The sequence below is a fragment of the Niveispirillum sp. CC-CTL257 genome (assembly GCF_059489915.1).
Genome location: NZ_JCAJXE010000001.1, coordinates 3,044,650 through 3,156,229, shown reverse-complemented (window position 1 = coordinate 3,156,229; position 111,580 = coordinate 3,044,650). Strand labels below are relative to the sequence as shown.

117 protein-coding genes, 2 tRNA genes and 1 pseudogene (2 of these 120 running past the window's edge) are annotated in these 111,580 nt (G+C 64.7%); 55 read left to right on the top strand and 65 right to left on the bottom strand.

All coding sequences use genetic code 11. The features are described from left to right. Positions 1–279, bottom strand: partial view of a SapC family protein gene (locus ABC729_RS14880; protein WP_495608329.1) — the beginning only. The gene continues 477 nt to the left of window position 1, outside the view; the window shows 279 of its 756 coding nt (coding positions 1–279); the start codon lies at positions 277–279; its stop codon lies beyond the left edge, outside the window. Positions 280–596: 317 nt separating this feature from the next. Here ABC729_RS14880 and gcvA point away from each other — a divergent pair, with 317 nt between their 5' ends. From gcvA to ABC729_RS14860, 4 genes are all read left to right on the top strand, one after another. After that, the gene (gcvA, locus tag ABC729_RS14875; protein ID WP_495608328.1) at positions 597–1,499 is read left to right on the top strand and encodes a transcriptional regulator GcvA; all 903 of its coding nucleotides are present in this window, start codon (positions 597–599) and stop codon (positions 1,497–1,499) included. A gap of 66 nt (positions 1,500–1,565) precedes the next feature. After that, the gene (locus ABC729_RS14870; protein WP_495608327.1) at positions 1,566–2,312 is read left to right on the top strand and encodes an ImuA family protein; all 747 of its coding nucleotides are present in this window, start codon (positions 1,566–1,568) and stop codon (positions 2,310–2,312) included. Further along, complete coding sequence (locus tag ABC729_RS14865) at positions 2,245–3,843, top strand: Y-family DNA polymerase (protein ID WP_495608326.1); 1,599 nt, start codon at positions 2,245–2,247, stop codon at positions 3,841–3,843. Before ABC729_RS14870 ends, ABC729_RS14865 begins: the two co-directional genes overlap by 68 nt. Continuing rightward, a complete protein-coding gene (locus ABC729_RS14860) occupies positions 3,840–7,037 on the top strand; it encodes an error-prone DNA polymerase (protein ID WP_495608325.1) in 3,198 nt (1,065 codons plus the stop codon). The genes ABC729_RS14865 and ABC729_RS14860 overlap by 4 nt, the downstream gene beginning before the upstream one ends. Here ABC729_RS14860 and ABC729_RS14855 read toward each other — a convergent pair. Both ABC729_RS14855 and ABC729_RS14850 read right to left on the bottom strand, forming a co-directional pair. Continuing rightward, positions 7,031–7,345 carry a hypothetical protein gene (locus tag ABC729_RS14855; RefSeq protein ID WP_495608324.1) on the bottom strand — a complete coding sequence of 105 codons (315 nt, stop codon included), beginning with the start codon at positions 7,343–7,345 and terminating at the stop codon, positions 7,031–7,033. The two genes, ABC729_RS14860 and ABC729_RS14855, sit on opposite strands and share 7 nt — an antisense overlap. Before the next feature lie 193 nt (positions 7,346–7,538). Beyond that, entirely contained in the window at positions 7,539–8,195 is a 657-nt protein-coding gene (locus ABC729_RS14850; RefSeq protein ID WP_495608323.1) for a S24 family peptidase, read from the bottom strand. Positions 8,196–8,320: 125 nt separating this feature from the next. On the opposite strand from ABC729_RS14850, the gene ABC729_RS14845 reads away from it, so the two are divergent. The 4 genes from ABC729_RS14845 (at position 8,321) to ABC729_RS14830 (ending at position 11,695) form a co-directional block, all read left to right on the top strand. Then, positions 8,321–8,713: a hypothetical protein gene (locus tag ABC729_RS14845; protein ID WP_495608322.1), complete on the top strand. Its 393-nt coding sequence runs from the start codon at positions 8,321–8,323 to the stop codon at positions 8,711–8,713. Beyond that, positions 8,710–9,366 (top strand): hypothetical protein, encoded by a 657-nt coding sequence (locus ABC729_RS14840; protein WP_495608321.1) that lies wholly within the window; start codon positions 8,710–8,712, stop codon positions 9,364–9,366. The genes ABC729_RS14845 and ABC729_RS14840 overlap by 4 nt, the downstream gene beginning before the upstream one ends. A 3-nt stretch (positions 9,367–9,369) precedes the next feature. Next, positions 9,370–10,356 (top strand): portal protein, encoded by a 987-nt coding sequence (locus ABC729_RS14835; protein ID WP_495608320.1) that lies wholly within the window; start codon positions 9,370–9,372, stop codon positions 10,354–10,356. A 109-nt stretch (positions 10,357–10,465) separates the two neighbouring features. After that, positions 10,466–11,695: a tyrosine-type recombinase/integrase gene (locus tag ABC729_RS14830; protein ID WP_495608319.1), complete on the top strand. Its 1,230-nt coding sequence runs from the start codon at positions 10,466–10,468 to the stop codon at positions 11,693–11,695. A gap of 52 nt (positions 11,696–11,747) precedes the next feature. Here ABC729_RS14830 and ABC729_RS14825 read toward each other — a convergent pair whose 3' ends face one another. From ABC729_RS14825 to ABC729_RS14810, 4 genes are all read right to left on the bottom strand, one after another. After that, positions 11,748–12,335, bottom strand: a complete 588-nt coding sequence (locus tag ABC729_RS14825; protein WP_495608318.1) for a hypothetical protein — start codon at positions 12,333–12,335, stop codon at positions 11,748–11,750. Between the two features lie 15 nt (positions 12,336–12,350). Then, positions 12,351–12,539 (bottom strand): hypothetical protein, encoded by a 189-nt coding sequence (locus tag ABC729_RS14820; RefSeq protein ID WP_495608317.1) that lies wholly within the window; start codon positions 12,537–12,539, stop codon positions 12,351–12,353. Between the two features lie 398 nt (positions 12,540–12,937). Continuing rightward, complete coding sequence (locus ABC729_RS14815; RefSeq protein ID WP_495608316.1) at positions 12,938–13,321, bottom strand: hypothetical protein; 384 nt, start codon at positions 13,319–13,321, stop codon at positions 12,938–12,940. Positions 13,322–13,377: 56 nt separating this feature from the next. Next, a complete protein-coding gene (locus ABC729_RS14810; RefSeq protein WP_495608315.1) occupies positions 13,378–13,605 on the bottom strand; it encodes a transcriptional regulator in 228 nt (75 codons plus the stop codon). Between the two features lie 145 nt (positions 13,606–13,750). Here ABC729_RS14810 and ABC729_RS14805 point away from each other — a divergent pair, with 145 nt between their 5' ends. From ABC729_RS14805 to ABC729_RS14780, 6 genes are all read left to right on the top strand, one after another. Next, a complete protein-coding gene (locus ABC729_RS14805; protein WP_495608314.1) occupies positions 13,751–14,158 on the top strand; it encodes a hypothetical protein in 408 nt (135 codons plus the stop codon). Between the two features lie 568 nt (positions 14,159–14,726). Further along, entirely contained in the window at positions 14,727–15,791 is a 1,065-nt protein-coding gene (locus ABC729_RS14800) for a hypothetical protein (protein WP_495608313.1), read from the top strand. Positions 15,792–15,890: 99 nt separating this feature from the next. Next, entirely contained in the window at positions 15,891–16,157 is a 267-nt protein-coding gene (locus ABC729_RS14795) for a helix-turn-helix transcriptional regulator (protein WP_495608312.1), read from the top strand. A gap of 13 nt (positions 16,158–16,170) precedes the next feature. Beyond that, the gene (locus ABC729_RS14790) at positions 16,171–16,587 is read left to right on the top strand and encodes a hypothetical protein (protein WP_495608311.1); all 417 of its coding nucleotides are present in this window, start codon (positions 16,171–16,173) and stop codon (positions 16,585–16,587) included. After that, positions 16,584–17,378 carry a hypothetical protein gene (locus ABC729_RS14785; RefSeq protein WP_495608310.1) on the top strand — a complete coding sequence of 265 codons (795 nt, stop codon included), beginning with the start codon at positions 16,584–16,586 and terminating at the stop codon, positions 17,376–17,378. Before ABC729_RS14790 ends, ABC729_RS14785 begins: the two co-directional genes overlap by 4 nt. Next, positions 17,378–18,673, top strand: coding sequence for a DnaB-like helicase C-terminal domain-containing protein (locus tag ABC729_RS14780; protein ID WP_495608309.1), 1,296 nt, complete (start codon positions 17,378–17,380; stop codon positions 18,671–18,673). The genes ABC729_RS14785 and ABC729_RS14780 overlap by 1 nt, the downstream gene beginning before the upstream one ends. Positions 18,674–18,682: 9 nt before the next feature. On the opposite strand, the gene ABC729_RS14775 is transcribed toward ABC729_RS14780, so the two are convergent. From ABC729_RS14775 to ABC729_RS14735, 9 genes are all read right to left on the bottom strand, one after another. Continuing rightward, the gene (locus ABC729_RS14775) at positions 18,683–20,296 is read right to left on the bottom strand and encodes a terminase large subunit (protein ID WP_495608308.1); all 1,614 of its coding nucleotides are present in this window, start codon (positions 20,294–20,296) and stop codon (positions 18,683–18,685) included. Beyond that, positions 20,268–20,678 carry a P27 family phage terminase small subunit gene (locus ABC729_RS14770; RefSeq protein ID WP_495608307.1) on the bottom strand — a complete coding sequence of 137 codons (411 nt, stop codon included), beginning with the start codon at positions 20,676–20,678 and terminating at the stop codon, positions 20,268–20,270. The genes ABC729_RS14775 and ABC729_RS14770 overlap by 29 nt, the downstream gene beginning before the upstream one ends. 84 nt (positions 20,679–20,762) lie before the next feature. Further along, positions 20,763–21,104 (bottom strand): HNH endonuclease signature motif containing protein, encoded by a 342-nt coding sequence (locus tag ABC729_RS14765; RefSeq protein ID WP_495608689.1) that lies wholly within the window; start codon positions 21,102–21,104, stop codon positions 20,763–20,765. A 10-nt stretch (positions 21,105–21,114) separates the two neighbouring features. Further along, a complete protein-coding gene (locus tag ABC729_RS14760; protein ID WP_495608306.1) occupies positions 21,115–21,486 on the bottom strand; it encodes a hypothetical protein in 372 nt (123 codons plus the stop codon). Next, positions 21,483–21,890: a hypothetical protein gene (locus ABC729_RS14755; RefSeq protein ID WP_495608305.1), complete on the bottom strand. Its 408-nt coding sequence runs from the start codon at positions 21,888–21,890 to the stop codon at positions 21,483–21,485. The genes ABC729_RS14760 and ABC729_RS14755 overlap by 4 nt, the downstream gene beginning before the upstream one ends. A 5-nt stretch (positions 21,891–21,895) precedes the next feature. Next, entirely contained in the window at positions 21,896–22,516 is a 621-nt protein-coding gene (locus ABC729_RS14750) for a head-tail connector protein (protein WP_495608304.1), read from the bottom strand. Between the two features lie 13 nt (positions 22,517–22,529). Further along, positions 22,530–22,955: a hypothetical protein gene (locus ABC729_RS14745; RefSeq protein ID WP_495608303.1), complete on the bottom strand. Its 426-nt coding sequence runs from the start codon at positions 22,953–22,955 to the stop codon at positions 22,530–22,532. 11 nt (positions 22,956–22,966) lie between these two features. Further along, the gene (locus ABC729_RS14740) at positions 22,967–24,604 is read right to left on the bottom strand and encodes a phage major capsid protein (protein ID WP_495608302.1); all 1,638 of its coding nucleotides are present in this window, start codon (positions 24,602–24,604) and stop codon (positions 22,967–22,969) included. Next, positions 24,591–25,814 (bottom strand): phage portal protein, encoded by a 1,224-nt coding sequence (locus tag ABC729_RS14735; RefSeq protein WP_495608301.1) that lies wholly within the window; start codon positions 25,812–25,814, stop codon positions 24,591–24,593. The genes ABC729_RS14740 and ABC729_RS14735 overlap by 14 nt, the downstream gene beginning before the upstream one ends. 227 nt (positions 25,815–26,041) lie before the next feature. Between ABC729_RS14735 and ABC729_RS14730 the strand changes: the two are divergent. From ABC729_RS14730 to ABC729_RS14720, 3 genes and pseudogenes are all read left to right on the top strand, one after another. Continuing rightward, positions 26,042–26,641: pseudogene (locus ABC729_RS14730) on the top strand (portal protein); the annotation flags it as partial. Next, positions 26,634–26,906, top strand: coding sequence for a Bbp19 family protein (locus ABC729_RS14725; RefSeq protein WP_495608300.1), 273 nt, complete (start codon positions 26,634–26,636; stop codon positions 26,904–26,906). The pseudogene ABC729_RS14730 and the gene ABC729_RS14725, both read left to right, overlap by 8 nt. A 21-nt stretch (positions 26,907–26,927) precedes the next feature. After that, the gene (locus ABC729_RS14720) at positions 26,928–27,629 is read left to right on the top strand and encodes a capsid assembly protein (RefSeq protein WP_495608299.1); all 702 of its coding nucleotides are present in this window, start codon (positions 26,928–26,930) and stop codon (positions 27,627–27,629) included. 55 nt (positions 27,630–27,684) lie between these two features. On the opposite strand, the gene ABC729_RS14715 is transcribed toward ABC729_RS14720, so the two are convergent. Next, positions 27,685–28,101 (bottom strand): VOC family protein, encoded by a 417-nt coding sequence (locus tag ABC729_RS14715; protein WP_495608298.1) that lies wholly within the window; start codon positions 28,099–28,101, stop codon positions 27,685–27,687. A gap of 171 nt (positions 28,102–28,272) precedes the next feature. Here ABC729_RS14715 and ABC729_RS14710 point away from each other — a divergent pair, with 171 nt between their 5' ends. Beyond that, entirely contained in the window at positions 28,273–29,670 is a 1,398-nt protein-coding gene (locus ABC729_RS14710) for an NAD(P)H-dependent flavin oxidoreductase (protein WP_495608297.1), read from the top strand. A gap of 52 nt (positions 29,671–29,722) precedes the next feature. Here the strand turns inward: ABC729_RS14710 and ABC729_RS14705 are convergent, their stop codons facing one another. Both ABC729_RS14705 and ABC729_RS14700 read right to left on the bottom strand, forming a co-directional pair. Continuing rightward, entirely contained in the window at positions 29,723–31,423 is a 1,701-nt protein-coding gene (locus ABC729_RS14705; RefSeq protein ID WP_495608296.1) for an ABC transporter permease, read from the bottom strand. Positions 31,424–31,542: 119 nt separating this feature from the next. Beyond that, entirely contained in the window at positions 31,543–33,045 is a 1,503-nt protein-coding gene (locus ABC729_RS14700; RefSeq protein ID WP_495608295.1) for a PAS domain-containing sensor histidine kinase, read from the bottom strand. 174 nt (positions 33,046–33,219) lie between these two features. On the opposite strand from ABC729_RS14700, the gene ABC729_RS14695 reads away from it, so the two are divergent. Both ABC729_RS14695 and ABC729_RS14690 read left to right on the top strand, forming a co-directional pair. Next, positions 33,220–34,242, top strand: coding sequence for an NAD(P)/FAD-dependent oxidoreductase (locus ABC729_RS14695; protein ID WP_495608294.1), 1,023 nt, complete (start codon positions 33,220–33,222; stop codon positions 34,240–34,242). Then, positions 34,239–34,457 carry a DUF1289 domain-containing protein gene (locus ABC729_RS14690; protein WP_495608293.1) on the top strand — a complete coding sequence of 73 codons (219 nt, stop codon included), beginning with the start codon at positions 34,239–34,241 and terminating at the stop codon, positions 34,455–34,457. Before ABC729_RS14695 ends, ABC729_RS14690 begins: the two co-directional genes overlap by 4 nt. A 3-nt stretch (positions 34,458–34,460) precedes the next feature. Here ABC729_RS14690 and ABC729_RS14685 read toward each other — a convergent pair whose 3' ends face one another. Further along, complete coding sequence (locus ABC729_RS14685; RefSeq protein ID WP_495608292.1) at positions 34,461–35,132, bottom strand: HAD family hydrolase; 672 nt, start codon at positions 35,130–35,132, stop codon at positions 34,461–34,463. Between the two features lie 15 nt (positions 35,133–35,147). Further along, positions 35,148–36,716: a diguanylate cyclase gene (locus ABC729_RS14680; protein WP_495608291.1), complete on the bottom strand. Its 1,569-nt coding sequence runs from the start codon at positions 36,714–36,716 to the stop codon at positions 35,148–35,150. A gap of 295 nt (positions 36,717–37,011) precedes the next feature. Here ABC729_RS14680 and ABC729_RS14675 point away from each other — a divergent pair, with 295 nt between their 5' ends. Both ABC729_RS14675 and ABC729_RS14670 read left to right on the top strand, forming a co-directional pair. Beyond that, positions 37,012–39,243 carry a S9 family peptidase gene (locus ABC729_RS14675; protein WP_495608290.1) on the top strand — a complete coding sequence of 744 codons (2,232 nt, stop codon included), beginning with the start codon at positions 37,012–37,014 and terminating at the stop codon, positions 39,241–39,243. Then, positions 39,240–39,734, top strand: coding sequence for a hypothetical protein (locus ABC729_RS14670; protein WP_495608289.1), 495 nt, complete (start codon positions 39,240–39,242; stop codon positions 39,732–39,734). The genes ABC729_RS14675 and ABC729_RS14670 overlap by 4 nt, the downstream gene beginning before the upstream one ends. A gap of 3 nt (positions 39,735–39,737) precedes the next feature. Here the strand turns inward: ABC729_RS14670 and ABC729_RS14665 are convergent, their stop codons facing one another. The 3 genes from ABC729_RS14665 to ABC729_RS14655 all read right to left on the bottom strand — a co-directional run bounded on the left by ABC729_RS14665 (position 39,738) and on the right by ABC729_RS14655 (position 40,966). Continuing rightward, entirely contained in the window at positions 39,738–40,247 is a 510-nt protein-coding gene (locus tag ABC729_RS14665) for a PAS domain-containing protein (protein WP_495608288.1), read from the bottom strand. A 176-nt stretch (positions 40,248–40,423) separates the two neighbouring features. After that, positions 40,424–40,777 carry a hypothetical protein gene (locus tag ABC729_RS14660; RefSeq protein ID WP_495608287.1) on the bottom strand — a complete coding sequence of 118 codons (354 nt, stop codon included), beginning with the start codon at positions 40,775–40,777 and terminating at the stop codon, positions 40,424–40,426. Positions 40,778–40,890: 113 nt separating this feature from the next. Then, positions 40,891–40,966 (bottom strand) — tRNA-Ala (locus tag ABC729_RS14655). A 233-nt stretch (positions 40,967–41,199) separates the two neighbouring features. On the opposite strand from ABC729_RS14655, the gene ABC729_RS14650 reads away from it, so the two are divergent. The 4 genes from ABC729_RS14650 to ABC729_RS14635 are packed head-to-tail and all read left to right on the top strand — an operon-like array spanning position 41,200 to position 43,815. Further along, positions 41,200–41,493, top strand: coding sequence for a YggT family protein (locus ABC729_RS14650; protein WP_094454824.1), 294 nt, complete (start codon positions 41,200–41,202; stop codon positions 41,491–41,493). Then, positions 41,493–41,816, top strand: a complete 324-nt coding sequence (locus ABC729_RS14645) for a DUF167 domain-containing protein (protein ID WP_495608286.1) — start codon at positions 41,493–41,495, stop codon at positions 41,814–41,816. The genes ABC729_RS14650 and ABC729_RS14645 overlap by 1 nt, the downstream gene beginning before the upstream one ends. Before the next feature lie 32 nt (positions 41,817–41,848). Then, on the top strand, positions 41,849–42,763 hold the full coding sequence (folD, locus tag ABC729_RS14640) for a bifunctional methylenetetrahydrofolate dehydrogenase/methenyltetrahydrofolate cyclohydrolase FolD (protein ID WP_495608285.1): 915 nt from the start codon (positions 41,849–41,851) through the stop codon (positions 42,761–42,763). Beyond that, positions 42,760–43,815, top strand: a complete 1,056-nt coding sequence (locus tag ABC729_RS14635; protein ID WP_495608284.1) for a magnesium transporter CorA family protein — start codon at positions 42,760–42,762, stop codon at positions 43,813–43,815. Before folD ends, ABC729_RS14635 begins: the two co-directional genes overlap by 4 nt. 13 nt (positions 43,816–43,828) lie before the next feature. On the opposite strand, the gene ABC729_RS14630 is transcribed toward ABC729_RS14635, so the two are convergent. Genes ABC729_RS14630 through ABC729_RS14610 form a run of 5 tightly spaced genes read right to left on the bottom strand, consistent with a single transcriptional unit; the run spans position 43,829 to position 48,827 of the window. Further along, the gene (locus ABC729_RS14630; RefSeq protein WP_495608283.1) at positions 43,829–44,380 is read right to left on the bottom strand and encodes a DUF924 family protein; all 552 of its coding nucleotides are present in this window, start codon (positions 44,378–44,380) and stop codon (positions 43,829–43,831) included. A gap of 12 nt (positions 44,381–44,392) precedes the next feature. Further along, positions 44,393–44,599 (bottom strand): hypothetical protein, encoded by a 207-nt coding sequence (locus tag ABC729_RS14625; protein ID WP_495608282.1) that lies wholly within the window; start codon positions 44,597–44,599, stop codon positions 44,393–44,395. Between the two features lies 1 nt (position 44,600). Further along, positions 44,601–45,866 (bottom strand): CCA tRNA nucleotidyltransferase, encoded by a 1,266-nt coding sequence (locus tag ABC729_RS14620; protein WP_495608281.1) that lies wholly within the window; start codon positions 45,864–45,866, stop codon positions 44,601–44,603. A gap of 4 nt (positions 45,867–45,870) precedes the next feature. Further along, on the bottom strand, positions 45,871–47,151 hold the full coding sequence (locus tag ABC729_RS14615) for a DUF2336 domain-containing protein (RefSeq protein WP_495608280.1): 1,281 nt from the start codon (positions 47,149–47,151) through the stop codon (positions 45,871–45,873). A 20-nt stretch (positions 47,152–47,171) separates the two neighbouring features. Beyond that, a complete protein-coding gene (locus ABC729_RS14610) occupies positions 47,172–48,827 on the bottom strand; it encodes a sensor domain-containing diguanylate cyclase (protein WP_495608279.1) in 1,656 nt (551 codons plus the stop codon). 110 nt (positions 48,828–48,937) lie between these two features. Between ABC729_RS14610 and ABC729_RS14605 the strand changes: the two genes are divergently transcribed. The 4 genes from ABC729_RS14605 to ABC729_RS14590 all read left to right on the top strand — a co-directional run bounded on the left by ABC729_RS14605 (position 48,938) and on the right by ABC729_RS14590 (position 54,686). After that, positions 48,938–49,669 (top strand): pyrimidine 5'-nucleotidase, encoded by a 732-nt coding sequence (locus ABC729_RS14605; RefSeq protein ID WP_495608278.1) that lies wholly within the window; start codon positions 48,938–48,940, stop codon positions 49,667–49,669. Between the two features lie 122 nt (positions 49,670–49,791). Further along, positions 49,792–50,637, top strand: coding sequence for a 2,3,4,5-tetrahydropyridine-2,6-dicarboxylate N-succinyltransferase (dapD, locus tag ABC729_RS14600; RefSeq protein WP_495608277.1), 846 nt, complete (start codon positions 49,792–49,794; stop codon positions 50,635–50,637). Between the two features lie 4 nt (positions 50,638–50,641). Continuing rightward, entirely contained in the window at positions 50,642–51,028 is a 387-nt protein-coding gene (locus tag ABC729_RS14595) for a VOC family protein (protein WP_495608276.1), read from the top strand. 301 nt (positions 51,029–51,329) lie between these two features. Beyond that, on the top strand, positions 51,330–54,686 hold the full coding sequence (locus tag ABC729_RS14590) for an SIS domain-containing protein (protein ID WP_495608275.1): 3,357 nt from the start codon (positions 51,330–51,332) through the stop codon (positions 54,684–54,686). 72 nt (positions 54,687–54,758) lie between these two features. On the opposite strand, the gene ABC729_RS14585 is transcribed toward ABC729_RS14590, so the two are convergent. After that, positions 54,759–55,796: a DUF2125 domain-containing protein gene (locus ABC729_RS14585; RefSeq protein ID WP_495608274.1), complete on the bottom strand. Its 1,038-nt coding sequence runs from the start codon at positions 55,794–55,796 to the stop codon at positions 54,759–54,761. A gap of 76 nt (positions 55,797–55,872) precedes the next feature. Between ABC729_RS14585 and ABC729_RS14580 the strand changes: the two genes are divergently transcribed. The 3 genes from ABC729_RS14580 to ABC729_RS14570 are packed head-to-tail and all read left to right on the top strand — an operon-like array spanning position 55,873 to position 57,707. Beyond that, positions 55,873–56,424, top strand: a complete 552-nt coding sequence (locus ABC729_RS14580; RefSeq protein ID WP_495608273.1) for a gamma-glutamylcyclotransferase — start codon at positions 55,873–55,875, stop codon at positions 56,422–56,424. Positions 56,425–56,428: 4 nt separating this feature from the next. Further along, positions 56,429–57,028, top strand: a complete 600-nt coding sequence (locus tag ABC729_RS14575; protein ID WP_495608272.1) for a hypothetical protein — start codon at positions 56,429–56,431, stop codon at positions 57,026–57,028. 7 nt (positions 57,029–57,035) lie between these two features. After that, positions 57,036–57,707: an MBL fold metallo-hydrolase gene (locus tag ABC729_RS14570; protein WP_495608271.1), complete on the top strand. Its 672-nt coding sequence runs from the start codon at positions 57,036–57,038 to the stop codon at positions 57,705–57,707. Between the two features lie 331 nt (positions 57,708–58,038). Here ABC729_RS14570 and ABC729_RS14565 read toward each other — a convergent pair whose 3' ends face one another. From ABC729_RS14565 to ABC729_RS14500, 14 genes are all read right to left on the bottom strand, one after another. Then, positions 58,039–58,635 carry an outer membrane protein gene (locus tag ABC729_RS14565; RefSeq protein ID WP_495608270.1) on the bottom strand — a complete coding sequence of 199 codons (597 nt, stop codon included), beginning with the start codon at positions 58,633–58,635 and terminating at the stop codon, positions 58,039–58,041. 334 nt (positions 58,636–58,969) lie between these two features. Continuing rightward, the gene (locus ABC729_RS14560; protein WP_495608269.1) at positions 58,970–59,839 is read right to left on the bottom strand and encodes a hypothetical protein; all 870 of its coding nucleotides are present in this window, start codon (positions 59,837–59,839) and stop codon (positions 58,970–58,972) included. Next, positions 59,836–60,915: a glycosyltransferase family 4 protein gene (locus tag ABC729_RS14555; RefSeq protein WP_495608268.1), complete on the bottom strand. Its 1,080-nt coding sequence runs from the start codon at positions 60,913–60,915 to the stop codon at positions 59,836–59,838. Before ABC729_RS14555 ends, ABC729_RS14560 begins: the two co-directional genes overlap by 4 nt. Then, positions 60,912–61,328: a 6-pyruvoyl trahydropterin synthase family protein gene (locus tag ABC729_RS14550; RefSeq protein ID WP_495608267.1), complete on the bottom strand. Its 417-nt coding sequence runs from the start codon at positions 61,326–61,328 to the stop codon at positions 60,912–60,914. Before ABC729_RS14550 ends, ABC729_RS14555 begins: the two co-directional genes overlap by 4 nt. Positions 61,329–61,338: 10 nt before the next feature. Beyond that, a complete protein-coding gene (locus tag ABC729_RS14545) occupies positions 61,339–62,331 on the bottom strand; it encodes a zinc-dependent alcohol dehydrogenase (RefSeq protein WP_495608266.1) in 993 nt (330 codons plus the stop codon). A gap of 76 nt (positions 62,332–62,407) precedes the next feature. Then, positions 62,408–62,611 carry a hypothetical protein gene (locus ABC729_RS14540; RefSeq protein ID WP_495608265.1) on the bottom strand — a complete coding sequence of 68 codons (204 nt, stop codon included), beginning with the start codon at positions 62,609–62,611 and terminating at the stop codon, positions 62,408–62,410. Continuing rightward, the gene (locus tag ABC729_RS14535; protein ID WP_495608264.1) at positions 62,560–63,204 is read right to left on the bottom strand and encodes a hypothetical protein; all 645 of its coding nucleotides are present in this window, start codon (positions 63,202–63,204) and stop codon (positions 62,560–62,562) included. The genes ABC729_RS14540 and ABC729_RS14535 overlap by 52 nt, the downstream gene beginning before the upstream one ends. 46 nt (positions 63,205–63,250) lie before the next feature. Next, a complete protein-coding gene (gene ptsP / locus ABC729_RS14530) occupies positions 63,251–65,050 on the bottom strand; it encodes a phosphoenolpyruvate--protein phosphotransferase (RefSeq protein WP_495608263.1) in 1,800 nt (599 codons plus the stop codon). Positions 65,051–65,080: 30 nt separating this feature from the next. Further along, complete coding sequence (locus ABC729_RS14525; RefSeq protein WP_495608262.1) at positions 65,081–65,374, bottom strand: HPr family phosphocarrier protein; 294 nt, start codon at positions 65,372–65,374, stop codon at positions 65,081–65,083. Positions 65,375–65,401: 27 nt separating this feature from the next. Beyond that, the gene (locus ABC729_RS14520) at positions 65,402–65,806 is read right to left on the bottom strand and encodes a PTS sugar transporter subunit IIA (RefSeq protein WP_495608261.1); all 405 of its coding nucleotides are present in this window, start codon (positions 65,804–65,806) and stop codon (positions 65,402–65,404) included. Continuing rightward, positions 65,803–66,747, bottom strand: a complete 945-nt coding sequence (gene rapZ, locus ABC729_RS14515; RefSeq protein ID WP_495608260.1) for an RNase adapter RapZ — start codon at positions 66,745–66,747, stop codon at positions 65,803–65,805. Before rapZ ends, ABC729_RS14520 begins: the two co-directional genes overlap by 4 nt. After that, positions 66,744–67,238, bottom strand: a complete 495-nt coding sequence (locus tag ABC729_RS14510) for an HPr kinase/phosphorylase (protein ID WP_495608259.1) — start codon at positions 67,236–67,238, stop codon at positions 66,744–66,746. Before ABC729_RS14510 ends, rapZ begins: the two co-directional genes overlap by 4 nt. A 149-nt stretch (positions 67,239–67,387) precedes the next feature. Beyond that, positions 67,388–67,792, bottom strand: a complete 405-nt coding sequence (locus tag ABC729_RS14505; RefSeq protein ID WP_495608258.1) for a type II toxin-antitoxin system VapC family toxin — start codon at positions 67,790–67,792, stop codon at positions 67,388–67,390. After that, a complete protein-coding gene (locus ABC729_RS14500) occupies positions 67,792–68,037 on the bottom strand; it encodes a type II toxin-antitoxin system Phd/YefM family antitoxin (RefSeq protein ID WP_495608257.1) in 246 nt (81 codons plus the stop codon). The genes ABC729_RS14505 and ABC729_RS14500 overlap by 1 nt, the downstream gene beginning before the upstream one ends. A 55-nt stretch (positions 68,038–68,092) precedes the next feature. Between ABC729_RS14500 and ABC729_RS14495 the strand changes: the two genes are divergently transcribed. Genes ABC729_RS14495 through ABC729_RS14485 form a run of 3 tightly spaced genes read left to right on the top strand, consistent with a single transcriptional unit; the run spans position 68,093 to position 70,251 of the window. Then, positions 68,093–69,001 carry a TSUP family transporter gene (locus tag ABC729_RS14495; protein WP_495608256.1) on the top strand — a complete coding sequence of 303 codons (909 nt, stop codon included), beginning with the start codon at positions 68,093–68,095 and terminating at the stop codon, positions 68,999–69,001. A 14-nt stretch (positions 69,002–69,015) separates the two neighbouring features. Then, positions 69,016–69,807: a HesA/MoeB/ThiF family protein gene (locus ABC729_RS14490; RefSeq protein ID WP_495608688.1), complete on the top strand. Its 792-nt coding sequence runs from the start codon at positions 69,016–69,018 to the stop codon at positions 69,805–69,807. 21 nt (positions 69,808–69,828) lie between these two features. Next, on the top strand, positions 69,829–70,251 hold the full coding sequence (locus ABC729_RS14485) for a hypothetical protein (protein WP_495608255.1): 423 nt from the start codon (positions 69,829–69,831) through the stop codon (positions 70,249–70,251). Positions 70,252–70,286: 35 nt separating this feature from the next. Here the strand turns inward: ABC729_RS14485 and ABC729_RS14480 are convergent, their stop codons facing one another. The 18 genes from ABC729_RS14480 to ABC729_RS14395 all read right to left on the bottom strand — a co-directional run bounded on the left by ABC729_RS14480 (position 70,287) and on the right by ABC729_RS14395 (position 88,641). Beyond that, positions 70,287–72,002, bottom strand: coding sequence for an alpha-keto acid decarboxylase family protein (locus tag ABC729_RS14480; protein ID WP_495608254.1), 1,716 nt, complete (start codon positions 72,000–72,002; stop codon positions 70,287–70,289). An 89-nt stretch (positions 72,003–72,091) separates the two neighbouring features. Then, on the bottom strand, positions 72,092–73,801 hold the full coding sequence (locus ABC729_RS14475) for a flavin monoamine oxidase family protein (protein ID WP_495608253.1): 1,710 nt from the start codon (positions 73,799–73,801) through the stop codon (positions 72,092–72,094). A gap of 233 nt (positions 73,802–74,034) precedes the next feature. Continuing rightward, entirely contained in the window at positions 74,035–74,601 is a 567-nt protein-coding gene (kdpC, locus tag ABC729_RS14470; protein ID WP_495608252.1) for a potassium-transporting ATPase subunit KdpC, read from the bottom strand. A 12-nt stretch (positions 74,602–74,613) separates the two neighbouring features. Continuing rightward, complete coding sequence (kdpB, locus tag ABC729_RS14465) at positions 74,614–76,704, bottom strand: potassium-transporting ATPase subunit KdpB (RefSeq protein ID WP_495608251.1); 2,091 nt, start codon at positions 76,702–76,704, stop codon at positions 74,614–74,616. 17 nt (positions 76,705–76,721) lie between these two features. After that, a complete protein-coding gene (gene kdpA / locus ABC729_RS14460) occupies positions 76,722–78,413 on the bottom strand; it encodes a potassium-transporting ATPase subunit KdpA (RefSeq protein WP_495608687.1) in 1,692 nt (563 codons plus the stop codon). Positions 78,414–78,444: 31 nt separating this feature from the next. Then, positions 78,445–78,531: a potassium-transporting ATPase subunit F gene (locus ABC729_RS14455; RefSeq protein ID WP_495608686.1), complete on the bottom strand. Its 87-nt coding sequence runs from the start codon at positions 78,529–78,531 to the stop codon at positions 78,445–78,447. Positions 78,532–78,729: 198 nt separating this feature from the next. After that, positions 78,730–80,244, bottom strand: coding sequence for an ATP-binding cassette domain-containing protein (locus ABC729_RS14450; protein WP_495608250.1), 1,515 nt, complete (start codon positions 80,242–80,244; stop codon positions 78,730–78,732). Positions 80,245–80,383: 139 nt separating this feature from the next. Next, positions 80,384–81,244, bottom strand: a complete 861-nt coding sequence (gene mepA / locus ABC729_RS14445) for a penicillin-insensitive murein endopeptidase (protein WP_495608249.1) — start codon at positions 81,242–81,244, stop codon at positions 80,384–80,386. Beyond that, the gene (gene mepK, locus ABC729_RS14440; RefSeq protein ID WP_495608248.1) at positions 81,232–81,900 is read right to left on the bottom strand and encodes a peptidoglycan L,D-endopeptidase MepK; all 669 of its coding nucleotides are present in this window, start codon (positions 81,898–81,900) and stop codon (positions 81,232–81,234) included. Before mepK ends, mepA begins: the two co-directional genes overlap by 13 nt. A gap of 194 nt (positions 81,901–82,094) precedes the next feature. Beyond that, on the bottom strand, positions 82,095–83,237 hold the full coding sequence (locus ABC729_RS14435) for a L,D-transpeptidase family protein (RefSeq protein ID WP_495608247.1): 1,143 nt from the start codon (positions 83,235–83,237) through the stop codon (positions 82,095–82,097). Positions 83,238–83,245: 8 nt separating this feature from the next. Further along, positions 83,246–83,818: a L,D-transpeptidase scaffold domain-containing protein gene (locus tag ABC729_RS14430; RefSeq protein WP_495608246.1), complete on the bottom strand. Its 573-nt coding sequence runs from the start codon at positions 83,816–83,818 to the stop codon at positions 83,246–83,248. 96 nt (positions 83,819–83,914) lie between these two features. Then, the gene (locus tag ABC729_RS14425) at positions 83,915–84,172 is read right to left on the bottom strand and encodes a hypothetical protein (protein WP_495608245.1); all 258 of its coding nucleotides are present in this window, start codon (positions 84,170–84,172) and stop codon (positions 83,915–83,917) included. Then, positions 84,169–84,588 (bottom strand): putative toxin-antitoxin system toxin component, PIN family, encoded by a 420-nt coding sequence (locus ABC729_RS14420; RefSeq protein ID WP_495608244.1) that lies wholly within the window; start codon positions 84,586–84,588, stop codon positions 84,169–84,171. Before ABC729_RS14420 ends, ABC729_RS14425 begins: the two co-directional genes overlap by 4 nt. A gap of 69 nt (positions 84,589–84,657) precedes the next feature. Beyond that, the gene (locus ABC729_RS14415) at positions 84,658–85,530 is read right to left on the bottom strand and encodes a 3-hydroxybutyryl-CoA dehydrogenase (RefSeq protein ID WP_495608243.1); all 873 of its coding nucleotides are present in this window, start codon (positions 85,528–85,530) and stop codon (positions 84,658–84,660) included. Between the two features lie 270 nt (positions 85,531–85,800). Beyond that, positions 85,801–86,739 (bottom strand): electron transfer flavoprotein subunit alpha/FixB family protein, encoded by a 939-nt coding sequence (locus ABC729_RS14410; RefSeq protein WP_495608242.1) that lies wholly within the window; start codon positions 86,737–86,739, stop codon positions 85,801–85,803. A gap of 28 nt (positions 86,740–86,767) precedes the next feature. Next, positions 86,768–87,517 (bottom strand): electron transfer flavoprotein subunit beta/FixA family protein, encoded by a 750-nt coding sequence (locus ABC729_RS14405; protein WP_495608241.1) that lies wholly within the window; start codon positions 87,515–87,517, stop codon positions 86,768–86,770. Positions 87,518–87,822: 305 nt separating this feature from the next. After that, entirely contained in the window at positions 87,823–88,425 is a 603-nt protein-coding gene (locus ABC729_RS14400; protein WP_495608240.1) for a cob(I)yrinic acid a,c-diamide adenosyltransferase, read from the bottom strand. Between the two features lie 24 nt (positions 88,426–88,449). Further along, a complete protein-coding gene (locus ABC729_RS14395) occupies positions 88,450–88,641 on the bottom strand; it encodes a twin transmembrane helix small protein (protein WP_421893983.1) in 192 nt (63 codons plus the stop codon). A 124-nt stretch (positions 88,642–88,765) separates the two neighbouring features. Here ABC729_RS14395 and ABC729_RS14390 point away from each other — a divergent pair, with 124 nt between their 5' ends. Both ABC729_RS14390 and ABC729_RS14385 read left to right on the top strand, forming a co-directional pair. After that, entirely contained in the window at positions 88,766–90,016 is a 1,251-nt protein-coding gene (locus ABC729_RS14390) for a TCR/Tet family MFS transporter (protein WP_495608239.1), read from the top strand. Next, a complete protein-coding gene (locus tag ABC729_RS14385) occupies positions 90,013–90,882 on the top strand; it encodes a DUF4743 domain-containing protein (RefSeq protein WP_495608238.1) in 870 nt (289 codons plus the stop codon). The genes ABC729_RS14390 and ABC729_RS14385 overlap by 4 nt, the downstream gene beginning before the upstream one ends. Positions 90,883–91,024: 142 nt before the next feature. Here ABC729_RS14385 and ABC729_RS14380 read toward each other — a convergent pair whose 3' ends face one another. Beyond that, positions 91,025–92,011: an adenosine kinase gene (locus ABC729_RS14380; RefSeq protein WP_495608237.1), complete on the bottom strand. Its 987-nt coding sequence runs from the start codon at positions 92,009–92,011 to the stop codon at positions 91,025–91,027. Between the two features lie 130 nt (positions 92,012–92,141). Here ABC729_RS14380 and ABC729_RS14375 point away from each other — a divergent pair, with 130 nt between their 5' ends. From ABC729_RS14375 to ispG, 15 genes are all read left to right on the top strand, one after another. Next, entirely contained in the window at positions 92,142–92,822 is a 681-nt protein-coding gene (locus ABC729_RS14375) for an EI24 domain-containing protein (RefSeq protein WP_495608236.1), read from the top strand. 40 nt (positions 92,823–92,862) lie between these two features. Continuing rightward, positions 92,863–93,639 (top strand): bactofilin family protein, encoded by a 777-nt coding sequence (locus ABC729_RS14370; protein WP_495608235.1) that lies wholly within the window; start codon positions 92,863–92,865, stop codon positions 93,637–93,639. A gap of 147 nt (positions 93,640–93,786) precedes the next feature. After that, on the top strand, positions 93,787–94,122 hold the full coding sequence (locus ABC729_RS14365; protein WP_495608234.1) for a cupin domain-containing protein: 336 nt from the start codon (positions 93,787–93,789) through the stop codon (positions 94,120–94,122). Between the two features lie 116 nt (positions 94,123–94,238). Beyond that, positions 94,239–94,314, top strand: a tRNA-Ala gene (locus tag ABC729_RS14360). A 425-nt stretch (positions 94,315–94,739) separates the two neighbouring features. Continuing rightward, complete coding sequence (locus tag ABC729_RS14355; RefSeq protein WP_495608233.1) at positions 94,740–95,858, top strand: calcium-binding protein; 1,119 nt, start codon at positions 94,740–94,742, stop codon at positions 95,856–95,858. Between the two features lie 319 nt (positions 95,859–96,177). Then, positions 96,178–97,299: a calcium-binding protein gene (locus ABC729_RS14350; RefSeq protein ID WP_495608232.1), complete on the top strand. Its 1,122-nt coding sequence runs from the start codon at positions 96,178–96,180 to the stop codon at positions 97,297–97,299. A gap of 128 nt (positions 97,300–97,427) precedes the next feature. Further along, a complete protein-coding gene (locus ABC729_RS14345; protein WP_495608231.1) occupies positions 97,428–97,553 on the top strand; it encodes a hypothetical protein in 126 nt (41 codons plus the stop codon). 8 nt (positions 97,554–97,561) lie between these two features. Continuing rightward, positions 97,562–98,302 carry a trypsin-like serine peptidase gene (locus ABC729_RS14340; protein WP_495608230.1) on the top strand — a complete coding sequence of 247 codons (741 nt, stop codon included), beginning with the start codon at positions 97,562–97,564 and terminating at the stop codon, positions 98,300–98,302. An 88-nt stretch (positions 98,303–98,390) separates the two neighbouring features. Beyond that, entirely contained in the window at positions 98,391–98,693 is a 303-nt protein-coding gene (fliN, locus tag ABC729_RS14335; RefSeq protein WP_054168127.1) for a flagellar motor switch protein FliN, read from the top strand. Between the two features lie 11 nt (positions 98,694–98,704). Next, positions 98,705–99,388: a response regulator transcription factor gene (locus tag ABC729_RS14330; protein ID WP_495608229.1), complete on the top strand. Its 684-nt coding sequence runs from the start codon at positions 98,705–98,707 to the stop codon at positions 99,386–99,388. Further along, positions 99,385–99,966, top strand: coding sequence for a YcbK family protein (locus ABC729_RS14325; protein ID WP_495608228.1), 582 nt, complete (start codon positions 99,385–99,387; stop codon positions 99,964–99,966). Before ABC729_RS14330 ends, ABC729_RS14325 begins: the two co-directional genes overlap by 4 nt. Beyond that, complete coding sequence (locus ABC729_RS14320; protein WP_495608227.1) at positions 99,963–100,652, top strand: hypothetical protein; 690 nt, start codon at positions 99,963–99,965, stop codon at positions 100,650–100,652. The genes ABC729_RS14325 and ABC729_RS14320 overlap by 4 nt, the downstream gene beginning before the upstream one ends. A gap of 260 nt (positions 100,653–100,912) precedes the next feature. Next, positions 100,913–103,216, top strand: coding sequence for a phosphoenolpyruvate--protein phosphotransferase (gene ptsP, locus ABC729_RS14315; protein WP_495608685.1), 2,304 nt, complete (start codon positions 100,913–100,915; stop codon positions 103,214–103,216). 91 nt (positions 103,217–103,307) lie between these two features. Then, positions 103,308–104,519, top strand: a complete 1,212-nt coding sequence (locus ABC729_RS14310; RefSeq protein ID WP_495608226.1) for a helix-turn-helix domain-containing protein — start codon at positions 103,308–103,310, stop codon at positions 104,517–104,519. A gap of 42 nt (positions 104,520–104,561) precedes the next feature. Further along, complete coding sequence (ispG, locus tag ABC729_RS14305; RefSeq protein ID WP_495608225.1) at positions 104,562–105,686, top strand: flavodoxin-dependent (E)-4-hydroxy-3-methylbut-2-enyl-diphosphate synthase; 1,125 nt, start codon at positions 104,562–104,564, stop codon at positions 105,684–105,686. A 17-nt stretch (positions 105,687–105,703) separates the two neighbouring features. Here the strand turns inward: ispG and rnr are convergent, their stop codons facing one another. Together rnr and ABC729_RS14295 are read right to left on the bottom strand one after the other, a co-directional pair. Further along, entirely contained in the window at positions 105,704–107,995 is a 2,292-nt protein-coding gene (gene rnr / locus ABC729_RS14300; protein ID WP_495608224.1) for a ribonuclease R, read from the bottom strand. 335 nt (positions 107,996–108,330) lie between these two features. Beyond that, positions 108,331–108,993: a sulfite oxidase-like oxidoreductase gene (locus ABC729_RS14295; protein WP_495608223.1), complete on the bottom strand. Its 663-nt coding sequence runs from the start codon at positions 108,991–108,993 to the stop codon at positions 108,331–108,333. A 169-nt stretch (positions 108,994–109,162) separates the two neighbouring features. On the opposite strand from ABC729_RS14295, the gene ABC729_RS14290 reads away from it, so the two are divergent. Both ABC729_RS14290 and ABC729_RS14285 read left to right on the top strand, forming a co-directional pair. Then, entirely contained in the window at positions 109,163–111,463 is a 2,301-nt protein-coding gene (locus ABC729_RS14290; RefSeq protein ID WP_495608222.1) for a mechanosensitive ion channel domain-containing protein, read from the top strand. Continuing rightward, positions 111,460–111,580: the 5' portion of a LysE family translocator gene (locus ABC729_RS14285; RefSeq protein ID WP_495608221.1), read on the top strand. 524 nt of this gene lie beyond the right edge of the window; the window shows 121 of its 645 coding nt (coding positions 1–121); its start codon is at positions 111,460–111,462; the stop codon falls past the right edge of the window. Before ABC729_RS14290 ends, ABC729_RS14285 begins: the two co-directional genes overlap by 4 nt.

Genomic DNA, 111,580 nt, shown 5'->3' with positions numbered 1-111,580 from the left:
CCAGGTCCCATCCTCACGGATGAACAGGTTCTCACCCGCGCGCAGGCCCAGCAGCGCCATGACGCCAGCCGACGGGCCGGGGCCGAACACCAGGGGGTAATGGGCCTGAAGCTGCGGCATCTCCTCGGCCAGCACCGGGACGGCATGGATCTTGGAGGCGTAACGGAAGGTGCGGTTGCGCTTCACCTTCACATCGCCATGGCGCTGCGCGCTCACGGCGACGGGGTTGTTGTACAGAAGCGGCATCTGTTCAGCGTCGGCGTTGGCGACGTCGGTCATCTTGATCGGTCCCGGCAATCTATCAGGCATTGGGCGGCCGTCCGCCCGGCACTTGGGTGCCTCTCAACTGCCGCAAACCACCCCCCCTGTCAATGCCGCTGGCAGGGGGAAACAGGCGAAAAACGGCAGAAAAGAAGGCTGAACAGCGTGGCGAAAGGCCAACTGGCGGGTTCAGGGGTGAAGGCGCGGCGTAACATGGTCTCTGCTCCCTGGCAGGCGGGGGTGGATCGTTGGTGCCATCATCGCGGAAGGTCTGCTTGACGTCGAATATCAATCAAATACAGTGGCTGTAATTTTTGATTACATCGGAAGACTCCATGCGCCGCCTGCCCCCCCTGACCCAGCTGCGCGCCTTCGAGGCGGCGGCCCGCCATGAAAGCCTGAGCCGGGCGGCGGAGGAGTTGAACGTGGCCCACCCCGCGCTGTCGCGGCAGATCAAGGATCTGGAGGCTTGGCTGGGCTGTACGCTGTTCACCCGGCATAACAGGGGCTTGAAACTGACCGATGCCGGGCGCGCCTATCGCGATGCCGCCGTGGCGGCCTTCGACCTGATCGAGGGGGCCACAGGCCTGTTGCGCGCGGCCCCGCCCGTGGCCGGACGGTCGCGCCTGATCCTGTCGGTGGAGCCGTCCTTTGCCCAGCGCTGGCTGATCCCGCGCCTGGGTGATTTTCGCGCCCGCCACCCGGAGGTGGAGGTCGTGGTGGACGCCACCCGCGTGGCCGCCGATTTCCGTAAGGGCGGGGCCGATCTGGGCATCCGCTATGGCAGCGGCCCCTGGCCGGGGTTGCAGGCGCAGCTTCTGTCGGTCGTCGTGAACTTCCCCGTCTGTGCCCCGCATCTGGCCGACCGAATGCCCGCCGACCCGAGCCGCCTGCTGGAGGGCGATCTGCTGCTGGAGGAGATGGACATGCCCTGGCATGCCTGGTTCCGATCCGTCGGCGTCGCCGTGACGGCACCCCTGCGCGGCACCCGGTTTTATGATGCCGGCAATGCCATCGACTCGGCTCTGGCGGGGCAGGGTCTGGCCTTGGGCGATACGATCCTGGCCGCCGACGATGTGGCGGCGGGCCGGCTGGTGCGACCCTATCCGCAAAAGGCCATCTATGACGCCTATCATCTGGTCGCCCCCGCCCCGCATTTCCGCCGCCCGCCCGTGAAGGCCTTTGTGGAATGGGTGACGGCGACCATGCAGAGCTTTCAGCGTCAAAGGGGCGATTGACGAGAGGGGGTAAAGCCCGGCGGATTCAGCACTTGCCAAACAGAACAAAACAAGAACAATAACCCCATGACCGACTCTATTCCCACCATCGCCGCCCTTCGGGAACGGCTGTCCATCATGGACCGGGTGCGCCCGCCAAAGGGGCGGACAGCCCTGTCGCTGGGCCTGTCCTGTCTGGATACAGCCCTGGCCGGTGGCGGGCTGGTACGCGGCGGCGTGCATGAATTTCTGTCGACCCCCGCCGATGCCGGGGCACTTGGGTTCATGGCTTCAATCCTGTCGGGTCTGCCGCCCGGCCCCATCCTCTGGTGCCGGCACCGGGACAAGGGCGATCCGCTGGGTCAGCCCGACATGCCCTATGGGCCGGGTCTGGCGGCCCTGGGCCTGGATGCCTCACGCCTGATCCTGGTGCGGCCCGGCTGCCTGGATGACGCGCTCTGGACGCTGGAGGAGGCGTTGCGCTGTCCCACCCTAGCCGCTGTCGTGGGGGATGGGGTGCTGCCCGGTCCCGTGGCCCTGCGTCGCCTGCAACTGGCGGCGGAGGATGGGGACGGTCTGGGGCTGCTGCTGCTGCCACCGCTCGCCCGGCCACCGCCATCCGTCGCCCTGACGCGCTGGCGGATTGCCTCGCTGCGCGATGGCCCACCGCAGGAGGATGGGGGAAGGCCGCGCTGGCAGGTATCGCTGCTGCGGGCGCGGGGCGGTGGGGAGGGATCTGGTTCGGGACCGTGGGAGGTTACCTGGGATGACACGGCGTTTCGTCTCCGTCTGGCTCAGCCGCTGGCCAACGGACCAGTGGCGGCGGCGGAATAAGGTGGCCCCCCTCTCCGGCCCGCTGGCCCTGACGCTGGCGGGACAGGGAGGCATCCGCCTGCATGCCGTGGACAGGCTGGCCACCGCCGATGGCCTGCGCCCTGGCATGCTGCTGGCCGATGCCCGCGCCCTGTGCCCGTCCCTGACCGCCATGCCGGCGGACCCTGCCGCCGATCAGGCCGCCCTTGCCCGGCTGGCATTGTGGGCGCAGCGCTATACGCCGCAGGCCGCCACCGATGGGATGGACGGTCTGATCCTGGACATAACCGGCTGTGCCCATCTGTGTGGCGGAGAGGACGGGCTGCTGGCCGACCTGGAGCAGCGGTTGAGACACGCCGGCCTGACCCACCGGCTGGGTCTGGGCGATGGGGCTGCCGCCGCCTGGGGCTGGGCCCGGCATCGCCCGGCCAGCGCCGGACCCCTGCTGCCCACGGGCACGCGGGCCTGGCCATCGCTGCTGTCCCTGCCGCTGGCCGCCTTGCGCTTGGACGCGGGCCTGCAGGCCGATCTGGCGCGCGTCGGCCTGCGCAGCGTCGGTGATGTGCAGCGGCAGCCGCGCGCCGGGCTGGTCGCGCGTTATGGCACGGGGCCGGTACGCCGCCTGGACCGGATGATGGGCATTGCCGCCGAACCTGTCGCTCCACAGACCGCCGCCCCGCAATGGCAGGTGCGTCGGGCCTTCGCCGAACCCATCGCCACGCGCGACGCCATTGAGATGGCGGTACTGGCCCTGCTGCGCGACCTGTCGGCCCGGCTGGAGGGGGCGGGGCGGGGCGCGCGGCGGCTGTGCCTCACCTGTTTTCGCACCGATGCCACGGTGCAGGACCTGTCCATCGGCACGGCCCGTCCCTTGCGCGACCCGCAAGCATTGCTGAAATTGTTTCGGGAACGGTTTGATCAGGTTGATCCTTGTTTCGGTATCGAAATGATGGAACTGACAGCGACGGGCACCGACCTGTTCACCGCTGAACAGGCGGGGCTGGCCGTGGGCGGCTTGGATGCTTTCGCGCTCTCCGGCCTTCTGGACCGGCTGGTCAACCGGTTGGGGGAGGATCAGGTGGGCCGCCCCGTGCCGCGCGACACCCACCGCCCGGAACAGGTGATGGAGATGGCCGACGAGATGGAGGGGGAGATGGGGCAGGCGCTGCTGCCGCCCGACGACCGCCCTGTTCCGCCCCCCGCCCCGGTGCCGGCAGCGGCGGTGGATGCACAGAAACCCTGGCCCAAGCCGCAGCCCCACCGCCCTGCCCCCACCCGTCCCCGCACCTGGCGGATGGAGGGGGCGCGGCCCCTGCTGCTGTTGCATCCGCCCGAACCGGTACAGATGGGCGACGGGCTGGTCTGGCGCGGACGGCATCTTGCCATAGACTGGCTGGAAGGACCGGAACGCATCCGGCCCGACTGGTGGCGCGCACGCACGGGTCCGACGCGCGACTATTACCGCGCGCAACTCAGCGATGGCCGGCGCTTCTGGCTGTTCCGCACGGCGGATGACCGGGGGGCCTGGTATCTGCACGGGCTGTGCGCATGATGGACCGGGACTATGTCGACCTGCAGGTGACCAGCAATTTCAGTTTCCTGCGCGGCGGGTCGCACCCGCATGAACTGGTGCTGGCTGCCGCATCCCTGGGCCGTGACGCCATTGCCATTACCGATCATGACAGTCTGGCCGGGGCCGTGCGTATGCATACGGCCTGCAAGCAGCACCGGATGCGGCTGGTGGTGGGGTGCCGCCTGACCTTGGCCGATGCGCCGCCGGTCCTGTGCTATCCCACCGACCGTGCCGCCTATGGACGGCTGACCCGGCTGCTGACTCTGGGCAAAAGGCGGGGGGCCAAGGGCGAATGTCACCTGACCCTGGCCGATCTGGCGGGGGCGGCAGAGGGGCAGATCATGGCCGTGCTGGCCCCCGACGGGCGGGCCACGCCGGCGCGCCTGTCCGATCTGTCGGCACAGTTGGACCGGTTCCGGACGCTGGCAGCGGCGGGGCTGTATCTGGCGGTGGCTCCGCTTTACCAGGGCTATGACCGCGCCCGCCTGCTGCGTCTGGGGGAACTGGCCGACCGGCTGGGCATCGGCCTGCTGGCCACCCATGATGTCCGCTATCATCACCCGGACCGGCAACGCCTGTTCGATATCCTGACCTGCATCCGTCATGGCCGAACCCTGGCCAATGCCGGCCGCATCCTGTCACCCCATGCCGACCATTATCCGAAGATGGCGGGGGAGATGGCCTCCCTGTTCGCCGACCGTCCCGACGCGCTGGCCAACAGCCGCCTCATCGCCGACCGCTGCACCTTCAATATGGGGGAGCTGAAATATGACTATCCCATTGATGACATTCCCGGCGGCCTGACCCCGCAGCAGGAACTGGAGCGCCTGACCTGGGAAGGGGCGAAACGGCTTTATCCGCAAGGTGTGCCGGAAAAGGTGCGCGAACAGCTGCTCTACGAATTCGACCTGATCGCCGGGCTGAAATACGCGCCTTACTTCCTGACGGTACACGATATTGTCCGCTTCGCCCGATCCCGCGACATCCTGTGCCAGGGGCGGGGATCGGCGGCCAATTCTGCCGTCTGCTATTGCCTGGGCATCACCGCCGTCGATCCCGCCCACCATGAACTGCTGATCGAACGTTTCATCTCCGCCGAACGGGACGAGCCGCCCGACATCGATGTCGATTTCGAGCATGAGCGGCGCGAGGAGGTGATGCAGTACATCTATAATAAATATGGCCGTGACCATGCCGGTCTGGTGGCGACGGTCATCTGCTACCGCTCGCGCATGGCCATCCGGGAGGTGGGCAAGGTGCTGGGCCTGTCCGACGATGTCGTCGGCGCTCTGGTCCGCCTGGGCTGGAACCGGCATGGGGTGGAACATGAGGGCACGGCGCGCGAAGCCGGGCTGGACCCGTCCGACCCGACCCTGGCGCTGTGCATGGAGCTGGCCTATGATTTGCGCGGCTTTCCCCGGCATCTGTCACAGCATGTGGGCGGCTTCGTCATCTCCCGCTCCCGCCTGGATGAGCTTGTGCCCATAGAGAATGCGGCCATGGAGGACCGCACCGTCGTCGAATGGGACAAGGATGATGTCGAGGCTTTGGGCCTCTTGAAGATCGACATTCTGGCCCTGGGCATGCTGTCCTGCATGCGGCGCGGGCTGGAAATGCTGGGCCAGCGTCAGGGCCGGACCATGGGCCTGACCGACATTCCCAATGATGATCCTGATACCTATGAGATGATCTGCCGGGCCGACACGATCGGCGTGTTCCAGATCGAAAGCCGGGCGCAGATGTCGATGCTGCCGCGCCTGGGCCCAAAGAAATTTTATGATCTGGTGATCGAGGTGGCGATCGTGCGGCCCGGCCCCATCCAGGGTGACATGGTCCATCCCTATCTGCGCCGCCGCCGGGGGGAGGAACGGGTGACCTTTCCCAAGCCGGAACTGGAACAGGTGCTGAAACGCACGCTGGGCGTACCCCTGTTTCAGGAACAGGCCATGCGCATGGCCATTGTCGCCGCCGGCTTTTCCCCCGGACGCGCCGATCAGCTGCGCCGCGCCATGGCCACTTTCAAGAAGACGGGCGGGGTGGGGGCATTCGAACAGGAATTCATTGATGGCATGATCCGGCGCGGCTACGACCCTGACTACGCCGCCCGCTGTTTCAAGCAGATCCAGGGCTTCGGCAGCTATGGCTTCCCGGAAAGCCATGCCGTCAGCTTCGCCCTGCTGGCCTATAAATCATCCTGGCTGAAATGCCACCACCCGGCCATCTTCGCCTGCGCCCTGCTGAACAGCCAGCCCATGGGCTTCTATCAGCCGGCCCAGATCATCCGCGATGCGGTGGAACACCGGGTGGAGGTGCGGCCTGTCGATATCAACCGGTCAGAATGGGATTGCACGCTGGAGGAAGGGCGCGGCGGCCCCGCCCTGCGCCTGGGCTTTCGGCAGGTCAAGGGCATGCGGGAGGAAGCGGCCATCACCATCGCGCGCGAACGGGGCGGCGGCTATGACACGATCCGCGATCTCTGGCGGCGGACCAGCCTGCCCGTCGCCATCCTGGACCGGCTGGCCGATGCCGATGTCTTCGCCAGTCTGGGGCAGGATCGACGTCAGGCCCTATGGGAGGTGAAGCGGCTGGGCGGCAAACCGCTGCCCCTGTTCCAGATTGCCGATCAGACCCGCCGCATCGGCGATAACCGCCCGCCCGTGGATATGGGCGACGAGCCGGAGGCGGACCTGCCGCAGATGAGCCAGGGCGAGCAGGTCTGGGCCGATTACCGGACCAAGGGGTTGAGCCTGCGCGCCCATCCTCTGGCCCTGCTGCGCGGCACGATGACGGGGCTGGGCATGGGGCCGACCAAGGCGCTGGGCGATATCAAGCCGGGCAGCATCGTCAGCACCGCTGGCCTGGTGCTGGTGCGGCAACGACCCGGCACGGCGTCGGGCGTCATCTTCGTGACGCTGGAGGATGAAACGGGCATCGCCAATCTCGTGGTCTGGCCCTCCGTCCTGGAACGGTTCCGCCGTACCCTGATGACGGCGGCGCTGATGGGCGTGCGCGGGCGGTTACAACGGGATGGCGAGGTCATCCACGTCGTGGCCGACAAGCTGTTCGACCTGTCCCCGCATCTGCATGCGTTGAATGACGGCCCCGCCAACGACACCGCTTTGCCAGACGCCGTACCCGCCCACATTTTCGGCGAAGGGCGGAATTTTCATTGAGAAAAGTGCCCCACCGCCCCGTCGCGCGCAGTGCGCAAGGCCCCTGTCAGACGGCGCAGCCAGGGGTCGTCGGGGGCCTGTACCGCCGACAATTGTCGCCGCCGCCGGGCCAGGGCCAGCCGCGCGCCCGCGCATTGCGCCAGCAGCCGATTGTCCCGCGCCTGTTCCGCCCAAGAACATAGGATATCATCCCCACCCGCCAGCGCCGACAACCGCGCCCATCGCGGCAGCCTTCCGTCATAGCGCGCCTGCAAGACCGTCAGCGCATCATTCGATTCAGCAGGTTTACAAGGATTTGGGGGGGACATGGGCGCGACTCCGGCAAGAAAAAGCAGCGAAGGACAGGCTATGCTCGCCTGTCGCAGTTCGTCAATGCTTTTATTCCTAGGACAGAAGAGTCGCGGAATCAGACTCCGTCCCTGCCCCTGCGACTCGAGTCGGAAGCACGGGAAACGAATCGGATGCACCACAAGAGCTAGGGGGTGGAAAAGGGGCCGCCTACTACTGGCTGGCCCACATGATGCGGGCGATCCAGGACACGTCCGCCATGGCCAGCGACCGGTCGGGATGTGCGCGGTTCAGCGAGATGAGTTCAAGCCGGTTGGCCGTCTGCCGCGCCAGCTGCTTGGCCATCACCTCGCCATCGCGGGTGCGGACCACGACCCGGTCGCCCCGGCGGACGGAAGCGGCGGGCGAGATGATGATGATATCGCCGTCGCGATAGACGGGTTCCATGCTGTCGCCCGACACTTCCAGCGCATAGGCATGGTCGTCGGTGACATGCGGAAACTCCAGCTCGTCCCAGCCATTGCCGGCGGGGTAGCCGGCATCGTCGAAATAGCCGTCATTGCCCGCCTGGGCATAGCCGATGACCGGCACACGGCGCAGAGCAGCAGTACTGGCCGCCGGCGCGTCGCCGGGACCCACCCCCTCACCCGTCAGCCCCACGAAATCGGTGAAGCTGCTGGCCGTGGCTTCCAGCACCTTGGCGATGCTTTCCGTGGAGGGCCAGCGCAGCTTGCCATCCGGCGTCATGCGCTTGGATTTGTTGAAGGTGGTCGGATCCAAACCGCCGCGCTTGGCAAGTCCGGAGGCGGAGAGGCCATGTCGCTGCGCCAGCCGGTCGATGGCCCGCCATATGTCTGCATGCTTGAGCATGGGAGTCTTATCCCAGAAACGCCCAACCCTGTCCCTAGGATAATTTTCACTTATCTCTTGACATAGGAATTATCGCATGTCGTTTTAAGGTAAATATTCCTTTATGAGCCTGGAAGGTTCCCGACATGACGGCACAGCCCCTTTCCCGCAGCCCCGGCCCCCGTCCCCGCGCCGCCCGGATGCCCCCGCCCCTGCCCACCGTGGCATTCGACAGTGCGGAGGACGCGTGGTTCTGGTTCATCCAGGCCAATGAGGCGCGGCAGGCCGGCGCACGGGTGCGGGCCGGTCAGGGGCTGGTGAACCGCCCGTGCGAACCGCTGGATATGCTGCGCATCCTGGATCTGCTGTACCGCAAGCGCCGGCTGCTGCGGGACCATCTGCTGGTCTTGGCCCATTATGGCCGTCGACAGTTCGCGCCCGATCCGCAATGCCGGCGGGAAATGCGCGATCACACTGTCTGGTGCGAGGCCTTTGCCATCCTGGCCCCCGTGCTGCGCGACAAGGGCATCGTGGCATGAAGGGGCCGGCCCTGCTGGTTTTCTGCCACGAGACGGAGATCGTCTGGCTGCGCTGGCTGCGGCCCGGCTTCCGGCATGTCTTCGTGGCGCTACCAGCCCCCGGCGGCTGGATCACCGTCGATCCGCTATCGACCCTGCTGGAGGTGGAATACCATCCGCTGCCGCCCGATACCGATCTGGCGGCCTGGTTCCGCACACGCGGGCACCGCGTCCTGGAAAGCCCCCGCCATCCCCCCCTGCCCACGCAATGGCCCTTCACGCCCCTGACCTGCGTGTCGGTGGCCAAGCGCCTGTTGGGCATCCGCGCCCCGCTGGTCGTCACGCCCTGGCAGCTTTACCGCCATCTGGGCGGCGATCCCCCCATTCCCCGGAAAACCAGGAAGGAGCCTTCGATCTTGGCCCGTCTCGTCTCCGCCCCCAAACCGCGCGCCGTCGCGGCCGCGGCCTCCGCCACAACGCCAGCAGCTGCGACGGCTGCGGCCAGTCCCGCCGCCGTCACTGCAACCGCCGCCACTGCAGACGGTCCCACGCCGGGCGAACAAAGCCTGCTGCGCCGGGCCACGGGCCGTGCCGGCACCGTCCTGACGGGCTGGCGCGGCGTGCTGTCCCCCGGTGCCCTGGCCCCCGCCCGCAAGACCCTGCTGGGGGAATAAGCCATGGACAGTCCGTTGCCCCAAACCACCAACCCTCCCCAGGCCGACCCACAGGCGGCCCATCTGCTGGACCGGCATGCCCGTGCCGCCGCGCGCCGTGCCGCCTGGGAACCGCTCTGGCGGGAATGTTATGAGCATGCCCTGCCGCAGCATGCAGGTTTCGACAGCGGGGCCAGCCCCGGTGGGCGGCGCGGCGACCGTCTTTATGACGCCACCGCCGCCGATGCCGTGGATCAGCTGGCGGCCTCGCTGCTGGCACAGTTGACACCACCCTGGTCGCGCTGGATGGGGCTGGTCCCCGGTCCGGCCCTGGGCACCGATCTGGCCACTGCCCTGGCCCCCTTGCTGCTGGAAGCGTCAGAGGCGTTTCATGCGCAGATCGACCGCTCCAACTTTACCGTGGAGGCGCATCAGGCATTTCTTGACGTCGTGACGGGTGGCACCGGCTGTCTGCTGGTGGAAGAGGCTGCCCCCGGTGCCCCGTCGGCCCTGCGCTTCACCGCCGTGCCTCTGTCCGATCTCGTGTTGGAGGAGGGGGAGGAGGGACGGCTGGACCAGCTTTACCGCCGCCAGCGCCTGACGCTCACCGAACTGGCCGCCCGCGTCGCCGTGGAGCGCATCCCCGATGCGGTCAAGCGCGACGGGGCCGGCGACCCTACCCGCCGCTTTGCCATCATTGAGGCGGTGATGGCCGACGGTGCCGGCTGGCGTTGGCGCATCGTGCTGGAGGAGGGCGATCCGGTGCTGCTGGCCGATGGCCGCTTTGCGGACATGCCCTTCATCGCCTTCCGTTGGCTGAAGGCACCGGGCGAAACCTATGGCCGCAGCCCCGTGATGAAGGCCCTGCCCGATATCAAGACCGCCAACAAGGTGGTCGAACTCGTCCTGAAGAACGCCTCCATCGCCGTCACCGGCATCTGGCAGGCGGACCAATTATATTTTCCGGTATATTCGCGCTCTTTCCAGAAAGAAGCCATCCTATTGAATTAGCGTGGTTTTCGGCGCGAGAATTGGGCCGTGGGCAACGTGGGTAAACGACGGAATAATCCGCTTCCTGCTTACGTGGTGCTTACGGGCTGCTTCCATGAGGGTGGGTGTAATGCCGAAGATCACGAAGAAGCTGGTTGATGCCCTGGAGCCGGGGGAGCGGGACGTTTTCGCCTGGGACAGCGAATTACCGGGCTTCGGTCTGCGCGTCACTCCAGGCGGTTCCCGGACCTATCTGGTTCAGTACCGGGCCGGTGGCCGGTCCCGGCGGATGACCATTGCCCGGCATGGCGTCATGACCGCCGAAGAGGCCCGCAAGGAAGCCAGGAACATCCTGGCCGACGTGGCGCGGGGCCTGGACCCGGCGGAGAAGCGGGCAGAACAACGCCGTGACCTGACGGTTGCCGAACTGTGTGACCTGTATGTCGCCGAAGGTATGACCACGAAGAAGCCTTCTACCATTTCCACAGACAAGGGCCGGATCGAGCGACATATCAAGCCGCTGCTGGGCAAACGGCAACTGCGCTCCATCACGCGGGCGGACATTGAACGGATGCAGGCAGACATTGCCGCCGGCCGGACGAAGGCGGACATCAAGGGCGGGTTCAAGTCCCGCTCCATCGTCACCGGTGGCCGGGGCGTGGCCACCCGGACCCTGGGTCTGTTGTCAGGGATATTCCAGTTTGCGGTGAACCGCTCGCTTCGCCCTGATAATCCGGTGCGGGGGGTGAAACGCTATGCCGACAAGAAGATGGAACGCTTTCTGTCACCTGCGGAGATGGCGCGGCTGGGCAAGGCCCTGGCCGACTTACTGGACGACGGCGCCAACGCGCCGCCGGTGGGCGTTATCAGGCTGTTGATCCTCACCGGATGCCGACGCGGTGAGATCACGGGATTGCGGTGGGAATGGGTGGATTGGGATCGATCCTGCATCCGCTTCCCGGACTCCAAGACCGGGGCAAAGGTGGTGCCTTTGGGGGCGCCCGCGCTGGAGTTGCTGGCAGAGATGAAGCCGGATCGGGCGGCCGGGCCTGTGTTCCCTGGACGTGGGCGGGATGGCACCACCACGGCCGTTTATCAGGCGTGGGAGAAGGCTCGGGAGCGGGCGGAACTGCCAGGTGTCCGCATCCATGATCTTCGCCACAGCTTCGCCAGCGTGGGCGCGGCGGGTGGCGACAGCTTGGTCGTGATCGGGGCGCTGTTGGGCCACCGGGACACGGGCACGACGGCGCGCTATGCGCACCTAGCCGATGATCCCTTAAAGGCGGCGGCCAACAGGATCGCAAGTAATATTGCGGCGGCACTTAAAGGTACATCCGCAATAAAAGAGGGAAAATTCTAGGTACTAGCAGACCCTGAATTTCTAGACTAACAAGTCCAGACAATTGGCGCCATTAACTGATAGGTCTGGCGCGATTAACAATTTCGCTCAGGAATTTTTCATAACGCCCATCAAACAACAGTGGGACATAAAACTTAGGAATCTTCAACTGTAGGGCAATTGCATAATCATTGGTCTCGCCGGCATCGCGCTCTGCCTTGAGCTTTTGCCTTAAAATCTCGGGACACAAGCACGACAGCGCCATCCACACAGTAAGATATTCAGCTACCGTCTGGGGGAGCGGGTCCGGGTCATTTAACTGAAGCTCAAAAAGTTGCTGCTCAAATATACTTGCAGCAGATGTCTTCTGTTCATCGGTGTCAAAGAGATGCATCATCTCTTTGACAACTACAATCCGCTCCCAACAATAGTTGAGGCCTCTTGCAACAACAACGACGTTGCAACCAAACTGCTTAACATAATGATGTTCAGTATTTTGAGCTGACAAAAAATAGCCCCGGACACGACTAGTATCCAGGGCTGACCTACACACACTGATGCCACTTTGGCCTGTTAGCTCAAGAACCTTATCGCGGATGGTGTTACGCGAGATCGGGACAGGCAGCTCTTGGCAGAAATCATACAGATCGACAAAAGGCATAGCTCACTTCTGGATTCAGTCTTCGAAGGAATCCAAAAGTTCATAATCCCCAGCTGCAATCTGCGCAAGAGATTTGTTGATTTCCTCGGCCATTTGCTCCGGAGAAGTGTCCCTGTTGGTGCCGGGAAACATCTTGAAGTTGCTTACATTCAGCCGAGAAGCGTCGAAAAGCGTGTGCTTTGCGAGCTCCATTTCAGTAGCCATCAGACCCTCCTATGTTACGCTTTCTGATAAGTCGTCGCGCCCCAGATCAGGTCGCAAACGACCTCCGATCTTGAGGGGCGCAGCGAAACAAACTGATACGCTGTTCCATTGCCTGCTCCCTTGGTCCGAAGACAAGAACCCATCGCGTCGGGCTTCAGCCGACGTCGCACGTGATAAATGGCATGAGGTTAGGCAAGGTGTCAATGGTTGCCACAAAAAAGTCTTGACATGTGACCTACACGCACACAGCGGGGCTATATCCTGTGGATAATCGCCAACTTGGCACCAAATGCATGCCCATAGGGAGCTTGACAAAGCGGGAACAATTCAAGAACATTGTTCTTGTCAACGCTAGAAGTGTACGAAGCCCGCCCGGCCTTGTCGTGGCGGGCTTTTGCTTATCGAAACAATGCGGAGTTATCCGCTATAAAATTGGAGAGAGCAGTCTCAATAATCTGAAGCAATCGTTGATACTGGTCACCCATCTTGATGGTTTCCAGATGCTGTTCGAAAATCTTGAAGTCCCTAAAGGGATTCTCCGTAGGTCCCTTCACTCCGCCAACAATGTATGCATTTTTAGTTTCGTTCTCGAAGCACCAAATATTGATTAAGTTCGGAGGATTATTACCTGCTGTGGCATAAGGGGCGACAAGAAATTTCGGAAATTCTCCATTGAGTACATTTTGATTAATCGGCAAAAAGAATTGACTACGGAGATGAAACAGAAATTCGGTGCCGCTTGCAGGCATTTGTTTCAGATCAAGAATGGTCTGATTGTTCATTTACTTCCTCTTTCGGCTAGGCGTCTCATTTTCTCGACATGTTGGACCGAATACGATCAGGAACCTTTCTTCAGCCGGACGCCTGGACCTTCGCCGTTCTCTTGGATGAAGATCACGCCGGCCGTTTCAAGGGCGGTTTTCATTGCAGCCACGGTGTTTTCTTTCACCCGTTCGCCACGCTTAAACCGGGCAATGGTGTCCATTGAGACGCCAGCGGCGGCAACGAGGTCACGAACGCCCCACCTGACCGCTGCAAGTGCCATATCTAGCTGAATAGGCGTCATTTCGGAGCATTGCTACGATTGTTGTTGCAGGGATGTTTGAACCTGAATATCGTAGCAACGCTCAGACTTTGATGCAAGCGGCCGGTGGGAGGCTCGTACCCCTCCCGCCGGCCTAACCACAACCGACCTTTCGAGGAGGCGCGGCATGGCTACTGCCGTCCATAGCACGACTTTGCCCGGATCGCCCATTGTCCACCTGCTGAACCAGGCCAGCAGGGCGGATATCGAGGCGGCCATAGAAGCCCTTATCGCTCGCCTGGACAGTCTGGACGGTGACCCGGACCTTGAACCAGAAACGGACTGCTGTGATGCCCATGATGATACCGGCACCAGCAGCACCCGTTCCCGGCTGCTGGGTGATGATGGGCGGCCGGGGGATGCCGACGATACCGAAGATGATAACGAAGACATGTGCCCGGCGGGTGACCATGGTGGCCGGTTGACGCCCCGTACCTATCGCCCACCGATTCGCATCCTGGCACGGCCGGACCAGCCGGAAGGCAATGGCCAATGGGTGATGGTCACCCGGACGGGTGAGGTGGTGTCATGCTGACCCGCCGCACGGCCCTAACCGCCACCGCCGCTATGGTGGCATCCGCTGCCGGGGCCAGTGCCGCGCTGGTGCCTCCGGCTGCATCAGCGACCACCCACCCTGATGCCACCCTGTTACAACTCGGGAACCTATTTGAAGCCGAGTGGGCAAAAGAGCGGGAACTATGGGCCGCAGCCAAGCTCCACCCGTGGCCAGACCCCGCCGGCACCCCCATTGGTGAACAAGCGGAAGCCCAATTCGAACGCACAAGCGAACTTGTGGATCGTATCGCGGTCATGCCGGCCCTTACCCTGGAGGGGTTGCACATCAAAGCGCGGGCGCTTGCGTGGTGTCACGGTGGCGATTCTCCGGACCAAATGCTTACCTCCAGCTTTTCGGATACCCGCCTGTTGGGGAGCATAATTCGGGACGTGGCTGGGGCGTCAGCCGCATCTTTGTGCATGTTAATCGGCAAGCGCGGGTAAGCGCGGGAAAAGGGTGGAAAAGATAAGGTACGCTCGTAACCTTTTGGCCCTTGCGACCGAATTGGTACAAGCGTACCTTAATGGCTATGACCAGAGGACAAGCCATGTTGCCATTCGACTTCGACCAGCCGCAGTTCACGACGAAGGAGATGCTGGAATGCGTTCCAGGACTGAACCCTGAAACGTATAAGCAGTGGAACAAGCGGGGCGAACTCCTGCTGACGACAACCGATGAGATGGGGCCGGGCAAGCGTGTGCAGCATACGGGGGCGGATGTCATCCAGGTCGCCGCGCGGTATGTCCTGATTCCCCATGGGCAGTTTATCGCGAAGTTTCGTTTCATCTGGGATGTGATCAACGGGCGCATCATAGCAAGGAAGTCGGGCACGATCGTTTTTGATCCGGGGCCGATTTCAGTGCTGTTCTTCCTGCACCCGGTTTCGGGTGACTTGCATATGAATGCCTTCGATGAGTCGGAGGGTGTGAACTTCTCGGCACTGGCCGACCCCGCCGTTCCGACATTGCAGTTGATGTTCGGCATTGACCGCTTCATCGACCGCATGGTCGAGCAGATGCAGCACGTCAAAGCGGGAACCAAGTCGAAATCACCGCCGACCGCACGCCAGCCCCTGCCTCGGGAGTTTGACTACGACGATGAGGGCAATGTTGTGCTTGCTGGCCTGACACAATCCGAAAGCGTTCGATACGTCAATATGCGCGAGCTGTTGGAGAATAGGCACCAGTTCTCTGACGAAGCAGAGGAAAATGCCTTCCATGCCGAATGCCGCCCGCTGGACAGGAAACATGCGCTCGCAGTTGCCAGGAAGATAAGTAATAAGGCAGATGAGAATAAAGAAAATGATGACATGAGGCGATGGAATAAAGACAGCAATGGCAACTTCATACTTGTTGGTCTGACCAAGAATGAAACGGAAGAATATCAAGATTATTTCATAAAGGACTTCGCAGATAATATTGCAAATTACATGATTTGGGAAGACTTGGGCGAAAAGGATGCTGCCCGTGACCGGTATCTTGAATTGAACGAGAAACATGAGAACGAGCGCCGCCGGTTGATAGGAGAAGATTTCAAGAAGAGGACTGCCGAAGAAGACAGCCGGAAGCCGAAAAACGACGGCAAGAAAAGTGCCTGGAGTTTCTGGAGGTAGAATGAACCAACAGAACGCACTGTAAAAATCCACAAGTCACCGCAATAGTTGCGAGATTTTCTCGCCACACCTGAGCTTTGTCTAAAGGAGAGACTTAAGATGCTCATGAATGATGATGAGAAGCTGAAGAGTTTACGGCCAGAGCTACGGAAGCCGCGCTTGCGCAGGTGGGAAGCCAGCGAGTATCTGGCCCTCACCCACGGGATCAGCTATGCCCCCGCCACGCTGGCGAAGATGGCCAGCATAGGGGGTGGGCCGATCTATCAAAAAGCCAACAACACCCCGCTCTATGCGCGGGACGAGTTGGACGCTTGGGCCTTGGCCCGGTTGGGCAAGCCGCGCCGCTCGACCAGCGACGAAGGGTAAGAGGCGGGACGCGATGGGTGCCCTGTCCTCCACCGTCACCACCAAGCTGGCCAAGATGCTGCCCCTGCTGGCGTCGGATCAGGATGGGGAGGTCGTGGCCACCGCCGCCGCCATTGGCCGGGTGCTGGCCGGTGCCGGTGCATCCTGGCATGACGTTGCCGCCCTACTGTCGCCGATGCCGCCGGCCAAGCCGGTTCCCAGCAACCGCGAGCGCCGCTCAACCGCCTTCAGCTTCGCTCACCTGGAGCTGGAGGGGGTCTATTTTCGTATCCTCACCATGAAGCAGGGGACGAAATGGACCGCCCACGAACGGCGCCTACTGGCCGAAGTTGAAGAACAGTTGCTGCAACAGCCACCCGTGCCGTTGTCCCGTTTCCAGGCGGAGATTTTGACCGGCATGTGGCGTGACCAGTGGGGTGTTTCATCGTGAGCCATCAGGCGTTGGGACTGGTCTACAGTCATTCCCGGTCCCGGAACGGTGCCCGGCTGGTGCTGCTGGCACTTGCCTACCATGCCAATGAACGGATGGAAGCGTGGCCAAGCATCGAAACGCTTCGCATGAAGGCCGGGCTTGACCATGGCCGCAGCGTCACCCGCTGTTTGCGTGAGCTGCAAAGCATGGGGGAGATTGTGCAGGCGGGCACGGAACGGGCCGGTGTCACGAAGTACCGGTTGATCCTGGGCACCCCTGACACACAGGTCACCCCAACGGACGCGCAAGCCCTGACCTGTAGGTCACCTGACCTGGGTGTCACCCCTGACCTGGGTGTCACCCCTACCCCTGACACACAGGTCACCCCCTACCCCTCACCCCCTGACACCCAGGTCACCACCCCCCTGACCTGTGGGTCACCCGAACCTACAGTGAAAGAAAATAAGGTTGGTAAAGCGCGAAAGCGCGCAACCCCGATCCCTGATGGCTGGGTTCTGTCACCGACTGATCGTCAGTACGCCGAAACCCGGTTTCGAAATTGGCAGGCACGGACAGGCCTGTCGCCGCCAGAGCTGGAAACGGAGGCCGAGAAGTTCGGCGATTACCATGCGGCCAAGGGGAGCCGTCATGCCGACTGGTCAGCGGCTTGGCGGAACTGGGTCCGAACGGCCATGGAAATCAAGGAAGACAGGGCCGCGAAGCCCCTTCGTCGGGTTGATAGCCCGTCACCCAAACGGCAATCCCAGCGGCCGCAAGCCCATGACCTGATACCGGAGGTCGTTACCTGATGAACCCCACACCCACCGACCTGTTCACCCTCCCCGCCGTCCAGGCACTGGCGGCCAGGAACAGCAGCCGGGAAACCGAAGAGCTGGTTTTGGCGGCCGCGCTGAACCTGCCCCAAGGGTACGCACTTACGGTCGGCCGTTGTGACGCGAACGACTTCTTCGACGGCACCCACGCGGCGTTGTTCACAGAGATTGCCGACCGCCGGACCCAAGGAAGGGCCGTTGACGGGGCGCTGTTGCGGGAGATGGCGGAGAGGATGGAGGCGGAAGGCCAGACGGGGGCACGGGTGCTGTTGGCGCATCTGTCGGCCACGCTGGTGCTGCCCGCCAATATCCCCGGCTATGCTGAAGAGCTGCGCACCCTTGCCCGCCGGCGTCGGCTGATGGAGGTGGGGTTGACGGCGATACAGCTCGCAGACCGGGCGGAGAATATCGACGACGTGGTGTCCGCCACCATCGCCGAAGTCGAACGTCTGGTGAGCGATGGCAAGGCCCGGAACCGTTCGGACGTGCTGCGCCAAGTGGTCGGCAGCCTGGAGCGGCCGGGCGCCATCTTCTCCACCGGTCTGCCGTCGCTGGATAGGGCCATGGGTGGGGGGCTGGAGGTTGGGCGCGTCTATGCCATCGCCGGCCGGGGCAAGGCTGGCAAATCCATGCTGGCGGGAACGATCAGTCACAACCTGAACCGGCGTGGTGTGAAGCACGCCTATGCTGCCCTGGAGATGGGGGCGGCGGAGATTGAGACGCGGAAGATCGCCCATGACCTGGGTACAAACAGCCTTGCCCTGCGCGGGCAGGTGGGCACCGCGCTGCTGGGCAGGGTTGGCACCTATGCCGCAGAGGCCCCCGACAACATGATCTATATCGACATGCCGGGCGGCACGGTGCAGCAGCTCCGCGCCGAAGTGATGGCGGCACGGCATCGTCACCGCTGCACCGGTGTCATCGTGGATTACTGGCAACTGATCGGTGGCCGGGATCGGGCAATGTCAGAGGAAGAGCATCTTCGCCGCGTCGCGGAATGGCTGGCGGCGGCGGCCAAGCGGCTGGGCATCTGGGTGCTGGTTCTGGCACAGCTTGCCGATGACGGCGAAGCCACAGCCGTCAGCCGCACCGGGCTTAGCCGGAACGCCGACCAGCTCTATTTTATCAGGGGGGAGGCCGACAGCCCTTGCCGGTGGCTGGAAATGAAGCTCAGCCGGTTCACACCCGTGGCCGATGTTGGCGGGCCTGATTTGCCCGCTTTCCGCATCGAGGGGCCGGGCCCGTTCTTCCGGGACTTGGTGGCAGCCTGAAGGGCTGCCCTAGACGAATAGGAAGCCCTCGGGCCGGGCAGCCTCATAGACCGAACCGGTATCCTCAGTGGCCAGGATGCGCCCCACGGCCATGGCGGCGGCCACCGCGCCATCAATGCGACCGCGGGCCTTTTCCTTGGTGAACTTCTCGTTCTCTGCCGCGTCCTTCTCCGCCACCACGTTGCCGAAGCACATACGCAGGATCGGGTTATCGCCGTGGCGGAACTCCCCGCCAAGGATGGCCCGCTTCAGCTCCCGCACGGGGGCGGCCATGCTGGCAAAGCCCTGGCCGAAGGTGGCCACGGGGATTTCCTCCCGCTGCAACGCCGTGGTGACGGCTGTGCTGTTCCAACGGTCGATGGCGACTTCCTGAACGGCGTAGCGTTCCGCCAGCTCCACGATATGGGCAATCACCGCGTCGTAATCGATCCGGTTGCCGTCTGTGACCTTCAGAAAGCCGGCATCCCGCCAGCGCAGATAATCCGCTTGGTCACGATCCGCCTTCCGCGCCAAGGCCGCTTCAGGCAGGAAGAAGGTGGCAATCACGTCATAGGTGCGGGTGTCGCCATCGCCAGAGGGGAAAACAGCGGCCACGGCCGTCAGATCCTCCACGCTGGAAAGGTCCACCCCGACCCAGCAGGGAAGGCCGATCAGGTCTTCAGGATCTGTCATCTCGGCGGCTTGGTCATAGGTGGTCAGGTCCATCCATGGGTTGGATGCGCCTTCCTGCCATTGGTTCAGGTGGAAGCGGCGGAAGTCGGCAATCTCCGCCGGGAAATGCTCGATGCGGCGGGCCTTGATCCGCAATTCCTCCAGGCTGCAAAAGCCGGCGGCGATGGCCGGGTTTGCCGCGTGCCAGGCGGTTTCGTCCCGCCAGTTCGCCTCTGGATCGGCGGCGAAGATGATGGGGGCAAAGCTGGGATCGTTCACCTCACCGCGTGCCACGGCCAGGGAATAGGACCAGAGGTCGAAGGCAAGCCCGCCCTGTCCCTCGCCAGCCGTGGAAATGACGATGGTGAGCGGTTGTTCCCGCTTCACCATGCTGTCGGTCACCACCTTGAACAGCTTCCGACCCTCCAACAGCGGCCAGGAATGCACTTCATCGGCCAGGAAGAAGGAGGCGTTCATGCCGTGCTTGGAGTAGGCCTCGGACGATATGGCCTTCAGGATGGAGCTGGTTTTCGTGTGGTTCAGAACCTTCCGGCTTTCGATGGGGGAGACGCGCTGCAACAAGGCGTCATCCTGCTTCACCATCTCCCATGAATGCTTGAAGGCGATGCCGGCGTTTTCCCGGTCGGCCGCTGCCTGGATCACCTGGCCACCCGCTTCCGCCTCTGGACCCATGAAATGGGCAAGCGCAAGGGCCGACGCCAGCGTCGTCTTAGCGTTGCCACGGGGAATCCAGATGCAGGCCATACGCACCAGCCGGCGGCCATCATCCGTGGCAGGGCCATAGATGCGGCGGACCAAGGCCCGTTGGAAATCGTGGAGATGGAAAGGGCGGCCAGCGAAGCGGCCTTCCCAGAGACGCAGCCTGTTGACGAAACGGCACACCCGGTCGGCACGGCCGGTCGGGTCTTCATACAATGCCGGATCAGGCGAGAAGGTCGGAATCCCAGCCATCGCCATTTTCCTTGCTCTTGGGCTTGTCAGGGGTGCCCCGACGATGGGGCGTCAAGCCTAGCTCCGCAGCCAACAGGCGGGATTCCCGCATGGCGGCGAACATCATCTTCGATGCCTGCATCCCTTCCTTGGTCAGGGTGCCGAACATATCACGGGCCTTGACGGTGACTTCCTGAAGCTCCCGCACCACGCTGAAGGCGAGGCAATAGCTTTCCAAGGTGGCCATGGTGTCGGGTGCCAGCAGGTTCCGGGAGTGCAGTTCGGGGGCCACCCGGTTCCATTCCCGTTGGGCGTGAACCGGCATCCAGTCGGGTGCCATCGGGCATCGGCCCTGTGCGGCTCCGCCTTCGATCACTTCCAGCTTCGGTTTGCGGCCTTTCATCGTAACCCCCTGAAAAACCCCAATTTCGACGTGAGTGCGCGCAAGATTACCCATACGGTCCCACCCCTTGGCGGGCAAAACTCTTCACCCCCTACCCCCTCGCGGCACCTGATCGCGCATGGTCCGGGCGGAGTGATGGGGGTGGCACATCGGGCGGCAGTTGCTGGGGTCCAACCGACGCCCGCCCTCTCGAAGCGACTTGATATGGTCCACGTCGGTGGCCGGCTGGCCGCATCCGGGGATGCAGCAGACCGGGTTTGCCTTCAGGAAGGCAGCACGGAAGCGACGCCAGTCATTGTCATAGCCCCTGGCACGGGCATTCGGGCGCTTCAGGTCCGCCTCTCGCCTCCAGGCATCGGCACAGACTGGGCAACGGGGGCCGGTGTAGGCCGGGTGCCCTCGGGGGCAGTGCTTGGGGGGTGCCATGGGCATGTTGCTATCCCTTCACCCGCATTTCGATCCGCACCAGCTCACCCCTGACATAGATGGGGCCGACCGCTTCGACGTTGCGTTGACTGCCACGCACCAACAGCTTGTCGCCGATCTTGGGTAGGCGCGGATCACCAGATGCCGCCAGACCCGAACCGCCCGGCCATTTGGCCCGCTCAATATTCGTTGGCGAGATGATGGCCAGCATTTCGGTTTGGTAGATGCCTGTTACCAATTGGTCGGCCACGTATCCGCGCACGAAGGCCAGACACTCCACTTCCGCCCATGAGTTGGGGGAGGAACCATACTGTCGGCGCAAAACCACCTTCTCCCCAGTCAGGGCAAGGGCGCGGTCCAAGGTGGCAACCTCTGGCGTCATCGCACGGCAACCCGAACGGTCAACAGGCTGTTGGCATAGGTGCCAGTCGTCACGATCCGGGCGCGGAGCCGATCCCCAAGCACGCCGTCAATGATGGTGTCATCGGCAAGGGTGCCGTCGCTGGGGATGATGGGGGCCGACCTTGGCGTCAAGCCGGAGACGTTCACCACCTTCACGCCGCCGGTTGTGGTGAAGGCGAGGCAGGCGATATCCACCCAGGTGGCGCCATTGTCCAACGAGGTGGCGATATATACCTTGGCCGTGGTCCCGCCTGATCCATAAGCGAACCTCGCTTGGATGGTCACAGCCGACATGCCGGCCAGGTCTGATATCGGGGCCTGTGTCTCGTTGACCGCCGTAGTAATCGCCCGATCAGCAAGGGCGTAGGTGCCAGGGTTCAGCATGTTGTCTATCCGAAGGAGGGTTGGCGGTAAGCGGACAGCATCCCCTGCACGTCCAGTGGCAGGGATGTGCCCTCGCTGAAGCCACCAACCCAGTAGGTGGTAGAGCCGATGCCATCCACGGTTTCGGCCCTGACCAGAGGGTCACGCGCGCGGCTGAACCATCCCGCTTTCACCAGCAGGATGGTTGCCCGTTCCACGTCATCAGGAAGGGTCCGGCCGGGTTGCCCTGGCAGCACATAACCGGCCTCATACTCCACCACGATCTTACCGGGTGGCCATGGGCACCGGATATCCGAAGCGGTGAGGCGATACAGCAGGCCCGCCCCGTTCTCCGCCTCGTAATCGGACGTCGCCAGCGTTGAACCTGCCTGGACAATGGAAAGCAAAGCACCCACCGGCCAGCGCGACAGCAACAGGCTGTCGGTGGCGGTGGACAGGCGGAACGTCTCCCGAATGGTTTCGGTGGCGAACACGCGGTTGCACCAGCGACGCACCGCGCCGCTGGCTTGGTCAATCAGCGTCAGAAGGAACGCATCATCGGCCCCGGTGGTCAGGCCCAGTTCATTCTTGATTGCCGCCAAGGTGGTCAGTCGCTGGCTTTCCGCCGGGGTGATGATGGTCAGCATTCCGACCTTCCGATCAGGTGGGCGGGTTGGCTGTGGGGGCGCTGTTGGGATGGCCCAGCAAGGCGACGGCCGCCACGAAGGCATTGCCGCTGTTGCCGGCCGGCGTGACGGTGAGGCGCACGTAACGCTTGCCACCGGCATAGCCCAGCTTCCGGGTTTCGTTGTCATCGGCGAACGTGAAGCTTGCCAGCGCCTCGGTGCCGATCAGCAGGTCATCCGGGACCGCCCCCGCATCGGACATGTCCGACGCATTGCCATGCTCCAGCAGGGTGGTGAAGGTGGCGTCGGCATCGGCCAGCGCCCCGGTGAGGATCACGAAGGTCAGGCTGTTGAAGCCAAGCGTATCGATCACCTGCGACACGAACGGCGTGTTGTCGGTGACGGCCGCCGCCGGGGAAATGGCCCGGACGGGATGGATATTGTTCATCAGGTCGCGCATGGGATGCTTCCTTAGCTCGCGGACACGATCAGCTTGCGGATGGCCTCGGACTTCCGCACCCCGGCGGCCACCCGGCGGCGGGCATGGAACCGGGCCTTACCCTTGGTCCGCTGGGTCAGGTCATCACGGAGGATGGAGAAGCCCACCCGGTCGAAGACGCGGAAGCCCTGGCGGAAGTCACCGAAGACGATGGGAACGGCACCACCGGCCACGTCGGGCAGGTCCGGCAGTTCGATGACGGGGCGACCCAGGATGGTGGTGGTCGGGGAGCCAGCGATACCGGTCATGGACAGCAGATATTCGCCCGTCGTGGTCTTCAGCTTGCGACAGGCCCCCAGTGTCGTGCTGTTCATCCCCCAGACCGCGTTTGCCCGGTAGGGCGTGGGCAGGGCGTGATAGGCATCAATCAGGCTGTCAGCGGTAATCAGCGAGGCATGGCCGCTGATCACGGTGGGGATGCTGGTATCCGACATAAAGCCCATGGGGCGCTTCACGCCGTTGCCGTTCACAAAGGCCTGACCCTCGGCATAGCCGAACTCTTCTGCCAGATCGGCGGACAGTTCGGCGAAGATGTTGACGGCCGCATCCTCCAGCGTGGAGAAGCTGACATCCACATAGGCCGTCAGTTCCTTCACGTCATAGGTCGACTTGCCGTAGCGGCTGCCCGTGTCGGTATCGTCGCGGTCCTCCAACTCCTCCACCCAGGTTGCGGTGGGGCGGCCGATCCGCTTGGGCAGTTCCACCGCGCCGCGCGCCGTGCTGCGCACCGTGGCGTACTGGCGGATGGGGGAGAACAGCACGACGTTCTTGTCGATTTCGGCGATGAACTCAGCCGGTGCCAGATAGCCAGCCGAAGGGTCTTCAGCCGTGCGCAGCGTCTTGACCTCGGTAAACTCCATGCCGGTGGGGCCGAACCGGAGATAATTCTCGAAGGCCTTGGCCTCCACCCCATCGGCCGCCTTGGTCTCCGGTGCCGCAGCACCTGGCCGGCGAAGCATGGTTTCGATGCGGTCCACGCCCTTGGCGGCGGCGGCACTGTTGCCCTCCACCACCTTCAGGCGCTTGTCCAGATCGGCGATACCGGTTTCCAGCTTGCCGACACGCTCTTCGACGGTCGGGGTGCCGCCGCCGGCTTCATTCTCTTCCATGGGTGCGCTCTCTCTCGATGATGCCGCAGCGGCGGCGGGGAAGCTCTTGACGCTGGTGATTCGGGCACCCGGTGCGGCGGGCACGCTGACCAGACTGATTTCCAGCAGGTCGATTTCCTCCAGGCGGCGGATACCGCCGGGCATTGCCGTGGCGCGGATGGCGCGATAGCCGATGGACAGGCCCGTGATGGCTTTGGATTTGGCCAGCGCATAGGCGCGGTCGCCGTCTGCCGTTCCCAGGGCCAGCCGGCCAGAGACGCGCAAGCCTTCCGACGTTTCAGTCATCTGCAGCCATGTGCCGGCCACAGCCTTGGGATCGTGATTGACCAGCATGGCCGGCATGGCATCGGCTGCCTTGTGTTCGGCCAGGGTGCGGGCAAAGGCTCCCGGTGCCACGATATCGCGCACCCGATCCGGGGTGCCGCCGATAGGCGACGCGATGCCCTCAATCAGCCCAGCCTCACCAGCATCATGGGCGAACTTCAGTTCAAGCCGTTCCATCGGTGCCGCTCCCATCGGTGGTGTTGGCGGCGGCCGGGGCCGGTGCGGTATTGACCGGGCGCATGAAGGTTTCACCGCCGGCATAGGCGGGGCGGTTCTCCATGGCGCGGGCTTCGTTCGGGTTCAGCACACCGGCATTGATGGCCCGGCTATAAGCCTCGAACCGCTTGGCGATTTCGGCGCGGGTCAGGTCATCGATCAGGAACTCGAAATAGTATTCGTCCCGCTCTTCCGGGGTCAGCAGCGTGATGGCGGCGGCATCGCAGAAGGCCCGCAGGATGGGCATCATGCAGTAGGTTAGGAACTGCTGGCCAAGCGTCTCCGCGTTGGCGTGCGTGACCCGTTCCAAGTCGTTCAGCAGCGATAGCGGCACCCGCCAGTAGCGGGAAACTTCCGCCACCTGCATCCGCCGCATTTCCAGCGTCTGGCTGTCGGTGGAAGAAAGCTGGAGTTGCTCGAACTCCATGCCATCTTCCAAAATCATCGTCCGACCGGAATTGGCCGTGCCCGTGTACCAAGCGCTGAAGCTGTTGCGTAGACGTGCAAGAACGTCGTCACCGACCTTCTTTGTGTGCTTCAGCAAGCCGCTGGGCTTTGCACCCCGACCGAACAAGCCCGCGCAATGCGACTCCAGGGTCAGCGCAAGCCCGATTGCCTCCCTGGCCAGCGTCACGGGGCTGTCGCCGTGGGTGACGTCCAACCCGATGCCCCGGATATGCAGAATCTCATCACGCCCATAGTCGCGGGTGCCGTCGCCGGTGGTGACGGCATAGATGGGGGCGAGCGTCGTGGGGTGCTGGCGGACTGAAACACGTCTCGGGTCCAGGGGGATCAGCTCCACCACCTGGCCAGCGCGGTTGCGGTTGGCGAAAGCGTAGGCGTTGCCATGGGTGGCCAAATGCGTGGCCAGGATCAGACGGAACTCACTGGCCGGTATCCAATCGTTGGCAGCCTTGGTGACCAGCGGATAGGCGGGATGGTCGGTTGCCCGAATGCGGTCATCACCTTGCCGCCGGTACAGGTGCCACGGGATTTGCTGGACGGTTTCGGCAATGGCCTTCACGCAGCCATAGACGGTGCTGCATCGCATGGCGGATTCAGCAGATACGGACACACCGGCGGCAGTCGGCAACGGATTGCCGGTCAGCACCTCGTATCCATCACCGCTCTTCCGTTCCGACGCCAATAGCGCCTTGATCCTACCCAGCATCCGCTTGCCCTCACGGGAATAACGGATCAGACTGTTCAGAACGAAATAAGAACTTCAACAGCGCACATGCTTCAGGCCGAAACCAATTTTCCTTGAATTGTCTGGTATTTACTGGCGTTGGATGGGGCCTACTTTGTCCGGCTTCGGTCTGTCCGGTGCTTACATGGTGCTTACGCGGCGGTGTCGCTGTCGCCTAACCACATGGAAAGCAAGGGCAATGCCAAATTGTCTCTAGCATCTGGCAGGCGGATGATGACGGGGTGTTGAACCCCGGTGCCATCCGGCTGGTGCCCGGCACCATCATTCCCAAGGCGGTGGGATCGGCAGGGCTGACGCCTCTGGCCAGCCCGGGCCGATTCGATGTCAGCCAGTTGGTGCTGGATGATCTGCGGGCCCGCATCCGCCATGCCCTGCTGGCCGACCGTCTGGCCCCTGTCACAGGCCCGCGCATGACGGCGACGGAGGTGCTGGAACGGGGGGCGGAGGTGGCACGGCTGTTGGGTGCCACTTTCGGGCGGCTGCAATCGGAACTGCTGGTGCCGCTGGTCCGGCGCTGTCTGTCCATCCTGCGCCGCCGGGGTCTGGTGCCCGATATCGCCGCCGACGGGCGGCAGGTGCAGATCCACATCCTGTCGCCGCTGGCCCGCGCCCAGGCGCAGCGCGATGCCGAGGCGACCTTGCGCTGGCTGGAAACCGTATCCAGCCTGGGTCCGGATGCCCTGTCGGTCGTCGACCTGCCAGCCTGCGCCCGGTTCCTGGCCGATGCGGCGGGGGTGCCGCCCGTGCTGATCCGGTCGCTGCCGGTAGTGGAGGCGACGGATGGCTGATCCCGGCTGGCCCTGGACAGGCATTGATCCTGATCCCGCGCCGGAGACGGAGGATCGGCTGGCCGCCGCCTGCGCCCGGCTGTTCGCCAGTGCCGACGGGCATCTGCTGCTGTCGCACCTGACCCGCACCACCCTGACCACCAGCCCTGGCCCCGACGTGACGGAGGCGCGTCTGCGCTATCTGGAGGGTCAGCGGGCCCTTGTCCTCACCCTGCGCACCCTTGCCGCGCGCGGCGGCCTGTCCCCACTGCCCGCACTCGCCTGACCCACCTATAAGGAACCCATCATGGACATAACCCAGACCACCGAAACTCCCGCCCGTCCTGACCATGTGCCCGTGAAATTCTGGGACCCGGACGCGGGCGCCATCCGCGTCGATGCCCTGCTGAAATCCTATCAGGAACTGGAGCACAAATTGTCCAGCCCGCCCGACCCGGCGGCGGAGAAGGCCAAGGCCCTGTCGCTGCTGGGCGTGCCGGCCAGTGCCGATGAATATTGCATCCGCTGTGACCATGGCCTGTTCGAACCGGATACGGCGATCAATGCCCGCCTGCATGGCGCCGGTTACACGCCCGAACAGGCACAGCTTCTCTATGATCTGGCCGCCGAAAAGCTGTTGCCGCTGTTGCAGGAGATGGCGGAGGGCTATCAGGCGGAGGCGGAGTTGGAAAAGCTGATTGGCCATTTCGGGGGCGAGGAGAAATGGCGCGACCTGTCGGGCCAGATGCTGGCCTGGGGACAGCGCAACCTGCCGGCTCCGCTTCTGTCAGCCCTGTCGGGCACGGCGGATGGGGTGATGGCGCTGCACCGGCTGATGGCCGATGGCGGCGGGGAGCCCAAGGTGCTGCGCCCCGGCGCGGGCGAGGGCGGTGGCGACGGGCCGGGCGACCTGAACCGCATGATCGCCGACCCCCGCTACTGGCGCGACCGCGACCCCAGCTTCATCGCCAAGGTGACCGAGGGCTTCCGTCGCGCCTATGGCGGGTAATTTGAGCAGTTTCCGGTTGGCCGGAAACAGCACCGGCGCTTGAGGAACTGAAAAGCTAGCTTTTCCAGGGATCGTAGGTTCCCAGGTGCCAGAGATGGCCTTCCGGGTCGCGCAGGGTGAAGGCGCGCGACCCGTAGGGCGTGTCAATGATCCCGCCTTCCAGCGCCTTTTCCCCCGCCGCCCCGGCACGGGCATAGGCGGCATCGATATCGGTGATGATGAAACAGTTCAGCGCAGCGCCCGCCCCGTCGGGGCCGGGGGCGCGGAACCCGTAAATATCCTCCCGGTCGCTGCCCAGCATCACCATGCCCTGGCCCAGCACCAGCTGGGCATGGGTGATGCCGCCATCCTCGCCCGGCACCACAAGCTGTTCAGCAAAGCCCAGAACCCGGACCAGCCAGGCGATGGCGGCGGGCGCGTCGCGATAGCGCAGACAGGGCGTGACCTGCCCGTTACGGTCCTGTTCCGACATGGCTTTGCCCCCGCTGCTATCCTTATGACCTTCCGTTACGTCAACATAATCTGCCCCCGCTTGCCACCCCCCTCTTTCGCTCCGATATCTTTTCCTATATGCACCCGTTGTGATTCCGCAGCCTGCATGGTGGCGGGGCTGGGTGAAGCTTGGTTTTTCGGAGGAAGTACGGTGAAGGCGCTGAAGCCCCTGTTCATGTCCGGTAAGGAAGTGCTGCCCCTGGTCGAAGGTGGGAAAGGCATCGCCGTATCGAATGGGCAAAGTGCGGGGGCCTGGGCCGCCGCCGGCGGCATCGGCACCTTCTCCGGCGTCAATGCCGATACCTATGACGAAGATGGCAACCCGGTCACGCAGGTCTATCACACCCGCACCCGCCGCGAACGCCACCATGAACTGATCGCCTATGGCATCAAGGGCGGCGTCACCCAGGCCCGTATCGCGCATGAAATATCGAACGGCAATGGCCGTCTGCATGTGAATGTGCTGTGGGAAATGGGCGGGGCTGAGGAGATTCTGGAAGGCATCCTGGAAGGGGCCAAGGGTCTGGTCCATGGCGTGACCTGCGGGGCGGGCATGCCTTATCGCGTGGCGGAAATCGCCGTGCGCCACGGCGTGCATTACTATCCCATCGTCAGCTCGGCCCGCGCCTTCCGCGCCCTGTGGCTGCGCGCCTATAACAAGTTCCCCAGCAATCTGGGCGGCGTGGTCTATGAGGACCCGTGGCTGGCCGGTGGCCATAACGGCCTGTCCAACAGCGAGGACCCGCAGAAGCCGGAAGATCCCTATCCCCGCGTCGCGGCCCTGCGCCAGATGATGAACAGTTTCGGCCTGACCGAGACTCCCATCGTCATGGCGGGCGGTGTCTGGTGGCTGGAGGAATGGGATCACTGGCTGGACAATCCCGAAATCGGCCCGATCGCGTTCCAGTTCGGCACGCGCCCGCTGCTGACCAAGGAAAGCCCGATTTCGGACGCCTGGAAGCAGAAGCTTCTCACCCTGAAGGCGGGTGATGTTTATCTGAACAAATTCTCCCCCACGGGATTTTACTCGTCCGCCGTGCGCAACCCGTTCCTGGAGGATCTGCGCCTGCGGTCCGAACGGCAGGTGGCCTTTGCAACGGAGCCGGTGGGCGAGCTGACGGTGGAATTCGCCATCGGCCCGCGTGGTCGCCCCGTCTATCTGACCGCCGCCGACAAGGCGCATGCCGAAGGCTGGGTGGCAGAGGGCTATACCCAGGCGCTGAAGACCCCGGACACGACCCTGGTCTTCGTGACGCCCGACAATGCCCGCACCATCCTGAAGGATCAGGTGGATTGCATGGGCTGCCTGTCGGCCTGCGCCTTCTCCAACTGGTCACAGAATGAGGAAGGCACCACGGGCCGCCGCGCCGATCCGCGTTCCTTCTGCATCCAGAAGACCTTGCAGAACATCAGCCATTCGGATGATTGCGAGCATCAGCTGATGTTCGCCGGCCACAATGCCTATCGCTTCGCCCAGGACCCCTGGTACGCCAATGGCTTTGTACCCACGGTGAAGGAACTGGTGGACCGCATTCTCACGGGCAAGTAATCGGAACCTGTCCCCGCAAAAACCCCACCGCCCTGCGGTGGGGTTTTTTGTTTCAGCCCTCGTTCCCTGGTCGGCTTTCCGCGATGGCGCGGGACAGCAGGATCACCGGGATGATACCGACGGCGACAATGGCAAGTGCCGGCGTGCTGGCCTCTGCCAGCCGCTCATCGCTGGCCAGCGTATAAACGCGCACCGCCAGCGTGTCGAAATTGAAAGGCCGCACGATCATCGTGGCCGGCAGTTCCTTCATGACATCGACAAAGACCAGCAGGGCCGCTGTCAGCAGGCTGCCGCGCATGATGGGCGTGTGGACCTTCAGCAGGGTCTTGCCCGGCGTCTGCCCCAGGATGCGGGCCGCCTGATCCAGGGTGGGGCGGATCTTGGACAGGCTGGCCTCAACCGTGTTGAAGGACACGGCCAGGAACCGCACCAGATAGGCATAGATGATGGCCACGATGGTGCCCGACAGGATCAACCCCGTCGATAGGCCGAATTGGCCGCGCATGAACCCGTCCAGGGCATTATCGACATGGGCGGCGGGGATCAGGATACCGACGGCGATGACGCTGCCCGGCACGGCATAGCCCATGGCCGCCACCCGTGCCGCCCCCTTCAGCACCGGTGTGGGCCGTAGCCGCAGCCCATAGGCGACCAGGGCGGCCAGCGCCACGGCCAGAACCGACGTGATGCCGGCCAGGATAAAGGAATTGCCCGCCAGTTGCCGGAAACTGGTCGCGAACAAACTGTCCCCCGCCGTCACGGCCATGTGGGCCAGCAGGACCACCGGCACGACAAAACCCAGCAGCAGCGGCGTCAGGCAGGCGGCCAGCGCCGCCCCCGCCCGCACGCCCCGCAGCCGGTAGGATGGGAGCACCCGGTACCGGCCCGTGGAATGGAAATATCGCGCCCGTCCCCGGCTGGTCCGTTCCATCACCACCAGCGCCATGACGAACAGCATCAGGACAGAGGCCAGCTGTGCCGCCGCCACCGGTTCCCCCATGGCGAACCAGGTGCGGTAAATGCCGGTGGTAAAGGTATCGACGGCGAAATATTGCACGGTCCCGAAATCGGCCAGCACCTCCATCATCGATAGCGCCAGACCGGCGGCGATGGCAGGACGGGCCAGCGGCAGGGCCACGCGTGCAAAGCTGCGCCAAGCCCCTGCCCCCAGCGTGCGTGCCACCTCCAGCACACAGACCGACTGTTCCAGAAAGGCGGCGCGGGCCAGCAGATAGACATAGGGGTACAGGACAAAGGACAGGACCGCGATGGCTCCACCCAGGGAGCGAATATCCGGGAACCAGTAATCGGCCCGTCGCCAGCCGAACAGGTCGCGCAGCGCCGTCTGTACCGGCCCCACGAACTGCAACAGGTCGGTATAGGTATAGGCCATCACATAGGCCGGCACCGCCATGGGCAGCAGCAGCGCCCATTCCAGCCAGCGCTGCCCCGGAAACCGGCACATGGTGACCAGCCAGGCCGTACCCACCCCGATGATGGACACGCCCACCGCCACTCCGCCGGCCAGCATCAAGGTGTTGCTGACATAGGTCCACAGAACCGTATTCGCCAGATGCGTCCAGACCCCGTTGGAGGAGACGAAGACCCGGCTCCCCACGATCAGCACCGGCAGCGCCACACCCAGTGCGATGGCCAGGACCACCAGGGTCCAGCCGCTGGGCAGGTAGCGGCGCCAGGCGGCGGCCAGGGCGGGCAACGGGCGGACGGGATCGGTCAGGGCGTGCTGTGTCATCCCCTGTTGTCCCACCCCTGCGAAACGCTCGCAATGGCTGACGACGCAGATGCGCCTTTCCGACGCGGCATTGCCCGCCCCCTTCTCATGGCCCTGTCATGGGATCAAAGGGCACAGCATCAAGCCGGAATGACGGAGCGCAGGAAGGCCAGCGGCATGGCCTGCACGCGCGCGGGCGGCAGGGTGACGGTAACGGTGGTGCCAACATCAATGGTGCTTTCCAGCCGAGCGTCGCCGCCATGCAGGCGGGCCAGCGCCAGGACCAGCGGCAGGCCCAGGCCGACACCACCGGCGGAGCGGGAATGGCTGCCCTCAATCTGGCGGAACGGCTCCATGGCGGTGGCGATATCTTCCTCCCGCATGCCGATGCCATTGTCGCGGACATAGAGCGACATGCCGCCATCCGTCTCCACCCGCGCGCCGCAGATGACCTTGCCGCCGCTGGGCGTAAATTTCACAGCATTGGACAGAAGGTTAGACAGGATCTGCTTCAACGCCACCTCGTCGGCGCGCACGGGCGGCAATTCCGCCTCCATCTCGGTCTCCAACAGCACCCCGCCCTTGTCGGCGCGTTCGGCGACAAGGCGCATGCTGGACCGGATCAGACGGGGGATATCCACCAGCTTCTCCGACAATTCCTTCTTACCGGCCTGGATTTTCGACAGGTCCAGGATGTCGTTGATCAGCGACAGCAGCATCTGGCCGCTGTCATGCACATCATGGGCATATTCGCGATAGGCGGGCTGGCCCATCGGCCCCATGGCCTCGGTCGCGATGATCTCTGAAAAGCCGATGATGGCGTTCAGCGGCGTGCGCAGTTCATGCGTCATATTGGCCAGGAATTCCGACTTGGCGCGGTTGGCCATTTCGGCGGCGTCCAATGCAGCTTCCAGAGCCTTGCGGTCGCGACGCCACTGCGTGATGTCCCGCACGCTACCCTGGAAGGCCACGGCCTTGCCATCGGCATTGCGGATAATGCGAGCAGATATGGCGACCCAGAATCCTTCCCCGTCACGGCGGCGCAGTTCGACGGGCACGCTGCCCACCTCCTCCTGCGCCAGCAGCGCCTGGGTGATGGCCTCCCGGTTCTGCTGATCCATGTAGAAACTGACGGTGGCGTCCTGCACCTCCGCCTGCAGCTGTTCCAGGCTGTCATAGCGCAGCATGGTCAGCAGGGCGGGATTGGCAGACAGGAAACGACCGGCAATGTCGATGGTGAACATGCCCTCCATCGCCGTCTCGTAAATCTCGCGATATTTACGTTCCGACAGGTCCAGCCGATCCAGCACCGCCTGCTGACGGGTCACCTGGGCCACCAGGGCCGCATTGGCGTCACGCAGTTCCTGACGTTCGCGGATGGCGTGGGATCGCTGCTGACAGGCGGCATGAATGATGACGGCCAGCAGCAGCAGGACCGCCAGTCCCGCACAGGCCAGGGCCACCGGCTGCCACGGGCTGACGCCCGCCGGCAGGGCCGCTTCCGGCCGCAGCAGCGTGATGGCAAGCGCAATAATCCCCGCCAGGGCTAGCGGCAAGGCCAGCCAGGGGGACAGGACCGGATAGCGCGCCCGAAGGCGGTCCGGTGGGGTAGGGGGCCGTTCTGCGCCGGTCGTGACGTCCATCGCCTGCTCGCGGCCTCAAGGAATGGATTATTGTTACCATTCCGTGCTCCCTGGTGCCATGACGCACAAGCATAGTATGGGCAATAGATGCACAGAATCTCGCCGCCCCGCACTGGACAGGCGGCGACGTCACCCCATCTGGCACCGCAGCCTGACCCGCAGACCGGAACCATCATGCAGAACGCCGTTCCAGCCCTTCCCATTGCCATCATCGGTGCCGGCCTTGCCGGCCTGTCGGCGGCTCTGTCGCTGACGGAACGGGGGGTGCCCGTCGCCCTGTTCGACAAGGGGCGGGGACCGGGTGGGCGTCTGTCCACGCGCCGGGCTGATGGCTGGCGCTTTGACCATGGCGGGCAGTATCTGACGGTGCGCGACGCGGGCCTGCGCCGTGTCATGGACGGGTTGATCGCCGATGGCTATGCCGCGATCTGGGACGGGCACGTGGTCCGCCTGACGGTGGAAGGCGGGGTGGAACCGCATCCGGTGCAACGGTTCGTGGGTCTGCCCGGCATGAACGGCATCATCCAGGGCTTGATCGCCCGCCTGCCCGACGCGGCCCGCCCCCGCTTCAACCGCCGTGCCCTGTCCATCACGGGTGGTCCAGGCGATTGGTCCCTGCGGATGGAGGATGGGGCGGTGGAGGGACCGTTCGCCGGCATCGTCATCGCGGTACCGTCGCCCCAGGCCGTGGATCTGCTGTCGCCTGTCGCCCCCGCCCTCGCCGCCCGCGCCGGTGAGGCGGTGATGGCCCCCTGCTGGGCCTTGATGCTGGGCTTTGACCAAGCTGCCCTGCCGGGCTGGGACGCCGCCTTCATCGCCGGGGCGGGGGGCGAGGGGCGGCCCCTGTCCTGGATCGCCCATGACGGGGCCAAGCCGGGGCGGGCCGGTGGGGCCAGCTTTGTCGCCCATGCCGCACCCGACTGGTCCATCCGGCATCTGGAGGATGCGGCCGATGCCGTGGCGGCCGCCCTGCTTCCGGCTTTCCGCGCCGCCACGGGCATCAGCCGCGATCTCACCTTGATCAGCGCCCATCGCTGGCGCTATGCCCTGCCGACAAGGCCACTGCCCGATGGGTTCCTCTGGGACGCCTCGCTGGGCATCGGGGCCTGCGGTGACTGGTGCCTGGAGGCGCGGGCCGAGGCCGCCTTTGTCAGCGGGGCACGGCTGGCGGCAACAATGGGAGGGGCAGGGTGGTGATCCAGGTACAGGTGCCCGATCCCGATGATTACGTGCCCAGCCCCTGCATCCGCCGCTGCGACCTGGACCGCAAGCGACAGGCCTGTCTGGGCTGCAAGCGACTGCTGGAAGAGATCATGCGCTGGGGTGTGATGACGCCTGATGAACGCCGCGCCGTCTGGGCCCGCCTGGGCCGCCCCATCCCCCCGCCGGAGGAGCGGCGAGAGGTGATGTGACCATCACCCGACCAGCATGCCACGTACCTGATGCAGGCTTTCTGCCACATGCAGGGCCAGCGCCCGCATCTCGTCGGTGGCGGGTAGCAGGTCGGGCACCATCACCGCCATCATGCCGGCCCCATGGGCGGAGCGGATGCCGTTATGGCTGTCCTCCAGCGCAAGGCAATGGGTGGGATCAACGCCCAGCAGTGCTGCTGCCGTCAGATAGGGTTCGGGATGCGGCTTGCCGCGCGTGACATCGTCGCGGGTGACGATGGCGTCGAACCGGTGATGAATGCCGACATGGCGCAGATGTTCATCGGCCTTTTCCCGGCCCGTGGAAGTCGCCACCGCCTTGGGTATGCCCTGCGCCTCCAGATGGTCCAGCAGTTCCACCACGCCCACCATCATCTCCACCCCCTGGCGCAGCGCCTCCATCCGGGGAACGAAATGGGCGCGGAACCGGTCGAACCCGTCCTGCCCGCCGAAATAATCCTTCAGCATGGCCAAAGTCTCGGGCCAAGGCGTGCCGATGATGCCAGCATAGAAATCATCGCCCATGGGCCGACCGATATCCAGTGCCGCACCCAGCGTCGCCTCACGCACATGGCGTTCCGTGTCGATCAGCAACCCGTCCATGTCGAAGACAACAGCGTGCAGGGGCCGTGGAAAGGCCGGTGCGATCAGGGGCATGGTCGATGAACGCCTTCAGGAAACGGTGACGCGGGACGCTTCCACCCGGTTGCGGCCCATCTGCTTGGCCTGATACAGCGCCTGATCGGCGCGGTCCAGCAATTGGGCCAGCGTTTCCGTATCCCCGCGCCAGGAGGCAACGCCGATGCTGGTGGTCAGCGGGATGGCCTTGTCCTCATGCAGGACGGGGTGGGTGCCGATGGCGCTGCGGATACGTTCCGCCGCCAGCAGGGCCGCCGGCAGCTCGGTTTCCGGCAACATCACCACCAATTCCTCGCCCCCGAAGCGGGCCAGACAATCGGTGGTGCGCAGGCTGCTGCCCGCCCGTTCGGCGGCCACACGGATGGCGGTGTCGCCGGCGGCATGGCCGTGGCTGTCATTAATGCGCTTGAACTGATCCAGATCCAGCAGCAGCAGGGAGAAGGGCCGGGCATAACGGGTACACCGGTCCCATTCCGCCTCTGCCAGTTCCATGAAACGGCGGCGGTTCAGGATGCCCGTCAGGCTGTCGATGCTGGCCAGCGTCTCCAGCTTGGCATTCGCCTCCGACAGTTCCCGTGTGCGTTCGGCCACCCGGTGTTCCAGTGTCTGGGTCAAGGCGCGCAGGTCGGTATTGGCCTGACTCAGCTGTTCATAAAGGACCAGATTGACCAGCCCGCCCGCGAACTTGGCCGTCAGAACGCCCAGCATCTCTGCATCCGCTGGCAACAGCGGGCGGTCGCAATCCAGAATGGCCAGGAAGGCACCACCATCCGGGCCGGGCATGTAGAGCGTGGCCGTCCGCCCCTCCACCCCCGTCCGCTTTGCGGCCAGCGCCATGGACAGCCGGTCATGCAACACCCCGCTGGCGGGGACGTCACGCATATCGGCAAAGGCACCGGTGGCGGCCAGGGGCCGGAACCGGGTGCCGCCGATGGACCAGCCCTCCACCCCTTCCACGACGCAGGCCAAACCGCAGGCATTGGCACCCAGGATGGGACCAGCCTGTTCCAGCACCGTCTGGGCATAGGCCTCGATCCCCATATCGGGGCGCAGCCGGTCATCCAGCGCGATCATTCGGCGCAGGCCGCGGCGGTTCGCCTCAATGGTCGTGATGCTGTCATAAGCGCGCAGCGCCGCGATCACCGTCGTGAACAGCTTCTGCGAGGTCAGCTCAGTCTTGGCTTTGTAATCATTGACGTCGTAATCGACGATCACGCGTTCTTCCGGCGCCTGTCCCGGCTGCCCGGTGCGCAGAATGATGCGGACCGCCGTATCGGCCAGATCCTCCCGGATGGCGCGGACCAGGCGCAGACCGGCATCATCCGTCTCCATCACCACGTCCAGCAGGACCAGGGCGACATTGGCCTCCGCCGCCAGCATGGTCAGCGCCTGTGCCGCCGAATAGGCGGACAGCATTTCCAGGGGGCGGTCGCGGAACCGCACCTTGCGCAGGGCATAACGGGTGACGGAATGCACCTCCTCATCATCATCAACGATCAGGATGCGCCAGGGTGGGCCGTCCGGCTGACGGCTTTCCGGCAGCGCAGCAGGCGCACCCTTCAGGGTGCCATCCTCCGCGAACAGGAAATCGTCATCAACCACGGTCTGACCCCGCTTTCCGTCCGCCGCATCGCGACCGGTCCACCCCCCGTTGGGCAGACCTTCCTGGATAAAGCTGGTGGAACACCAGTCTGAAACAAGTGTACGCCGCTCCAGCCGGTGACCGTTCTTGTAACGGCGACCGGACCGGGCAGCGATCTATATTAGGTACCACTATAAATCGTTTCCGGGGCCGATGCCTGCCCTAAATGATGGGTCCATCTGGATTTCAGCATTGGCGCTGTCGGGTCCTCGCCCTATCCTGCGCCCAATTGCCAACCAAATCGGGGTCTTGCACATGTCATCGGGCCATCATTCCGGGGGCGGTCCACGCCGGCCGGGTATCCTGATCCTGTTTGCCGCCCTGGTCGGGGCCACCACCCTGGCCTATGTGACCTTGCCAAGGAACCATGCCGAAATGCCCGCCGTGACCGCCGCCGCCCTGCCCCCACTGCGCCAAAGCCTGTTCCCCGCACCGCCCGTAGCCAAACAGGTGCCCGTGGAGCATGTGCGCCATGGCGAAACCTGGATCGACCCCTATGACTGGCTGCGCGACAAGGATTATCCCAAAGTCGACGACGCCGAGGTGCTGGATTACCTGAAGGCGGAGAATGCCTATACCGACACGGTCCTGGGCAAGGAAGAAGACGGCCTGCGCGCCAGCCTGTTTGCCGAGCTGAAGGGCCGCGTGAAGGAAGATGATACGGGCGTTCCCTATCCCAGGGGCGGCTATGTCTACCAGTCCCGCTTTGCCGCCGGGCAGGACCATCCCACCTTCGTGCGCCGCGCCAAGGGTGAAGCGGAAGGATCTGAAAAGACCATCCTGGATGTGAACGAGCTGGCCAAGGGCAAAGATTTCTATGATGTCGAGGCGCTGGAGCCCAGCCCCGACGGTCGCTATCTCGCTTACAGCTTCGACGACAATGGCTCGGAAAACTTCACCATCGTCGTGAAGGACCTGACGACCGGGGAGTTCGTGGGCGAGCCGATCCCGGGCACCTCGGGTTCCGTCGTCTGGGCTGCCGACAACAAAACCCTGTTCTATGTGCTCAAAGATGAAAGCCAGCGGCCCAAGCAAGTGATGCGCACCACCCTTGGCGCTAAGGCCGATGCCGGCACCCTGGTCTATGAGGAAAAGGACCCGTCCTGGTGGGTCGGCATCGGGGAGAGCCAGTCGGGCCGCTTTATTGAAATCGGGTCGGGCACGCTGGTCTCCTCCGAAACCCTGCTGATCCCGTCCGACAACCCGACAGCCCAGCCCAAGCCGGTGATCCCGCGTCGTGAGAACCATCTCTATTCCGTGGCCGACCAGGGCGACAGCCTGTGGATTCTGTCCAACGACAAGCATCTGAATTTCCGTCTGGTGAAGACCCCGATCAATGACTGGTCGGAGAAATCCTGGACGGAGGTGATGGCAGGCAGCGACCGGCAATATCTGACCGGTCTGCTGGCGCTGAAGGATTGGCTGGTGGTGTTTGGCCGGCAGGACGGCACGCAGCAGGTCTGGGTGCTGGACAACAAGGGTGGCTCGCACACCATCGCCTTCCCCGACGCCGCCTTCGCCGTTTCCGGCCTGAACAATGAGGAATATGAGACGGGGACCCTGCGCGTGCGTTACCACTCCTTGGTGACGCCGCCGACCGTGTTCGACTATGACCTTACGGCCCGCACCCTGACCACGCGCAAGGTGCAGGAGATCCCCAGCGGTTATGACCCCTCGCTTTACACGTCCGAGCGGCTGATGGCCCCAGCGCGCGATGGCACGCCGATCCCCGTCTCCATCGTCTATCGCAAGGATGTGAAGAAGGATGGCAAGGCCCCGATGCATCTCTATGGCTATGGCTCCTACTCCATCGCCATGGAACCCGGCTTCTCCACGAACCGAATCGGCCTGCTGGATCGCGGCTTCGTCTATGCCATCGCCCATATACGCGGGGGCGAGGAGATGGGTCGTCCCTGGCATGATGCCGGTCGCCTCACCAACAAACCCAACACCTTCAACGATTTCCTGGATGTGGCGCAGTTCCTGGTGGCCCAGGGTTACACCAGCCCCGGCCAGATCAGCATCGAGGGCGGGTCCGCCGGCGGCACCCTGATGGGCGCTGTGTTGAACATGGCATCCGATGGCATGTTCGCCGGGGCCGTGGCGCATGTGCCCTTCGTCGATGTGCTGAACACGCTGTTCGACGACACACTGCCCTTGACCACGGGCGATTACCCGGAATGGGGCAATCCCAACATCAAGGAAATCTACGATGTCATGAAGACCTACAGCCCCTATGACAATGTGACCAAGCGGCCCTATCCGCCGATCCTGATCACGGCGGGGCTGAATGATTACCGCGTCACCTATTGGGAACCGGCCAAGTGGGCGGCCAAGCTGCGCGTCTACAAGACCGACGACAATGTCCTGATGCTGAAGACGGAGATGAGTGCCGGCCATGGCGGCTCCACCGGTCGCTTTGACAAGCTGAAGGAAGTGGCCCTGTCCCAGGCCTTCATCCTGCGCGCCCATGGGATGTCAAAGTGACGGAACCGGGGTTCGGCCGCTATCCGGCAGATGCGCTGAAAGCCGATGGCTTGCGGGCGGCGGGGGGCTTGACGGTAACGCTGGGCCCCCTCGCCCTGGTCGGATTCGATGCCCACCCGATCGTGGCAGTGCCGCTGCTGGCGGGGGCGGCTCTGTTCGGCTGGCTGGGGTTGCGGACATTGGGCCGGCAGCAGGCGCAGTACAGCCTGCGATCTGACGGGCTTGGCTTTCAGACGAATTTCGTGGCTGCCATCCTGCGCTGGGACCAGATCACGGGCGTCAAGCTGCGCTATTATTCCACGAAGAAAGACAAGTCCGGTGGCTGGATGCAGCTGACCATCCAGGCGGGCCGCCATCGCCACAGCATCGAAAGCCAGCTCACCGGTTTCGACGCCATCGCGGCCCGTGTGGCGGAACTTGTGCTTGAACGGGAACTGCCCGTGGATGCCACGACAAAGGAAAATTTCCTGTCGTTGGGTCATTATTTGTGACCGTCACGCCAGCAGCGCCTCCTGCTCGATCGTCAACTGCATATCGTCGGCATCCCAATGCCGGGGCAGGCGGCGGTCAAAGCGGATGGCACCCAACACGCGGGCATCGCCATCGGCGCAGGCAAAGGGCAGCAGCAGCCGGTCATAGCGCACCTTGTCCCCGCCCGGCAGGTCGACACGCACCCGGCTCCAATGCGCGCGGCCGGTCTGCCGCGTTGTGACATAGCTGTCGGCGGTCAGCTTGAAGCCCGGCGATTTGCTGGCATCGCGCAGGCCCCGTCCCGTCAGGTCGCGGCCTGTGAATTCCACCAGCCCAGACCCGTACAGCGTGTAGTGCGCGCCCGACCCGTCACGCGGGAACCGCGCCATCAGCAGATGGCCCAGCCAGGGCTTCAGATCAAAGACCAGCTCGCCGGTCCACAGGGGCATCGCCCCGTCCTGCCGGGGCAGGGCGCGCCACCAGGGCAGCAGGGGTTGCAACAGGGCGGGTGCGGTGTCCGCGGGCGGAGACATGGGATCGCCGGACCGGTTTGCCGTGCCTGAAATCATGGGGTTGGAACCGCCATGGTGAAGGGTGGCAGGCATGGTGCGCCCGTCACTGCGCCCTGTCTATATTCACCGCACTGCAACAGAACAGGCGCGCAAGCCAAGGGCGCGGATGCGCCCGCCCGGCGACTGAGGGCGCAAAATCAGGCCACCCGCGCGCCGCCCCGGTCGGTCTGGGCATTCTTGTGAACGACCAGGGTGACCTTGTCGTTCATCATATGCAGCTGCTTGGCCGATTTGGTGGGCAGCGGGATGCGCTGATTGATGCAGTAGAAGATCAGGCAGGCCGCCAGCGTGGGATTGTCCACCCAATGCAGCTGCCGCGCCCCGTCATCCAGCCCGATATGCAGGGCGCAGCGCACCTGCGGCTCCGTCTGCACTTCCAGGCGGATGATGCTGCCCGACGGCAGGGGGTTACCCGAACGGCGGTGATATTCCACGACCGCGCGGATCACCTCTTCATTGGTGAAGATGATGTGCCGGATTTCAGTGGGCATGCTGTTGCCTTCCCGCCCCATGGCGTGAACGCCAGCATATCAGGTCGGCTATGCCGGAACAGCGCTGCATCTGCCGAACCCGAAAATCAAGTCTGATCGGAAACCCGGAGGAATGGTGGAGCCGAGGAGGATCGAACTCCCGACCTTCGCATTGCGAACGCGACGCTCTCCCAGCTGAGCTACGGCCCCGCACCATCGAACCCGCCAGACCGGCAGGCCCCCGAAGTGGCGCGGATAATGCTGATCCCACCCCGCCCTGTCAAGCTTCCCATCACAGGCAGGCCTGACTTTCGGCGCATGGCCCCATGGTCCCATCGCACGGCGGACCTGCGCAGGGGTGGACAGGGCGGGGTCGCGACATTACGTTCCTGAAACAGATGCGGGCCGGTATCCGCCGCCCGCCCACCGGACATGGGATGAACATGGACCCGCTGCTGCGCACCATCGCCGAAATCCTTTATGTGGCGCTGGACCTTTACGTCTGGGTGCTGATCATTTCGGCCATCCTGTCCTGGCTGATCGCCTTCAATGTGGTGAACACCCGCAACCGCGCCGTCTATATGATCTCCGACGTGCTGTACCGGCTGACGGAACCGGCGCTGCGGCCCATCCGCAATGTCCTGCCCAATCTGGGGGGCGTTGATCTGTCGCCGGTGGTGCTGATCCTGATCGTGATGTTCGTTCAGCGGCTGATCCTGAATTACGGGATCATTTGATGAACGTTAAGCCGCCGCTGGAACCGGCCCAGGGCGGCGTGCGTTTATTCGTGCGCGCCACACCCCGTGCCAGCCGCAATGCGGTGCAGGGTGTCGCGGAAGGGGCGGACGGACGGCAACAGGTGAAGATCGCGGTCACCGCCGTGCCGGAGGATGGCAAGGCCAATGCCGCCATCATCGAACTGCTGGCCAAAGCGTGGCGAATTCCGAAAAGCAGCATCGGCGTCGTCGCGGGTGGCACGGACCGGTCAAAGATATTATTCGTTGCCGGCGAGACAGAGGCCCTGATGCCCCGGCTGAATGACTGGCTGGGCGGGCTGTAGCCACTTTTGTTGATCGAACGGGGAGACCGGATATGGCCGAGGCACGCATCATCGATGGCAAGGGCTTCGCCGCCGGCTTGCGCGCACGCATCGGGCAGGCCGTGGAACAGCTGCGCACCACCCATGCCCTGGTCCCCGGTCTGGCGGTCGTACTGGTGGGCGAGGACCCGGCCAGCGCCATTTATGTTCGCAACAAGGGCGAACAGACCCGCGAAGCCGGCATGCATTCCGTCACCCACCGGCTGGACGCCGCCACCAGCCAGGACGACCTGCTGCGTCTGGTCAACCAGCTGAATAATGATCCATCGATCCACGGCATCCTGGTGCAGCTCCCCCTGCCCGGCCATATCGATGCCCAGGCCGTGCTGTCGGCCATTGATCCGGCCAAGGATGTGGACGGGTTCCATGTCGTCAATGCCGGTCGCCTGTCGGTCGGGCTGCCTTCCCTGGTGCCCTGCACGCCGCTGGGCTGCATGATGCTGCTGAAGGATACGGTCAAGGACCTGCGCGGCATGCATGCCGTTGTCGTGGGGCGATCCAACATCGTGGGCAAGCCCATGGCACAGCTGCTGTTGCAGGCCGATTGCACCGTGACCGTCGCCCATTCCCGCACCCGTGATCTGGCCGGCATCTGCCGGGAGGCCGATATCCTGGTCGCCGCCGTGGGCCGCCCGGAAATGGTGAAGGGCGACTGGATCAAGGAAGGGGCAGTGGTCATCGATGTCGGCATTAACCGCGTCCCGGCCCGCGATCCCGCCGCTGCCGCCACCGGCAAGACCCGCATCGTCGGCGATGTCTGCTACGCCGAGGCGGCGTCGGTGGCCGGTGCCATCACGCCGGTGCCGGGTGGAGTGGGGCCGATGACCATCGCCTGCCTGCTGGCCAATACCGTCACCGCCGCTTGCCGCAGCGCCGACGTGCCCCTGCCCGCCGGGATCGGCCTTTGATTACGGCTTACGTCCGGGACGCTGGCGGCCTGACGGCTCAGGCCGTGGGTCCGGGGGATGCCATTCCCCCGGGCACGGTCTGGCTGGACCTGCTGCACCCGGACGAGATGGAACGGCTGACCGTTTCCACCCTGCTGTCGGTGGATCTGCCGACGCTGGAAGACATCAACGAGATCGAAACCTCCTCCCGCCTCTATACCGAGGGGGAGGTGGCGTTCATGACCACGCCCGTGATCGTGCGCTCCGCCACCGGCCCGCTGGAACGCGGTCTGCTGACCTTCGTGCTGGCGCCCGACCGGCTGGTCACCATCCGATTTACCGAGCCATTATGGTTCGCCATCTTCGCGGCCCGCGCCCTGAAACAGCCGGAACTGGTGACCTGCGCGATGGAGGCATTCCTGGGTCTGCTGGAGGCTGTGGTGGATCGGGCCGCCGACGTTCTGGAACGGGTCACGGCGGATCTGGACCGGCTGTCGCACCGCGTCTTCGCCGATCATGAGGACCGGACGGTGGAAGCGCTGGCCACGCGGGACGGGGCCAAGGCACCGCGCCATCAGGTGGTGGACCGCAGCCATGTCCGCCGCCGCCCGCCCACAACCGTCTCCATGCGCGCCGTCATCACCGCCGTGGGCCGGGCCGGCGACCTGACACAGAAGGTACGCGACAGCCTGGCCGGGCTGGAACGGCTGGTGGCCTTCGCCACCACCGTGGCCGGGCCGCGCATGAACAAGGAACAGAAATCGCGGCTGAAGACCATTGGCCGCGACGTGCATTCGCTGGTCGAACATGCTGCCTTTCAGGCCATGCAGACCAACTTCCTGCTGGATGCCACGCTGGGCGTGATCAATATCCAGCAGACCAACATCATCAAGATTTTCTCGGTCGCGTCCGTGGCCTTCCTGCCGCCGACCCTGGTGGCCAGCATTTACGGCATGAATTTCGAACATATGCCGGAACTGGACTGGAGCTTCGGCTATCCGCTGGCGCTGGGCCTGATGGTGCTGTCGGCTGTCCTGCCACTCTGGTACTTCCGCAAACGCGGGTGGCTCTAATCCCCGGTCCGAGTCAGAATCCCGACCCCGGCATGGCGAGATAGGCCAGTTCCTCCGGGGTGCTTTCCCGGCCCAGAATGGCATTGCGGTGGGGGAACCGGCCATATTGGGCGATGACCGCCAGATGGCGGCAGGCATAATCCAGCAAAGTCGGGTCACGGGTGCGGTTGGCGAACAGACGCACGGCCAGACGCTGATCCTCGATCTGTTCTGAATGTTCGAACGGCAGATAGATGAACAGGCGCTGTTCGTTGGGAAGCATCAGATCCTGTTCACGGGCGATGGCGTCGGTGGCGATGGCCAGCGCCACATGGTCGGTGGCGAACGCGCGGGGCGTGCCCCGGAACATGTTGCGCGGTGCCTGATCCAACAGGATACAGAGCGCCAGCACCCCTTCCGGGCTTTCCGTCCAGTCGGTCAGATCACCATTGCTGGCAGCCAGATGGGCGGGCAGAAGCCGGTGCGTCACCTGCACATCAAATTCCGGCCCGCCGCCGAACCATTTGGCGGGTCCCGCCTCCTGGAACCAGAAAGCCAGCACGCCGTCGATGTCACTGGCCCGCATCGGCCCCTCCCGTCACGCCGCAGCCCCCAGACGGCGCAGCGCCTGGGTCAGGGCGGCCTGCTCGTCGCCCTGGATCGTGAACAAGAGATGCAGTCCTTCTGCGCCCATGTCCAGGGTTTGCGAGCCGATTTCAAGAGAGAGCGGCTGAACCGGCAGCTTTCCGCGCGCCAAATGACCCATAGCGGCGGCGCGACGGCCCTTTCGGGGTGAACGGCTCATTTTATTCCCGGCGGCGGTCCACGATGCGCCGGGACAGTTCGACCAGACAATCCTCGCGCGTGGGCCGGTAATCGCGCGCGGCCCACCATCCCTCCAGGGCCGCCAGCATCACCCCCACCTCCGGCCCTGCCGACAATCCCATCTCCAGCAGGTCACGGCCTTTCAGGGGGAAGGGCACCACGACCCAGGTCGCAGCCTCCGCCAGCGCCTCCAACAGTTCCACGGCGGGCGTTCCGCGCGATGCAGCGGCCAGCAGCAGCAGATCACGATAGGTTTCGGGACCCAGTTTCTGCAGCGCATGCCGGCGGCTGGTCACCGTCAGGTCGGGATGCACATCGACCGGCGGGGCGCACAGCGACAGAAGATAGTCGCGATTGGCGTTCGACAGACGCAGCCGCTCCGCCGTATCCGCCGCCGCCGACAGGCCCGACGGCAACAGGGCGGCCAGATGCGCCATGGGATGCGCCTCCCCCACCAGCCATTCCAGACGGTCAAGCGCAGCCAGACGTGCGACATTGGTGGCCTGCGGCAGGGTCTGCGCCACCACCCCGCATTCAATCATCAGACGCCAGACCTCCACCATCCGGTCCTGGGCCAGGATGCGCATCACCTCCTGCTGCACCCTCTCACCCGACAAGGATGGCAGCAGCGGTGCCATGGACGCACAGGCAGCCAGCGCGTCGGGATCGGGCCGCCCCTGCCCGAACCGCGCATAGAAGCGGAAAAAGCGCAGGATGCGCAGCACATCCTCCGCGATTCGTTCCCGCGCCTGCCCGATGAAGCGCACGCGGCCCCCTTTCAGGTCGCGCACCCCGTCAAACGGATCGTAAAGCTCCCCTTCCGGGGTCAGGGACATGGCGTTGAAGGTGAAATCGCGGCGGCTGGCATCTTCCAGCCAGTTATCGGTGAAGGCGACAACCGCACGGCGACCATCGGTTTCGACATCACGGCGTAGCGTGGTGATCTCGAACGACGCCCCCTCGGTCAGGGCGGTGACGGTGCCATGCTCAATGCCTGTGGGGATGACGCGGATACCATCCTGGCGCAGGCGGCGCGTCACCTCCTCGGGCAGCAGCGGCGTGGCGATGTCGATATCGCTGGCCTGGATGCCCAGAAAGGCGTCGCGCACGCAGCCGCCGATGAACCGCGCCTCCTGACCCGTCCGCATCAACGACTGCATGACCCGGCGCGCCGCCGTGCCCGACATCAGGCCGACCGGGCCGGGATGTGTCGGCAGGGCCGTATCCGGGTCGGCGGCGCCGCTCATGGCCTCACGCCTTCAATCCGAAGAATTCAAGCTGCCAGTTCATCTCGCTGTCCGACATCGGGTAATGGGTTCCATCCCGTGCATTCAGCACCGATGTCGGCGGAATGTTCGCGACCCGCAGCTGTATTTGCCGACACAGGCGCATGGACAGCTTGGCCCGCCAGCACAGGGCCGTCACCCCGCGCGCACTCTGCCCGCCGATGATCTTGTCCACCGCGTCGATGGGCACATTGCCCCGCACGGAGAGAGAGGCCAGGACAAAGGCGCGGTCGCCCTGGGTCAATGCGGCGGCCACCATATCCTCGTCCAGCTTGCCGGCGGCGTGCGCCTTGCGCGCCCGGTCCATGGGCCGCTCCTTCGGCGCTTCCTCCGGCTCGTCATCGCCAATGCCCAGCGGTTCCGCCCCGCCACCCTTGTTGGCGTTGCGGGCGCGTTCCTGCACGGCACTGCGCACCGCCGCCCGCACATCAGGCGGCAGGTCGGTGCGGTTTTCCAGCACGCGCATCAGCTGTTCGCTGACAAAGCCCACGATACGGGCCGCTGCCTTGGGTGGCAGGGCCGGACGGCGGACCAGGGGGCCGTGCCAGGGCTCGAACCGGGGGGCCATATCAATGATACGGTCCAGCGTCTCTTCTCGAATCTGCGCCGATTCATTGCCCAGCAACGCCGCCACCGCCGCCTCGGACTGCGTGCGGGCCACGGCCTCCGACACGCCACCCGACAGGCCGGCACGCTGGGCAATCGCCACCAGCTTGCCATCCATCGGCTGGCTGCCGATGATCGACAGCAGGTCATCATCGGTCAGCAGCGGCGAGAAGCGCAGGACCGGACCCGATACCGACAGTTCCAGGTCGCGGGCCAGCTGCTGGATCAGGTGCGGCGGGGCACCCGGCTGGTCCTTCAGGGTCTCGGCCACGACGCGGCGCACGGCAGAGGCCTGGTCCTTGGCCAGCGCCTCCACAATGTCCATGGTCATACGTTCCAGCTGCCCCACCCGGTCGGCGGGCAGGGTCGGCACCAGCATCGCGATCTTGCGCGCCAGACCCGACCGCACCTCCTCGTCCGGGTCGCCGCACAGCAGCAGGTCGGCCTGACGCGGCGTGGCATTGTTGCGCGCGATCTCACGCCGCACCTCGGCACTTTCGTCATTGGCGAGATAGAAAAGCAGCTCCGGCTTGGTATCGGCGCGCGACGCCACCATACGGCGCTGTCCGGCGTCATCACTGGCCGCCAGCTTCTTGGCCGTATCGTAATCCAGCGCCGTGGTAGGAGTGGAACCTTTCATTTAAGAACCGTATCCCGTTCTCATTCAGCCGTGAAGGCCGGGGCAAGCGCGCGGTGGCCCTTGCCCATGCGTTTGGCAGCATACATACCCTGGTCACCCCGGTCGACAAGGCCCTGTGCCAGCTCGCCCGACCCACCGCGATAGACCGCGACCCCCACGGAAACGCCCAGCGGCTTTTCCGGAGAGGCCGACAAGGGCCGCAGGAACTCCGCAGCCTCGCGCAGCAGGCGGTCGGCCACGGCGACGGACTGTGCCTCGTCCACACGGTCGATCCACAGCACGAACTCGTCCCCGCCCAAGCGACCGCAAAGGTCGCTGGGCCGGGCCAAGGTGCCCAGCAATTCGCCCACGGCGCGCAGCACATCATCGCCCGCCCCATGGCCCAGCTTGTCGTTCACGGCCTTGAAATTGTCGAGATCGAAGTACAGCAGGGCAGACCCGCCGCCCGTTTGCTTGTCCAGACGGCCTTCCAGCAGCTCCATGAAAGTCCGGCGATTGTAAAGGCCGGTCAGCCCGTCACGTTCCGACAGCGTCTTCAACCGTTCCTGGTAACGGGCCTGGGCCACGGCCACGCCCACCTGATCGGCGATGGCTTGGATCATCGAGAAATCGTCCTCGCTCCAGTCCAGCCCATCGCTGCGCCAGACCAGGATGGCCCCGTTCACCTCATGCCGGAACAGGGTGCGGGTGGCCAGCAAGCCATAGCCATTGACCAAGGTCGTGGTCGGGTCGGCCTGTTCGGCCACCTTTTCCAGGAACAGGGGGATGCCCCCCACAATATCCGCTGCCATGGGCAGTTGCGCCGCCGCTTCGGTAAAGGCGTCGCCGGTACGGGCATAAAGCCGGGCACCGGCAGCACCGGTGGCGTTGACCGCCACGCCCACCGCGATCTCCAGCGTCTTGGCCGGGTCCACGTCGTCGCGGGTCGAGGAGACGATATAGCCCAGATATTTCTCACGCAGGCGAACCTGGGCCAGTTCCATGCCCTTCACCCGCGCCTCGGTAATGTCGCGGCAAGCACCGCGCGCCCCGATCCAGTCGCCCTGCGGCCCAACCAGGGGCACGGCAGAGGAGATCAGGCAGGCGGCCTCGCCATCCTTGGCGCGCAGCCAGACCTCGGTCCGCTCAATGCCAACACCGGTGTCGAAGGGCAGCGGCTGATCGGCGAAATCGGCCAGCACAAATTCCGATGGGTGCCGGCCGATCAGATCATCGGGATGGTACCCGATGGCGCCTGCCGCCGACACGAACACGAAGCGCCCGTCCGGCCCCACTTCCCAGGCGAAATCGGACGAGATATCGACCAGATCCTTATATCGCTGCCGGCTTTCGGTCAGGGCGTGGCGCAGGCGGCGTTCCAGCGTGACCTCGCGCCCCAGGCACAGCACGCCGCCATCGCTCAACAGAACAGTGGTGAATTCCACCACGCCCGGCCCGCTTCCCGTTTCCACCGGCACCGACCGGTGGGGTTCCGACAAAGGCCCGCCGGAGGCCGCCCAGCGGCCCAGTTCCGTCAGCCAGCCATCATGCCGGTCGGCCAGTTGCCGCGCCCCGGCGTTCAAAACCAGGGGACGCCCCTGCCCGTCCAGCGTCAGGCCAGGACCGGGCCAGCCCTCCAGCAGGGCAGGCAGGGCCACAATATTGATGGCGTCGGCGGGGCCGGGGGTGGATGACAAGGCCGGGGCGCTCCCGTGGTAACCAATTCTCTCTGACCCAGTGGTAACGCACCGGAGCCTTGCGGTCCATCGCCCTTGCGGTCACATCGGCGGTTGATCATGTTACAATCATGACAAACGCTTATCAGACCGCCACCACCCCGCTGGCCGCCCCCCTTGCCGACCGTTTTGCCCATGTCGACCATTGGGTCTTCGACCTGGACAACACGCTGTACCCGGCCCATTGCAACCTGTTCGCCCAGGTCGATGTGCGCATCACCGACTACATCGCCAATGCGCTGGGGCTGGAGAGGGAGGCGGCCCGCCTGAAGCAGAAGGAATATTACCGGCTGCACGGTACATCCCTGCGCGGGATGATGATGGATCATGGCATGGACCCGGCCCCCTTCCTGACCTATGTGCATGATATTGACGTGACGCCTGTGGCCCCATCGCCCTTGCTGGCCGACGCGTTGAAGGCGCTGCCGGGGCGCAAGGTGATCTTCACCAATGGCTCCGTCCGCCATGCCGAAAATGTGATGGCCCGCCTTGGTGTGGCCGATCATTTCGACGGCATTTTCGACATCGTGGCCGCCGATTACGTGCCCAAGCCCGATCCCGCCCCCTATGCCACCATGATCCGCCGTTTCGGGATCAATCCCGCCCGCGCCGCCATGGTGGAGGATCTGCACCGCAATCTGCTGCCGGCCGCAGCCGCCGGCATGACCACGGTCTGGGTCCGCACCGACAGCGAGTTCTCCCACCCCGATCCCACGGCCCATGCCCATCCCGGCGAGCATGTGCATCACGTGATTGCGGATGTGGAGGTTTGGCTGGCAGAGATCACGGCGCACCTGCGGTAATCTGTTTTCCGAACGACCGTGCGGGCATGGGCGGTCTGCTTGAGGCTTCGTTGACAGGTCCGGCGGGCGGCAGCCAAAGTCGCCGCCGTTCCTTCCTAAACCGAACATCAGGACCACCCCCGATGAGCAGCTTCGCCGATCTCGCCCGCACCATCGACCAGGCCTGGGAAGACCGCGCCAACCTGGGCTTCTCCACCACCGGCGACGTGCGCGATGCCGTAAACAAGGCCCTGTCGCTGCTGGATGCCGGCGAGGCGCGGGTGGCGGAGAAGGTGGACGGGTCCTGGGTGGTGAACCAGTGGCTGAAGAAGGCCGTGCTGCTGTCCTTCCGTCTGAATGACAATGCCATGATCGCCGGCGCGCCGGGTGGGGCCAGCTGGTGGGACAAGGTGCCGTCGAAGTTTGATGGTTGGGACGAGGCCGGCTGGCGTCAGGCCGGTTTCCGCGCTGTGCCGGGCAGCGTGGTGCGCCGCAGCGCCTATATCGCCCCCGGCGTCGTGCTGATGCCCAGCTTTGTCAATGTCGGGGCCTTTGTGGACAAGGGCACCATGGTCGATACCTGGGCCACGGTCGGGTCCTGCGCCCAGATCGGCAAGAATGTGCATCTGTCGGGCGGTGTGGGCATCGGCGGCGTGCTGGAGCCGTTGCAGGCCGGCCCCGTGATTATCGAGGATGATTGCTTCATCGGCGCGCGGTCGGAAGTGGTTGAGGGCGTGATCGTGGAACAGGGTGCCGTCCTGTCCATGGGCGTGTTCATCAGCGCCACGACCAAGATCATCGACCGCACCACGGGTGAGGTCTTCGTGGGCCGCGTGCCGGCCTATTCCGTCGTCGTCCCCGGCAGCCTGCCCGGCAAGGCCCTGCCCGATGGCAGCCCCGGCCCGTCCCTGTCCTGCGCCGTCATCGTGAAGCGCGTGGATGCGCAGACCCGGTCCAAGACCTCCATCAACGACCTGCTGCGCGACTGATCCCATGCCATCCATCGGTGCGCTGACCCTGCTGGTGCGGGACTATGATGAAGCTATCGCCTGGTATCGTGACCGGGCGGGTTTCACCTTGGTCAGCGACACCGACCTGGGTGGCGGCAAACGCTGGGTTTTGATGGCACCCAGGGGGGCCACGGAAACACGCCTGCTGCTGGCACAGGCGGTGGGGCCGGAGCAGGAAGCGCAGATCGGCCATCAGGCCGGCGGTCGCGTCTTCCTGTTCCTGCATACCGACGATTTCGCTCGCGACCATGAAGTGATGATGGCGGCGGGCGTACAGTTCCTGGAAGAACCCCGGCACGAAGCCTATGGCAGCGTCGCCGTCTTCCAGGACCTGTATGGGAACAAGTGGGACCTGTTGCAGCTGCGGTAACCCCGCACGTCCTATCCGCTTTCCGTTCCCTGTTATCACCATCACCGCAATTCCGCCCCTTTCAAAGTTCATGCACATTATACCGTTCTGCCGAGGGCTTGGCCCTGGGCAGAACGGAGGCTGGCGACCGACAGCCCGCCGCCCATGCGGCGTAGCCAAGGCGGCGGATGCCGCCGCCCGGCGACTGAGGGAACATGCAATCTCGCTTGATCGGTCACGATCAGGCGAGATTGGTATGATTTGCACCGGGCGGGGGCCTCGGGGTATCAAGGCGGCGTATCTTTACAAAGGGATTTTGGACATGTGCGGCATTGCGGGTTTTCTGTCGAACCTGACCTGGCACCGGGATCATGATGTTTCCTGGATCGCCCTGCTGGCCGATGGTCTGCGCGATGTCGGGATTGCCCATCTGGCCGGTATTGATACCATGCTGGACCAGCTGCATGCCCGCTTTGACGATCTGATGGCCTTTGCCACGCATCTGGCCCTGGTGGAACGAGCCGACCTGCGCGACCGGCTGACCCAGGCCGCCACCCGGATCGAAGGGCTGGAGGCAGAGCTGAAGGCCAGCGCCATTGCCCGCGACCCCGCCGCTGAACGCACCGCCGAGCGCCTGCGCGATTATGGCTGGCAGCTGCGCAACGAAGTGCTGGCCAATATCGACCGCACCCTGTCGCTGATCGGCGGGGTTCCGACCCCGGCCCGCGCCCAGCATTTCACCGCCTGGTCCATCGAGCAGGTGCTGGAGAACCTGGACCGGCTGGAGGTGCGCGGGCGCGACAGTGCCGGCGTGGCGGTACAGCTGCGCCTGCCCGGCCCCGTGTCGGACGGGCAGATCGCGGATTGGCGGCGGCAGGCCGCGTCCGCCGGTCGTGACGCGTTCGACGCCGATGGGGCCGTCACCCTTCATGCCCTGCCCGATGGCGGGGCCACCGCGCGCTTCACCTATAAGGTGGCGCAGCTGATCGGGCAATTGGGCGACAATGGTGCCACCCTGCGGGCCAAGGTGCGTGCCGATGCAATGCTCTGGTCCATCGCGCTTCAGGCGGATCAGGTGGGCATCCTGGCCCATACGCGCTGGGCCTCGCACGGGGCCATCAACCTGCCCAATTGTCACCCGCAATCGGGCTGGCTGGCCGGGGACAATGCCCCGACCCTTGTACCCGATGCCGATACGATGTGCGTGCTGAACGGCGATATCGACAATTACCGGGGTCTGAAGGATGGGCTGGTGCGCGCCGCCGGGCATGAGGTGCCGGCCCAGGTGACGACCGACGCCAAGATCATCCCCGTCGCCTTTCGCCTGACGCCGGGCGCCACCACGTCCGACCGTTTCCTGTCGGCGCTCAGGCAGTTTGAAGGCTCCGTCGCCATCGGCCTGCTGCACCCGACGGAACCGCAGCGGCTTTATTTCGGGCAGAAGGGCAGCGGCCAGTCGCTGTTCCTGGCGCAGGTCCGCGACGGTCTGATCATCGCGTCGGAGAATTACGGCTTGGCCCCGCGTGCGCGCGCCTCCATCGCCATGGCCAAGGTGGAAAAGGGCGGGTTGCAGGTGACCCTGTCCACCCTGGACGGGGAACCCGCCATCATGGCCCGCACCATTGATGATGGTGCCGATACAGAGTTGAAGCCCGAAACCATCGAGATTTTCAGCCGCGACATTTTCCGGGGCGATTTCGCGCATTTCTTCGAAAAGGAAGTGCATGAAAGCGCCACCTCGGTGCGCAAGACGCTGGTGGGCCGCTATACCCGCCAGGGCCGCACCGCCAGCTTTGACTTGGGTCCCGACGGCATCTGGGCCGGATTGCGCCGCCGTCTGGCCGACCCGGCCAAACCTGCCATCCGCCGCATTTTCGTGACCGGTCAGGGCACCGCCGCCATTGCCGGCATGGGTGTCGCCCATCTGCTGCGCCAGGCCCTGCCCGGTACGTCCATCCATGTGGAGGCGGCGAAGGCGTCGGAACTGTCATCCGATCTGGACGGTGTGCGCCTGGATGACGCCATCGTCATCGCCATCAGCCAGTCCGGCACCACCACCGATACCAACCGCACCGTTGATCTGGCCCGCGCGTCCGGCGCCTGGATTCACGCCATCGTCAACCGTCGCAACAGCCCGCTGGTCCGCAAGTCCGACAGCCATCTGTTCACCAGCGACGGGCGCGATATCGAAATGGCGGTCGCCAGCACCAAGGCCTTTTACAGCCAGGTGGCCGCCGGCAAGCTGACGGCGCTGTGTATCGCCGATACGCTGGGCACCCTGTCCGCCACCCAGGTCCATGATGAGCTGGTGGCACTGGAAGGGCTGCCGGCCCGTATCCAGGAAGTGCTGGATGAAGAGGACCTGATCGCCGCCTGTGCAGAACGCTACGCGCCGCAGAACCGCTATTGGGCGGTGGTCGGCAATGGCCCCAACAAGATTGCCGCGGAGGAAATCCGCATCAAGCTGTCGGAGCTTTGCTACAAGTCGATCCCCGTCGATTTCACCGAAGACAAGAAGCATATCGACCTATCGACGGAGCCGTTGACCCTGGTCATCGCCAATGATCTGCCGCCCCTGCTGGCCCAGGATACGGCCAAGGAAGTGGCGATCTTCAAGGCCCATGCCGGCAAGCCGCTGGTCATCGCCGCCAAGGGTGAAACCTGTTTCGATACCTATGCCGAGGCGGTGATCCGCGTACCGTCGGCGGGCGCTGGCCTGGATTTCGTGCTGGCGACCGTCGTCGGCCATCTCTGGGGCTTCCACGCGGCCCGCGCCATCGACCGTCGCTCGCAAGGCTTCCGCGCCCTGGGCGTGGCTATCGAACAGGCGTTGGTGGAAAGCGACCGACCGCTGGTCCCCATCATCGACGCCATCGCCGTGGAGCTGCGCCGGGTGGCCGATGGCGAACAGGACGCGGCCCTGCCGCCACGCGCCGTGGCACAGCTTGCCGCCCTCGCCTCATCACTCGCCACCGCCGATGCGGCCAGTCGTGCCGCCCTGCTGTCAGGCGGGGTGGAACTGATGCGCAAGCTGTTTGAAGAAACCAGCCGCCCCGTCGACACCATCCGCCATCAGGCCAAGACGGTGACCGTCGGCATTTCCCGCCCGGCGCGCGAGGTGGCACCTACTATCCTGTCGGCGCTGACCTCCCTGGGCGTCTCGCATGAGGCGTTGGCCGAGGCGGATCGCCAGACCCTGATCGCCTTCTCGTCGGTCCTGACCAATGTCGCCGGCGGTATCCTTTACGGGCTGAAGGGGGAGGGCAAGGATGGGGTGCCGGTCCTGGCCGCCACCGCCCGCATCGGCGTGTCGGCAGGCAAGGCATCGGGCTATGATGGGGGGCGCGCCGCCACGGGCAGCAAGCGCCGCGCCCTGCGCCTGGGCCGCATCATCTTCTCCGCCGGCAACAAGGCCGATGAGAATCTGGTGCTGATCCCCTTCTTCACCGGTGCCGATTGGCGTGTCGCGGGGCTGGCCATGCTGCATACCGACCTGATGGAACAGGCCTCCTTGCAGCAGAAGACGGCCCTGCTGAAAGAGCTGCAGCTCTACGAAGACCTGTTCGACGCCTATCACGATGCGGTGCATGGTGAAGACCGCGACTTCGCCGCCTTCATCGCCCGCGTCAGCCCCCGCGACCTGCTGTTCCGCAGCCCGGCGGAACTGGTGCGGGGGTAAGCATCTGTCACGCCGTTCCCACGGATTAGGCGTCAGCCGTAATCCGCGGTGCGACGATGCAGATCGGTCCCCTCAATTCCACTGCACCGCCGGCAACTCCCCCACCACGATGGGGCCAACGGAAAGCCGCCGGTTCTGCAGGGTGATGGGCACCGACAGGACGTCGCGCCCATCATCGCTGCGTTTTGTCAGGCCTTTCAGCCCCTGTTTCATCACGGCCACCCGATCCGCCGGAACGTTGCCGCGCGCACCCATGACGTCGATCAGGGCATCCGCCCCCGACAGTTCCACTGTGCCCGCCCCTTCCGGTTGCATGTCACGGTCCAGCGCCAGGGTGGCGTTGGCGCGCAAATCCATGCCGCTCCACAGCACGCGGAAGGACCGGATATCCAGGGTGCCGCCGCCATCGCGCCAGGCCGTCATCCCCTCCACACTGGGTTTGGCGGGCAGGGGTCCGCGCGGTTCATAAGACAGGGCCACCTGATCAATACGCTGCTGCAAAGGCGCTGGCACCGCGCCGGGCAGGTCCAGGCCGGTGATGACCAGACTGGTCTGCCCCTGGCTGTCGGTGGGGCCGGTGGGCGGCTGAGACGGGGCAGTCCAGGTCAGGGTCAGCTCATTGGCCTTCAAGGGACCGTTCCCGCCTTCCAGTCCGGCCACCAAGGACAGAAATGTCGCCTTCACCTGCTTGGGCTTGCCATTCAGGCCCAGGCTGGCCTCCACCACCATGCTGCCGGCGCTGCCGGTCATCGGGTCATGCCGGGCCGACCCCGCCAAATCCAGACGTAGCGGCGCGGTGGAGGCCAGGGTGATATCCATAGGCGCCCAGGCAAAGGCGCTGGCTGTCACCGCCCCGGCTTCCAGCACAGTCCCGCTGGGCCATTGCGCCCGCGCACCGGACAGCTCCACGGTGACCGTCAGCGGGAAGCCTCCCACCACCGCATCCCGCAGGTCCAGCATCACCCCCTTTTCCGCCATCGCCTTGGCCGGGGCGTCGGCCAGGGCCGTGCGTACCCGCCAGGCCAGCGTCGACCACCAGGCCGTATAGGCCAGCAGCAGCAGGATGGCGACGGACAGGGCCAGGAACAGGGCGCGGTAACGATGCAGCATGGGGATATCCGCGTTGGCACGGGGGGCGGGCTTGCGTTACCATTTTGCGATTGCGAGATGAAACCGGCAACCAGGAATGAACGACAGCGCCCCCGTCCCCGATTTCGACCACCCGCCCGGCAGCGACCTCTGGGTCTTTGCCTATGGCTCCCTGATGTGGAATCCGGGTTTTGACTTCGTGGAACAGCGCGCGGCGCTGCTGCGCGGCTACCATCGTGGCTTCTGCATCTACAGCCATCAGCATCGCGGCACGCCGGAACGGCCGGGCGCCGTGCTGGGCCTGGACCGGGGCGGGTCCTGCCGGGGCCGCGCCTATCGCGTGGCCGCTGATAGGGTGTCTGGCGTGCTGGATTACCTGTGGAAGCGGGAAATGGCCTACCGCGTCTATATCCCCCGCCGGCTGCGGGTGAAGACGGCGGATGGCGATGTGCAGGCCCTGACCTTCACCGCCGACCCCGACCACCCGCAATATTGTGGCCGCCTGGGCCTGGACGGCACCGCTGCCCTGATCCGCCAGGGGGAGGGACAGTCGGGACGCAATGTCGATTACCTGACCAGCCTGATCGATCATCTGGCCGAACTGGGCATCCGCGACCGGGGGTTGGGCGAACTGGCAGCGAGGGTGTAAAGCCATGGGACAGGAAGCCACCGTCACCACCACCTGGAACGGCACCACCAGCCATGGCAAGGCCATGCTGGAGGGTGACCACCTGTTGCTGCGCGGTGATGTCCGGGTAAAGCTGATGCTGGCCGACCTGACGGGGGCCAAGGTCGCCGGCGATGGTCTGGTCCTGATCACGCCTGATGGCACCCTGTCCCTGGCGTTGGGTGCGGCCAAAGCCGCCGACTGGCTGCACCGCATCCAGAACCCGAAGACCGTTCTGGACAAGCTGGGGTTCAAGCCGGGGCAGCGTGTGGCCCTGCGCGGACAGACACCCGACCCCGTTCTGGCCGCTGAGCTGTCGCGTGGCGGGGTCACAGGCGATGCCGGTGATGACGCCGACCTGATCCTGCTGGTGGCTGATGCCGTTGGCGATCTCAACGCGGTGGCCGGTCTGGCCGCCAGCCTGGGGCCCAAATCCGGCCTGTGGATTATCTATCCCAAGGGACGGCGCGACATTACCCAGGAGGATGTATTTGCCGCCGGACGCGGTGCCGGGCTGGTTGACAACAAGGTGTGCGCGGTGTCACCCACGCATACGGCATTGAAATTCGTGCGACGGAAGGCGTGAGACAGGGATGAGTGCGACACCCCCCATGAAGGCTGTGATCATCCCGGTCACGCCGTTCCAGCAGAATTGCTCCATCATCTGGTGCACGAAAACCCTGCGCGCCGCCGTGATCGATCCCGGCGGCGGGGTAGAAGAAATCCGCAAGGCCGTGGCGCAGAACGGGCTGACGGTGGAACGTATCCTGGTCACCCATGGCCATGTCGACCATGCCGCCGCCGTGGCCGACCTGAAGGACCTGCTGAAGGTCCCGGTCGAAGGGCCCGCCATTGAGGATAATTACTGGATCATCGCGCTGAGGGAACATGGGGCCGGTTACGGGATGCCCTATTCCCGGCCCTTCACACCCGACCGCTGGCTGGTCGATGGCGATACGGTCACGGTGGGCGACCTGACCTTGCAGGTGCTGCATTGCCCCGGCCATACACCGGGCCATGTCGTGTTTTTCCACGAACCGTCGCGATTCGCCATTGTCGGCGATGTGATTTTCCAGGGCTCCATCGGGCGAACCGACTTCCCCGGCGGCAATCTGGACGATCTGGTCCGCTCCTGCCGGGAAAAGCTGTTCCCGCTGGGCGATGACATTACTTTCCTGCCGGGCCATGGTGGCCTGTCCACCTTCGGTCAGGAACGGCAGAGCAACCCCTATGTCGGCGACCGCGCCGTGTCGGGCAGACGCTGAAAAAGGAACCCCCGGCATTGTGGGGACAATGCCGGGGGGACAGACGGACCCGTCATGAGGGGCGAAAGGCCCGTCACCATCCCGGCTGTCGTGGGGCCGCCAGCCGGGATACAGATGCGTGAACAGTGTTCGCACGTTATTGAACTACGTTCAAGTGACAATCGTCACATGCTCAATAAAATGCACCGGCCCCAAAACGCGAAACCCCCGGCACCGTGGGAACGGTGCCGGGGGTGGCGGGGCGGGCCTGTCATGAGGGCGGATTAGGCCCGCCACCATCCCGGCCGCTGTGGGGCTGCGGGCCGGGATGGGAACCTGCTTCCTTAAAACCTTAGAAGCGATAGGCAACGCCCACGCGCACCTGGTTCTCACGGAAGTTGGTGTCGTCATAGTTGACGTAGTTGTATTCGGTACGGACCAGGACATTGTCGGTCACGGCATATTCCAGACCGCCGCCCAGACGATAGCCGTCCAGATTGTCGCTGGCCTTCACCTGCGTCGCACCGGTGCCGACGGTCACGTCATAGTTGGTGCGCTGCCAGCCGGCGCGGGCATAGAGCAGGGCATTGTCGCTGACCAGGTAACCGGCGCGGGCCGACAGGCCCCAGCTTTCATTGGCATCCAGCTTGGCCGGCAGATTGGCGACTGTACCGGCCTTGTCCGACAGGCTGGCCGAACCCAGTTCCGCTTCGGCGCCGAAATAGAACTGGTCGAAGGTCTTGCCGTAGCCAACATAGGCGCCATACAGCCAGCCATCGCTGTCGATATTGGCGCTGGCGGTACCGGAAGCGGCGGAAGCATTGTTGTCCGTGTAACCGGTGAAGGCACCGACATAGGCACCGTCGAAGGGCGACTGCGCCAGGGACGGAGCGGCGCCAACGGCGACCAGAGCAACACCACCAAGCAGGGCAGAAGCAATACGCGACATCTTTTTCTCCATATGTGGTACCACAAGGCACAGTTGATCTGTGGAGCCAATCTTTGGCGTTACCCTGTGGACCATTCAGCTCACTCGTTATTGCGATTGTGGCGATTTCTTGTTTGAAACCGTCATGCATCATCGCGGTGAGGACTGTGTAGCGGAATTTGAACGATGTTCGATGTGCGTTTCATCACAGAAGCCATGCGGTTGTTTTATGGCCGCCATCCGCACCCCCATCTTGAATGCATGCCAAAGCGCCCCCAACGGGCCTGTGTCCGGGGGGTGCTTTAATGCCAACGTAAAATTCTACGGATGAGGCGAGGCCTGGTGCCTGCTAAACCTACCGCCGCGCCAATAGGTCCTGATGCCCGACCATCAGGCGGGCACCCTGTTCGCTGGCCAGATGGCGGCGGCGGTCGGCCCAGGCGCGGATGCGCGCGGCACTGCCGGGGTCCTGTTCGCTGGCCGCCTTCTCATAGCCGGCGATCATGGCCAGATGGGCCGCGATCTGCTTCGGCCCGATCTTCCAGTCGGCCTGGCCCGTTTCCACCTTGTACCCCGCCCCGGTCAGGGCGGCGGCCAGGGCCTGCGGCGCTGCCGTGCCCAGGGCAGGCCCGCCCAGCCCCTTGGCGCGGCCCATATGGGCATGGAACAGGTCCAGGACGAACCCGTCCTCCTCATCCGGGATGGAAAACTCGACCCGCCCATCGACCGTCAGCGTGAACAGCAGCGGCGGGAAGCCGCAACTGGCCAGTTCCTTCACGAACCGGTCCAGCCAGGGCTGCGACACCAGATCGAACAGGGCCTTGGCGGTGATGCCGTCATACTGGTTCAGGCCCAGATCGGCCGGGTCCTGCGCCAGATCGAAACTGCGCATTTCCACCCGCACCGCCATATCGTCGCAGGTGATCATATAGGCGCGGCGCTGTTCCTTATGGTCCCAGCCATTGCGGTCGGCCCAGCGCCCGATCTCCCCCGGCGCCTTCGCCAGAAGCTTGCGGTCCTTCTCGATCAGGGTCCAATCCTGCTCGCCCCGGCCCAGCTTCATGGCCAGTTGGCGCACATTGCTGCCGGTGCCGGCCCCCAGATCGATGATCATGGGATGGGTGGGCAGCACGCGACCGAAGGCCCAGGCCAGCCCCACGGCGCGCGCCGCCTCGTCCAGCGGTTCGCGCAGGCGCAGCCATTCGGGTTCGAAATCAAGGTTCATGCCGGTGTCCGATCACTTTCCCTGGAAACCAGGATGCCGGAGAGGGCGTTCCCGATCAACGACACAGAATATTGCCAGCTGGGCAACGCTTCACCGGCCCGAGTTGCTGCGGTCCGGGCGGCGGCAAGCGCCGCCGGATCGGACAGCAGCCGTTCAAAGGCCGCCGCCAGCGCCGCCACATCACCCGGCGGGACGACGGCCCCGGCGTCGGGCGGTACCACCTCCGCCAGACCGCCGGCATCGGTGACGATACAGGGCAGGCCACGTTTCAATGCGTCGGCGGCCACCATGCCATAGCCTTCGTGGAAGCTGACCAGGGTGAACAGATCGGCGGCCCGCCATTCGGCATCCAGCGCCGGTCCCGACAGTTCCCCGGCCAGCCGCACCCGGTCGGCCAGACCATACCCGGCAATGGACAGGGCAATGGCGGCTGCCTGTCCGGGATGGCGGGCATCACTGCCCACCAGGACCAGCCGCCAGGGCAGATGCCTGACGCGGGCCAGTGCCTCGATCAACACCAGATGCCCTTTGCGCGGGGTCAGGGTCGCCACGCACAGGATGGTGGGAACCCCGGCGCTACCCGTGGCGGGTTCCGCAGGATCGGTGCCGGGATTGGCGATGCTGATGCGGTCCGCCGGAACCGACAGATCCACCACACCCCGCATGCTGGTGCGCGAGGGCACGATGACATGGCGCATATGGGCCAGCGCGTCCCGTTCGATGCGAAACAGCGTATCGGCCTGTTCCGGCGTCAAGCCGTTTTCCAGATGCAGCGGATGATGCACCAGGGCCGCAAAGCGCAGCCGGTAGCGATCCACCCAGATGGCGTGTGCCGCCACCGGCAGGGCCAGACCATCAATAAGGACCGGCGCACCATCGGGGATGGAAGCCATGATGGCGTCCGCCGCATCACGCGACGGATCATCGACAAAGGGATGCGGGCCTGGCAGTTCATGCACGATGACCGTTTCCCCGACCGCCCGCAGCCCCGCTACCAACCGGCGCAGATAGCCATAACCGCCCGTCAGCTGATTGATATCGCCGGGGCAGAGAATATGCAGAGGCTGGCCGATCATCGTGCGGCATCCCCGTTCAGCGGGCCCTCATAGGAACCCCAGGCGGTGTGGCTTTCCGACAGGACCACCCGCAGCCCATCCAGCGCCGGCCCGTCGGCACCCAGCGCACCCGCGCGGATGCCGGCTGCGATCTTGCGGTGGATGTCGCCCGCCAGATACTCGGTAGTGGTGTTGCGCCCGCGATATTCCGGCATCTCGTCCAGGTTCTGGTAATTCAGGGGGGCCAGCACCTGTTTCAGCAGGACGGACGCGGCCCCGATATCCACCACCAGCCCCTCCGGTGACAGTTGCCGGCGGCGAAACTCCGCATCCACGACAAAGGTGGCACCATGCAGGGCCTGGGCGGGGCCGAAGATCGCCCCGACAAAGGAATGGGCGATCATGATGTGGTCGCGTACCGTCACGGAATACATGCCAGTCCTTTCAGGGAACGGGGTACTTATACACAACAACAGGGCACCCGAAGGGCAGGGCGGTCAGGTCCGCCATGGCCGAGGGCAGGTCCGTGAAGTCAACGCGCGGCCCGACCAGAAGGTCCAGGACGGGATCGGTCAGCAGCGACAGGGCCTTGTCCAGCCGCCGCGACAGGGTCCAGCGCGGGCGAAAGCCCGGCGACACCTTACCCACCTGGGAGGAGATGATGCGGTGCCGTCCGGCATGGAACCCGCCGCCCAGCGCCACCGTCACGGGCCGGTCGCCATACCAGGACGCCTCCACAATGGTGGCCTCCATCCCGGCCAGGCGCAGGGCGGTAGCAAGGCCGCTTTCCGTGGCGCTGGCATGGATGATCAGATCGCAATCCCCGCCATCGGCCTGATCCGGCGTCGCGAAGCCCGCCCCGAAGGCGCGGGCCAGTTCGGCGCGGGCCGGGTCGATATCAATCAGGGTCACCTCCGCCCCCGGCATGCGCGCCGCCAGATAGGTTACCAGACCGCCGACAATGCCCCCACCGACCACAGCGATGCGCTGTCCGGGGGCCGCCCCGCCATCCCACAGGATGTTCAGTGCTGTCTCCATATTGGCGGCCAGGATGGCGCGGTCGGTGGGCACCGCGTCGGGCACCGGCCTGCACCCCTCCACCGGGATCACCGACACATCCTGATGCGGGTGCAGGGAGAAAACCCGCCGTCCCTTCAGGTTAGCCGGCCCATACTCCGCAATCCCGACCAGGGCATAGCCATATTTCACCGGCCCCGGAAAATCCCCCTCCTGGAACGGACAGCGCATCACGGGATGCAATTCCTCCGGCACCCCGCCCCGGAAGACCAGCCCCTCCGTCCCCCGGCTGATGCCGCTGACCAGCGCGCGGACCAGGACGTCACCGGCCATGGGCTCGGGCAGTTCCTGCTGGCACAGTGCCCCCTTGCCGGGGGCCAGCGTCCAGAAGGCGGTGGCGCGGTCGGGCAATTGCGTCATGTGCTTTCACGCTCCATGAACGGGATGGCGCAGCATAGGATGGATGGGGCGGTGGTATAAGGCCGGTTGGTCATGCCTATCCGTCATATTCCGCCTTCAGCGCGGACGGGGTAGCCGGGGCGCAGTCGAAGTCGCGTGTTTTCACGACGATCCTGCCACCGGCGGCGGTCACGACCTGTTCGGTGCGCAGAACCGCACCCTTGTCACCGCAGGCGGACTGGATGCGCGTTACCGGTCCGCCGCGTTCACGCAACGCCACCCAGATGTCGCGCGGCAGCACCAGCACCCGGTCGGGCCGCCCGGTGGAGCGCAGAAAGCCCAGCTTCCCCCCACCAGGCCGACAGCAGCATACAGCCCCCGACCCGATGGCCCCGTTTCGGTACGGATCAGGAATTCCTGGGGCTTGCCGTCGCGATCATAATCATCCAGGTCCAGAACGGTGGCGGGCGGACGTTCCTTGACGGCGCGCAGAAAGGCACCCTCATCCTCCAGCCAGCGTTCATAATCATCGTCGCGCGCCGCATGGCGGGGCAGAAGGGACCAGCCATCGGTCCAGCCATCGCCCATGCCCTTGAAGGCCGGGGCCGGATCAAACTGATCCACCACGGCCCCATCGCGCAACCGGCGCAGCAGCAGGCGGCCCGCCTGACCACGGGCGAAGGCGGCGCAGGCCGGGGTCATGGCCACTTCCGGGCTCACCGCCTCGCAATAATCACGCACGGGACCGACCCAGGCCAGTTGCCAGACCTCCTGCCCGCCATCGACGGCGACCTTGCGTTCCTCGCGGATGGTCAGGTCGGCTTGCGCGGATGCGGGTCCTGCCAGGGCCAAAAGGGTGGCCAGGGCGAGCGCTCTACGGGTCCATGGCGTCATTGGCGGCCCTCGCATCAGTGGGGGCGGGAAGGGATATCTATCTCTTTTACCCCAACGCCTCGTTGAAATCATCCAGCAGCGCCGCAATTCGACCACCATCGGTCTGGCCCATGATCATGCCGGCCCGCCGCGTCGCCTCCCGCAGGTCCAGCCCGCGTACCCGCCGCTTCACCAGCGGCAGGTTACCCGGCGCCATCGACAGTTCCCGCACACCCAGCCCCAGCAACAAGGCGGCATAGCGCGGGTCGCCCGCCATTTCGCCACAGACGGAAACGGGAATGCCGGCCCGCGCCGCCGCCTGCACCGTGAACTGCACCAGACGCAGCACGGCCGGGTGCAGCGGGTCATAGAGATAGGCCACCTGTTCATCGCCACGGTCGATGGCCAGGGTGTACTGGATCAGATCGTTGGTGCCGATGGCGAAGAAGTCGGAAACGCTGGCCAGACTGTCGGCGGCGAGTGCTGCCCCCGGTATCTCGATCATGGCACCCAGGGGCGGCAACGGGTCGGCGATGGCATGACCCCGGCGCAGCAGGCGGCGGGCCACGGCGCGCATCAGTTCCCGCACCTTGCGCATTTCCGATGGGTTGCTGATCATCGGCACCAGAATGCGGATGGGCCCATGGGCCCCGGCCCGCAGCATGGCGGCCAGCTGTGTCTCCAGCAGCTTTGGTTCCTTCAGACCCAGGCGGATGGCGCGCAGGCCCAGGGCCGGGTTAGCCGGAGTCGCAAACCGGTCCGCCAGCGCCCCCGCCAGCTTTTCCCCGCCCACATCCAGGGTGCGGGCGGTGACGGGCCGGCCTTCCATGGCGATGATCAGGTCGCGCAGCTCCTGATACTGCTCCTCCTCGCCCGGCAGATCGTCGCGGTTCATATACATGAATTCGGTCCGCAGCAGGCCAACCCCCGCCGCCCCGGCATCCCGCGCGCTCTCCATCTCGCGCGGCAGTTCCAGATTGGCGTTCAGGGTCAGTTCGGTGCCGTCGCGGGTGATGGCGGGCAGACCGGCCAGCGCCTTCAACTGTTCGCGTTCGGCCTTCCACAGGGCCTGACGCTGCCGGTAATCGGCCAGCACATCTTCTGACGGGTTGATCAGCACGCGACCCGCGCGCCCATCCACCACCACCAGATCGCCCGTCTCCACCCCCTGCAACAGGCCAGCAGCGCCCAGCACAGCGGGCAGCGAGAGCGAGCGGGCCATGATGGCCGTATGCCCTTCCGCTCCACCCAGGACGGTGGCAAAGCCGCCGATGCGGCGCGGGTCCAGAAGGGCCGTGTCGGCGGGCGACAATTCCTCGGCCAGGATGATGGCACCGTCGGGCAGGCGGGAGAAGGCCTGATAGGGCGTTTCCATCAGATTGCGGATCAGGCGGCGTCCCACCTCCCGCACATCGGCCACACGGGCGGCCAGATAGGCGTCATCCATGGCGGCAAAGCTTTGCGCCAGGACCGCGATCTCCTGCTGGACTGCCGATTCGGCATTCAGACGTTCGGCCCTGATCCGGCGTTCCACGCCCCGGATCAGGCGTGACCCCGTCAGCATGGCCTGATGCGCGTCCAGCAGGATGGCCACATCAGCGGCGGCATCGGCGGGCAGGGTTCCGGCCTTGGATTTAAGCTTGCCCAACTGCCGGCGCGCCTTCTCGGCGGCGGTGTGGAATCGGGCCACCTCGTCCGCCACCGCTGTTTCGGCGACATTATATTCGGGCACCTGGATGGCACCCGCCTCCATGACATGGGCGGGACCGATGGCGATGCCGGGCGATACGCCCAGGCCGCGCAAGGTCCGTTCAGCCGTGGGTCCGGCTTCCGCGCCTGTCAGGCCCGGCTGCTGTCGCGTGGTCATGGGCGGCTACTCCCCGAACTTTGTTCTTTTTCACTCTTCGCCGAACTTATCGTCCACCAGCTTGGTCAGCGCGTCCATCACCTCGCGCGCCTGCGGGCCGGCGGTGCGGATATCGATGGTGGTGTCGATGCTGGCGGCCAGCATCATCAGGCCCATGATCGACACGCCCGACACGATATTGTCGGCGCGCTCCACCTCCACCATCGCGTCGAAATCACCGGCCAGCTTCACGAACTTGGCAGCGGCGCGGGCATGCAGGCCGCGGCGGTTGCGGATGGTGACGGTGCGGGACAGCGCGTCGGGCGGTAAAAGGCTTTCGCTCATCAGGGGTCTGGTTCCGAGGTGAAAAGTTCAGCCGTCCGACAGCAGGGCGGAGGCGACGTTGATATATTTGCGGCCCGCCTCCTGGGCGGCGGCGACGGCACTTTTCAGGTCGGCACCCGTCTTGCGGATGGAGGCCAGCTTGATCAGCATGGGCAGGTTCATGCCGGCGATCACCTCCACCCTGGCGCGGTCCATGATGGAGATGGCCAGATTGGACGGCGTGCCGCCGAACATGTCGGTCAACACCACGACGCCATCACCGGCATCGCATTTGGCGACATCGGCAAGAATGTCGTTGCGGCGCTGTTCCATGTCGTCTTCCGGCCCGATGCAGACGGCGCAGACCTGTTTCTGCGGGCCGACCACATGCTCCATGGCGGCAATGAACTCCACGGCAAGGTTGCCATGGGTAACAAGGACCAAGCCAATCATGCGCTTTCCCTCAGGTTTGTGCCGGCGGCCGCCCGATCTTCGGGGACGGGCGGTGCCTGCTCCTTGCGGTCGAGATCGCGATGCGCCTCGCCCACCTTGTATCCCCGCTCCTTCAGCCAGTTGGCCAGGAGATGGGTGGTGAAGACCGACCGGTGACGGCCGCCGGTGCAGCCGACCGCGATGGTCAGGTAATGCTTGCCCTCCCGCACATAGCGGGGCAGCAAGGGTTCCAGAAGCCGCGTCAGATTGCCGAAGAATTCCGGCCAGTCGGGATCGCGGGTGATGTAATCGGCCACCGGCTGGTCCAGCCCTGTCAGGGGGCGGGTGACCGGGTCCCAATGCGGATTATCCAGGAACCGCACGTCGAAGACCAGATCGGCCTCACGCGGGACGCCATGGCGATAGGCAAAGCTGGTGACGAAGATCGACAGACCCGGCCCGCCATCCAGCCGGAACAGGCCCGTCAGATGCCGGCGCGTGTCATGGACGGAGAAATTGGTGGTGTCCACCACCTCGTCCGCCGCCTCGCGCAGCGGCTGCATCAGGACGCGTTCAGTAGCAATCCCGTCCAGAACGGGCCGGTCGGCCGCCATCGGGTGGGGCCGGCGTGTTTCGGTATAGCGCCGCTGCAGGGCATCGGCATGGGCATCCATGAACAGCAGCCGCATACGCAGGTCGGGTCGGGCGCGCAGTTCCGATATCTGGGCCAGCAGGGTCTGGGCGTTGAAATCGCGGGTGCGGCTGTCGATACCGATCACCAGGGGCCGGTCATGCGGCTGGCTGACCAGCGGCTGTAACAGCGACAGGCGCAGATTATCCACCGCCTCATAGCCCAGATCTTCCAGGCATTTCATGGCCGTGGACAGACCGCCGCCTGACATGCCGGTGGCAACCACGATGGGCAGGCGGCCATCAGGGCCAAAAGCGCTGGTCTCGCTCATGCCCGGCCCCCTTGCGCGCTTTGGGCGGCAGCAGCCGCCAGCCCGCGCCAGGCGCTTTCCCCCGGCACCAGCGGCCAGCCGCGCGCCAGGGCCGCCATGGCCAGGCGCAGCTTGGCCGGGGCGGAGACATGAAACGGGTTCAGGCGGATGCGGGGCAGGGCGACGCCGGCAATGATCTCAAACCCCGGATCGGGCAACCGTTCCTCGTCCGCGCTCAAATCCACGATCAGGGCCACGGGTGCGGCCTCAATGGCGGGCACCGGCAGCACGCCCAGGCCCCGTACCTCCATCAGCCCCGCGATGGGCTGTGGGCAACGGGCGATCAGCCCGCCCTTGCTGTCAGACAACAGGTCGACCCGGTCATCAGCCACCAGCCGCGCACCTTCATCGACCAGACGCAGGGCCAGATCGGACTTGCCCGCCCCCGACGGCCCCCGCAGCAGCAGGGCCGTTCCGTCAATGGCGACACAGCTTGCATGTATCTGGACCATGATCACCAACACATGGGATCAGACGTCCGTGCGGGCAACATCCCGCCACCCATCCACGCCATGTTCCGCCATCCCGGCCATCCCGCCCGATTTCGACTGGAGCAACCTTCTTAGCAAACGCGGGAGCGGGGAGCGAGGGTAATCGGTGGTCAGACGGTCAGCACCGCCACACCGGCCTGCTGCGCCGCCTTTGCCAGTTCTCGGTCGAATGTGGCCAGCGGTAGGCGTTCCCGCACCGCCAACTCCAGATAGGCGGCGTCATATGCTGTCAACCTGTGCTCTCGGACCAATGACAAAATCGCAGCTTGATCCGGGCTTTGATCAACCTCGATATCAAGTCCATGAAGCAGGGCCAGAAACTCGGCGGATGCGTCGGCGGACAGTCGCCCACGGCGCTCGTTCATTGCGATGATGTTCAGTATCTCGAACCACCATAGGGTGGGAACGACGGCATAATCCCGCGTCAAACGGCCCAGCACCTGCTGCGCCACCGCAGTGCTTTCATCCGTGAAGGCCCAACTGGCTGCCATGGAGGCATCAAGCACGAACGGCATCAGCCGCGCTGTCCTTCGCGTCGGTCCGAAACAAGTTCGTCGACTGGCACCGGGCCATGGCGCTGCCCAAAAGCCCGTAGTGCCTCAACCGCCCTGGCGGCGCGTTCCTGGCGATGGGCCGGTTCAGGAACCAGACGGGCGATGCGCCGACCATGCCGTGTGATGGCGACGGTTTCGCCACGCTCAACCGCGTCCAGAATCGCGGGAAGCTGGGATGTAGCGTCGGTGGACTGAATTTCACGCATGGCCGGTACTCCGTAGGGCACTGCCCTTTCAGTCAGTAAAGGTTGGGCCCATTCGATGTGCTGGTCAACCCTGTCGGGGCAGACTGGCCCCTTCGCCCTTCCCCCCGCCGCCCGCACCCCGTATCAGTATCGGCGCATCTTCCCCACGCTTGCGGGCCTGATCTTGACCGAACTGCTGACCACCGACCTTCTGGTCTTCCTGGCCTGTGCCGCGTTGCTGGCCGGCTTTGTCGATGCCATTGCCGGTGGGGGTGGGTTGATCACCATTCCGGCCCTGCTGTCCACGGGCATTCCGCCGGCGGCGGCACTGGCCACCAACAAATTGCAGGGCAGTTTTGGTACCGCCATGGCCACGATCACCTTCTGGCGGGCGGGACAGATCGAACTGAAATCCATGGCCTTCACTGTGGCCTGTGTCTTTGCCGGGTCGGCCACGGGCACCATGGTGGTGCGGATGACGGGAACCGGCTTCATGACAGCGGTGATCCCCGTCCTGCTGGTCGCCATCGCCGTATATTTCCTTCTCAGCCCGCGGGTGGGCGATATGGAGGCCAAGGCCCGCATGACCCTGCCAGCCTTCAGCCTGACCATCGGCTTCGCGGTCGGCTTCTATGACGGGTTCTTCGGGCCGGGCACGGGCAGCTTTTTCGCGCTGGGCTGTGTAGCGCTGCTGGGCATGAACATGCGCCGCGCCACGGCCAATACCAAGTTGCTGAATTTCACCAGCAACGTCGTCAGCCTGGGCGTCTTCGCGCTGGGCGGGCAGATCGTCTGGAAGGCGGGCCTGATCATGGCGGTGGCACAGGTGATCGGCGCCTGGGCCGGCAGCCACGCCGCCATGCGCTTTGGGGCAAAACTGGTGCGTCCATTGCTGGTCATTGTCTGTCTGGGTATGACCATCCGATTGGTGGCGCAGCCCAACCACCCTCTGTATCTTCTGCTCCGCGACCTGTTTGCCGCCTGAGGAAGCCCTTCATGCTGGACCTGACCGACAGTCAGATCGACCGCTACGCCCGCCACATCATGCTGCGCGAGGTGGGCGGGGAGGGGCAGTCGAAGCTTCTGTCATCCTCCGCACTGATCGTTGGCGCGGGCGGTTTAGGCGCGCCGATGCTGCTGTATCTGGCCGCCGCCGGGGTGGGGCGCATCGGGATTGTCGATGATGATGTCGTCGATCTGTCGAACCTGCAGCGTCAGGTGATCCACGATACCGCCGGCATCGGCATGCCCAAGGTGGACAGTGCGGCGGCCCGCATCGCCGCCATCAACCCGGATGTGAAGGTGGAGATCCATAAGACCCGCCTGAACCGGTCCAACGTGCTGGACATCATCGCCGGTTACGATGTCGTAGCCGACGGGACCGACAATTTCGCGACCCGTTTTCTGTTGAACGATGCCTGCTATCTGGCCGGCAAAACACTGGTCAGTGCGGCCATGCTGCGTTTTGACGGGCAGCTTTCCACCTTCAAGGGGCATTGCGGTGACCCGCACCCCTGTTACCGCTGTATCTTCCGTGAACCACCACCGCCCGGCATGATCCCCTCCTGCTCCGAAGGCGGGGTTCTGGGTGCCCTGGCGGGAACAATGGGGAGCCTTCAGGCCGTTGAGGTGTTGAAGGAATTGCTGGGCATCGGCGATAGCCTCTCGGGCCGCCTGCTGATGTATTCGGCGCTGGAGACGGGGTTCCGCACCGTGAAAATCCGCCGCGACCCGGATTGCCCGGTCTGCGGCACGCATCCGACCTACATCGACCTGTCTCATCATCAGTGAAACCACGGCGGGAGCGTCTGAATGTCCGACGGTAAATGGGGTCTGGTGCTGGTGATCCAGTCCGGTGGCTATGACCGTGTGCATTACGCCTTGGTCACCGCCGCCGCCGCCGTGGCCACGGGCAGGCCCGTGACACTGTTCTTCACAGGCCGCGCCCTGCCGGCCCTGATGGCGCGGGAGGGGTGGAAACGCCTGGATTTCTCTGACGATGGCACCAGCCCGGAGGCGCGTGACGATACGCTGGCCCATCGCGGCGTGGGCACGTTCGACGAATTGCTGACCGCCTGTGCCGAGCTGGGTGTGGCGTTCCTGGCCTGTGAAATGGGCTGGCGCGCGCTGGGCATCCGCGAGCCGGTGCTGCGTCCTGACCTGAATGTGGAAACGACGGGCATGGTCACCCTGCTGGGTCAGGTGCGGCCCGGCGATCAGATGCTGTTTGTGTGAAAGGGGGCGGGTGGTGGCACCGCCCCCCCAACACCTTACGGCGGTGTCGGGCCAACATTGGTGGCCAAGCGCAGGATCTCCTGCGGGATGTCGTCGGCGGGCAGGTTGACCTGCACCAGCCAGACGGAATCCAGATCGGCCTTCACTGTCGACAAGGCGCTCTCCAGCTCCGTCAGGGTCGTCACCGCCACGCCCTTGGCCCCCAGCGCCACCGCCAGCCCGGCATAATCCCAGCGGGGAATGACATTGAACGGATTGAAGGGCTGGCCCTCGGTATAGGCCTTGTCGTTGGTCAGGGCCTGTTCGATGCCATAGATGGTGTTGGCCATGACAAAGATGATGGGATTGCGCTTATAGACGGCCATGGTGCTGACCGTCTGCGCCACCATCTGGAACCCGCCATCGCCGGCAAAGACCACGGGCCGCGCATCGGGTGCCGCCACCGACAGGCCCAGGGCCGCCGCCGAGGCATAGCCGATGCTGCCCCAGGCCGCCTCTGACACAAAGCCATTGGCGCGGTTCACGGGGATGTTGCAACTGACATACATGCTGCTGCTTTCATCGGGCACCAGGGTCATGTCGGCTTCGACCCAGGTCAGCATGCGCTGGAAGAAGCGGGCATAAGTGATGACATCCGGCGGGAAGGGCTTGAAATCCGGATCAATGACGGCGAGACCCTTCACGGCCCAGGGTTCGCGCTTGCCCGCGCCCTTCAGCGCGATGGACAGGGCCTCAATGAAGGCCGTCAGCGGCACCTGGAAATAATAGGCCTCGCCCACCCGCACCGTGCTGTCATAGGCCACCACCATCTGGCGGAAATCCTTGCCCACGAAGCCTTCATAATCATCGGTCAGCAGGTCGCCCGTCACCACCACCAGATCGGACAGATCGACGGTGTTATAGGTGGAATAATCCGATGACGGCCCCGTATAGGTGCCGATGAAGCCCGGATGGGTTTCGGCCAGCACGCTTTTGGCCAGCAGACTGGTGACATAGGGGATGCCCGTCTGATCGACCAGACCCGCGAACCCGCTTTGCAGGCCGTAGCGCTGCACCTCGATCCCGCCCCAGAACAGGGGCTTGGCGGCGGCCTTGATCAGGCTGGCCACATGCGCAGCGGCGGCGTCCACGGCATCCTGATCAACGGGCAGGGGCGGGATGATCAGCGGCTTTTCTGGCTTCGCGCAGGGCGCATCCCACAGCTGCCGCCAGATTTCGATATAGACGGGGCGCTTTTCCGACAGGGCGGCCCCCAGCGCGCCATCGATCATGGAAGGGGCCTCCGCGGCGTCACTGATGATGATGGCTTCGGCCGTGATGTCCTCATACGCGTTGCGGTCGGCCTCATAATTGCCCGTCGCATGATGCAGCAGGATCTTGTAGCTGCGGGCGAAGGGCCGGTCGGCGCTGCCGGTGCCGGGGCTGCCGGAAATGGCGACCGTCGGCACACGCTCCACATAGGAACCGGCCACCGGATTGATCAGGGAGAAGGCGCCCACGCCATAGGTGACGGCAGCGCAGGAGATGCCGTTGATGCGGCCATAGGCATCGGCGGCATATCCCGCCTCCAGCTCTGACCGGCAGCCCAGGCGGTTCAGCTGTGACCCGACATTGCGGGCCTTGTCATCGATATAGTCGAACCAGCGGGCGACATAATCGCCCGGTACCGTGAAGACATCGCGCAGGCCGGCCTCATGCAGGCGCTGGATCAGATAGTCGGAAACGGTGAATTCAATGGGAAGTGCGGACATGGGTGCCATCTCCCTTGGGAAAACCTTAGGGTCGGATCGGGTCAGGGGGGGTGCCCGCAGAGCCGGGCACCCCTGTTCTGCAAGGCGGCTTACGGCCCCAGGACGGCGGCCTTCTGATCCTTCAGGTGCGCCAGATAGGTGGGCCAGGGCAGGTCGAACTTCTCCAGCAGCACATGTTCGGCGGTCTGCAAACAGCCCTCGACCCAGCCCTGATTGTTGGAATAGGCCTCACCACAGATGAAGACGCGGTCTTTCAGCACCGGCTGACGGATGGCGGGCATCAGCTTGTCGTAGCGGAAACCCGCCTTCCATTCGTGCCAGCCGCCGCCATACGGGTCGCCCGACCAATCGTGATAGATGGCCGAATAGGGCTGATCGACATCGACCAGACCATGGACCGCCAGGATCTGCGAATGCGCGCTGGAGACCATGGCGTCGGTGGCGATGCATTCGGCCAGCGGGATGGGCGTGCCTTCCTCACCCGACCCGGACCTTTCCTTATCCACACCCTTCACCCCCTCGGGCAGGCGGCCCAGGAAGGGGGCGCCCTTTTCCAGACCCTTCCAGAAGGGAACGGTGGTGATGTCGTTATAGGAGGCCATCAGCAGGGAGCGGGTATTGCCCTTTTCCCCATGCGGCTGATCCTCTTCCGTCCCGAAATAATAAATCTGGCGCACGGGCAGGTCGGTGATGGAACGGCCCGCCACCAGGCCCTGCGCCTCCCACCAGGGATAATCATAGGCCAGCAGCAGCTTGAACGCGTCCTGGATCAGCACCGAATCGACCATGGCCTTAACGTCGGGCTTCTTCCATTCCACCCATTCGATCAGTTCCAGCGACCGGCGCGGCAGGGCCAGGATGATATCCTTGGCCTTCACGATGGTGGGTTCTACCCCTTCCTTGTCGCGCGTCACCTCGCGCAGGCCGCCGAGGTCGGCATAGACAAGCTGGGTTTCCGTTTCGACCACGGTCAGGCTGTAAACGCCGTCCTCGCCCCGTTCGATACGCGAAATCCGGCTGTTCATGCGGATGTCGGTGCCCTGCTTGCCCGCCTGTTCGGCCAAAGTCAGGGGCAGACGCTGGTACCCGCCGGTAATGGCCTTGAAGCCACTGGTATTGGCATATTCGGTGGCCGGCAGCTGGGCCACGGCATTGGCATTGGCGACATTCGCGTCATAGCCGCCGGCATCCTTCATGAACTGATAGGCTTCCGACGACAGGGTCTGGCTCATCAGGTTCCAGAAACCGTAGGTGTAGAGCGGATGCCCGAACACCGTAGTTTCCATCAGCGCATCCAGCGAATTGCGCTTGTTCTTGGGCACCAGCAGATCGAAGGCGAAGACCTGCAGGTCATTCACACTCTTGCCGCGTTCGTTCCAGGACAGGTTGTAGGGCACCTTGTCCGGGTCCGACTGCTCCTTCATCTTCAGGTGCTTGCCGCGCAGGAAGAAGATATTGTCCTTTTCGCCGATGGGCTGCCCATCGGGACCCGGCTTGGGATTGCCCATCAGGAAGACATGCGAGGGCAGGCCCAGCGCGTCGATCAGGTTGCTGACCATCGGCTGGTTAGAGGCATCGTCATCTTCGCTGGGCGGGATATAGCGCATGCCACCCAGTTCGGCGGCGATGTTGGGCATGCCGGGGATGGTCTTGGTGTAAAGCCGACCACCGATCCGGTCGCTATATTCAAACATCGCCACCTTGGCCCCCGTAATCCCCTGATCCCCCGTCAGGCGCCAGGCGCAATAGGTGCCGGTCACGCCGCCACCGACAATCGCTATATCCAGGATATCGCTCATTCCCATCCCCTCCGCTCCGGCTGGTGGGCGCAGGGTGGACCGGGTTGGCCGCCATGCGCTTGCAAGAATGGAGAGAGACTAATGACAGGTCGTATGACCGGCAAATGATTTACTCGTTAACATTGCATAGTGCATATTTTGAATATTTATATATTCGCTGTAGTGATGCTGCCTTTGGATGACCAAAGGTTACCGGGGCGGCAGCACCGGATCAGCCGCCGCCCCGACAGCCATCACGGCATCATGGCGTCCAGTGCCAGGTTCAGGCGCAGAACATTGACGCGCGGTTCCCCGATCAGGCCCAGCAGGCGTCCTTCCGTCTGCTGATCCACCAGGGCCTGCAGACGGGCGGGGTCAAGACCGCGGGCCGCCGCCACGCGAGCCACCTGGAAACGGGCGGCCGCCGGGCTGATATGCGGGTCCAGGCCGCTGCCTGACGCTGTCACCAGATCGCCGGGAACCGGGGCGGTGGCGGTGGCACCCAGGCGGGCGGCATCGGCCTTCACCCTTTCCGACAGGGCGGCAGCGGTGGGGCCCAGGTTGGACCCGCCCGACGCGGCAGCGTCATACCCGGCCCCCGCCGCCGACGGGCGGGGATGAAAATACCGCTCCCCCGTAAAGGCCTGACCGATCAGGTCGGACCCCAGGACCGATCCGTCGGGCCGGCGGATCAGGCTTCCCTCTGCCTGATGCGGGAACAGGGCCTGACCGGCACCGGTGACCAGCAGCGGATAGCCAACCCCGCAGACCAGGGTGAACAAAACCAGCAGTACCAGGGCTGGACGCAGTTGTTTCAGCATGATGAGAACTCCTTACGCCAGACCAAGGGCCGTGACGCCCATATCGATCAGCTTGATGCCGGCAAACGGCACCAGCAGCCCGCCCAACCCATAGATCAGCAGATTGCGTGACAGCTGACCCGCCGCAGGGCGCGGACGATAGGCCACCCCCTTCAGGGCCAGCGGGATCAGGGCGATGATGATCAGCGCGTTGAAGATGATGGCCGACAGGATGGCCGATTGCGGCGTCGCCAGCCCCATGACATTCAGGGCACCCAGCGCCGGATAAAGCCCCGCAAACATCGCCGGGATGATGGCGAAATATTTCGCCACATCATTGGCGATGGAGAAGGTGGTCAGGCTGCCGCGTGTCATCAGCAGCTGTTTGCCGATGGACACAATCTCGATCAGCTTGGTCGGATCACTGTCCAGATCCACCATGTTCCCGGCCTCACGCGCGGCCTGGGTCCCGGTATTCATGGCGACACCAACATCGGCCTGGGCCAGGGCCGGCGCGTCGTTGGTGCCGTCACCACACATGGCGACCAGACGCCCATCGGCCTGTTCGCGGCGGATCAGGTTCAACTTATCCTCCGGCGTGGCCTGGGCCAGGAAATCATCCACGCCGGCTTCCGCCGCGATGGCCGCCGCCGTCAGGGGATTGTCGCCGGTGATCATCACGGTCCGGATGCCCATGCGGCGCAGTTCAGCGAACCGGTCGCGGATACCGCCCTTGATGATGTCCTTCAGATGCACGATGCCCAGCACCCGGTCACCGCGCGCCACGGCCAGCGGCGTGCCGCCGGCCTTGGCAATACGTTCGGCCAGCGCGTCCAGTTCCGGCATCTTCACCGACCCCGTGCCGCGCAGGGCCGCGACATGGCGCAGGACGGCATCCACGGCCCCCTTGCGGATCTGCACACCGTCAATATCGACACCACTCATCCGCGTCTGGGCCGCAAAAGGCACGAACCGCACCTGCTGACCCGTCACCTCCGTCTGGCGCAGGCCATGGCGGTCCTTGGCCAGGACGACGATGGACCGGCCTTCCGGCGTTTCGTCCGACAGGCTGGACAATTGCGCTGCCGCCGCCAGTTCCCGCTCCGTCACCCCGGTCAGGGACAGGAATTCGGTGGCGTGTCGGTTGCCCAGGGTGATCGTCCCCGTCTTGTCCAGCAGCAGCGTATCGACATCACCCGCCGCCTCCACCGCCCGGCCCGAGGTTGCCAGCACATTGAACCGCACCAGCCGGTCCATGCCGGCAATACCGATGGCCGACAGCAAGGCCCCGATGGTGGTGGGGATCAGGGTGACGAACAGGGCCACCAGCACGATGACCGGCACCGACCCACCGGCATAGGCGGCCATGCCCGGAATGGTGGCGACCACCAGCAGGAAGATCAGCGACAGGCCGACCAGCAGCAGGTTCAGCGCGATCTCATTGGGCGTCTTCTGCCGTTCCGCCCCTTCGACCAGGGCAATCATGCGGTCCAGAAAGGTGGACCCCTGCGCCGCCGTGATGCGCACCACAATCTGGTCCGACAGGACCCGGGTGCCGCCCGTCACAGCGGACCGGTCGCCACCGCTTTCGCGGATCACCGGCGCGCTTTCGCCCGTGATGGCGCTTTCATCAACAGTGGCGATGCCCACCACCACCTCCCCGTCACCGGGGATCAGGTCACCCGCCGCGACCAGCACATGGTCGCCGATGACAAGGCTGGCAGCGGGAACCGTTACCGTATCGGCGTCAGGATCAGGGCCGGGCAGCTTGCGGGCCACGGTTTCGGTGCGGGCCCGGCGCAGGCTGGCTGCCTGAGCCTTGCCGCGCCCCTCCGCCACCGCCTCGGCAAAGTTGGCGAACAGCACCGTGAACCACAGCCACAGCACGATCTGAACCGAGAAACCCGTCTGCGCCCCGCCGCTGACCAGATCACGCAGCAGCAGCACACTGGCCAGCATCGCCACCACGGCCACCAGAAAGATGACGGGGTTACGGATCAGCAGGGCGGGGTTCAGCTTGGCATAGCTGGCCCGGACCGCCGGCCACAGAATGTCAGGGTCAAGGAAAGATGCGGTGGCCAGGCGTTTATTGCCCTGGCCCGTCGCCATGTCTTGATGTCGCATGGTTACTCTCCGGTCGCTCAGGACGTCACAGCATTGGTCAGCATCAGATGCTCGACCACGGGACCCAGCGACAAAGCGGGGAAATAGGTGAGGCCACCCACGATCAGGATGACGGCGACCAGCAGGCCGACAAACAATCCGCCCGTGGTGGGGAAGGTGCCCGCCGAGGGCGGAGCGGCCTTCTTCGCGGCCAGCGATCCGGCAATGGCCAGCATGGGCACGATGATGAAGAACCGGCCCACGAACATAGCGATGCCCAGCGTCACCGTGTACCAGCCGTTGGACGCCGTCAGCCCGGCAAAGGCGCTGCCATTATTGGCCGCGGCTGAGGTGTAGGCGTAGAACACCTCTGAGAAGCCATGCGGCCCGGCATCCTGAATACCCGACAGGCCGGCGGGCAACACCAGGGCGATGGCGTTGAAAATCAGGATCATGGACGGCATGGCCAGGATCGACAGCACGGTCAGCTTGATCTCGCGTGCTTCCAGCTTCTTGCCGACATATTCGGGCGACCGCCCCACCATCAGGCCCGCCACGAACAGGGTGATAATGGCCATCAGCAGCATGCCGTACAGTCCGGCCCCCACGCCGCCTACAATGATCTCGCCCAGCACCATGTTGATCATCGGCACCAGACCGCCCAGGGCCATGAAACTGTCATGCATGGCATTGACGGCCCCGCAGGAGGCGGCGGTGGTGATAGTGGCGAACAGGGCGGACATGGCGGTGCCGAACCGCACCTCCTTGCCCTCCATATTGCCCAGCGTCTGATCGACATGGAACCCGGTCAGCAGCGGATTGCCGCCGGCTTCGGCCCAGTAAGCCAGGGCCACACCCGCGATGAACAGCACGCCCATGGCACCCAGCAGGGACCAGCCCTGACGCTCATCCCCCACCATCCGCCCGAACAGGTTGGTCAGGCCGGCACCAATGGCGAAGATCAGCAGCATCTGCACAAAGTTGGACAGGGCCGTCGGGTTTTCGAACGGATGGGCCGAATTGGCATTGAAGAAGCCGCCGCCATTGGTGCCCAGCATCTTGATGGCCAGCTGGCTGGCCACCGGGCCCTGGGCGATGGTCTGCTGCGCCCCCTCCAAAGTCGTCGCCACGGTATAAGCGTCAAAATTCTGCGGCACGCCCTGCCAGACGAAGAACAGGGCCGCGACGATGCTCAGCGGCAGCAGCAGATACAGCGTGGCCCGGGTCATGTCGGCCCAGAAATTGCCGATCTGTTTGGCCGACCGCGCCGCAAAGCCGCGCACCAGCGCCAGGGCCAGGGCGATGCCCGTCGCCGCCGACAGGAAATTCTGCACCGCCAGCCCGGCCATCTGGGTCAGGTAGGACATGGTGCTTTCACCGGCATAGGACTGCCAGTTGGTGTTGGTGACAAAGCTGATGGCCGTGTTGAAGGCCAGTTCCGGCCCCACGCCGGGCAGGCCCTGCGGGTTCAGGGGCAAGGCGCCCTGCCCGCGCTGCAGCGCATAGAGCAGCAGGGCGCCAGCGGCATTGAAGACCAGCATGGCCGTGACATAGGACAGCCAATGCTGCCCGCTGCGGGCATCCACCCCCGCCAGCCGGTAAAAGCCGGTCTCGACCGGCCCCAGGATGGGCGACAGAAATGTCCGCTCGCCCGCGAAAAGGCGCGTCATGTAGCCGCCCAGCGGCCGCGTCAACGCCAGAATGACCGCGCAGAACAGCGCGATCTGCATCCAACCGATAAGGGTCAAGGCTTGGCTCCGCTCAGTAGCGCTCAGGCCGGCACAGGACGTGAAACAGGTACAGGCCCAGCGAAACCGCCGTGACCAGCCCCAGGATCATGTCGATCATGGTCACAGCCCCTCACAGGCATGGGCAAAGCCCAGGCCCAGGGCGAACAGCCCCACAAGCAGCAGCGTCAGGATGATGTCTTGCATGGTTCCCACTCCAGCATGCCGGCCCCGAACGGGCGCGGCCATGCTGGATAAAGGGCCATGACGGCGCATAAAGGTTCGAGACGGGAAGCCAGGCGCAGACATTAAAATCCGTTTATGAGGATTCCCCCAGCCGCATGGTCGCCGTCACCCCCACCGCGTTGCGGAAGTCAGCATCATGGCTGACCAGGATCAGCGCCCCGTCAAAGGCGCGCAAAGCCTCCAGCAGGCAGGCACGCCCTTCCATATCCAGATGGTTGGCCGGTTCATCCAGCAGCAACAGCTGTGGCGGGGCCGTCCCGCCCAGGGCCGCGCAGAGATATGCCCGCACCCGCATACCGCCCGACAGCTGGCGCAGCGGCACCAGGGCGGCGTCGGCGCGAAAGCCGAACCGGGCCAGGGCCGCCCGGATCGCCCCTTCCCCCTGCCCCGCCTGCGCCGCGCGGACCAGTGACAGTGGCGTGTCATCCGATGCGGCGGCCAGCCGCTGATCCAGCCGGGCCAGACGCAGGCCCGGCGCCTGCATGATCGTCCCCGCATCAGGGGTCAGCACCCCGGTCAGACAATCCAGCAGACTGCTTTTCCCCACCCCGTTGGGTCCCGTCAGGGCGATGCGCGCCGGTCCCGCAATGTCAAACGACAGGTCCCGCCAAAGGGGCCGTCCGCCACGCGACAGGCACAGCCCGGCCACGCGCAGCAGAACCTTGCCGCCGGGCACCCGCGCGGAACCGATGGCCATGTCCAGCGGCGGCAGGGGTGGGGGCAGGCGGCGGCGCGCCTCATTCAGCGCGTGGTCCGCCGCTTCCCGCTGCCGCTCCCCCTTGATGCGGCGGGCCGATGCCGCCCGTTCGGCATTATCGCGCCGCATGCCCATCAGGATGGGCGCATTCGACCCGCGCGCCTTTTCCTGTTTGCCGGTCCTTGCCCGGCGGGCGGCCCTGGCCGCTTCCTCCTGCGTACTCGCCTGGGCCAGACGCGCCTGTTTGCCGGCATCGGCCAGGGCGCGCTCCGCCGCCTGCCGTTCAGCCGCCTTGGCCGCCAGCCAGCCCGGATAGCCGCCGCCATGGCTGCGCAGGCCCAGCGGCGACAGGTCCAGGATACGGTCGGCCAGCGACAGCAGCCCAACCTCATGACTGACCAGCAGCAACCCGCCACGCCAACGCCGGATCAGGTCGGCCAGCAGGCCACGCCCATCCGCATCCAGATCATTACCTGGTTCATCCAGGATCAGAAGGTCGGGACCGACCAACCGGATGGCGGCCAGCCGCAGCCGCGCCACCTGCCCGCCCGACAATCTGTCCAAGGGCAGGTTGTCGGGGAGGTCCGCCGGCAGGCCCAGGCGCGACAGCACACCGGGGCGGGCGGGGTCATCGCCGGGCAACACATCGCCCACCCGCTGCCCCGGCTCCGGCATCTGCGGCCAGTAGAAATGCCGGCCCCGCCGCGTCACATGCCCGCGCGACGACGACAACGCCCCCGTCAGCAGGCGCAGCAATGTCGTTTTGCCAACCCCGTTGCCACCCACCAGGGCGACCCGTTCATCAGCGATGGAAAGGGAAAGTTTGTCGATCAATGACCGATCGGCAGCGTGCGCGAAGCACAGCCCCTCGACCACAAGCCAATATGGCATGGATGAAACCCAGCTCAGACATAAGACGGCCCCGGAGGGGGCGGCGGTCAGATGTGCGGGTTCATATCCATGGGCGTCAGGCTCCGGCTTGCAACGGCGCGGACCTTAACCCATCCGATCTCGGATGTAAAGATCCCCCTCAATCCGGCTCGGCATACAGCGCCAGACAGGCGGCGGGCGGGGGCGGCGGAGGTTTCGGCGGGGCCGGTGGCCCGGTCACCGGCGGGGGTGGCTTGAACCAGCTCAGCAGTTCCTCACCACAGCCATCACCCTCGGGCGGCGGTTCCTGCACCTCGCACTGGCTGGCACCGGCAGGACAGGCGAGGCGCACATGCAGGTGGGCGGCATGGCCGAACCAGGGCCGCACCTTGCGCAGCCAGCCCTTGTCCCCACTCTCCCCCTCGCACAAAGCCAGCTTGATGGCCGGGTTCACGAAGATACGGGTCACATTGGGGGCGGCTGCCGCCAGTTTCACCAGACGCGCCTGAGCCGGGCCGAAATTGCTGTTCACGCGCTGGGCCTTGGTATCCACCATGCTGGCGAAATCTTCCCGCTCCCGCGCGGGCACCGGCAGGTGACCCAAGTCCAGGGCGAACCAGATGTCCACATCCAGCCCCATCTGGTGACTGGCATGGCCCGTCTTCATGCGCCCGCCGCGCGGCATGGACATGTCGCCGATGGACAGGATGCCCAACCCTTCCCGATCCACCTCCCCCGCCAGCGCCTTCAGATAAGCAATCAGCTGGGGATGGCCGTAATTGCGGTGACGGGACAGGTTCAGCACCTGATAGCCGTGACCATCGGCGGGCAGGGCCTCTGCCCCGCGCACACAGCCATTGGCATATCCACCGATGGGTTCCGGCGCGCCCTTGGCCGGTTGGCGCAGATTGTGGGGCGCAGGGGCATTGCCATGCTGATGGCTGTCAGCGGCCAGGGCGGGCGCGGTGCCCAGCAGCAGGGCCAGAAGGACGGGCACTGACCGGTACGTCAGACGCCCCATTGCCGCACGCGGCCCGTATCGACATGCACGAAGCCGGTCTTGCTGTAGATACCCACACCGCCCATGCGCAGGTTCAGCGCCTCCTGGCGGATGCGGCTCAACTGCCGGCCCGCCATGGTGATGTCGATGGCCTTGCCTTCCATATGCAGGCTCTTGGTCGCCACCCCTTCCGACTTTGACGCCAGCATGGCGTTGGTCTTGGGGCAGCGATAGCCGGAAATCACCTGGAACGGCTCATCGGTGCGCAGGCGCTGACGCAGCTGGAACAGTAGGTCCAGCAGCTTGGGATCCATGCTTCCCACCTCGCCCGTGCGCCAGTCGCGCAGCATGTGGTTCACATCCTTCAGCGCCGACCGGTCGTAAGAGCCGTTATTGTAGTAGGTGACTTTCAGCTTCTCGCTTGTATGCAGCGAAACGAAGGAGAGCTGCCGGCGCGGTGCGGCGACGGCGGCAGCCTCGGCTGGATTGCTGATGATGGTGGGGGCGGCAATCGCCGCACCGGCACCCAGGAACAAGCCACCAAGCCCGCGCAGGAAGCCACGGCGACCGGTTTCAACAGCGGTATCAAGGGGGGCACAGGGGACAAGGGCGGATTCAGGAGGGATGTCGGGCGTCATTCCAATGGTCAGGTCGGTCGTGTTCGGCCGTGCCACCATGCCCAAATCCCCCTTCAGCCCCGTCAGGCACCCCCCGCGTCCGTTGCGCCGGGGACACTCTCTTCCCTGATTTCGCCAAATGCCCCGCGCCATAAGCAGGACACATTTGCACTTCTGGCAGAACGGCATAGGCGGTGCAAGCAGAAATCCACCCTTCCGGCCTATTTCCCGCCTATCTCTTCCGTGATCGGGGCTCAGCGATTGCTGCTGTCCGTGGCCTTGCCCGCTGCGGCCCCGCCGGGGGCCAGCCGCGCCTCGGCCTCGACCGCGTCCCATTTAACGCGCGAGGCGCGCAGGGCCGTGGCCAGCTTGCGGTCGCGGCCATAGATGTCGGACCGGAAATTCACCGATCCATCATCGGCCACGAAGACCGTGACATAGGAAATATGGATAGGAATGGGCTTTTTCAGCCGCACCACGGTGCGCTGCCCGCCGGCCAGCACTTCATCCACGCGTGTGCGCGGCCAGTCAGTGGTACCGGTCAGGCGCAGGATGGTGTCGGCCACGTCGAACGGATGCTCCACCCGGATACAGCCATGGCTGAAGCTGCGATTGGCACGGTTGAACAGGTTCTTGGACGGCGTGTCGTGCAGATAGACGTCGAACTCGTTGGGGAACATCATCTTGATGCGGCCCAGACTGTTCTTATCCCCCGGCACCTGGCGCACGCGATAGGGCAGGCGCGTCATATGCGCCCAATCCAGGGTTTTGGGATCAACCGGTACGGCACTTTCCGACCAGTCGGACAGCAGCTCATAGCCCTGCTTGGCTAGATAGGTGGGGTCCTTCTTGGCCTTGGGGAAAATCTCATCCCGCACGATCTTGGCCGGCACATGCCAATAGGGGTTGATCTCCAGATAGGACATTTTGCGGGAAAAGACGGGGGTGCGCGTGGAACTGGTCCCCACCACCACGCGCGCCTCATGCACCACATTACCTTGATCGAAGATCGACAGGTGAAAGGCTGCCAGATTGACCAGGATATAGGATGGCCCCATATCGATGGGCATCCAGCGCCAGCGCTCCATATTCATGGCGATCTGGGCCACGCGCTGTTCAGCACTGATATTCAGCGCCAACAAGGTCTGCTTGCCCAGAACCCCGTCCGGCTCCAGCCCATGGCGGGACTGGAACTTCTTCAGCGCCTCGATGGTTGCATCATCAAACAGGGTCGGGTCGTCGGGCACCGGCGCATCGGCGGCCAGTTCTCCCGTCACCTTCAACCGGGCGCGCAGGGCCGGCAGCCGTTCGTCATTGCCGCCGGGTTTCAGGGAGACATCGGTGACCGGGACCGGCTTCCACCCGCCCGCTGCCGCCAGTTCGCGATAATGCTGCAAGGCACCGATCAGGCGCTGATATTCCGCGCGGCGGGGGGCAGCTCGGCCAGTTCGGTGCCGGGGTCGGGCAGGGTGGCCAACCGGCCCAGCAGGGTCAGGACATCAATCTCGCGCTTTTCGACGTAAAGCTCGCTGTCGATGGTCATGGGGGCCAGCCGACCCGTGGCCAGATCACGCCCATAGTCCAGCGCGCCATGCGACAGCATCACCTCCAGCTCCGCCAGCGCATCCGGGCTGTCGCCGCGCTCCAGCAGGGTGGCGATGCGCGCAACGCCATAATCGGCGGGGTTCAACCCCTGCGACGCCGCCTTCTGCAGGGCTAGCAGCAGCAATCGGGCGCGGTCAGACGGCTTGCCCTGCTCAATCCAGGCCGGCGCATAGTGCCGCTTCTCATAAAACCGCCCCAGGGTCAGCAAATCCTGACTGTCCCGGTCGGTTTCCGGCGTGCCGATGCCGCTGGTCAGTCGGTGCTGTAGGGCGGTGGCGAAATCGGGGGCCGCCTTCGCGGCAGCGGACAGGGCCAGGAACCCGGTCAGAAGCCCCATATACAGACCACGCAACAGAACTGAACCCACCATCATCTCCGCTACACCACGCCGGATGGAGGCAGCGTAACATCGGGCAAGGGGAATACGAACCCCTCCTTCAGGCAAAGCGGTTTGGATACTTGGGTCCTGTCATTGTTCGACCACTGGAAGCTCATCACCTAGCATAGGCGGATTTCCCCGGCCTGCCTTGTTAAGAATGGCAAGGAAATCTTCACGGCTCGCCCCTGCCGCTCTCTGCTTAAAGAATGCTTCCGTTTGGGATTGGGCGGCGACCCGGCTTGCCAGTGCCGCCGTAATATAGGCATTCAGGCTGATACCTGACCGTTCTGCCAGATCGGCAGCCGCAGCCGTCAGATCATCGGGGAGTTGCAGTGAAAGCTGTGTCATCTGCGAAGCCTCCAAATCAAATTACCCGGACGCAGAACCGAAATACCAAACCGGCGGGCGATGTCCAGGTCGCGGACATTATGCGTAATGATGGCCAACGCCCCACCATTTATAGCGCAATCCAACACCCTGTCATCATCTGGGTCATTTGAAACAGGACGCCAAGAGACATCGATAGTCACCGGCGAAATCAGTGCCGCGAAGCCCGCAAGGAAGGTGCCTATCTCGTCGAAATCCAACCCTGCGGCCGTTAGGAATGTTGGCCGGGTCAGCACATCTTCATATTCCAGGAAGAGTGCGGTGGATGCGAGCGGCAGGAGATCGCCATCATACACCATACGCAAGACGTGATGCGCAGCCCCAAGATTGCTGCGCAGTCCTGCCACTATCACTGATGTATCAATGACAACCCTCATGGCCCCATACATCCCCCGTGCATCACATAGATACACTGGGAATGTCGAAAGAGGGTTTGTTTTTCCCGCTTACCGCGTCGGGCGCGGGGTGGGGCCGGAATAGTCGTAGAAGCCGCGACCGACCTTGCGGCCCAGCCACCCTGCCTCAACATATTTCACCATCAGGGGGCAGGGGCGGTACTTGCTGTCGGCCAGCCCTTCATAGAGGACCTGCATGATCGACAGGCAGGTATCCAGGCCGATGAAATCCGCCAGCTCCAGCGGACCCATCGGGTGGTTGGCACCCAGCTTCATGGCCGTGTCGATGGCCTCCACCCCGCCCACGCCCTCATACAGCGTATAGACCGCCTCATTGATCATGGGCAGCAGGATGCGGTTGACGATGAAGGCGGGGAAATCCTCGGCAATGGCCGCTGTCTTGCCCAGCCGGACCGTCAGGGCCTTGATGGCTTGGAACGTATGGTCGTCGGTCGCGATGCCCCGGATGATCTCCACCAGCTGCATCACCGGCACCGGGTTCATGAAATGCATGCCGATGAATTTTTCGGGCCGGTCGGTGGCGGCGGCCAGACGGGTGATGGAGATGGAGCTGGTATTGGTCGCCACCATGGTGGTGGGCGACAGGTTGGGGACCAGGGCCTTCAGGATCAGGCGCTTGACATCCTCCGACTCGGTCGCTGCCTCAATCACCAGATCGCTGTCCTTGAAGATGGACAGTTCGGTGGAGGTGGCGATCCGGGCCAGGGCCGCGTCCTTTTCGGCAACACTCATCTTGCCCTTGGCGATCTGACGGTCGTAATTCTTGGCGATACCAGCCACAGACTTGGTCAGCTGTTCGGCATTGATGTCCGAGATCACCACCGACAGGCCCGCCGCCGCGCAGACCTGCGCGATGCCACTGCCCATCTGACCCGCCCCGATAACGCCAACCTTCTCGATCATCACAGTCCCCATTCAGGGTTGGAATCCCAACATATGCCAACGGCATGAAATCTTTAACCGTTGGTCAATCTTTCATGCCCCTCATTCGCCGGCACCCACATCCGTGGGCTTGGCTACCCGCCATGTGGCGCGCGGCGGCGGTCGCCGCCGTACTGACTGACAGTCAGTATCACCCACTCTTGCATGAAGGCACCGCCTTCGTCCCGGCGACATTTGTCCAATACCGGGTTGGAAAAAACGCGCCGGGGCACCCCGGCGCGTTGTCACAAATCACCCCAGGGCCTCAGTCAGTTCCGGGACGATCTTGAACAGGTCGCCGACGATGCCGTAATCGGCCACCTGGAACATGGGGGCCTCTTCGTCCTTGTTGATGGCGACGATGACCTTGCTGTCCTTCATGCCGGCCAGATGCTGGATAGCGCCCGAGATGCCGACGGCGATGTACAGTTCCGGGGCCACGATCTTGCCGGTCTGGCCGACCTGATAATCGTTGGGCACGAACCCGGCATCGACCGCCGCGCGGGATGCCCCCACCGCCGCCCCCAGCTTGTCCGCCAGCTTGTCCAGCATCGGGAAATTGTCGCCCGACTGCATGCCGCGCCCGCCCGAGACGATGACGCGGGCAGAGGTCAGCTCCGGGCGCTCCGACTTGGTCAGCTCAGCGCTGACAAAGCTGGACAGACCCGCCTCACCCGTGGCGCTCAGCGTCTCGACCACACCGGCCCCACCGGTCTCGCCCGCCGCCTCAAACGCCGTGCCGCGCACGGTAATCACCTTGATGGCGTCCGACGACTTCACCGTGGCGATGGCATTGCCGGCATAGATCGGGCGTTCGAACGTGTCGGCATCGACCACGCCGCTGATCTCGCTGATCTGCTGCACATCCAGCAGGGCCGCCACGCGCGGGGCCAGGTTCTTGCCAAAGGTCGTGGCGGTGAACAGCACATGGCTGTACCCACCGGCCTTCACGGCCGCCACCACCAGCGGCGCGAAATTCTCGGCCAGCGGGTTGGCATATTCGGCACCTTCGGCCACCAGCGCCTTGGCCACGCCGGCGGCAGAGGCGGCCGCCTTCGCGGCCTCGCCCACGCCCGAACCGGCGACCAGCACATGCGTCTGCCCACCGATCTTGGCGGCCGCGCCCAGCGTGGTCAGCGTCGGCTTCTTCACCGCACCCGTGGAGGGCTCGGCAACAACCAGAATGCTCATGTTGCGTATCCTTGGAATGCGTTGCAGATCAGATGACGCGCGCTTCGTCGCGCAGCTTGGCGACCAGCTCAGCCACAGAGGCGACCTTGACGCCGCCCTTGCGCTTGGCCGGCTCCGTCACCTTCAGCGTGGTCAGGCGCGGGGTGATATCCACGCCCAGCGCGTCCGGTGCCACCACCTCGATCGGCTTCTTCTTGGCCTTCATGATGTTGGGCAGCGAGGCATAGCGCGGCTCGTTCAGGCGCAGGTCGGTGGTCACCACCGCCGGCAGCTTCAGCGACAAAGTCTCCAGCCCGCCATCAATCTCCCGCGTCACGGCCACGGCACCGTCGCCCGGCACGACCTTGGACGCAAACGTGCCCTGGCCCCAGCCCAGCAATGCTGCCAGCGCCTGACCCGTCTGGTTGCTGTCATCATCGATGGCCTGCTTACCCAGGATCACCAGATCCGGCGCTTCCTTGGCCACCACGGCCTTCAGCAGCTTGGCCACGGCCAGCGGCTGCACCTCGGCATCGGTCTGCACCAGAACGCCGCGGTCGCCACCCATGGCCAGTGCGGTACGGATCGTCTCCTGCGCCGCCGTCGGGCCGATCGACACGACCACGATCTCCGTCGCCTTACCCGCTTCCTTCAACCGCACGGCTTCCTCAACCGCGATCTCGTCAAACGGGTTCATCGACATCTTCACATTCGCAAGCTCGACACCGCTCTCGTCGGGCTTAACGCGGATCTTGACGTTGTAGTCAACAACACGCTTAACGGCGACTAGGACTTTCATTGGCGATCCCCTCGCATGATAGCCGGCGGTGGATGGTCCCCGCCTGTTCACCCTGGCTTTCAGCCATTCGTTAGAACCTGGGCCTTAAGATTGGGCAATCAACGCCTGCCGTCCAGCCCCGTTAATGGGGGCGGACCTTAGAATTGCTGCACCGCACATGTCAATAGTGTGCGTCCGGTAACGTTTAAACGTAATTTCGTTACTGGTTGCGCGCCATCGACCGATCAATCATCTTCCCTTTACGTAATGGGAAGATACCAATGATACGACAGATTTCAAGGGGGTTCTGCGCAGGTTTCGCGGGCTCAGCCCGGCGTTTCGCCCCGCGTCATGCCCGGCACCCACAGCACGTCCGATGCCCCCTTGTCATTGACCCAGCGGCCCAGGACGAACAGGTGATCCGACAGGCGATTGATATATTTCAGGGCCGGCGCACCAACCACCTCGGTCAGGGCCAATTCGGTCATCTCCCGCTCTGCGCGCCGCGCCACGGTGCGGGCCTGATGCAGGTAGGCGGCGGCGGGGCGACCGCCGGGTAGGATGAAGCTGTTCAGCGGTGCCAGCTCGTCATTCATCCGGTCGATCTCGGCCTCCAGCCGGTCGACCTGGATATCGACGATGCGCAAAGGCGGATAGGGCGGGTTCTCCATCTCCGGCGTGCAGAGATCAGCCCCCAGATCGAACAGATCATTCTGAATGCGGCCCAGCATGGCATCCGCCTCCGCCAGGATCGGGTCGTCCTTGGCGGCACCCGTATGCAGTCGGGCCAGCCCCAGAATGGCGTTCGCCTCGTCCACGGTGCCATAGGCGGCAACGCGCAGGGCATGTTTGGGCACGCGGCTGCCATCGCCCAGGGACGTCTGTCCCTTGTCGCCGCCACGGGTATAGATGCGGGTGAGGCGGACCATGGCGCTACCTGCTGTGTTGATGGATCAGGAGGCCATGAAGGCCAGGGCGAACAGCACGACAGCCGCCACCTGCAGCCGGATGCGCCACCACATCAGCTTGTTGCCGTACTTGGCGTTGAAATCGCCGCCGCGCGCCATGGCAAACAGCCCGATCACCAGCACAGCCAGCGTGGCGATCATGGCCAGAACCATGAGGAAGATCATGAATCCGCTCATGCCCCACCATATAGCGCGGGACGGCCCTGCCGCCCAGGGGCAATCCGGGACAAATCGCAGCAGTCCGGGACTCCCCCGCGGGTTTCTGATATGAGAGGCCACGGCACCGCAGCCGGAAGAGCTTATGTCCTTATCCTCCCCCCGCCAGGCTGGCATCCCCTTCATCCTGGTCACGGTCCTGCTGGACGTCTTGACCTTCAGCCTGACGATTCCAGTCTTTCCATCCCTGATCCGGCAGTTCGCGGTCAGTGAGGCATCCGCCGCCTGGTGGATGGGGGCGATGATCGCCGCCTTCTCCGTCATGCAGTTCGTCTTCGCCCCCATCCTGGGTGCCCTGTCGGACCGGTTCGGGCGGCGTAAGGTGATCCTGGCCTCCATTGCAGGCATGGCCATCGACCAGTTGTTCATGGCCTTTGCCCCCGGTCTGGTCTGGTTGCTGGTGGGCCGTCTGGTGGCGGGGCTGACAGCGGCCAATGTCACGGCGGCCAATGCCTATATCGCCGATGTCAGCGGACCGGCGGACCGGGCCCGGAATTTCGGCATGATGGGCGCTGCCTTCGGCGTCGGCTTCATCACCGGCCCGGCCCTGGGCGGGGTGCTGGGGGAGATTGACCTCCGCCTGCCCTTCATGGTGGCGGCGGGGCTGGCGGCGCTGAATTTCCTATACGGACTGCTGGTCCTGCCCGAGTCGCTGCACCCGTCCAACCGCAGCCGCTTCAGCTGGGCGCGGGCCAATCCGGTCGGGTCGCTGCGGGCGCTGGCCATGCATCCCGCCGTTCTGGGTCTGGCAGCCAGCCGCACCTGCATGGTGCTGGCCATGGGCGTGATGCAGATGGTCTGGGTTCTGTACACCACCAAGCGCTTTGGGTGGAGCGAGCTGGATAACGGCCTGTCCCTGGCCGCTGTCGGCCTGACCACGGTGCTGGTCCAAGGGGTGCTGATCGACCGGATCGTCAAGAAGTTGGGGGAACCGCGCACGGCCCTGCTGGGTATCGGTCTGGAATCCACCGCCTATGCCGGCTATGGCGCGGCAACAAGCGCTACCGTCTTTTCCGCTTTCATCCCCATCCATTCCATGAGCGGGATCAGTTCGCCGGCCATACAGAGCATCGTGGCGCGCAGTGTGGGCGCCGATGAACAGGGTTCGGTGCAAGGGGCCTTTGCCAGCATGCAGAGCCTGACCTTTATTCTGGCCCCGCTGATCGGGGCGGAACTGTTCGAGCATTTCACGGCGGAGGGGGCGACGATCCCGATCCCTGGCATGCCCTTCTATTTCGGGGCGGCCATGCTGGCCTTGGCCGGTCTGGTCGCCGCTTGGGCGATGCGGCGGGTGCCGGCCCCCAGAAAGGCTGAACCGGTGACGGAGGCGGTATGATGGTCGATGAATTTCCGGCAACCGGTTTCCTGCGCCATGTCCGGGCCTGCAACCGTCATGATCTGTCGGGCTTCCGGCCCTTCTCCATCGCTGGCGTGACAGTGGGGCAGGTGCGGATCGGCTTCATGGAACGGTTGCTGGCCTTGGGGCCGCCCTTCATCCCGGATGCCGGCGGCCTGTCCCTGCATCCCAGCCTGACCGACGCCCCGTCCCGCACCCGCGCCGTAGCGGCGGCGCTGGACCGGCTGGTGGCGGATAGGACGATCCCGAAGTTACGCCGGGAAATGTATGCGGTGTCCGACGGCTGGGACCGCCCCACCCTGATGGAGCTGGACCGCGCGGCCATCCCCTTCTTCGGGATCACGGCCTATGGCCTGCACGTCAACGGCTTCGTGCGGCGCGAAGACGGTATCCATCTCTGGGTGGGCAAGCGCGCCATGGACCGGGGCGTGGCTCCGGGCCAGTACGATAATCTGGTGGCCGGCGGACAGCCGGCAGGCCTCAGCCTTGCCGATAATCTGGTCAAGGAAGCCTGGGAAGAGGCAGGCTTGCCGGCGGACATGGCGCTGCGCGCCGTGCCCGTGGGGGCCATCACCTACCTGATGGAACAGGAAAAGGGACTGAAGCCCGATGTGCTGTTCCTTTATGACCTGGAACTGCCGTCCGACTTCGTACCCCGCAATACCGATGGCGAGGTGGAGCGGTTCGAGCTGTGGCCCATCGCCCGCGTGGCGCAAAGCGTACGGGACAGCGATGACTGGAAATTCAATGTTAACCTGACGGTGATCGATTTTCTGATCCGCCATGGCTGGCTGACCCCCGACCACCCGGAATATCTGGAGCTTTGTCGGGGGTTAAGGCGGTGACCTGACGGTCACCGCCATTTTGCATGCACCCTCACGCCGGGCGCACCATCCGGCGGCTTGGCTTGCGCGCCCATGGGGGTGCTCGCGCTCAACGCGCCAGCCAACCGGCACAGGTGCCGGTTGGTATCTGCACCTCGTCCCTTTACAGCCCCTTGGACTTCACCAGTTCGGCCAGATTGACCTCTGACCGCGCGCCATAATGGGTGATGATCTCACCAGCACAGATGGCGCCCAGGCGGGCGCAATCGGACGGGCTGCGCCCCTGGGTATAGCCATAGAGGAAGCCGGCGGCGAACAGATCGCCCGCCCCCGTGGTGTCCACGACCCGGGACACTTTCTCGGCGGGAACCGAATAGGTCTCCCCGCCCACCAGGACGGTTGCCCCCTGCTCGCCCCGCGTCAGGACGGCGACTTCCACATGTTTACGCGCCTCGGCGGCGGCACTGTCGAAATCACCGCCGAACAGGGCGACGATCTCGCTCTCATTGGCGAACAGGATATCGACATGGTTCTTCACCAGATCGCGGAAACTGTCCAGGTGGCGGTTCACACAGAACGGGTCGGACAGCGACAGGGCCACCTTCTGCCCGGCCTCATGCGCCAGGGCGGCTGCCTTCAGGAAGGCCTGCTTGGCGGCCGGCGGGTCCCACAGGTAACCTTCCATGTAGGTGACCTTGGATGCCTTGATCACCGCCGGATCGATATCATCGGGCGTCAGGTCCAGGCAGGCACCCAGGAAAGTGTTCATGGTCCGGTGGCCGTCCGGCGTCACCAGGATCAGGCAGGACCCGGTGGGCTTGCCATCGGTCAGGTCAGGCGTGTCGAACACGACGCCGGCGGCGCGAATATCATGGCGATAGACCTTGCCCAGCTGATCATGGGCGACCTTGCCCACGAAAACGCCCTTGCCGCCCAGCGACGCCAGGGCCGCCATGGTATTGCCAGCAGACCCGCCCGACATTTCCAGGCCTGGCCCCATCTTGGCATACAGCGCGTCGGCCTCTTCGGCGCTGATCAGGCGCATGGCGTTCTTCACCAGGCCATTGGCGGTCAGAAACTCTTCGTCGGCCTTGGCGATCACGTCGACGATCGCGTTACCCAGACCCACCACATCATACAAAGCCGCCACGAATGGCCTCCACAAAACAATCAGAATTGGCGGGGAGTATAGGCAGACCGCGTCTTGCGGCAAGTGCCCATGCATCCCCATATGGGTAGCGCTGGTGCATGGGTGCCGATCCGGGCAGGGGGCCAACGCATTGATCCGCGAGTTATCACGCGCCGTTGGGCAACTGCCCGACCCCGCGTTCACCCGTGTGCTGATCTTCTCGGCGCTGGGTGCCGTCCTGCTGTTCGTGGCCCTGTTGACGGGGTTCGGCTGGCTTTTGACCCATACATCCCTGTTCGATATCGGCTGGGTGGAAACGGGCATCGACCTGCTGGGCGGGGTGGCGGCACTGGCGCTGGCCTGGCTGATGTTTCCCGCCGTGATGGTCGCCGTTTCCTCCACCATGCTGGATGGCATCGTCGATGCCGTGGAACGCCACCATTACCCGCACCTGCCCCCGCCACGCCGTATCCCCGTATGGCGCTCTGTGCTGGAGGGGTTGAAATTTCTGGGGCTGGTGGTGCTGGCCAATCTGCTGGCCTTGCCCTTCTATTTCGTGCCCGTGGTCAACCTGTTCGTCTGGTTTCTGGTGAATGGTTACCTGATCGGACGGGAATATTTCGAACTGGTGGCCGTCCGTCGGCTTAACCCGATGGGGGTGAAATTTCTGCGCAGCGAGCAGCGGATGGGACTTTTTGTGGCGGGCGTCATTATCGCCTTTCTTTCGTCGCTGCCACTCGTCAATCTGCTGGTGCCCGTGCTGGCGGCGGCGTTCATGGCCCATCTTGTTGAAGAGATGCGGCGTGATCTTCCGGTCGCTGCATCTGTGTGAACCCCGCCTTTAGCCGATGAGATACAGGGGGCAAGACGATATGTTCCGACGCCAAAGACCGCCCGTGGCCCCAGCCACGCCCACCCCGCCCGAACCGCCGGTGCCGCCCGCACCGCCGTCCGACGCGGGCGGGAACGCCGCCGGGTTCCGCCCGGCGGAACCGGCGGCGGCTGCCAACCCTTCCGCCACGATTGACCCCAGCACCGATACCGGTTCTGAAACCAGCCCGAGGACGACGATGAATACGCCTTTCTCCACCCCGCCCGGCGGCCCGCTTTCTTCTGCTGCCCCGTCGTTGAAGACGGAGATCCCGCGCCGCGTCGTCGATATCCCCAACAGCCCGCCCAAGCGCGTGGCCCCCACCGGTGTAGAGGGGAACAGCCCCTCCACCGCAGAGATGCGCAAGCTGATCGTGGGCCGCGATATCAGCCTGTCGGGTGAGATCGCCGCCTGCGACGTGCTGGTCGTCGAAGGCACGGTGGAGGCCAAGCTGCGCGACGGCCATGTCGTGGAGATCACCGATACCGGCCTGTTCAAGGGCTCTGTCGAGATCGATGAGGCCGATATCGGCGGCCGCTTCGAAGGCGACATCACTGTCCGCGGCACCCTGAAGGTCCGCACCACGGGCCGCATCACGGGCAATATCCGCTACGGCACGCTGGAAGTGGAAAATGGCGGGCAGCTGTCAGGCACCATCCAGGTCCTGAGCGCGGAAGCGGCGGCACCCAAGCCCGCCGCCCCCGCCCCGCAGCCGGCCCCGGTTCAGGTTGCCGCCGCCCCGGTGGCCGAGGTTGAGGAAGAGGAAGTGGTGGGCTGATCCCGCCTTCCGCTTCTGTTGAGAAATGAGAACCCCGCCGGTGCCGCCGGCGGGGTTTTTCATGTGGCGAGGACAATTCAGAGACTTGGCGGGTGCCATTGCTATGTTGTTCGCTAAACGGGTTATCGCCTGCCGGAGCGCGCCCGAATGACCCAACCCTTCCTGTTCACCCCCGCCAGTGCCATGGCCGCCATCGCGGGCCGGACGGGAATTCAGCGGTTTGAATATATGATCCGCCATGGCAGCATGAAGGCCGGACTTTATGCACCACAGGGCCGGGATGAACAGGGGCCGCACAAACAGGACGAGCTATATGTGGTTCTGACCGGCACCGGTACCTTTGAGAAGGCGGGGCAGGCACAGACCTTCGGCCCTGGCGATCTGATCTTTGTGGAAGCCAGGGCGGAGCATCGGTTCACCGGCTTCAGCGATGATTTCACCTGCTGGGCCATTTTCTGGGGACCCGACGGTGGTGAGCGCTGATGTCCTTCACATGCCTGCTTTGCCTGGATCGCTGATCAAGGGGCTTGCATCCGCCGCCGCTTTTGTCCATAAAGCCGGCCACCGCGACGGTCACCCAGACGCCGCGTACAGGTTTCGGGGCCATAGCTCAGCTGGGAGAGCGCTACAATGGCATTGTAGAGGTCAGCGGTTCGATCCCGCTTGGCTCCACCAAATCGAAAAGGCCTCGCTGGAAACGGCGGGGCCTTTGTCGTTTCCGGCCAGATTCAGATGACCGGTCCGGTTGCCGGCAAGGGGACGGGGCCACCGGCCCTGCTCACGGGGTTGCCCCCTTGCCGGCGGCTCCAGATGCTCCCCAGACAGCACCTGTCCGTTGCATTATCGCAAGTAAAAATCCTGGTTTGCGCATAAGTGGCCCCATGCCACTGAGCATGGGCGGCATTTGAACCGTTACATTCCTACCCCTATAAGTACCGGCCAGGGGCGTTACTTGGCTGTCGAAATCCCCCTGCCGAATGGATTAGCCAAAACGAATATGAATTCACGGATCGGCCCCAGGCCGGTCACGGTGAAGCCATGATCAGGCGCGTAAATCCACGAGACAGGGGCGGCAACCATCCTTTATGGATCGAAATAAAATGTCTGGTAGCTTGCGGGCGGGTACGCCCAATGACGATACACTGCTTTCACAGTCGCCGGGCGACACGCTGGCCGGCGGAGCTGGTGACGATATCTATGACATCCTGCATTACGGCACTAAGGTGCGGGAAGAGGCCAATGGCGGCTATGATGTCGTGGTCGCCCATATCGATTATGTCCTCCCCGATTTCGTGGAGGATCTGGCCATGGATTATGCCGCGCGCGGGCATATTCCTAATCCGGCCAGCGCCGGTGCCATCATCGGCATCGGGAACCGGCTGGACAATACCATTGGCGGCAATTCCCTGAACAATATCATCAAGGGCATGGCCGGCAATGACACGCTGCTGGGCAATGGTGGCGACGACAGCCTGGATGGCGGCGACGGCAACGACCTGCTGACGGGCGGGGCCGGCAATGACACGCTCTATGGCGGGGCCGGCAATGATGATCTGGCGGGCGGCCCCGGTGATGATGTCTTCTTCGGCGGCCCCGGTGACGACCGTATCTTCGGCAATGACGGTCTGGACGTCGTCCGCTATGAGGGACGTGTGGGTTTTGTCGGCGGTGACCATGGTTTTGTCCGCGACGGCAATGGCGGCATCACCATCACCAGCGTCAATGGCGACGGCACCGACACATTGACCGGCATCGAACTGGTCGTGTTCGGCCTGGACGTGCTGGTCAACAGCCTGCCCACGCCCGGCACGGCCCGTAACGGCTTTGACGAGAAGCTGTATCTGTCGATGAACGGCGATGTGGCTGCCGCCGTCCGTAGTGGCAACATCGCCAGCGGCCTGGAGCATTTCCGCCAGTTCGGGGAACGGGAAGGACGGGACCCCAACGCCCTGTTCGACACGGATTACTATCTGGCCAACAACAAGGATGTGGCCGCCGCCGTTGCACGCGGGCAGATCACGGCCTGGTCGCATTACAGCAATTATGGCTGGAAGGAAGGGCGCGATCCGTCGGCCTATTTCAATACCCGCGCCTATCTGGAGGCCAATGACGATGTCGGGGCCAGCGGCATGAACCCGCTGCTGCATTTCCTGCATATCGGTGCCGCCGATGGCCGGCTGGCCCAGCTGTCGAACAGCACGCTGGACTGGATCGGTTGATCCGAGTGCCCTGGCTTCCGTTTTCAAACGGGAGCCAGGGTGCCTGATCGGAAATGTAGATATCAATTTTGCAATTTTTTCAATAATGATACAAAAAGACCGTCAGAACCATAGAGATTCCTGAAATAAATAAGTCATGTTTCTATTATTTCCATTTGTAAAAAGCTGTTGATCATTTGCAAAAATGTGCAACATTCGCTTTACAGGGGTGATGATTGGCATGATCGGCCTTTCCAGGACGGGTGCCGGGCAGAGGGGTGCCACGGCGACCGGTCGCATGGAACGGCCCCGTCCGCCATTTCTTGAGAATTGACACATCATGTCTGCGACCACGCGGGCGGGAACGCCCAATGACGACTATCTCTATTCTGAATCACCCAAGGATACGCTGACCGGCGGTGCCGGCGACGACACCTATGACATCCTGCATTACGGCACCGTTATCCGTGAGGAAACGGGCGGCGGGCATGATCTGGTCATTGCCCATATCGATTTCGTGCTGCCCGATTTCGTGGAGGATCTCAGCCTGGAGTATGCTGATCGCGGCCATGTTCCAAACCCGGCCACCCGCGGCCCACTGGTGGGCATCGGCAATGCGCTGGATAACGCGATCCAGGGCAATGCGCTGAACAACACCCTGCGCGGCCTGGGCGGTGACGATGTCGTGAAGGCCGGCGGCGGCCATGATCTGGTCCTGGGCGGCACCGGTCACGATATGCTGCTGGGTGAAAGCGGTAATGACACCCTGATGGGTGAGGCCGGAAATGACGTGCTGAATGGCAGTTTCGGTGACGATATCCTGATCGCCGGCACGGGCGAGGATCGGTTGATCGGTGGTGACGGTCTGGACATCGCCTATTTCGACAGCCCGGCCAGTTCCTATCAGTTCACCTCGGCCAGCAGCAGCCAGGGCCAGTACATGGTCGTCAACACCAAGCTGCCGCAGTTCCAGGAAAGCGCCGATATTCGCGGTGTGGAGGTGGCGGTATTCGGCCTTGATGTGAAACTGCTGACCCCGATCACCCCCGGCACCGGCCCCGCCGGCTTTGACGAGGCTTTGTACCTGTCCCGCTATGGCGATGTCGCGGTGGCCGTGCGCAGCGGCGCCTTCGCCAGCGGCTGGGAGCATTTCCAGCGCTATGGTGAAAAGGAAGGGCGTGATCCCAACGCCCTGTTTGATGTCGATTACTATCTGGCGCAGTACAAGGACGTTGCCGCCAACGTGGCCCGTGGCGAGACCACGGCCTGGGCCCATTTCAACCAATATGGCTGGAAGGAAGGGCGCGACCCGTCGGCCCTGTTCAACACCAAGGCCTATCTGGCCGCGAATGAGGATGTGCAGGCCGGCGGCCTCAACCCCCTGCTGCATTTCCTGACCGTGGGTTCGACGGAGGGACGACTGGCCCAGATCGCCAATTCCGCCCTGGACTGGCTGGGCTGACATTCGACACCCGCGTCCTTTTGTCCCGTGACAGCGTTTGGTACGGGGCGTAGCAACGGGGAATGGCCGTGCCGCTGGATGGGCGGCCATTCCCTTCCCCGCGCAGCCGCTTTCGTTACAGGTGCGTCATGTATGTTGTTTATATGCTTCTGGGCATGCTGGTTGGCCTGCCCTTTGCCGGCGTCTTTTATTACGCCATCTGGATGTTCCTGACCGGCGGCGATGCCGGCGGCGGCGACAGCAGCCCCTTCTGATCCAATTGATGCGCCGGCTGATGGCCCTGATCGTGTCTTTTGCCGCCCTGGTCTCACCGGGTCTGGCGCAGGAGGCGCGCGCGCCAGGCGTCGCGGCGGATGACAGCCGCCAGATCATGGACATCGCCACCGCGCCCTGGAACAGCATCGCGCGGGTACAGACCAATATCGGCGGCAAATGCACCGGCACCGTGATCGGTGCCCGTCTGGTGCTGACCGCCGCCCATTGCCTGTACAATCCCCGCACCCGCCGCCTGCTGGAGGCGGGGTCTCTGCACATCCTGCTGGGGTATGAGCGGGGGGAATATAAAACCCACCTTACGGTCGACGCCCTGCATGTGCCCCCCGCCTATGACGGGGCAAGGCCAGGCGACAGCGTGCGTCATGACTGGGCCCTGCTGCGCCTGTCCGGCCCGGCCGACGTCCCCGCCCTGCCGCCCGCGCCCCGCGCCGCCGCACCGGGCGACAGTGTGGCCCTGGCGGGGTTCAGCCAGGACCGCGTGCATCTGCTGATGGCTGACCGTGATTGTGCCGTAACGGCGCAGGCGCGGCTGTCGGGGCCGGAAGGCCTTCTGATCTTCCATTCCTGTTCGGCCAGCCGGGGGACCAGCGGCGGGCCGCTGCTGGTGCGGATTGACGGGCAGTGGCGGGTCGGCGGCGTGAATGTCGGCATTACGGCCCAGGCCGGCAATCTTGCCATCTGGCCCCTGGGGCTGGATGCGGCTATCAAGGCGCTTTCCGTACCCTGACGGCGGGCAAGGCTTTCCCCGCATTGCGGAATTGGCCTATAGTCGCTGTAATGCCTTTTCCCACCGTCCGTGGAAAGAACCGCTGCCCATGCCCGACCCGATGTCCGGCGACGATCTCGACCGTTCCTCCATCCTGTCCGTCCCGGTGCAGGTGTCGGTCCGCCTGGGCCGCCGCCGACTTCGCATCAGTCAGCTGCTGCGCATGGGGGCGGGCGATGTGGTGGATCTGGAACGCGTGGTGGGCGACCCGGTCGATGTCTATGTCAATGACCGCATGGTGGCGCGGGGGGAACTGGTGGTGGTCGATGGCCGTCTGGGCCTGACCATCGTGGAGCTGATGCCTCAGGCCACGCGCGGGCGTGAACCGCTGGGCCCCGGCCCCGGTGAATGACCGGGGACGCCATGCATAATGCGTCCAAACGCATCCTGCTGATCGATCCCGATCCCACCTTATGCCAGAGTCTGGCCGAACAGCTGGCGCAGCAGGCGGGCCTGGGCGCCCTACCCGCCCCATCGGCGGAGGCGGCCCTTGCCATCCTGGCCGGTGACGGCGCCGATGCCGCCCTGCTGGATGGCGCGCTGGCCGGCGACGGTCTGATCCCGGCCCTGCGCGCGGGCGGCCTGACCGGGCCATTGATCCTGCTGCTGCCGCCGGGCATGGGCGTGCCGGCGGGCGCGGATGATCATCTGGATAAGCCCATCCGCCTTGGCACCCTTCTGGCCCGGCTGAAGGCGCTGCTGCGTCAGGCCGATGCCGTACAGGCGGCCACGGCGTCCGCCGTGCATATCGGCCCCTACCGGTTCCTGCCCACGGCCAAGCGGCTGGAAATGGGCAACGGCACCGCCATCCGTCTGACGGAAAAGGAAACCCAGATCCTGGATCATCTCTGTCGGCGCGGCGGCATGGCGGCGCGGCAGGATCTGCTGGATGCCGTCTGGGGCTATGGCACCGGGATCGATACCCATACGCTGGAAACCCATATCTACCGCCTGCGCCGCAAGATCGGGGCGGGTCCGGGCCGCGATCCCCTGCTGTTGCGGGTGGATGGCGGTTACCGCCTGACGCTGGAGCCTGTGCCGGCATGACGCTTCCTTCCCGCCGCGCCCTGCTGGCCCTTCTGGCCCTGTCGCCCCTTGCCGCCTGTTCATCGGGTCCCCGACCGGAGGATGAGGAAGGCTTGCCGCCTGACCTGCCACCCCTGCCAGCGGTGCGGCGCATCGTGCTATTCCATGCCAAAAGCGGGGAACGGGCCGATGTGGTCTATTTCTTCAACAATGCCTATGACCCGCGCGCCATGCAGAAGGTGGAACTGCTGTTGCGCGACCGGCGGACAGGGCAGGTGGGGCGCATCGACCCGCTGCTGATGGATTTCATGTTCGACCTGTTGCAGCGCACGGGCCTGCCGCCGTCGACAGAGGTGCAGGTGACGGACGGGTTCCGGTCTCAGGGCACCAATGAGGATCTTGTCCGCAACAATCCCAACGCGGCGCGCGAAAGCTATCACCTGCAAGGCCGCGCCATGGATTTCAAGGTGCCGCTGCTGCCCGGCCCGGCCCTGGCCGAAATTGCGAAAACCATGCAGCGGGGCGGGGCCGCCTATTATCCTTCGACCGGCCATACCCATATTGATACGGGGCCCAACCGCACCTGGAAAACGCGATGAGGCGCTGGCTGCTTGCGCTTGCCATTTTGCTGCCGCTGACCGGGTGCAAACCGGTCCTCACGTCGCGCGTGCCCATCCTGCCCACCGGTGATGCGCTGCCCGCCGGCGCGGTCCCCCGCGACCTGCCCACCGGCACCGGTGATACGTTGACCGTCACCGAGGAAAAGATGCGGGTGGGCCTGCGCTATCTGGTCAGCGCGCCGGGCGGTCGCGTCGGCTCCATCGCGTTTGAACCCGTGCCCGACATTCCACTGACCCGGATCATGGTGCCGGGCGGGGAGGCGCGCGCTGTCTTCCTGGCCCAGGGCCGCGTGACCCAGGCGGGGCTGGAACGGCTGCTGCACGGCACCCGCCACGCCAAGGATCTGGCCCGCACCCTGACGGAAGGGGTGGGCAATGCCGAGGAACGGTACCTCTTTGCCTTCTTCGCCCTGATGCGCCAGGGCACGGATGCCCCACGTCTGGCCCTGGTGCAGTGCGGGGCCAGCCATTCCGGCCAGGAACCCATCGCCAAGGCGTTGCAGGCCCAGGCCGCGCGCCAGGGCCTGAAACTGGACGCCGATGGCGACCTGATCCGCCTGCCCAACCGCGACCTGGCCCTGTCGGTGCTGTTCCAGGGCCTGCGCGACGCCCTGGCCGCCGGCGATTGCCGCGCCGACCTGCCGCTGCAACTGCCTGATCTGTGATTGCGCCCTACCCCATTTGAAGCTGTTTTCGGGTGACCGAAAACAGCGTCGGCAGCGACTGCTGCCGCGCGGCACGTGCCGCGCAAGCCAAGCTGCGAATGCAGCGCCGGCGATTGAGGAACTCAAAAGTTTGCACTGGTGACCGCCATTCGGACCGTGTGGTGGCGCGCTTCATGTGGTAGGGATACGGCGACCGGCTGCCCATTCCTGGGGGCCGGGCCTGGTGCATGCGGAATGGAACTGGTCAGGCCATGACGATGATGAGCGGCACCCCGGCCATCGTGCCGGAGGTGGGGCGCAGCCCCGATCCCGCAGCCGGCGCGCGGCGCCTGCTGGCGCGGTTGCGCGATGTCATGGCGGGCAGCGGGTCCGCGCAGGACCGGCTCGACAAGATCGTGATGACCATCGCCCATGAAATGACGGCGGACGTGTGCTCCTGCTACGTCATGCGGGCGGGCGAAGTTTTGGAACTGTTCGCCACCATCGGTCTGAACCCGGACGCTGTCCACAAGACCCGCATGCGGGTGGGCGAGGGTCTGATCGGCGATGTGGCGGCGCATTCCCGCCCCATCGCACTGGCCAATGCGCCCAGCCATCCCAATTTCGCCTATCGCCCAGAGACGGGGGAAGACCCGTTCAACGGCTTCCTGGCCGTTCCCATCCTGCGCGGGGGCCGCGTGCGCGGCGTGCTGGCCATCCAGCACAAGGACCGCCGGGATTATGACGAACAGGAAGTGGAGACGCTGCAGACCATCGCCATGATCGTGGCGGAGCTGGTGGTCGTGGGCGAACTGGTCGATAGCCGCGAATTGTCGGTGGTCAATGATCTGGTCCTGCTGCCGTCGCGCGTGGAAGGCACCAGCCTGAACCGGGGCGTCGGCATGGGCGTGGCCGTCCTGCACCGGCCACAGCTGACCATCCGCCAGATGGTGGCCGATGACCCAGAGGCGGAGCTGGCACGCCTGAAAGAGGCCGTGACCAGCATGCATTCGGCCATCGATCAGATGCTGATTGCGGTGGGCGAAAGCGACAGCGAACATGCGGAGATCATGCAGACCTACCGCATGGTCGCCGCCGACCGTGGCTGGCTGAACCGCATCCGGGAGGCGATCCGGTCGGGCCTGACGGCGGAAGCGGCCGTGCAGCGTGTGCAGGATGACAATTCCGCCCGCATGGCGCAGGTGGCCGATCCCTATATCCGCGACCGTCTGCTGGACCTGAACGACATCACCAACCGGCTGTTGCAGCATCTGGCCGGAAAGCCTGCCGTGGCGACGGGCGGCACCCTGCCGGATGAATTCATCCTGGTGGCCCGCAATCTGGGTCCGGCCGAACTGCTGGATTATGACCGCCGCCGCCTGCGTGGCCTGGTGTTGGAGGAAGGGTCGGCCTACTCCCATGTCGCCATCGTGGCCCGTGCGCTGGATATTCCCGTCGTGGGTCAGGCCGCCGACATCCTGCGCCGGGTGGAGCCGCTGGATTTCCTGATCGTCGATGGCGACAATGGTCAGGTCTTCGTGCGCCCCGCCGATGATATCCAGGCCGTCTTCGCCGCCAGCCTCGCCGCCCGTCAGCGCCGGCAGGCCGAATATGCAAGGCTGCGCGAACTGCCCGCCGTCACACGTGACGGGCAGGACGTGAAGCTGATGCTGAATTGCGGGCTGCTGATCGACCTGCCGCATCTGAAGACGACGGGGGCGGACGGGGTCGGCCTGTACCGCACCGAAATCCCCTTCATGGTCCGCCCCTCCTATCCGGACGTGGCGACGCAGTTCGAGAATTACAGCAAGGTGCTGGAGGAAGCGGGCGGCCTGCCCGTCAATTTCCGCACCCTGGATGTGGGCGGCGACAAGACCCTGCCCTATTTCCCGGAACTGGGGGAAGAGAACCCGGCCCTTGGCTGGCGCGCCATCCGCATCGGTCTGGACCGGCCGTCGATGCTGCGCAAGCAGCTGCGCGCCATGCTGATGGCGGGGGCGGGCCGCGATGTGCGGATCATGTTCCCCATGGTCGCCACTGTCGCCGAATTCATCCAGGCTCGCCGCATCCTGGACCTGGAGGTCAAGCGTCTGAAGGATGGCGGACATCCAGGTCCAACCGACCTGAAAGTTGGGGTGATGATGGAGGTGCCGGCCCTGCTGTTCCAGCTGGACGCCCTGCTGCCCCTGGTCGATTTCATGTCGGTCGGGTCGAATGACATGTTGCAGTACCTGTTCGCCAGCGACCGCGGCAATCCCATGATGAATAACCGCTACGACCTGCTGTCGCCGGCCCTGCTGCGCGTGCTGAAGATGCTGGTCGAAAAATGCGGGGAGGCGGGGGTTACCCTATCACTGTGCGGGGAAATGGCCAGCAAGCCCCTGGACGCCATGGCCCTGCTGGGTGTCGGCATGCGCCATCTTTCCATGTCGGCCCCCGCCTTTTTCGAGGTGAAAAGCATGCTGCGCTCGCTGCATGTCGGTGATCTGGCCGCCTATATGGATCAGCTCTACCACCTGCCGGTCCGCACCCTGCGGCCCTATCTGAAGGCCTATGCCGCCGATCATGGTGTCCGCTTGGGGTAGGGCCAAACCCCGGGCGGGTGGGTTGCGCAAACCCATCCCCGGTTGCTAAGAGAAATAGCGTAAAGAACAGGGTCAAAGCCGGCGGGGAACCATGGGCGACCAGTACGGACGACAGCAGGATATGCGTGACATGCGCCAGGGCGGTGCCGGTTCGGCGGCAGCGGAGACCGACGCACACCCCGCCCATCCGCCCGGCCCCCGTCATGTCGGTGAGGCGCTGAAGGCCCGGCGCGAGGCGCTGGGCTACAGCCTGCCCGATCTGGCCGCCAATCTGCGCATTCGCCTGAACTTCCTGGAAGCGATTGAGGAGGGGCGCTGGGGCGACCTGCCCGGCCATGCCTATTCCACGGGCTTCCTGCGTTCCTACGCGCAGATCGTGGGGCTGGACCCCGGTGCTGTTCTGCTGCGGTTCCGGCAGGATGCGGCGGGGCATGAACCGGCGCCGGAACTTTACTTCCCCGAACCCGTGAATGAAAGCCGCGTGCCCGGCGGGGCCGTGCTGCTGATCTCCGCCCTGCTGGCGCTGGGTGTCTATGGCGGCTGGTATGTGCTGTCGGCGGCGGATCGCTCGGTGGGCGATCTGGTCCCGGCCCTGCCGGAACGCCTGTCCAAGCTGATCTATGGCGATGGCACTGTTGTGGAGCCACCACCCACGCCGACACCCGTCCTGAACCAGGGGCAGGTGGAAGCGCTTGTCGATGCCGCCCCGCCATCAGCACCGGAGGTCGGGTCGGCCACCACAACCGGCCTGCCCGCTGCCCAGCCCGCCCCTGCTGCTACCGACGCTGGCACCCCCTTGCCCGCCACCGACACCACACCCGTGGCCCAGGGCCCGGCGACGGAAGAGGATAGCGAGGTGCCACAGCTGCCCGACCTGGGCCAGGCCCCCGCCCCGACCACCGCCCCCGAACCCGCCACGCCGGACGTGGAGCCGGTGGCCGCCGGAGAGGTATCGGGCACGCCCGCCGCCCCCGCCGCCAACGCCCCGCCCGCCACCACCGAACAGGTGGTGCCCACAGGCCGCGTCTTCGGTCTGGCGGAAGGCAAGGTCCGCGTCACCATCCGCGCCGTGGAAGACAGCTGGATTGAGGTACGCGACGGCAAGGGCACGCTCTGGGCCTCGCGCGTGCTGCGCCGGGGCGATCTGTTCCGCGCCCCCGACGTGCCCGGCATGGTGCTGAACACCGGCAATGCCGGCGGCCTTGTCGTGTCCCTCGATGGTCGCGACCTTGCTCCGCTGGGTGCGAAGTCCCAGGTATTGCGCAGCGTCCCCCTGGCACCGGAAGCGCTGGCGGGGCGGTAATCCCGACCAACGAAACACACATCTGTCCTCGAAGGTTCACTCATGAGCCCCAACCACGACCCCGCCGCCCACCGCCCCTGGCGTCAGATTCAGCGCCGCAAGTCGCGACAGATCCGGGTCGGGTCGGTGCTGGTGGGCGGCGATGCACCGATTACCGTCCAGACCATGACCAACACGTCCACGGCGGATGCCAAGGCCACCATCGAACAGGTCCGGCGGGCGGAAGAGGCGGGGGCCGATATTGTCCGCGTCTCCTGCCCGGATGAGGACAGCACGGCGGCCCTGGGCGAGATTGTGCGCGCCGCACAGGTGCCCATCGTGGCCGACATCCATTTCCATTATCGCCGCGCGATTGAGGCGGCGAAGGCGGGTGCCGCCTGCCTGCGAATCAATCCCGGCAATATCGGTTCGGCGGAACGGGTACGGGAGGTGGTGCAGGCCGCCAAGGACCATGGCTGCTCCATGCGCATCGGCGTCAATGCCGGCAGCCTGGAACGCGAACTGCTGGAACGCTATGGCGAACCCTGCCCGGAAGCGCTGGTCGAAAGCGCTTTGACCCACGCCAAGATCCTGGAAGATCATGACTTTCGGGAGTTCAAGATCTCGGTGAAGGCATCCGACGTCTTCCTGGCTGTCGCCGCTTATCAGGGGCTGGCGGAGGCCTGCGACTACCCGCTGCATATCGGCATCACGGAGGCGGGGGGCCTGCGGGCCGGCACCGTCAAATCCTCCATCGGGCTGGGCATGCTGCTCTGGTCGGGCATCGGCGATACGATCCGCGTCTCCCTTTCCGCCGATCCGGTGGAAGAGGTGAAGGTCGGGTATGAGATGCTGAAAAGTCTGGGCCTGCGCCGCCGGGGCGTCACCGTCATCTCCTGCCCCTCCTGCGCGCGCCAGCAGTTCGACGTGATCAAGACGGTGGAGGTGCTGGAAGAGCGTCTCGCTCATATCACCACCCCGCTGACCGTCTCTGTCATCGGCTGTGTCGTGAATGGGCCGGGGGAGGCGACCATGACCGATATCGGCTTCACCGGCGGCGGCAAGGGCACGCATCAGGTCTATCTGGGCGGCGTCCCGGCCCACCGCCTGAAGGACGAGGCCATTGTCGACCATCTGGTGAAGCTGGTCGAAGCAAAGGCCGCCGAGGTCGCGGCGGCGACGGTTTAACCCGTCACCACCGCCATTTACCGCCGCCGCCTTGGCGGCTTCGGCATATCCATGCCCGACGGTTCGGCCTCTGCCCGTTCCCGCCTTCGTTCGGGGCGGCCCCGGCGCGACGCTCCCGTGCCCGACCCGCGCCCGCCCGGCATCTCCGTCCCGTCCGGGTTCAGCAGGCGGAAAACCATCGACCCGGTGATGGCGTCCGCCTCCATCAGGCGGATTTTCACTCGCTCACCCAGCTTGAACACACGGCGGTGCCGGCGGCCCAGCAGGCAGTGATGCACCTCGTCATGGTCATAGAAATCATCGGGCAGGGTGGAAACCGGCACAATCCCATCCGCGCCCGTTTCATCCAGGCTGACAAACAGCCCGAAATTGGAGACACCGCTGATCTTGCCGCTGAAGGTCGCCCCCACCCGATCGGCCAGATATGAAGCGACATAGCGGTCCAGGGCGTCCCGTTCCGCATCCGCCGCGCGCCGTTCGGTGCCGGATATCTGCTCCCCGATCTTGTCCAGCTTGCCCATCTCCTCATCGCTGAGGCCGCCATCCCCCAGATGATAGGCGCGGACCAAGGCCCGATGCACGATCAGGTCGGCATAGCGGCGGATCGGGCTGGTGAAATGGGCGTAGCGTTCAAGCGCCAGACCGAAATGGCCGATATTGTCGGGCTGGTACACGGCCTGCGCCTGGGACCGCAGGATGACCGTGCTGATCATCTCTGACTCCGGCGTATCCTTGGCCTTGTCCAGGATGTTGGTGAAGGCGGCAGGCCGCATCACCGTGCCCTTCGCCAGGTTATAGCCCAGCGTCTTCAGGAACTCGCGCAGCGGTTCCAGCTTGTCCAGCGCCGGTTCGGCATGGACACGATAGAGCAGGGGAGTGTCTCGCACCTCCAGCGCCTCTGCCGCCGCGACATTGGCGGCGATCATGAATTCCTCGATCAGGCGGTGGCTGTCGAACCGGGCACGCACCCCGATTTCCGCCACCTTGCCATCCTCCCCAATCCGCACCTTGCGTTCGGGCAGATCCAGTTCCAGCGTCCCGCGCTTGGCCCGCGCCTGCGCCAGCACTTCATAGGCGCCATAGAGCGGGCGGATGACCGGGTCCAGCAGCGGACCCGTCAGATCATCGGGCGCGCCGTCGAACGCTTCCTGCACCTGTTCATAGGTCAGCCTTGCGGCAGAGCGCATCAGGCCACGCACGAACCGGTGCCGCTTAATCCGGCCTGACGCGTCGATCCAGATATGGACGGCCAGACAGGCGCGGTTGACGCCGGGCTTCAGGCTGCACAGCTCGTTCGACAGCGCCTCTGGCAGCATGGGTACGACGCGGTCGGGGAAGTAGCAGCTATTGCCCCGCTCCAGCGCCGATTTGTCCAGCGGACTGCCCGGTGTGACATAGGCGGACACGTCGGCAATGGCGACCAGCAGGTGCCAGCCGCCCGCATTATTGGGGTCCGTATCCTTTTCCGCGAACACGGCATCGTCGAAATCGCGCGCATCGGCCCCATCGATGGTGACCAGCGGGATATCGCGCAGGTCGGTGCGGCCCGACAGGGTGGGTTCCGTCGCGGCCTCCGCCTGTTCAATGGCGGCGGGCGGGAAATGCACCGGGATGCCGTACTGATGGATGGCGATCAGGCTGATGGCCTTGGGCTGGTCAATCCCGCCCAGCACCTCCACCACCCGCGCCTGCTTCAGGCCATGGCGGGAGGAGGGCAGAACCTCCGCCACCACCAGATCGCCAGGGGCGGCATCCATGGCATTCTGGGGCAGGATCACGAATTCCGCCTTGGCCCGCCGGTCGGCGGGGCGCAGGCGGCCGCCATCGGGGCCCAGCTCATAGACGCCCACCATCTGCGCGGTCTGATCCCCGCCCAGCTTCTTGATGGTCCGCCCCTCATACAGGTCATCACGGATGCGGGCCAGCCGGGCCAGGGCGCGGTCCCCCTCGCCCAGGCTCGGGCTGCCACGGCGTTCCGGCTTCATGATGATGCGCGGCGGTTCCCGGTCGGGATCGGACCAGTTCAGGGGCCGGGCGATCAGCTCCCCATCGCCATCCAAGCCCGTCACAATCACCACGCCCACGGGCGGCAGGCTGGCCGGCGGGGCCAGACGGCGGCGCCCGCCCTTCTCAATGGTTCCATCCCCTTCCAGGTCGCGCAGCAACTCCTTCAGCGCGACACGGTCATCGCCATTGATGTGAAAGGCGCGCGCGATTTCCCGCTTGCCCACCGGATAGGGGCTTTCCCGGATGAATTCCAGGACCTGCTCCTTGGTGGGGAAGGGGGCTTCTTTCTTGGGATTTTTCAAGGGGATGATGTCCGCGTGTACAAGATGGGCTGAAGGCAAAAAAATAGGCGAGACGCCGATAGGTTCCTTCAAGAGGAATCAGCGTTCGCCTATTCTATTCCTCGTGGTGTAACAGGGGGCGGATTGGCCCCCCCGCCACACAGGAGCGAGAAGGATGCTTACCGAAACTAAGCAACCCCGTTCCATAGAACTGGTGTTCAAAGGCTTCGGCATCAGCCTGCGCCTTGTGATCCGGTTCTAAGGGGAAGCCGGGACAGTTGGCCCTGTCCTAGCAACCTTCCTGAATATAAGCCCGCCGCCGCCATCTGACAACGGACCGAATCGCTTACCCCGCCTCAGCTATAGCGCTGTTCGGTCCAGGGATCACCCTCATTGTGGTAGCCGCGTTCTTCCCAGAAGCCGGGCCGGTCTTCGGCCACGAATTCGATACGGTTCACCCACTTGGCCGACTTCCAGAAATAGAATTTCGGGATGATCACCCGCACCGGCCCGCCATGTTCGGTCGTGATCGGCTTACCTTCCCAGCTATGGGCCAGCAGCACGTCTGCATCATCGAACACGGACAGCGCCACATTGGTCGTGTAGCCATCATAGGAATGGAAGACGATGTGCTTTGCTTCCGGCAGCGGCTTGACCGTCTCCAGGATATGCTTGGCCGATACGCCCTCCCAGTGATTGTCATAGCGTGACCAGGCCGTGACGCAGTGGATGTCCGACACGTCCGTAAAGGGTGGCTGGCTTTTGAACTGCGCCCAGCCCCAGCTCGTGGGATGGGCCACCAGCCCGTCAATGGTCAGTTCCCACTGATCCAGTGCGATCTCCGGCTGAATGCCCAGATCCAGCACGGGCCAGTTCTTCACCTCCCGCTGGCCGGGGGGCAAACGGTCGGCGCGGGGGGCGGCCGTACCCGTCATCAGGCGGCCTTCCTCGGCCCATTTCTGCTTGGCATCAACCAGCTTGGCGTTGGGCGGGCTTTCGGGCGTGTCGGCGGGGGGCATGGATGGTCCGTGACTTGGTTGGATTGCTTTGCCAGATACATAGCGCGACCGGCGGGCGGGGACGAGGGGTGTTGCGCACATGGCCATTCCCCATGGAACATCGGGCCAGGATTGCTATGTTGGGTGTCGCAACCCGTTCGGTTTTCGGAACAAAAGGCCCGACCTGCCCATGCAGACCCGCCCGATCCGTCTTCTCCTCTCCTGCCTGCTGATGGCGCTGGCCGTGCTGGCGGCCTCTCCCACCCCTGCGCAGGATGCGGCCCCCGCCACGGAGAAGCCCAGCGCCGCCGAGGTTGACCGGCTGATCACCACACTGGAGGACCCAGCCAAGCGCGAGGCGCTGCTGGCGCAGTTAAAGGCGTTGAAGGCGGTGGATAAGCCAGCGGCGGCGCCGGAAACCATGGGCAGCCGCGTGTTGAACACCCTGTCTGACCGGATCGACCTGTTCAGCCAGCAGGTGGCCGCCGCCAGCCGCGCCGTCATCGACGCGCCACACGCCATCCGCTGGCTGAACCAGCAGATGGTGGACCCTGCCAAGCGTGACGCCTGGATCCTGCTGGCCCTGCATCTGGCCGGCATCATCGGCGGCGGCTATGCCGCGCGCTTTGTCATGATCTGGCTGCTGGCCCGGCCACGGGCGGCCTTGGGTGCGCGCCTGCCCGGCGGACTTCTGGCCAAGCTTCTGCTGCTGCTGGCCCGGCTGGTCATCGATCTGCTGCCTATGGCGGCCTTTGCTCTGGCCGGGTTCGGCCTGCTGTCGGCGACAGAGGCACCGCGTGCCGTGCGGCTGGCCTCACTGATCATCCTGAATGCCAGCCTGATCGTACAGGGCGTGCTGGTGGCAAGCCGGGTACTGCTGTCACCGGCCTGTTCCAACCTGCGACTGGCCCGCGTCACGGATGAGACGGCAGCTTATCTGATGATCTGGATTCGCCGCATCACCATCATCGGTGTCTACGGCTATTTCGTGGGTGAGGCGATGCGCGTGCTGGGCCTGCCCGCCACGCCGCATGCCGCATGGTTGAAGCTGGTCGGCTTGCTGGTCACCGCTATGCTGATCGTCCTGATCCTGCAAAACCGCGACGCAGTGGCCCAGACCCTGCGCGGCCAGCCTTCATCCGATCCTGATAACCGCGACAAGGCGTTACGCGATGTCCTGGCCGGTGAAGCGTCGGGGGACGAGCCCTTGCTTGGCCCAAGCCCGGCACAGGCCCGCCGTCTGGCCGCCCTGTCGCTGGTCCGCCAAAGGCTGGCCGATGTCTGGCATATCCTGGCCATCCTCTATCTGGGGGCCGTCTATCTGATCTGGGCGCTGGAAATTGCCGGCGGGTTTGATTTCGTGCTGCGTGCCACCCTGGTCACGGGTGCCGTCCTGATCGTGTCGCGTCTGCTTTCCGAAGGGCTGGACCGGCTGGTGGATCAGGGGCTGAAGGTACCCGACGATGTGCGCACCGCCTATCCGGGCCTGGAGGAACGGGCCAACCGGTACCTGCCCTTCCTGCGCCGGGTAGCGCAGGTGGTGCTGGCCCTGTTCACCCTGCTGCTGCTGTTGCAGGCCTGGGGGGCCGATGCCCTGTCCTGGCTGGGCTCCGACCTGGGGCAGCGGGTGGCCTCCAGCGCCATCACCATTCTGGTGGTACTGACCCTGGCCCTGGTGATCTGGGAAATGGTCAATGGCGCCATCCTGCGCTACCTGAACGCCACCGACGACCAGGGCGTGCGGCTGGTGCGCAGCGCCCGGATGCGTACCCTGCTGCCACTGCTGCGCAATGCCCTGACCATCTTCCTGCTCACCATGGCCGGGCTGATCGTGCTGTCAGAGATGGGGGTGAATATCGCACCGCTGCTGGCGGGTGCCGGCGTCATCGGTCTGGCTGTCGGCTTCGGGGCGCAGACCCTGGTCAAGGATGTGATCACCGGCCTGTTCATCCTGATCGAGGATACGATCAGTGTTGGAGACACCGTCACTGTCGGCGGCTTGTCTGGTGGGGTGGAGGCCATGTCCATCCGGTCCATCCGCCTGCGCGGCTATGATGGGGCTGTCCACACCATCCCATTCAGTTCGGTGACTACCATCACCAACTCCACCAAGGATTTCAGCTTCTATGTCCTGAACGTCACCGTCGATTATGCGGTGGATACGGACAAGGTGGTGGCCGTGCTGAGGGATATCGGGGCGCAGATGCAGGCGGAGCCGGACTATGGCGGCAATATCCTGGGGCCGGTCGAAATCGCGGGCGTCGATGCGTTCCAGGACAGCGCCGTCCTGGTCAAGGGCCGCATCCGGACACGCGCGGGTCAGCAATGGGCCGTGGGCCGTGAGTTCAACCGCCGCATGAAGAAGCGGTTCGACGCCGAGGGCATCACCATTCCCTTCCCGCAGCAGGTGTTGCATATCAGTTCCGGTTCAAGCGCCGTCGCCAATCCCTTCACGGCTGGCATGGATGGTGCCTCACGCACGGATGCATGATGATCTCCACCCAGACCCTGGCCCTTTTCCTGACCACCTGCTTCTTCCTGTCGGCCACGCCCGGCCCCAACATGCTCTCTGCCCTGTCCATGGGCATGCGCCATGGGCTGGTGGGGG

Excerpts from the sequence above, each read along its gene's own strand:
- gcvA (WP_495608328.1), top strand. The coding sequence starts at position 597 with ATGCGCCGCCTGCCCCCCCTGACCCAGCTGCGCGCCTTCGAGGCGGCG.
- ABC729_RS14870 (WP_495608327.1), top strand. The coding sequence starts at position 1,566 with ATGACCGACTCTATTCCCACCATCGCCGCCCTTCGGGAACGGCTGTCC.
- ABC729_RS14865 (WP_495608326.1), top strand. The coding sequence starts at position 2,245 with ATGACACGGCGTTTCGTCTCCGTCTGGCTCAGCCGCTGGCCAACGGAC.
- ABC729_RS14860 (WP_495608325.1), top strand. The coding sequence starts at position 3,840 with ATGATGGACCGGGACTATGTCGACCTGCAGGTGACCAGCAATTTCAGT.
- ABC729_RS14855 (WP_495608324.1), bottom strand. The coding sequence starts at position 7,345 with ATGTCCCCCCCAAATCCTTGTAAACCTGCTGAATCGAATGATGCGCTG.
- ABC729_RS14850 (WP_495608323.1), bottom strand. The coding sequence starts at position 8,195 with ATGCTCAAGCATGCAGACATATGGCGGGCCATCGACCGGCTGGCGCAG.
- ABC729_RS14845 (WP_495608322.1), top strand. The coding sequence starts at position 8,321 with ATGACGGCACAGCCCCTTTCCCGCAGCCCCGGCCCCCGTCCCCGCGCC.
- ABC729_RS14840 (WP_495608321.1), top strand. The coding sequence starts at position 8,710 with ATGAAGGGGCCGGCCCTGCTGGTTTTCTGCCACGAGACGGAGATCGTC.
- ABC729_RS14835 (WP_495608320.1), top strand. The coding sequence starts at position 9,370 with ATGGACAGTCCGTTGCCCCAAACCACCAACCCTCCCCAGGCCGACCCA.
- ABC729_RS14830 (WP_495608319.1), top strand. The coding sequence starts at position 10,466 with ATGCCGAAGATCACGAAGAAGCTGGTTGATGCCCTGGAGCCGGGGGAG.
- ABC729_RS14825 (WP_495608318.1), bottom strand. The coding sequence starts at position 12,335 with ATGCCTTTTGTCGATCTGTATGATTTCTGCCAAGAGCTGCCTGTCCCG.
- ABC729_RS14820 (WP_495608317.1), bottom strand. The coding sequence starts at position 12,539 with ATGGCTACTGAAATGGAGCTCGCAAAGCACACGCTTTTCGACGCTTCT.
- ABC729_RS14815 (WP_495608316.1), bottom strand. The coding sequence starts at position 13,321 with ATGAACAATCAGACCATTCTTGATCTGAAACAAATGCCTGCAAGCGGC.
- ABC729_RS14810 (WP_495608315.1), bottom strand. The coding sequence starts at position 13,605 with ATGACGCCTATTCAGCTAGATATGGCACTTGCAGCGGTCAGGTGGGGC.
- ABC729_RS14805 (WP_495608314.1), top strand. The coding sequence starts at position 13,751 with ATGGCTACTGCCGTCCATAGCACGACTTTGCCCGGATCGCCCATTGTC.
- ABC729_RS14800 (WP_495608313.1), top strand. The coding sequence starts at position 14,727 with ATGTTGCCATTCGACTTCGACCAGCCGCAGTTCACGACGAAGGAGATG.
- ABC729_RS14795 (WP_495608312.1), top strand. The coding sequence starts at position 15,891 with ATGCTCATGAATGATGATGAGAAGCTGAAGAGTTTACGGCCAGAGCTA.
- ABC729_RS14790 (WP_495608311.1), top strand. The coding sequence starts at position 16,171 with ATGGGTGCCCTGTCCTCCACCGTCACCACCAAGCTGGCCAAGATGCTG.
- ABC729_RS14780 (WP_495608309.1), top strand. The coding sequence starts at position 17,378 with ATGAACCCCACACCCACCGACCTGTTCACCCTCCCCGCCGTCCAGGCA.
- ABC729_RS14775 (WP_495608308.1), bottom strand. The coding sequence starts at position 20,296 with ATGGCTGGGATTCCGACCTTCTCGCCTGATCCGGCATTGTATGAAGAC.
- ABC729_RS14770 (WP_495608307.1), bottom strand. The coding sequence starts at position 20,678 with ATGAAAGGCCGCAAACCGAAGCTGGAAGTGATCGAAGGCGGAGCCGCA.
- ABC729_RS14765 (WP_495608689.1), bottom strand. The coding sequence starts at position 21,104 with ATGGCACCCCCCAAGCACTGCCCCCGAGGGCACCCGGCCTACACCGGC.
- ABC729_RS14760 (WP_495608306.1), bottom strand. The coding sequence starts at position 21,486 with ATGACGCCAGAGGTTGCCACCTTGGACCGCGCCCTTGCCCTGACTGGG.
- ABC729_RS14755 (WP_495608305.1), bottom strand. The coding sequence starts at position 21,890 with ATGCTGAACCCTGGCACCTACGCCCTTGCTGATCGGGCGATTACTACG.
- ABC729_RS14750 (WP_495608304.1), bottom strand. The coding sequence starts at position 22,516 with ATGCTGACCATCATCACCCCGGCGGAAAGCCAGCGACTGACCACCTTG.
- ABC729_RS14745 (WP_495608303.1), bottom strand. The coding sequence starts at position 22,955 with ATGCGCGACCTGATGAACAATATCCATCCCGTCCGGGCCATTTCCCCG.
- ABC729_RS14740 (WP_495608302.1), bottom strand. The coding sequence starts at position 24,604 with ATGGAACGGCTTGAACTGAAGTTCGCCCATGATGCTGGTGAGGCTGGG.
- ABC729_RS14735 (WP_495608301.1), bottom strand. The coding sequence starts at position 25,814 with ATGCTGGGTAGGATCAAGGCGCTATTGGCGTCGGAACGGAAGAGCGGT.
- ABC729_RS14725 (WP_495608300.1), top strand. The coding sequence starts at position 26,634 with ATGGCTGATCCCGGCTGGCCCTGGACAGGCATTGATCCTGATCCCGCG.
- ABC729_RS14720 (WP_495608299.1), top strand. The coding sequence starts at position 26,928 with ATGGACATAACCCAGACCACCGAAACTCCCGCCCGTCCTGACCATGTG.
- ABC729_RS14715 (WP_495608298.1), bottom strand. The coding sequence starts at position 28,101 with ATGTCGGAACAGGACCGTAACGGGCAGGTCACGCCCTGTCTGCGCTAT.
- ABC729_RS14705 (WP_495608296.1), bottom strand. The coding sequence starts at position 31,423 with ATGACACAGCACGCCCTGACCGATCCCGTCCGCCCGTTGCCCGCCCTG.
- ABC729_RS14700 (WP_495608295.1), bottom strand. The coding sequence starts at position 33,045 with ATGGACGTCACGACCGGCGCAGAACGGCCCCCTACCCCACCGGACCGC.
- ABC729_RS14695 (WP_495608294.1), top strand. The coding sequence starts at position 33,220 with ATGCAGAACGCCGTTCCAGCCCTTCCCATTGCCATCATCGGTGCCGGC.
- ABC729_RS14685 (WP_495608292.1), bottom strand. The coding sequence starts at position 35,132 with ATGCCCCTGATCGCACCGGCCTTTCCACGGCCCCTGCACGCTGTTGTC.
- ABC729_RS14675 (WP_495608290.1), top strand. The coding sequence starts at position 37,012 with ATGTCATCGGGCCATCATTCCGGGGGCGGTCCACGCCGGCCGGGTATC.
- ABC729_RS14665 (WP_495608288.1), bottom strand. The coding sequence starts at position 40,247 with ATGTCTCCGCCCGCGGACACCGCACCCGCCCTGTTGCAACCCCTGCTG.
- ABC729_RS14660 (WP_495608287.1), bottom strand. The coding sequence starts at position 40,777 with ATGCCCACTGAAATCCGGCACATCATCTTCACCAATGAAGAGGTGATC.
- ABC729_RS14650 (WP_094454824.1), top strand. The coding sequence starts at position 41,200 with ATGGACCCGCTGCTGCGCACCATCGCCGAAATCCTTTATGTGGCGCTG.
- ABC729_RS14645 (WP_495608286.1), top strand. The coding sequence starts at position 41,493 with ATGAACGTTAAGCCGCCGCTGGAACCGGCCCAGGGCGGCGTGCGTTTA.
- folD (WP_495608285.1), top strand. The coding sequence starts at position 41,849 with ATGGCCGAGGCACGCATCATCGATGGCAAGGGCTTCGCCGCCGGCTTG.
- ABC729_RS14630 (WP_495608283.1), bottom strand. The coding sequence starts at position 44,380 with ATGCGGGCCAGTGACATCGACGGCGTGCTGGCTTTCTGGTTCCAGGAG.
- ABC729_RS14625 (WP_495608282.1), bottom strand. The coding sequence starts at position 44,599 with ATGAGCCGTTCACCCCGAAAGGGCCGTCGCGCCGCCGCTATGGGTCAT.
- ABC729_RS14620 (WP_495608281.1), bottom strand. The coding sequence starts at position 45,866 with ATGAGCGGCGCCGCCGACCCGGATACGGCCCTGCCGACACATCCCGGC.
- ABC729_RS14615 (WP_495608280.1), bottom strand. The coding sequence starts at position 47,151 with ATGAAAGGTTCCACTCCTACCACGGCGCTGGATTACGATACGGCCAAG.
- ABC729_RS14605 (WP_495608278.1), top strand. The coding sequence starts at position 48,938 with ATGACAAACGCTTATCAGACCGCCACCACCCCGCTGGCCGCCCCCCTT.
- dapD (WP_495608277.1), top strand. The coding sequence starts at position 49,792 with ATGAGCAGCTTCGCCGATCTCGCCCGCACCATCGACCAGGCCTGGGAA.
- ABC729_RS14595 (WP_495608276.1), top strand. The coding sequence starts at position 50,642 with ATGCCATCCATCGGTGCGCTGACCCTGCTGGTGCGGGACTATGATGAA.
- ABC729_RS14590 (WP_495608275.1), top strand. The coding sequence starts at position 51,330 with ATGTGCGGCATTGCGGGTTTTCTGTCGAACCTGACCTGGCACCGGGAT.
- ABC729_RS14585 (WP_495608274.1), bottom strand. The coding sequence starts at position 55,796 with ATGCTGCATCGTTACCGCGCCCTGTTCCTGGCCCTGTCCGTCGCCATC.
- ABC729_RS14580 (WP_495608273.1), top strand. The coding sequence starts at position 55,873 with ATGAACGACAGCGCCCCCGTCCCCGATTTCGACCACCCGCCCGGCAGC.
- ABC729_RS14575 (WP_495608272.1), top strand. The coding sequence starts at position 56,429 with ATGGGACAGGAAGCCACCGTCACCACCACCTGGAACGGCACCACCAGC.
- ABC729_RS14570 (WP_495608271.1), top strand. The coding sequence starts at position 57,036 with ATGAGTGCGACACCCCCCATGAAGGCTGTGATCATCCCGGTCACGCCG.
- ABC729_RS14565 (WP_495608270.1), bottom strand. The coding sequence starts at position 58,635 with ATGTCGCGTATTGCTTCTGCCCTGCTTGGTGGTGTTGCTCTGGTCGCC.
- ABC729_RS14560 (WP_495608269.1), bottom strand. The coding sequence starts at position 59,839 with ATGAACCTTGATTTCGAACCCGAATGGCTGCGCCTGCGCGAACCGCTG.
- ABC729_RS14555 (WP_495608268.1), bottom strand. The coding sequence starts at position 60,915 with ATGATCGGCCAGCCTCTGCATATTCTCTGCCCCGGCGATATCAATCAG.
- ABC729_RS14550 (WP_495608267.1), bottom strand. The coding sequence starts at position 61,328 with ATGTATTCCGTGACGGTACGCGACCACATCATGATCGCCCATTCCTTT.
- ABC729_RS14545 (WP_495608266.1), bottom strand. The coding sequence starts at position 62,331 with ATGACGCAATTGCCCGACCGCGCCACCGCCTTCTGGACGCTGGCCCCC.
- ABC729_RS14535 (WP_495608264.1), bottom strand. The coding sequence starts at position 63,204 with ATGACGCCATGGACCCGTAGAGCGCTCGCCCTGGCCACCCTTTTGGCC.
- ptsP (WP_495608263.1), bottom strand. The coding sequence starts at position 65,050 with ATGACCACGCGACAGCAGCCGGGCCTGACAGGCGCGGAAGCCGGACCC.
- ABC729_RS14525 (WP_495608262.1), bottom strand. The coding sequence starts at position 65,374 with ATGAGCGAAAGCCTTTTACCGCCCGACGCGCTGTCCCGCACCGTCACC.
- ABC729_RS14520 (WP_495608261.1), bottom strand. The coding sequence starts at position 65,806 with ATGATTGGCTTGGTCCTTGTTACCCATGGCAACCTTGCCGTGGAGTTC.
- rapZ (WP_495608260.1), bottom strand. The coding sequence starts at position 66,747 with ATGAGCGAGACCAGCGCTTTTGGCCCTGATGGCCGCCTGCCCATCGTG.
- ABC729_RS14510 (WP_495608259.1), bottom strand. The coding sequence starts at position 67,238 with ATGGTCCAGATACATGCAAGCTGTGTCGCCATTGACGGAACGGCCCTG.
- ABC729_RS14505 (WP_495608258.1), bottom strand. The coding sequence starts at position 67,792 with ATGCCGTTCGTGCTTGATGCCTCCATGGCAGCCAGTTGGGCCTTCACG.
- ABC729_RS14500 (WP_495608257.1), bottom strand. The coding sequence starts at position 68,037 with ATGCGTGAAATTCAGTCCACCGACGCTACATCCCAGCTTCCCGCGATT.
- ABC729_RS14495 (WP_495608256.1), top strand. The coding sequence starts at position 68,093 with ATGTGCTGGTCAACCCTGTCGGGGCAGACTGGCCCCTTCGCCCTTCCC.
- ABC729_RS14485 (WP_495608255.1), top strand. The coding sequence starts at position 69,829 with ATGTCCGACGGTAAATGGGGTCTGGTGCTGGTGATCCAGTCCGGTGGC.
- ABC729_RS14480 (WP_495608254.1), bottom strand. The coding sequence starts at position 72,002 with ATGTCCGCACTTCCCATTGAATTCACCGTTTCCGACTATCTGATCCAG.
- ABC729_RS14475 (WP_495608253.1), bottom strand. The coding sequence starts at position 73,801 with ATGAGCGATATCCTGGATATAGCGATTGTCGGTGGCGGCGTGACCGGC.
- kdpC (WP_495608252.1), bottom strand. The coding sequence starts at position 74,601 with ATGCTGAAACAACTGCGTCCAGCCCTGGTACTGCTGGTTTTGTTCACC.
- kdpB (WP_495608251.1), bottom strand. The coding sequence starts at position 76,704 with ATGCGACATCAAGACATGGCGACGGGCCAGGGCAATAAACGCCTGGCC.
- kdpA (WP_495608687.1), bottom strand. The coding sequence starts at position 78,413 with ATGCAGATCGCGCTGTTCTGCGCGGTCATTCTGGCGTTGACGCGGCCG.
- ABC729_RS14455 (WP_495608686.1), bottom strand. The coding sequence starts at position 78,531 with ATGATCGACATGATCCTGGGGCTGGTCACGGCGGTTTCGCTGGGCCTG.
- ABC729_RS14450 (WP_495608250.1), bottom strand. The coding sequence starts at position 80,244 with ATGCCATATTGGCTTGTGGTCGAGGGGCTGTGCTTCGCGCACGCTGCC.
- mepA (WP_495608249.1), bottom strand. The coding sequence starts at position 81,244 with ATGGGGCGTCTGACGTACCGGTCAGTGCCCGTCCTTCTGGCCCTGCTG.
- mepK (WP_495608248.1), bottom strand. The coding sequence starts at position 81,900 with ATGGTGGCACGGCCGAACACGACCGACCTGACCATTGGAATGACGCCC.
- ABC729_RS14430 (WP_495608246.1), bottom strand. The coding sequence starts at position 83,818 with ATGATGGTGGGTTCAGTTCTGTTGCGTGGTCTGTATATGGGGCTTCTG.
- ABC729_RS14425 (WP_495608245.1), bottom strand. The coding sequence starts at position 84,172 with ATGACACAGCTTTCACTGCAACTCCCCGATGATCTGACGGCTGCGGCT.
- ABC729_RS14420 (WP_495608244.1), bottom strand. The coding sequence starts at position 84,588 with ATGAGGGTTGTCATTGATACATCAGTGATAGTGGCAGGACTGCGCAGC.
- ABC729_RS14415 (WP_495608243.1), bottom strand. The coding sequence starts at position 85,530 with ATGATCGAGAAGGTTGGCGTTATCGGGGCGGGTCAGATGGGCAGTGGC.
- ABC729_RS14410 (WP_495608242.1), bottom strand. The coding sequence starts at position 86,739 with ATGAGCATTCTGGTTGTTGCCGAGCCCTCCACGGGTGCGGTGAAGAAG.
- ABC729_RS14405 (WP_495608241.1), bottom strand. The coding sequence starts at position 87,517 with ATGAAAGTCCTAGTCGCCGTTAAGCGTGTTGTTGACTACAACGTCAAG.
- ABC729_RS14400 (WP_495608240.1), bottom strand. The coding sequence starts at position 88,425 with ATGGTCCGCCTCACCCGCATCTATACCCGTGGCGGCGACAAGGGACAG.
- ABC729_RS14395 (WP_421893983.1), bottom strand. The coding sequence starts at position 88,641 with ATGAGCGGATTCATGATCTTCCTCATGGTTCTGGCCATGATCGCCACG.
- ABC729_RS14390 (WP_495608239.1), top strand. The coding sequence starts at position 88,766 with ATGTCCTTATCCTCCCCCCGCCAGGCTGGCATCCCCTTCATCCTGGTC.
- ABC729_RS14385 (WP_495608238.1), top strand. The coding sequence starts at position 90,013 with ATGATGGTCGATGAATTTCCGGCAACCGGTTTCCTGCGCCATGTCCGG.
- ABC729_RS14370 (WP_495608235.1), top strand. The coding sequence starts at position 92,863 with ATGTTCCGACGCCAAAGACCGCCCGTGGCCCCAGCCACGCCCACCCCG.
- ABC729_RS14365 (WP_495608234.1), top strand. The coding sequence starts at position 93,787 with ATGACCCAACCCTTCCTGTTCACCCCCGCCAGTGCCATGGCCGCCATC.
- ABC729_RS14355 (WP_495608233.1), top strand. The coding sequence starts at position 94,740 with ATGTCTGGTAGCTTGCGGGCGGGTACGCCCAATGACGATACACTGCTT.
- ABC729_RS14350 (WP_495608232.1), top strand. The coding sequence starts at position 96,178 with ATGTCTGCGACCACGCGGGCGGGAACGCCCAATGACGACTATCTCTAT.
- ABC729_RS14345 (WP_495608231.1), top strand. The coding sequence starts at position 97,428 with ATGTATGTTGTTTATATGCTTCTGGGCATGCTGGTTGGCCTGCCCTTT.
- ABC729_RS14340 (WP_495608230.1), top strand. The coding sequence starts at position 97,562 with ATGCGCCGGCTGATGGCCCTGATCGTGTCTTTTGCCGCCCTGGTCTCA.
- fliN (WP_054168127.1), top strand. The coding sequence starts at position 98,391 with ATGCCCGACCCGATGTCCGGCGACGATCTCGACCGTTCCTCCATCCTG.
- ABC729_RS14330 (WP_495608229.1), top strand. The coding sequence starts at position 98,705 with ATGCATAATGCGTCCAAACGCATCCTGCTGATCGATCCCGATCCCACC.
- ABC729_RS14325 (WP_495608228.1), top strand. The coding sequence starts at position 99,385 with ATGACGCTTCCTTCCCGCCGCGCCCTGCTGGCCCTTCTGGCCCTGTCG.
- ABC729_RS14320 (WP_495608227.1), top strand. The coding sequence starts at position 99,963 with ATGAGGCGCTGGCTGCTTGCGCTTGCCATTTTGCTGCCGCTGACCGGG.
- ptsP (WP_495608685.1), top strand. The coding sequence starts at position 100,913 with ATGAGCGGCACCCCGGCCATCGTGCCGGAGGTGGGGCGCAGCCCCGAT.
- ABC729_RS14310 (WP_495608226.1), top strand. The coding sequence starts at position 103,308 with ATGGGCGACCAGTACGGACGACAGCAGGATATGCGTGACATGCGCCAG.
- ispG (WP_495608225.1), top strand. The coding sequence starts at position 104,562 with ATGAGCCCCAACCACGACCCCGCCGCCCACCGCCCCTGGCGTCAGATT.
- ABC729_RS14295 (WP_495608223.1), bottom strand. The coding sequence starts at position 108,993 with ATGCCCCCCGCCGACACGCCCGAAAGCCCGCCCAACGCCAAGCTGGTT.
- ABC729_RS14290 (WP_495608222.1), top strand. The coding sequence starts at position 109,163 with ATGCAGACCCGCCCGATCCGTCTTCTCCTCTCCTGCCTGCTGATGGCG.